This is a genomic window from Mesorhizobium huakuii (assembly GCF_014189455.1).
Lineage (GTDB): Bacteria > Pseudomonadota > Alphaproteobacteria > Rhizobiales > Rhizobiaceae > Mesorhizobium > Mesorhizobium huakuii_A.
Window position 1 is genome coordinate 1813701 of record NZ_CP050296.1, and the last position, 113637, is coordinate 1927337.

General features: G+C 63.4%; 104 protein-coding genes and 5 pseudogenes (1 of these 109 cut by a window edge). 52 read left to right on the plus strand and 57 right to left on the minus strand.

Going from position 1 to position 113637, the window contains the following annotated elements; all coding sequences use genetic code 11:
* The 6 genes from ptsN to lptC form a co-directional block, all read right to left on the minus strand.
* A protein-coding gene (gene ptsN / locus HB778_RS08880; RefSeq protein ID WP_095199512.1) for a PTS IIA-like nitrogen regulatory protein PtsN crosses the window boundary here: on the minus strand, nucleotides 1-19 show its start. Its footprint begins 446 nt before the window's first position; the window shows 19 of its 465 coding nt (coding positions 1-19); the start codon lies at nucleotides 17-19; its stop codon lies beyond the left edge, outside the window.
* A 59-nt stretch (nucleotides 20-78) separates the two neighbouring features.
* The gene (gene hpf, locus HB778_RS08885; protein WP_095199513.1) at nucleotides 79-663 is read right to left on the minus strand and encodes a ribosome hibernation-promoting factor, HPF/YfiA family; all 585 of its coding nucleotides are present in this window, start codon (nucleotides 661-663) and stop codon (nucleotides 79-81) included.
* A 320-nt stretch (nucleotides 664-983) separates the two neighbouring features.
* Nucleotides 984-2519, minus strand: coding sequence for an RNA polymerase factor sigma-54 (gene rpoN, locus HB778_RS08890; RefSeq protein ID WP_183463131.1), 1536 nt, complete (start codon nucleotides 2517-2519; stop codon nucleotides 984-986).
* A 252-nt stretch (nucleotides 2520-2771) separates the two neighbouring features.
* Nucleotides 2772-3590: an LPS export ABC transporter ATP-binding protein gene (gene lptB, locus HB778_RS08895; RefSeq protein WP_019861197.1), complete on the minus strand. Its 819-nt coding sequence runs from the start codon at nucleotides 3588-3590 to the stop codon at nucleotides 2772-2774.
* Nucleotides 3590-4180, minus strand: coding sequence for an LptA/OstA family protein (locus HB778_RS08900; RefSeq protein ID WP_095199515.1), 591 nt, complete (start codon nucleotides 4178-4180; stop codon nucleotides 3590-3592). Before HB778_RS08900 ends, lptB begins: the two co-directional genes overlap by 1 nt.
* A complete protein-coding gene (lptC, locus tag HB778_RS08905; RefSeq protein WP_183463133.1) occupies nucleotides 4167-4880 on the minus strand; it encodes an LPS export ABC transporter periplasmic protein LptC in 714 nt (237 codons plus the stop codon). The genes HB778_RS08900 and lptC overlap by 14 nt, the downstream gene beginning before the upstream one ends.
* A 361-nt stretch (nucleotides 4881-5241) precedes the next feature.
* On the opposite strand from lptC, the gene sppA reads away from it, so the two are divergent.
* The 4 genes from sppA to HB778_RS08925 all read left to right on the plus strand — a co-directional run bounded on the left by sppA (nucleotide 5242) and on the right by HB778_RS08925 (nucleotide 7959).
* Nucleotides 5242-6198: a signal peptide peptidase SppA gene (gene sppA / locus HB778_RS08910; protein ID WP_183463135.1), complete on the plus strand. Its 957-nt coding sequence runs from the start codon at nucleotides 5242-5244 to the stop codon at nucleotides 6196-6198.
* Between the two features lie 80 nt (nucleotides 6199-6278).
* A complete protein-coding gene (locus HB778_RS08915; RefSeq protein WP_006200394.1) occupies nucleotides 6279-6563 on the plus strand; it encodes an integration host factor subunit beta in 285 nt (94 codons plus the stop codon).
* 36 nt (nucleotides 6564-6599) lie between these two features.
* Complete coding sequence (locus HB778_RS08920; RefSeq protein ID WP_183463137.1) at nucleotides 6600-6956, plus strand: DUF1049 domain-containing protein; 357 nt, start codon at nucleotides 6600-6602, stop codon at nucleotides 6954-6956.
* 37 nt (nucleotides 6957-6993) lie between these two features.
* Nucleotides 6994-7959, plus strand: coding sequence for an ornithine cyclodeaminase family protein (locus HB778_RS08925; protein ID WP_183463139.1), 966 nt, complete (start codon nucleotides 6994-6996; stop codon nucleotides 7957-7959).
* Here HB778_RS08925 and HB778_RS08930 read toward each other — a convergent pair.
* The 5 genes and pseudogenes from HB778_RS08930 to HB778_RS08950 all read right to left on the minus strand — a co-directional run bounded on the left by HB778_RS08930 (nucleotide 7949) and on the right by HB778_RS08950 (nucleotide 11443).
* On the minus strand, nucleotides 7949-8392 hold the full coding sequence (locus tag HB778_RS08930; RefSeq protein ID WP_183463141.1) for an EVE domain-containing protein: 444 nt from the start codon (nucleotides 8390-8392) through the stop codon (nucleotides 7949-7951). The genes HB778_RS08925 and HB778_RS08930 overlap by 11 nt on opposite strands.
* Nucleotides 8389-8784 carry a VOC family protein gene (locus HB778_RS08935; protein WP_183463143.1) on the minus strand — a complete coding sequence of 132 codons (396 nt, stop codon included), beginning with the start codon at nucleotides 8782-8784 and terminating at the stop codon, nucleotides 8389-8391. Before HB778_RS08935 ends, HB778_RS08930 begins: the two co-directional genes overlap by 4 nt.
* 77 nt (nucleotides 8785-8861) lie before the next feature.
* A pseudogene (locus tag HB778_RS08940) lies at nucleotides 8862-9547 on the minus strand (helix-turn-helix transcriptional regulator).
* A 194-nt stretch (nucleotides 9548-9741) separates the two neighbouring features.
* Nucleotides 9742-9888 (minus strand): annotated as a pseudogene (locus HB778_RS43430) (peptide chain release factor family protein); the annotation flags it as partial.
* A 337-nt stretch (nucleotides 9889-10225) separates the two neighbouring features.
* Nucleotides 10226-11443: an RNA ligase RtcB family protein gene (locus tag HB778_RS08950; protein WP_183463144.1), complete on the minus strand. Its 1218-nt coding sequence runs from the start codon at nucleotides 11441-11443 to the stop codon at nucleotides 10226-10228.
* Nucleotides 11444-11767: 324 nt separating this feature from the next.
* Here HB778_RS08950 and HB778_RS08955 point away from each other — a divergent pair.
* The 6 genes and pseudogenes from HB778_RS08955 to HB778_RS08980 all read left to right on the plus strand — a co-directional run bounded on the left by HB778_RS08955 (nucleotide 11768) and on the right by HB778_RS08980 (nucleotide 18904).
* Nucleotides 11768-12852, plus strand: a pseudogene (locus HB778_RS08955) (RsmD family RNA methyltransferase).
* Between the two features lie 17 nt (nucleotides 12853-12869).
* Entirely contained in the window at nucleotides 12870-13727 is an 858-nt protein-coding gene (locus HB778_RS08960) for a TrmH family RNA methyltransferase (protein WP_183463146.1), read from the plus strand.
* 13 nt (nucleotides 13728-13740) lie between these two features.
* Entirely contained in the window at nucleotides 13741-14268 is a 528-nt protein-coding gene (lspA, locus tag HB778_RS08965; RefSeq protein ID WP_183463148.1) for a signal peptidase II, read from the plus strand.
* A 57-nt stretch (nucleotides 14269-14325) separates the two neighbouring features.
* Nucleotides 14326-15315, plus strand: a complete 990-nt coding sequence (locus HB778_RS08970) for an MDR family oxidoreductase (RefSeq protein ID WP_183463150.1) — start codon at nucleotides 14326-14328, stop codon at nucleotides 15313-15315.
* 144 nt (nucleotides 15316-15459) lie between these two features.
* Nucleotides 15460-17741 (plus strand): annotated as a pseudogene (locus HB778_RS08975) (ATP-binding protein).
* 287 nt (nucleotides 17742-18028) lie between these two features.
* A complete protein-coding gene (locus HB778_RS08980) occupies nucleotides 18029-18904 on the plus strand; it encodes a GNAT family N-acetyltransferase (RefSeq protein ID WP_056577807.1) in 876 nt (291 codons plus the stop codon).
* Nucleotides 18905-19037: 133 nt separating this feature from the next.
* Here the strand turns inward: HB778_RS08980 and HB778_RS08985 are convergent, their stop codons facing one another.
* Together HB778_RS08985 and grpE are read right to left on the minus strand one after the other, a co-directional pair.
* Nucleotides 19038-19670 (minus strand): trimeric intracellular cation channel family protein, encoded by a 633-nt coding sequence (locus tag HB778_RS08985; RefSeq protein WP_095199529.1) that lies wholly within the window; start codon nucleotides 19668-19670, stop codon nucleotides 19038-19040.
* 99 nt (nucleotides 19671-19769) lie between these two features.
* The gene (gene grpE / locus HB778_RS08990; protein ID WP_183463152.1) at nucleotides 19770-20402 is read right to left on the minus strand and encodes a nucleotide exchange factor GrpE; all 633 of its coding nucleotides are present in this window, start codon (nucleotides 20400-20402) and stop codon (nucleotides 19770-19772) included.
* A gap of 238 nt (nucleotides 20403-20640) precedes the next feature.
* Here grpE and HB778_RS08995 point away from each other — a divergent pair, with 238 nt between their 5' ends.
* Nucleotides 20641-20841 carry a hypothetical protein gene (locus HB778_RS08995; protein ID WP_183463154.1) on the plus strand — a complete coding sequence of 67 codons (201 nt, stop codon included), beginning with the start codon at nucleotides 20641-20643 and terminating at the stop codon, nucleotides 20839-20841.
* A 137-nt stretch (nucleotides 20842-20978) separates the two neighbouring features.
* The gene (locus HB778_RS09000) at nucleotides 20979-22001 is read left to right on the plus strand and encodes a fatty acid desaturase (protein WP_183463156.1); all 1023 of its coding nucleotides are present in this window, start codon (nucleotides 20979-20981) and stop codon (nucleotides 21999-22001) included.
* Nucleotides 22002-22046: 45 nt separating this feature from the next.
* Here HB778_RS09000 and HB778_RS09005 read toward each other — a convergent pair whose 3' ends face one another.
* The 7 genes from HB778_RS09005 to cysG all read right to left on the minus strand — a co-directional run bounded on the left by HB778_RS09005 (nucleotide 22047) and on the right by cysG (nucleotide 29467).
* Entirely contained in the window at nucleotides 22047-22667 is a 621-nt protein-coding gene (locus HB778_RS09005; protein ID WP_095199533.1) for a DJ-1/PfpI family protein, read from the minus strand.
* Nucleotides 22668-22860: 193 nt separating this feature from the next.
* Nucleotides 22861-24468: a GMC family oxidoreductase gene (locus HB778_RS09010; RefSeq protein ID WP_183463157.1), complete on the minus strand. Its 1608-nt coding sequence runs from the start codon at nucleotides 24466-24468 to the stop codon at nucleotides 22861-22863.
* Between the two features lie 96 nt (nucleotides 24469-24564).
* Nucleotides 24565-25098: a DUF934 domain-containing protein gene (locus HB778_RS09015; RefSeq protein ID WP_183463159.1), complete on the minus strand. Its 534-nt coding sequence runs from the start codon at nucleotides 25096-25098 to the stop codon at nucleotides 24565-24567.
* 172 nt (nucleotides 25099-25270) lie between these two features.
* Nucleotides 25271-26035, minus strand: coding sequence for a phosphoadenylyl-sulfate reductase (locus HB778_RS09020; RefSeq protein ID WP_183463161.1), 765 nt, complete (start codon nucleotides 26033-26035; stop codon nucleotides 25271-25273).
* Nucleotides 26010-27680 carry a nitrite/sulfite reductase gene (locus HB778_RS09025; RefSeq protein WP_183463163.1) on the minus strand — a complete coding sequence of 557 codons (1671 nt, stop codon included), beginning with the start codon at nucleotides 27678-27680 and terminating at the stop codon, nucleotides 26010-26012. Before HB778_RS09025 ends, HB778_RS09020 begins: the two co-directional genes overlap by 26 nt.
* Before the next feature lie 45 nt (nucleotides 27681-27725).
* Nucleotides 27726-28019, minus strand: coding sequence for a DUF2849 domain-containing protein (locus HB778_RS09030; protein WP_183463165.1), 294 nt, complete (start codon nucleotides 28017-28019; stop codon nucleotides 27726-27728).
* Nucleotides 28016-29467 (minus strand): siroheme synthase CysG, encoded by a 1452-nt coding sequence (gene cysG, locus HB778_RS09035; protein ID WP_183463167.1) that lies wholly within the window; start codon nucleotides 29465-29467, stop codon nucleotides 28016-28018. Before cysG ends, HB778_RS09030 begins: the two co-directional genes overlap by 4 nt.
* On the opposite strand from cysG, the gene HB778_RS09040 reads away from it, so the two are divergent.
* Together HB778_RS09040 and HB778_RS09045 are read left to right on the plus strand one after the other, a co-directional pair.
* Nucleotides 29459-29698 (plus strand): hypothetical protein, encoded by a 240-nt coding sequence (locus HB778_RS09040; RefSeq protein ID WP_183463169.1) that lies wholly within the window; start codon nucleotides 29459-29461, stop codon nucleotides 29696-29698. The two genes, cysG and HB778_RS09040, sit on opposite strands and share 9 nt — an antisense overlap.
* A gap of 260 nt (nucleotides 29699-29958) precedes the next feature.
* On the plus strand, nucleotides 29959-31746 hold the full coding sequence (locus HB778_RS09045; protein ID WP_183463171.1) for a cation:proton antiporter: 1788 nt from the start codon (nucleotides 29959-29961) through the stop codon (nucleotides 31744-31746).
* Here HB778_RS09045 and HB778_RS09050 read toward each other — a convergent pair whose 3' ends face one another.
* Entirely contained in the window at nucleotides 31747-32553 is an 807-nt protein-coding gene (locus HB778_RS09050) for an AraC family transcriptional regulator (RefSeq protein WP_183463173.1), read from the minus strand.
* Between the two features lie 102 nt (nucleotides 32554-32655).
* Between HB778_RS09050 and HB778_RS09055 the strand changes: the two genes are divergently transcribed.
* Nucleotides 32656-33576 carry a zinc-binding dehydrogenase gene (locus HB778_RS09055; RefSeq protein ID WP_183463175.1) on the plus strand — a complete coding sequence of 307 codons (921 nt, stop codon included), beginning with the start codon at nucleotides 32656-32658 and terminating at the stop codon, nucleotides 33574-33576.
* Nucleotides 33577-33603: 27 nt separating this feature from the next.
* On the opposite strand, the gene HB778_RS09060 is transcribed toward HB778_RS09055, so the two are convergent.
* From HB778_RS09060 to HB778_RS09115, 12 genes are all read right to left on the minus strand, one after another.
* The gene (locus HB778_RS09060) at nucleotides 33604-34356 is read right to left on the minus strand and encodes an SDR family NAD(P)-dependent oxidoreductase (protein ID WP_095199543.1); all 753 of its coding nucleotides are present in this window, start codon (nucleotides 34354-34356) and stop codon (nucleotides 33604-33606) included.
* Nucleotides 34357-34446: 90 nt separating this feature from the next.
* Nucleotides 34447-34785, minus strand: coding sequence for a hypothetical protein (locus tag HB778_RS09065; RefSeq protein ID WP_183463177.1), 339 nt, complete (start codon nucleotides 34783-34785; stop codon nucleotides 34447-34449).
* Nucleotides 34785-37067 (minus strand): transglycosylase domain-containing protein, encoded by a 2283-nt coding sequence (locus HB778_RS09070; RefSeq protein ID WP_183463179.1) that lies wholly within the window; start codon nucleotides 37065-37067, stop codon nucleotides 34785-34787. Before HB778_RS09070 ends, HB778_RS09065 begins: the two co-directional genes overlap by 1 nt.
* Nucleotides 37068-37413: 346 nt before the next feature.
* The gene (locus tag HB778_RS09075; protein ID WP_095199545.1) at nucleotides 37414-37794 is read right to left on the minus strand and encodes a hypothetical protein; all 381 of its coding nucleotides are present in this window, start codon (nucleotides 37792-37794) and stop codon (nucleotides 37414-37416) included.
* A 112-nt stretch (nucleotides 37795-37906) separates the two neighbouring features.
* Nucleotides 37907-38917, minus strand: a complete 1011-nt coding sequence (locus tag HB778_RS09080) for a YncE family protein (protein ID WP_183463181.1) — start codon at nucleotides 38915-38917, stop codon at nucleotides 37907-37909.
* A 159-nt stretch (nucleotides 38918-39076) separates the two neighbouring features.
* Nucleotides 39077-41044, minus strand: a complete 1968-nt coding sequence (locus tag HB778_RS09085; RefSeq protein WP_183463183.1) for an acyltransferase family protein — start codon at nucleotides 41042-41044, stop codon at nucleotides 39077-39079.
* Between the two features lie 45 nt (nucleotides 41045-41089).
* Nucleotides 41090-42004, minus strand: coding sequence for a hypothetical protein (locus HB778_RS09090; RefSeq protein WP_183463185.1), 915 nt, complete (start codon nucleotides 42002-42004; stop codon nucleotides 41090-41092).
* Nucleotides 42005-42038: 34 nt separating this feature from the next.
* Nucleotides 42039-42185, minus strand: a complete 147-nt coding sequence (locus tag HB778_RS09095; protein ID WP_082525739.1) for a hypothetical protein — start codon at nucleotides 42183-42185, stop codon at nucleotides 42039-42041.
* Nucleotides 42186-42210: 25 nt separating this feature from the next.
* The gene (locus HB778_RS09100; protein ID WP_095199549.1) at nucleotides 42211-42465 is read right to left on the minus strand and encodes a GlsB/YeaQ/YmgE family stress response membrane protein; all 255 of its coding nucleotides are present in this window, start codon (nucleotides 42463-42465) and stop codon (nucleotides 42211-42213) included.
* A 215-nt stretch (nucleotides 42466-42680) separates the two neighbouring features.
* Nucleotides 42681-42881 (minus strand): hypothetical protein, encoded by a 201-nt coding sequence (locus HB778_RS09105; protein ID WP_183463187.1) that lies wholly within the window; start codon nucleotides 42879-42881, stop codon nucleotides 42681-42683.
* Between the two features lie 93 nt (nucleotides 42882-42974).
* Nucleotides 42975-43595, minus strand: coding sequence for a ribonuclease D (locus tag HB778_RS09110; protein ID WP_183463189.1), 621 nt, complete (start codon nucleotides 43593-43595; stop codon nucleotides 42975-42977).
* A gap of 78 nt (nucleotides 43596-43673) precedes the next feature.
* Complete coding sequence (locus HB778_RS09115) at nucleotides 43674-45059, minus strand: M20/M25/M40 family metallo-hydrolase (protein WP_183463191.1); 1386 nt, start codon at nucleotides 45057-45059, stop codon at nucleotides 43674-43676.
* 524 nt (nucleotides 45060-45583) lie between these two features.
* Between HB778_RS09115 and polA the strand changes: the two genes are divergently transcribed.
* Nucleotides 45584-48547, plus strand: a complete 2964-nt coding sequence (polA, locus tag HB778_RS09120; RefSeq protein WP_183463193.1) for a DNA polymerase I — start codon at nucleotides 45584-45586, stop codon at nucleotides 48545-48547.
* 36 nt (nucleotides 48548-48583) lie between these two features.
* On the opposite strand, the gene HB778_RS09125 is transcribed toward polA, so the two are convergent.
* Nucleotides 48584-48988, minus strand: coding sequence for a Fur family transcriptional regulator (locus tag HB778_RS09125; RefSeq protein ID WP_095199553.1), 405 nt, complete (start codon nucleotides 48986-48988; stop codon nucleotides 48584-48586).
* Nucleotides 48989-49234: 246 nt separating this feature from the next.
* On the opposite strand from HB778_RS09125, the gene HB778_RS09130 reads away from it, so the two are divergent.
* From HB778_RS09130 to amrB, 5 genes are all read left to right on the plus strand, one after another.
* Nucleotides 49235-51436, plus strand: a complete 2202-nt coding sequence (locus HB778_RS09130) for a caspase family protein (RefSeq protein WP_183463195.1) — start codon at nucleotides 49235-49237, stop codon at nucleotides 51434-51436.
* 122 nt (nucleotides 51437-51558) lie between these two features.
* A complete protein-coding gene (locus HB778_RS09135; protein WP_183463197.1) occupies nucleotides 51559-51939 on the plus strand; it encodes a hypothetical protein in 381 nt (126 codons plus the stop codon).
* Nucleotides 51936-52643 (plus strand): DUF4760 domain-containing protein, encoded by a 708-nt coding sequence (locus HB778_RS09140; protein WP_183463199.1) that lies wholly within the window; start codon nucleotides 51936-51938, stop codon nucleotides 52641-52643. Before HB778_RS09135 ends, HB778_RS09140 begins: the two co-directional genes overlap by 4 nt.
* 56 nt (nucleotides 52644-52699) lie before the next feature.
* Nucleotides 52700-55678: a caspase family protein gene (locus HB778_RS09145; RefSeq protein ID WP_244661876.1), complete on the plus strand. Its 2979-nt coding sequence runs from the start codon at nucleotides 52700-52702 to the stop codon at nucleotides 55676-55678.
* Nucleotides 55675-57360, plus strand: a complete 1686-nt coding sequence (gene amrB, locus HB778_RS09150; protein WP_183463203.1) for an AmmeMemoRadiSam system protein B — start codon at nucleotides 55675-55677, stop codon at nucleotides 57358-57360. Before HB778_RS09145 ends, amrB begins: the two co-directional genes overlap by 4 nt.
* A 189-nt stretch (nucleotides 57361-57549) precedes the next feature.
* On the opposite strand, the gene HB778_RS09155 is transcribed toward amrB, so the two are convergent.
* Both HB778_RS09155 and HB778_RS09160 read right to left on the minus strand, forming a co-directional pair.
* Nucleotides 57550-59376 (minus strand): MORN repeat-containing protein, encoded by a 1827-nt coding sequence (locus HB778_RS09155; protein ID WP_183463205.1) that lies wholly within the window; start codon nucleotides 59374-59376, stop codon nucleotides 57550-57552.
* Between the two features lie 149 nt (nucleotides 59377-59525).
* Entirely contained in the window at nucleotides 59526-60620 is a 1095-nt protein-coding gene (locus HB778_RS09160) for a trypsin-like serine peptidase (protein ID WP_183463207.1), read from the minus strand.
* Between the two features lie 400 nt (nucleotides 60621-61020).
* Here HB778_RS09160 and HB778_RS09165 point away from each other — a divergent pair, with 400 nt between their 5' ends.
* Together HB778_RS09165 and HB778_RS09170 are read left to right on the plus strand one after the other, a co-directional pair.
* The gene (locus HB778_RS09165) at nucleotides 61021-62118 is read left to right on the plus strand and encodes a S1 family serine peptidase (protein ID WP_183463209.1); all 1098 of its coding nucleotides are present in this window, start codon (nucleotides 61021-61023) and stop codon (nucleotides 62116-62118) included.
* 26 nt (nucleotides 62119-62144) lie between these two features.
* Nucleotides 62145-62651 (plus strand): GNAT family N-acetyltransferase, encoded by a 507-nt coding sequence (locus tag HB778_RS09170; RefSeq protein WP_244661877.1) that lies wholly within the window; start codon nucleotides 62145-62147, stop codon nucleotides 62649-62651.
* A 114-nt stretch (nucleotides 62652-62765) separates the two neighbouring features.
* Here HB778_RS09170 and mgrA read toward each other — a convergent pair whose 3' ends face one another.
* The 7 genes from mgrA to HB778_RS09205 form a co-directional block, all read right to left on the minus strand.
* Nucleotides 62766-63812, minus strand: a complete 1047-nt coding sequence (gene mgrA, locus HB778_RS09175; RefSeq protein ID WP_183463211.1) for an L-glyceraldehyde 3-phosphate reductase — start codon at nucleotides 63810-63812, stop codon at nucleotides 62766-62768.
* 132 nt (nucleotides 63813-63944) lie between these two features.
* Nucleotides 63945-65087 (minus strand): Gfo/Idh/MocA family protein, encoded by a 1143-nt coding sequence (locus tag HB778_RS09180; RefSeq protein WP_183463213.1) that lies wholly within the window; start codon nucleotides 65085-65087, stop codon nucleotides 63945-63947.
* An 11-nt stretch (nucleotides 65088-65098) separates the two neighbouring features.
* Nucleotides 65099-65845, minus strand: a complete 747-nt coding sequence (locus HB778_RS09185; protein WP_183463215.1) for a sugar phosphate isomerase/epimerase family protein — start codon at nucleotides 65843-65845, stop codon at nucleotides 65099-65101.
* A 74-nt stretch (nucleotides 65846-65919) separates the two neighbouring features.
* Nucleotides 65920-67020: an ABC transporter ATP-binding protein gene (locus HB778_RS09190; protein WP_183463217.1), complete on the minus strand. Its 1101-nt coding sequence runs from the start codon at nucleotides 67018-67020 to the stop codon at nucleotides 65920-65922.
* Complete coding sequence (locus HB778_RS09195) at nucleotides 67020-67955, minus strand: carbohydrate ABC transporter permease (protein ID WP_210308071.1); 936 nt, start codon at nucleotides 67953-67955, stop codon at nucleotides 67020-67022. Before HB778_RS09195 ends, HB778_RS09190 begins: the two co-directional genes overlap by 1 nt.
* On the minus strand, nucleotides 67952-68848 hold the full coding sequence (locus HB778_RS09200; RefSeq protein ID WP_096450314.1) for a carbohydrate ABC transporter permease: 897 nt from the start codon (nucleotides 68846-68848) through the stop codon (nucleotides 67952-67954). The genes HB778_RS09195 and HB778_RS09200 overlap by 4 nt, the downstream gene beginning before the upstream one ends.
* A gap of 181 nt (nucleotides 68849-69029) precedes the next feature.
* Nucleotides 69030-70286, minus strand: a complete 1257-nt coding sequence (locus HB778_RS09205; protein ID WP_183463219.1) for an ABC transporter substrate-binding protein — start codon at nucleotides 70284-70286, stop codon at nucleotides 69030-69032.
* A 405-nt stretch (nucleotides 70287-70691) separates the two neighbouring features.
* Between HB778_RS09205 and HB778_RS09210 the strand changes: the two genes are divergently transcribed.
* Nucleotides 70692-71744, plus strand: a complete 1053-nt coding sequence (locus tag HB778_RS09210) for a LacI family transcriptional regulator (RefSeq protein WP_183463222.1) — start codon at nucleotides 70692-70694, stop codon at nucleotides 71742-71744.
* Between the two features lie 98 nt (nucleotides 71745-71842).
* Here HB778_RS09210 and gndA read toward each other — a convergent pair whose 3' ends face one another.
* The 6 genes from gndA to HB778_RS09240 form a co-directional block, all read right to left on the minus strand.
* Nucleotides 71843-73270: an NADP-dependent phosphogluconate dehydrogenase gene (gene gndA, locus HB778_RS09215; protein WP_183463224.1), complete on the minus strand. Its 1428-nt coding sequence runs from the start codon at nucleotides 73268-73270 to the stop codon at nucleotides 71843-71845.
* A gap of 146 nt (nucleotides 73271-73416) precedes the next feature.
* Nucleotides 73417-75045: a copper resistance CopC/CopD family protein gene (locus HB778_RS09220; protein WP_432421243.1), complete on the minus strand. Its 1629-nt coding sequence runs from the start codon at nucleotides 75043-75045 to the stop codon at nucleotides 73417-73419.
* 60 nt (nucleotides 75046-75105) lie between these two features.
* Nucleotides 75106-75624, minus strand: a complete 519-nt coding sequence (locus HB778_RS09225; RefSeq protein ID WP_183463226.1) for a YcnI family copper-binding membrane protein — start codon at nucleotides 75622-75624, stop codon at nucleotides 75106-75108.
* A gap of 39 nt (nucleotides 75625-75663) precedes the next feature.
* The gene (locus HB778_RS09230; RefSeq protein ID WP_183463228.1) at nucleotides 75664-76203 is read right to left on the minus strand and encodes a copper chaperone PCu(A)C; all 540 of its coding nucleotides are present in this window, start codon (nucleotides 76201-76203) and stop codon (nucleotides 75664-75666) included.
* Nucleotides 76204-76300: 97 nt separating this feature from the next.
* The gene (locus HB778_RS09235) at nucleotides 76301-76657 is read right to left on the minus strand and encodes a DUF2946 family protein (RefSeq protein ID WP_183463230.1); all 357 of its coding nucleotides are present in this window, start codon (nucleotides 76655-76657) and stop codon (nucleotides 76301-76303) included.
* Between the two features lie 118 nt (nucleotides 76658-76775).
* The gene (locus HB778_RS09240) at nucleotides 76776-77678 is read right to left on the minus strand and encodes a GntR family transcriptional regulator (protein WP_183463232.1); all 903 of its coding nucleotides are present in this window, start codon (nucleotides 77676-77678) and stop codon (nucleotides 76776-76778) included.
* A 253-nt stretch (nucleotides 77679-77931) separates the two neighbouring features.
* Between HB778_RS09240 and HB778_RS09245 the strand changes: the two genes are divergently transcribed.
* From HB778_RS09245 to HB778_RS09270, 6 genes are all read left to right on the plus strand, one after another.
* A complete protein-coding gene (locus tag HB778_RS09245; protein ID WP_183463234.1) occupies nucleotides 77932-79437 on the plus strand; it encodes a UxaA family hydrolase in 1506 nt (501 codons plus the stop codon).
* 62 nt (nucleotides 79438-79499) lie between these two features.
* Nucleotides 79500-80498 (plus strand): aldo/keto reductase, encoded by a 999-nt coding sequence (locus HB778_RS09250; protein ID WP_183463236.1) that lies wholly within the window; start codon nucleotides 79500-79502, stop codon nucleotides 80496-80498.
* Nucleotides 80499-80833: 335 nt separating this feature from the next.
* Nucleotides 80834-81829, plus strand: a complete 996-nt coding sequence (locus HB778_RS09255) for an ABC transporter substrate-binding protein (RefSeq protein WP_183463238.1) — start codon at nucleotides 80834-80836, stop codon at nucleotides 81827-81829.
* A gap of 166 nt (nucleotides 81830-81995) precedes the next feature.
* Nucleotides 81996-83549, plus strand: a complete 1554-nt coding sequence (locus tag HB778_RS09260; protein WP_183463240.1) for a sugar ABC transporter ATP-binding protein — start codon at nucleotides 81996-81998, stop codon at nucleotides 83547-83549.
* Nucleotides 83546-84514, plus strand: a complete 969-nt coding sequence (locus HB778_RS09265) for an ABC transporter permease (RefSeq protein ID WP_019861267.1) — start codon at nucleotides 83546-83548, stop codon at nucleotides 84512-84514. Before HB778_RS09260 ends, HB778_RS09265 begins: the two co-directional genes overlap by 4 nt.
* Before the next feature lie 71 nt (nucleotides 84515-84585).
* On the plus strand, nucleotides 84586-85605 hold the full coding sequence (locus HB778_RS09270; protein ID WP_183463241.1) for a zinc-binding alcohol dehydrogenase family protein: 1020 nt from the start codon (nucleotides 84586-84588) through the stop codon (nucleotides 85603-85605).
* A 341-nt stretch (nucleotides 85606-85946) separates the two neighbouring features.
* On the opposite strand, the gene phnF is transcribed toward HB778_RS09270, so the two are convergent.
* Entirely contained in the window at nucleotides 85947-86696 is a 750-nt protein-coding gene (gene phnF / locus HB778_RS09275) for a phosphonate metabolism transcriptional regulator PhnF (RefSeq protein WP_183463243.1), read from the minus strand.
* 121 nt (nucleotides 86697-86817) lie between these two features.
* Between phnF and phnG the strand changes: the two genes are divergently transcribed.
* The 15 genes from phnG to HB778_RS09350 all read left to right on the plus strand — a co-directional run bounded on the left by phnG (nucleotide 86818) and on the right by HB778_RS09350 (nucleotide 99639).
* Nucleotides 86818-87279, plus strand: a complete 462-nt coding sequence (gene phnG, locus HB778_RS09280; protein ID WP_027031133.1) for a phosphonate C-P lyase system protein PhnG — start codon at nucleotides 86818-86820, stop codon at nucleotides 87277-87279.
* On the plus strand, nucleotides 87279-87890 hold the full coding sequence (gene phnH / locus HB778_RS09285; RefSeq protein WP_183463246.1) for a phosphonate C-P lyase system protein PhnH: 612 nt from the start codon (nucleotides 87279-87281) through the stop codon (nucleotides 87888-87890). Before phnG ends, phnH begins: the two co-directional genes overlap by 1 nt.
* A gap of 1 nt (nucleotide 87891) precedes the next feature.
* Nucleotides 87892-89004, plus strand: a complete 1113-nt coding sequence (locus HB778_RS09290; protein WP_183463248.1) for a carbon-phosphorus lyase complex subunit PhnI — start codon at nucleotides 87892-87894, stop codon at nucleotides 89002-89004.
* Nucleotides 89001-89420 carry a FosX/FosE/FosI family fosfomycin resistance hydrolase gene (gene fosX / locus HB778_RS09295; RefSeq protein ID WP_183463249.1) on the plus strand — a complete coding sequence of 140 codons (420 nt, stop codon included), beginning with the start codon at nucleotides 89001-89003 and terminating at the stop codon, nucleotides 89418-89420. Before HB778_RS09290 ends, fosX begins: the two co-directional genes overlap by 4 nt.
* The gene (locus HB778_RS09300) at nucleotides 89417-89689 is read left to right on the plus strand and encodes a hypothetical protein (protein ID WP_183463251.1); all 273 of its coding nucleotides are present in this window, start codon (nucleotides 89417-89419) and stop codon (nucleotides 89687-89689) included. Before fosX ends, HB778_RS09300 begins: the two co-directional genes overlap by 4 nt.
* Nucleotides 89690-89694: 5 nt before the next feature.
* Nucleotides 89695-90594, plus strand: coding sequence for an alpha-D-ribose 1-methylphosphonate 5-phosphate C-P-lyase PhnJ (locus HB778_RS09305; protein WP_183463252.1), 900 nt, complete (start codon nucleotides 89695-89697; stop codon nucleotides 90592-90594).
* Nucleotides 90591-91367, plus strand: a complete 777-nt coding sequence (gene phnK, locus HB778_RS09310; RefSeq protein WP_013892928.1) for a phosphonate C-P lyase system protein PhnK — start codon at nucleotides 90591-90593, stop codon at nucleotides 91365-91367. The genes HB778_RS09305 and phnK overlap by 4 nt, the downstream gene beginning before the upstream one ends.
* Nucleotides 91368-91369: 2 nt before the next feature.
* The gene (gene phnL, locus HB778_RS09315) at nucleotides 91370-92077 is read left to right on the plus strand and encodes a phosphonate C-P lyase system protein PhnL (RefSeq protein ID WP_183463254.1); all 708 of its coding nucleotides are present in this window, start codon (nucleotides 91370-91372) and stop codon (nucleotides 92075-92077) included.
* A complete protein-coding gene (locus HB778_RS09320) occupies nucleotides 92074-92688 on the plus strand; it encodes a DapH/DapD/GlmU-related protein (protein ID WP_183463256.1) in 615 nt (204 codons plus the stop codon). Before phnL ends, HB778_RS09320 begins: the two co-directional genes overlap by 4 nt.
* A 482-nt stretch (nucleotides 92689-93170) precedes the next feature.
* On the plus strand, nucleotides 93171-93881 hold the full coding sequence (locus HB778_RS09325; protein WP_183463258.1) for a DUF1868 domain-containing protein: 711 nt from the start codon (nucleotides 93171-93173) through the stop codon (nucleotides 93879-93881).
* Nucleotides 93882-94013: 132 nt separating this feature from the next.
* Nucleotides 94014-94871, plus strand: a complete 858-nt coding sequence (phnC, locus tag HB778_RS09330; protein ID WP_183463260.1) for a phosphonate ABC transporter ATP-binding protein — start codon at nucleotides 94014-94016, stop codon at nucleotides 94869-94871.
* Nucleotides 94872-94973: 102 nt separating this feature from the next.
* Entirely contained in the window at nucleotides 94974-95882 is a 909-nt protein-coding gene (gene phnD, locus HB778_RS09335; protein ID WP_183463262.1) for a phosphonate ABC transporter substrate-binding protein, read from the plus strand.
* A gap of 113 nt (nucleotides 95883-95995) precedes the next feature.
* Entirely contained in the window at nucleotides 95996-96910 is a 915-nt protein-coding gene (phnE, locus tag HB778_RS09340; protein WP_432421262.1) for a phosphonate ABC transporter, permease protein PhnE, read from the plus strand.
* A 3-nt stretch (nucleotides 96911-96913) separates the two neighbouring features.
* Complete coding sequence (phnE, locus tag HB778_RS09345; RefSeq protein WP_183463266.1) at nucleotides 96914-98281, plus strand: phosphonate ABC transporter, permease protein PhnE; 1368 nt, start codon at nucleotides 96914-96916, stop codon at nucleotides 98279-98281.
* Nucleotides 98282-98568: 287 nt separating this feature from the next.
* Nucleotides 98569-99639, plus strand: a complete 1071-nt coding sequence (locus HB778_RS09350; RefSeq protein ID WP_244661879.1) for an ISAs1 family transposase — start codon at nucleotides 98569-98571, stop codon at nucleotides 99637-99639.
* A gap of 152 nt (nucleotides 99640-99791) precedes the next feature.
* Here the strand turns inward: HB778_RS09350 and HB778_RS09355 are convergent, their stop codons facing one another.
* The 3 genes from HB778_RS09355 to HB778_RS09365 are packed head-to-tail and all read right to left on the minus strand — an operon-like array spanning nucleotide 99792 to nucleotide 102983.
* Entirely contained in the window at nucleotides 99792-100643 is an 852-nt protein-coding gene (locus HB778_RS09355; protein WP_183463268.1) for a sugar phosphate isomerase/epimerase family protein, read from the minus strand.
* A gap of 42 nt (nucleotides 100644-100685) precedes the next feature.
* Nucleotides 100686-101873: a Gfo/Idh/MocA family protein gene (locus HB778_RS09360; RefSeq protein WP_183463270.1), complete on the minus strand. Its 1188-nt coding sequence runs from the start codon at nucleotides 101871-101873 to the stop codon at nucleotides 100686-100688.
* A 54-nt stretch (nucleotides 101874-101927) separates the two neighbouring features.
* Nucleotides 101928-102983 (minus strand): sugar phosphate isomerase/epimerase family protein, encoded by a 1056-nt coding sequence (locus HB778_RS09365; RefSeq protein WP_095199747.1) that lies wholly within the window; start codon nucleotides 102981-102983, stop codon nucleotides 101928-101930.
* A 402-nt stretch (nucleotides 102984-103385) separates the two neighbouring features.
* Here HB778_RS09365 and HB778_RS09370 point away from each other — a divergent pair, with 402 nt between their 5' ends.
* From HB778_RS09370 to HB778_RS09390, 5 genes and pseudogenes are all read left to right on the plus strand, one after another.
* The gene (locus HB778_RS09370; RefSeq protein WP_183463272.1) at nucleotides 103386-104273 is read left to right on the plus strand and encodes a sugar phosphate isomerase/epimerase family protein; all 888 of its coding nucleotides are present in this window, start codon (nucleotides 103386-103388) and stop codon (nucleotides 104271-104273) included.
* A 60-nt stretch (nucleotides 104274-104333) separates the two neighbouring features.
* A complete protein-coding gene (locus HB778_RS09375) occupies nucleotides 104334-105503 on the plus strand; it encodes a mandelate racemase/muconate lactonizing enzyme family protein (protein WP_183463274.1) in 1170 nt (389 codons plus the stop codon).
* 2 nt (nucleotides 105504-105505) lie between these two features.
* Nucleotides 105506-106224, plus strand: a pseudogene (locus HB778_RS09380) (FadR/GntR family transcriptional regulator).
* 2 nt (nucleotides 106225-106226) lie between these two features.
* Complete coding sequence (locus tag HB778_RS09385; RefSeq protein ID WP_432421244.1) at nucleotides 106227-107219, plus strand: hydroxyacid dehydrogenase; 993 nt, start codon at nucleotides 106227-106229, stop codon at nucleotides 107217-107219.
* A 40-nt stretch (nucleotides 107220-107259) separates the two neighbouring features.
* Nucleotides 107260-107649, plus strand: coding sequence for a hypothetical protein (locus HB778_RS09390; RefSeq protein ID WP_183463277.1), 390 nt, complete (start codon nucleotides 107260-107262; stop codon nucleotides 107647-107649).
* Nucleotides 107650-107667: 18 nt separating this feature from the next.
* On the opposite strand, the gene HB778_RS09395 is transcribed toward HB778_RS09390, so the two are convergent.
* Nucleotides 107668-108966, minus strand: coding sequence for an amidase (locus HB778_RS09395; RefSeq protein WP_183463278.1), 1299 nt, complete (start codon nucleotides 108964-108966; stop codon nucleotides 107668-107670).
* Nucleotides 108967-109082: 116 nt separating this feature from the next.
* Here HB778_RS09395 and HB778_RS09400 point away from each other — a divergent pair, with 116 nt between their 5' ends.
* Nucleotides 109083-109430, plus strand: coding sequence for a GFA family protein (locus tag HB778_RS09400; protein ID WP_183463280.1), 348 nt, complete (start codon nucleotides 109083-109085; stop codon nucleotides 109428-109430).
* 114 nt (nucleotides 109431-109544) lie between these two features.
* Here the strand turns inward: HB778_RS09400 and HB778_RS09405 are convergent, their stop codons facing one another.
* On the minus strand, nucleotides 109545-110759 hold the full coding sequence (locus tag HB778_RS09405; RefSeq protein WP_183463282.1) for an MFS transporter: 1215 nt from the start codon (nucleotides 110757-110759) through the stop codon (nucleotides 109545-109547).
* Between the two features lie 186 nt (nucleotides 110760-110945).
* Between HB778_RS09405 and HB778_RS09410 the strand changes: the two genes are divergently transcribed.
* A complete protein-coding gene (locus HB778_RS09410) occupies nucleotides 110946-111929 on the plus strand; it encodes an AraC family transcriptional regulator (RefSeq protein WP_183463283.1) in 984 nt (327 codons plus the stop codon).
* A 43-nt stretch (nucleotides 111930-111972) separates the two neighbouring features.
* On the opposite strand, the gene HB778_RS09415 is transcribed toward HB778_RS09410, so the two are convergent.
* Both HB778_RS09415 and HB778_RS09420 read right to left on the minus strand, forming a co-directional pair.
* Nucleotides 111973-112392 (minus strand): nuclear transport factor 2 family protein, encoded by a 420-nt coding sequence (locus HB778_RS09415; protein WP_210308072.1) that lies wholly within the window; start codon nucleotides 112390-112392, stop codon nucleotides 111973-111975.
* 101 nt (nucleotides 112393-112493) lie between these two features.
* On the minus strand, nucleotides 112494-113579 hold the full coding sequence (locus tag HB778_RS09420) for an ABC transporter ATP-binding protein (protein WP_183463285.1): 1086 nt from the start codon (nucleotides 113577-113579) through the stop codon (nucleotides 112494-112496).
* Nucleotides 113580-113637 lie beyond the last annotated feature (58 nt).

Genomic DNA, 113637 nt, shown 5'->3' on the forward strand with positions numbered 1-113637 from the left:
TAAGATCGCTCAGATCCATGCTTGAAAATCCCTTGTTCGCCTGCCGTCACCAGTCCTCACCCCTCGTGCGGCTGGCTTTTATCCCTGTGCGACCTTGGTCGTGGACGGGTCGATCCAGCCGATGTTTCCGTCGGGCCGGCGATAGACGATATTGAGATGATCGGTTCCGGCGTTGCGGAAAACGAACACCGGACTGTCCTTGGTATCGAGCTCGATGACCGCCGAGGCGACCGACATGGTCTTCAGCGTCATGGTCGATTCGGCGACGATGGCCGGCGCGAAATCCTCCGGGATCTCCTCGTCGTCATCGGCCAGCGGCGCCATCACCGTATAGGCGATGTCGGTCAACCCGTCATTGCCATTGCCCGAATTGTGCGATTTGAGACGGCGCTTGTAGCGCCGAAGCCGGGTCTCCAGCCGATCAGCCGCGGCCTCGAAGGCGAGCGTCGGATCCTGGGCATCGCCCGTGGCCTGCAGCGAAGCGCCGGAATCCAGCCGGATCATGCAATCCGCCGAATAGCGTGAACCCGATTTGATGACGGTGACGTGTCCCGCAAAACCGCGATCGAAATATTTGCCGATCGCTTCGCCGACACGATCGTTGATGCGTGTGCGGAACGCATCGCCGATATCCATGTGTTTTCCCGATATGCGCAGATTCATCTGAAAACTGACCTTCCTTGCTCAGGCTTCAAACTGGCCCGAGTTTATACTCGTGATCCGTGCGCACAAGCTTTGCGGCGTCACTCGCGCCGATTTAAATCCGAACTTTCCGGTTGATCACAAGCCGCCCTTTTGACCGTCCCGAGGCCATTGTCGTGACGGACCATCCGCTAGCGGGCATCGGGCCCGTCTCATGCGGGCGGGCTTCTAGCCACTTCCCGCGGCTTGTCAATGAAGCTCGAAAGCTGTGGAAAATCGGGAATTCTTTGTTTGACGCAATTCCTGTGGGAAAACCGCTTCACACTTTTCCTGGAATTGCTTTAACGCCCTGCGCTGGCGAGCGCCCGCTTCTCGCGCCGGCGCTGCACCGAAGACGGAATATTCATGCCTTCCCGATACTTGGCGACCGTGCGCCGGGCGATATCGACGCCGCTCTCCTTGAGCATGTCGACGATCGCGTCGTCCGAAAGTACATCGACGGGTTTCTCCTCGTCGATCAGCTGCTTGATACGATCCCGCACCGCCTCTGAGGAATGCGCGTCGCCGCCGCCCGACGCGGCGATCGAGGCGGTGAAGAAATAGCGCAGTTCGAACACGCCGCGCGGGGTCAGCATGTATTTGTTGGCGGTGACGCGGCTGACGGTCGATTCGTGCATGCCGATGGCGTCGGCCACCGTGCGCAAATTGAGCGGCTTCAGCTGGCGCACGCCATGGACCAGGAACGCATCCTGTTGGCGCACGATTTCCGAGGCCACTTTGAGGATCGTCTTTGCCCGCTGGTCGAGGCTGCGCGTCAGCCAGTTGGCGTTTTGCAGGCACTCGGCCAGGAAATCCTTTTCCGCCTGGTTCTTCGCGTGCGGCGACACCTGGGCGAAATAGATATGGTCGACCAGCACGCGCGGCAGTGTTTCAGCGTTGAGTTCGACGGTCCAGCTGCCGTCATTGGCCGCGCGCACCTCGACATCGGCGACGATGGCGACGATGGCGTCGCTGGCGCCGCCCGAAAACGCCATGCCCGGGCGCGGGTCGAGTGCCCGGATCTCGGCCAGCATGTCGAGCAAATCCTCTTCGTCAACGCCGCAGATCCGCTTCAACGTCTGGAAATCGCGTCGCGCCAGGAGCTCGAGATTGGCAACCAGGGCCTTCATCGCCGGGTCGAGGCGGTCGCGCACCGCAAGCTGCAGCGATAGGCATTCGGCAAGGTCGCGGGCGAACAGGCCGGCCGGATCGAAAGTCTGGCACACCGCCAGCACCTTGGCCACGGCCGCTGCGTCAGTGCCCAGGCGCGCGGCGACTTCGGGCAGGTCGGCGCGTAGATAACCGGTCTCGTCGAGCCCGTCGGCGAGGTCGGCCGCGATCAGGCGCGCCGCGGGATCGGCGAAGGCGAGTGCGACTTGCTCGCCGACATGGTCGCGCAAGGTGATGGCGCCCGCCGCCATGTCGCCGGCGTCGAGCCCCTCGGACGAGGAGCCGCCGCCATTGCCGGAAGCCGATTTCCATTGCGCCGTCAGGTCGGGTCCGAGCCGCTCGCTGGTGCCGGGATCGTCGGGAAACAGGTTCTCCAGCGACGTATCGAGCTTCTCCGAGATCGCCTCGGCGCTCCATCCCGCCTCGTTCTCGAACCAGTCGCCCTCGACGGCCGCTTGCGGCTCCGCATCGATCTTCTGCGCCTGGTCGCTCGCCGCGTCATCCTGCGGCTCGGCGCGCTCCAGAAGCGGGTTGCGCTCGATTTCCTCGTCGATGAAGTGCTCGAGTTCGACATGGGTGAACTGCAGCAGCCGAATCGACTGCATCAGCTGCGGCGTCATCACCAGCGACTGCGACTGTCGGAGCTGTAGTTTCGCCGCCAACGCCATGGTTCGGTTTCAAACGCCTCCTCTACGCGTCCTGACTTGCCGCAAATTTCGCGGCCGACCATAGAAACTGGCCCGGCTTTTGCTTGTCAAGGCAAAGCCTAGCAAAAGCCGCTTACCGGAGCGTTATCTCGGAGCAAAATCGCCGAAAATCAGGCCGTCACACGCAAAAAATCGTGTCAGGAAACAAATTTCACGCCCAAGGCAATTCCAGGCCAAGTGTGTTGCAGTCCGCAATTGCGCGGGAAAAGAGAGTCAGAGCGTAAAACCCTCGCCGAGGTAAAGCCGCCGCACATCCGGGTTTGCCACCACCTCGTCGGCGCGGCCATGGGTCAGCACCTGACCGGCATGGATGATGTAGGCGCGGTCGATCAGGCCGAGCGTCTCGCGCACATTGTGGTCGGTGATGAGGACACCGATGCCGCGTGCGGTCAGGTGACGCACCAACTGCTGGATATCGGCAACAGCGATCGGATCGATGCCGGCAAAGGGCTCGTCGAGCAGCATGTAGGCCGGGCGCGTCGCCAGCGCGCGCGCGATTTCCAGGCGCCGCCGCTCGCCGCCAGAGAGCGACATGGATGGCGCCTTGCGCAGATGGCTGATGTGGAATTCCTCGAGCAGTTCGTCGAGATTGCGCTCGCGCACCTTGCGGTCCTTTTCGACCACTTCGAGCACGGCGCGGATATTCTGCTCGACATTGAGGCCGCGGAAGATCGACGCCTCCTGCGGCAGATAACCGATGCCGAGACGCGCGCGACGATACATCGGCATCGAGGTGACGTCGAAGCCGTCGATCTCGATCGTGCCTTCATCCACCGGCACCAGGCCGGTGACCATGTAGAAACAGGTCGTCTTGCCGGCGCCGTTGGGGCCGAGCAGACCGACGGCCTCGCCGGCACGCACGCCGAGCGTAACGCCGCTGACGACTTTGCGGCCCTTGTAGCTCTTGGTCAGGCCCTTGGCGATCAAGGTTCCCTTGAACTTCGCCTTGTCGACGGTGATCGTGGCCGGAGCCGAAACCTTAGCCGCGGCTCGTCCCGGAAGACGCGCCGTCAGCGATGACAGGCTGGCCATCAGGGGTTCGTCGCTCCCGATTTCGGCGGCGGCGTGATCGACATCTGGACACGCTGCCCAGAGCATGGATCAACCTGGGCCAGCCCGCTTTTCATCTGGACGGTCAGCTTGCAGCCGACCAGGACGTTGTCGTTCTGCGACAGAACGACCTTCTTGCCCGAAAGCACCAGCACCTGACTCTTCATATCGAAGCTGCCCTGATCGCCGGTCGCGACCTGCTGATCCGACTTGATGTAGATCTTGTCGGAGATCTCCAGATGGTCGATGTTGGCCGAGCCCGTCATCGCCGCGCCCGCGGCTTCCGTGCCCTTGGCCGCGGCATTGGGATCCTTGATATAATAGACCATCATCTTGCCGGCCTTCATCAGCGTCGGCCCTTGGACGACGGTGACATTGCCCGTGAAGATGGCGACATTTTCGGCCTGCCGGACTTCAAGCTTGTCGCTTTCGATCTGGATCGGCTTGTCGCCAGACAGTTTGAGGCCTGATACCTGACTGGTGGCGCTGGACTGCGCCAGCGACGGCACAAGGCTCAGCAGGAGCAACGCCGAAGTTGCGGCCGCAAGCCGTGTCGAACTATTGAGCCACATTCGCTTCTTCGCCCTTTGCCTCAGCCGCCTTCGCACTGGCGGGATCGATGTTGACGCGCACCCTGTTCTCGAACACCAGGACCTTGCCATTGTCCTGGACCGACAGGGAATTCGCTGTGATCTGCGACCCGCCACTGCTGACGTCGACGGGATCATCCGTCTTCATAGTGCCTTTGCCCATGTCGAGGAAGACCGATTTGAACTTGGCTCGCATGCCGTCGGTCGTGGTGATCGTGACGTCGCTGGTCATTTTCATCGTATTGCCGTCGCGATCGTAGGTACCGCGCGAAGCTTTGATCGCGGCGACATTGTCCGGACCGACCGGCACCTTGGCGTCTATGCCTTCGAGTTCGATGATGCCTTGCGTGTTGACATCCTGTATCGCCCGCAGGGCGGTCATCGAATAGGGCTGCTTCTGCTTGGTGAAGCCGTTGAGCTTGGGATTGGCCATCACCAGCTTGCCGTTGGAAAAGGCGGCGCCTTCGGCCTGCACCGCGACGGAGACCGGTGCGGCCAGATAGGAATAGACCGGAAAGGCGACGGCGATTAGCGCCGCGGCCAGGGGCACGGCGAATTTGAGCACGCGCACACGGCGCGAATGACGCTGGGCGCGGTCGAACGCATCGCCCCGCTCCCAGCCATCCGCCGGGGGAGCCAACTCCATCTCGGGGCTGGTCGGTTCATTCGATCGCGCTAACATGACTGCTTTCTTCTAAACCCCTGCCCGCCAGCGAGCACCGCCTATAGGTGGGGGGGCCGGCGCCCTCAAGCAAGCACAAGCCCACGAAAACCGCAAAAATGTGACAACTGTTGTTGTACAAACGAAAACGAGGTCGGCACAACAGCCGCCACTTCATAGCAGAAATGAACGTCCTTGCGCCGTTTTTTCATCGCCGCCGTTGCTCCCCTTTACCTTGCGTCCCTTGCGCAGGCCAGTCACAAAACAGACAGCGTTGGGATCGCGGCGGGCGGATTGCCGCGCCATGGGCAAGACGGAACTGCTTCCCGATGAGGACTTCATGGTCTAAAAGCGTCTCTTCCCGCCGACTGTGAGGCTGACCATGGCATTGAGAGCCGACGACCTGATCGACCGCCGCCGTTTGCGGCGCAAGCTGACATTCTGGCGTGTTGCGGCCATCGGCATCGTGGCAATCGGGGTGATTGCGCTGTCGGCCTGGTTCTATCGCGACGATCTTGGCGGCTCGTCTGTCGACCATATCGCCAAGGTCAGGATCGAAGGCACGATCACCGAGGACGAGGAGCTCATCAAGCGGCTGGAGAGCATCCGCAAATCGTCGAAGGTGAAGGGCGTGATCCTGGCGATCGATTCACCCGGCGGCACCACCGTTGGTGGTGAATCCATCTACGAGGAAGTGCGCAAGGTGGCCGCCGACAAACCTGTCGTGGCCGAGGTCGGCACGCTCGCCGCATCGGCGGGCTATATGATCGCAAGTGCCGCCGACCACATTGTCGCCCGCAAGACCTCGATCGTCGGCTCGATCGGCGTGCTGATCCAGTATCCTGACGTCAGCGGCCTGATGGACAAGCTCGGCGTCAAGCTGGAGGAGGTGAAATCCTCGCCGCTCAAGGCCTCGCCGTCTCCCTTCAAGCCGACCAATGACGACGAGCGCGCCATGGTCCGCAAGCTTATCCTCGACAGCTACGACTGGTTCGTCGGCATCGTCGCCGAACGCCGCAAGATGACCCACGAACAGGCGCTGGCGCTCGCCGACGGGTCGATCTTCACCGGCCGCCAGGGTGTCGCCAACGGGCTGATCGACGCCGTCGGCGGCGAGACCGAGGCGGTCGACTGGCTGGCGACCAAGGGTGTCGACGCCAAGCTCAAGGTGGTCGAATGGAAGGATACGGACCGGCGCGGCAGCTTCCTGTGGTCAAAAGCCATGGTGAAAATGGTCGGCAGCGCGGTCGGCCTACCGGACTCCAGCGGCGATATCATCCACGAACTTGGCGCCGACCGCTTGTTTCTTGACGGCCTCGTTTCCGTCTGGCACCCTTGAGCGCGGTTTGGGATAGCTGAAAAAGCCAATAAAATCATCCTCATAATTTCGACCGAACTGCTTTCACGGGGACCCGTCTGATGATCAAGTCCGAACTTGTGCAGATTATTGCCACGCGCAATCCGCATCTTTTCCTGCGCGACGTCGAAAACATTGTCGGCGCGATCTTCGACGAGATCACCGACGCCCTTGCCGAAGGCAACCGGGTCGAGCTGCGCGGCTTCGGTGCTTTTTCGGTGAAAAACCGCCCCGCCCGCACCGGCCGCAACCCGCGCACCGGCGAATCCGTCGAGGTCGAGGAGAAATGGGTGCCGTTCTTCAAGACCGGCAAGGAACTGCGCGAAAGGCTGAACGGCGGCAAGTAGGCGCGCCTTCAGCGCCAGCTTCCGACGGAAAACACAATGCTCAATCGTTTCATGCTCATCGTGGTCTTCGTGCCCCTGGCGATCATTCTGATCGCGCTTGCCGTCGCCAACCGCGAACTCGTCGCCTTCACGCTGGACCCGTTCAATCCCGGCAATCCGAAGCTGACGCTCACCTTGCCGCTGTTCATTTTCCTGTTCCTGGCGCTTGCCATCGGCATGATCGTCGGCAGCCTGGCGACCTGGGTCAAGCAGGGCCGCTACCGCAAGCTGGCGCGCCAGCGCGGCGTCGAGGCGGAAAACCTGCGCCAGGCGGTCAGCCGCGCGCCCTCGGCACCGCAAGGGCCGGTCCCAGGGTCAGCCCAAGGACAGGCATTGCCGAAGCCGACCAATTGATGAGCCGGCCGGCGCCTTTCTTTCCACGGAGCCTTTCATGCTGACCATTTCGGCCGCCGAGGTCGATCATGCGCTGACTTTTCCCGGGCTGGTCGAGACGTTGCGCACAGCGTTCCGCGACGGTGCGGTGCAGCCCGTCAGGCACCATCACCCGGTCGAACGGCCGGATGGTGCGGCCTCGACCTTGCTCTTGATGCCGGCATGGACCGATTTCAACGCCGCCGGCACGTCTTCCGGCGGCCATATCGGCGTCAAGATCGTCACTGTCTCGCCCGACAACAACGCCATCGGCAAGCCGTCGGTGATGGGGCTCTATCTCCTGCTCGATGGTGCCACCGGCGAACCGGAAGCCTTGATCGACGGCCAGCGGCTGACCCAGTGGCGCACGGCCTGCGCCTCGGCGCTGGCGGCTTCCTATCTGGCACGCGAGGACGCCTCCAGGCTGCTGGTGATCGGCGCCGGTGCACTGTCACCCTTTCTCGCCAAAGCGCATTCGGCCGTGCGGCCGATCAAGACCATCCGCATCTGGAACCGGACGTTGGCCAATGCCGAGAAGGTCGCGACCGATCTGCGCGCCGATGGCTTCGCGGCAAGTGCTGCAAGTGATCTCGATGCCGAACTTGGCGAGGCCGACATCATCTCCTCGGCGACGATCACCACCAAGCCGCTGATCAAGGGCGCGCTGCTGAAGCCGGGGGCTCATGTCGACATGGTCGGTGGTTTCACGCCGACCATGCGCGAAAGCGACGACGATGCGATCCGGCGCGCCCGCGTCTATGTCGACACCCGCGCCGGCGCCACCAAGGAGGCCGGCGACATCGTCATCCCGCTTGCGTCGGGCGTGCTGAAGCCGGAAGCCATCCTTGCCGACCTGCACGAACTGGCGCGCGGCGAGAAACAGGGACGCCAAAGTTCCACCGAGATCACGCTGTTCAAGTCGGTTGGCGCAGCACTCGAGGACCTTGCCGCCGGCATTGCCGTCTACAACGCACTCAAGCCGTAGCCTCGGCAAGCTTCTTCGCGGCACCCATCGCCTCGGCGATCAGATGAAAATCGTGATCGTTGATTTCGAACAGGCCGAAGCGAAGCTGATACCCCCAGTTCGACTTGCCTGCGGTGAAGTCCAGCCGGTCGAGCAGCGGCTTGATCGGCGCTTCTTCTGCCGCCATCCACTCGACATCGCGGCGGAACGGCGTGAAGCCGCCGCCCATTTCGCCTTGATAGGGCTCGCCTTCCCGCACCGTGCCGATTGCCGTGAAAGCCTGCAGGCCGTCCTTTTCGCCCAAAACGGTGGTCGGCGAATAATAGACGATGCCATCGCCAGGCTTGACGCGGCGTAGCGGTGCCGCCTTGCCGTGGTTGACCTGCATGAAGCCGTCCTCGCGGCCGCACCGGACATGCTGCGCCGACGCCACCGCGATCCAATACGCGCTCATTTCTGTTCCCCATTAGCCTGTTCCCCGTCGGACAGCCAATAGACGCGCAGGCGGTGATTGTCGGGATCGAGCGCGACGAAAGTGCGGCCGAAATCCATGTCGGTCGGTGTCTGCAGGATCTTCAGCCCGCGCCCCGACCAGTCGGCATGTGCGGCGTCGACCGCTTCGGGCGTCTCCAGCGCAAACACGATCTCGGAACCGCCACCTGCGGCCGCCGCTGCCGGCTCGACCGTATGGCGCGACCAGAGGCCGAGCTTGAAGCCGTCGTCGAGCACGAACAGCACGAAGGTCGGCGCGCTTTCAACCGGCTCGCGCCCCAGCAGAGCGCTGTAGAAGGCGCCGCTCCGCAGCGGCTGGTCGACATAGAGGATGACGAAATTCGGGGTGGTCATGCGTATTCTCCAAAGTTCAGCGCTTCGACGTACTGAACTTAGAATAGGCTACTGTCAGATTCTGGCAGTAGCCCTCATCACCCACGCGGCTTGTCGAGCGTCGCCCGCCATTCCTTGAGCAGCACCTGGCGGCGACGCGGATAGCGCGCATCGATGGCGTTGAGGCCGGATATACGATCGGTACGAAAATGCCGGAAATCCTGCCGCGTCTCGCACCACGCCACCATCACCCGTACCTTGTCGAAGAAGCCGAGCGCGAACGGCCAGACGACGCGTTGCGAAGCAGCACCCCCGGCATCGCGATAGATAAAACCGAGTTTTCGTTCGTTGCGGATGGCCTGCCGTACCGTGCCGAGATCGATGCCCTCCACGGCTTGCGCCGGCGGCCCGACCAACAGGGTCGAGGCATCGAGATCCTCGCGTAAATCATCCGGCAGCACGGCCGCAATCTTGGCCAGCGCGTTGGCGGCCGCGCCGACAGGCGCCGATCCGGCTGCTTGGCGACCCAGCGCGATCCGAGCACGATGGCCTCGATCTCCTCGTCGCTGAACATCAGCGGCGGCAGCATGAAGCCGGGCTTCAGCACATAGCCCAGCCCCGCCTCGCCCTCGATCGGCGCGCCTTGCCCCTGCAACGTGGCGATGTCGCGGTAGAGCGTGCGGATCGAAACGCTCATCTCGTCGGCAAGCGTGCGCCCGCTCACCGGCCGGCGATGCCGGCGCAGGATCTGGATCAGGTCAAGCAGGCGTTCGGAGCGGGACATGATTCTCGTGGTTTGCAGTCTTCACGATAATATATCTCGCTCCGAGGCGCGCCGCCGTCTGAGCTTGACGCCGCCGCGACGTCAGAGGTGGAACACCTTGACCTCGTTGCCGCGTTCCAGGGCCTTGTTGGCCACGAACATCTGCGTCTTCGACATTTCAGCCTCACGCTCGGCAAGGACACGCAGCATCGCTTCCAGCCGGCGCAGCGCGATGACCTTGTTGCGGTGCTGCGAGCGTTCGTTGCGGGCGGTGACGACAATGCCGGTTGGCAGGTGAACGGCCCGCACGGCGCTGTCGGTGGTGTTCTGGTGCTGTCCGCCAGGACCCCGGCGCGCAAGGTTTCGAAACGGACATCGGACGGTGCGATCGAAACGGTAGCGGCATCCGCCAGATCCACCACCTGCACACCGACGAACCAGTTCTGCCGCTTGTGGCCTGGGCGCACCGGGCTCTTGAAGACGAACTTGACGGTGCCGCAATAGTCCTGCGCGAGCGCTTCGGCGTTGCGGCCCTCGAGGCTCAGCACGGCGGATTTGGCGCCATGCCGGTCCGGTCTGTGACCAAACGTGACCTCGACCGCGCAACCAAGCCGATCGGCCTCCTTCTCGATGATCTCGACCAGCGCCATCAAGGCGATGCGGCATTCGACCGGTCCGTTGCCCGAGGTGACGAGCATGTCAATCGCGGCCATGGTTCGCCCTCCTTGCCACGCGTTCGCGCGATGGCTTCTTGCGCGTTCGGTCGGGCGGACCTTCCATCGCCTTCTTGTAGGTCACCAGCGGTTTCATCGCCGCAAGCGTCACGACCAGGCCGGCATCGGCAAGATCCTGCACCACCTGCCCGGCATCCTTGTAGGCGGAAGCCGCTTCCTCGATGACCAGGTTGCGGTCGTCGCAGATCAACTGCCCGCCCCACGCATTTCTCAGCAAAGCGTCGCGCTCCGACCTGTTGCGCCCGGCACGGCCATGCATGGTGGCACGGTCGTACTTGCGGCCGGCGCCATGCGAAATGCCGCCCAGCGACGGACCCGTCGCGTCGAGTGCCCGCACGACATAGCTCAGGCTGGCACGCGAACCGGCGATCGGTGCGACATCTCCAGCCCGTACCGCGGCCGAGCCCTTGTGGTGGACGAAACCATCGGCCCGGTCGCGGACAAGGTTATGCGGCACATCGGCCACCAGCCGGATTTCGCTGCGCAAGGCGCTGGCCGCGCGCTCGGCGATCAGCCGGCGGTTGAGCGACGCCCAGGTGACGCAAAGGTCATGCTGGCGACGCCAGTCCCTGCCCGCGGCGGACTCAGGATCGAGCCCGACCGTCACTGCCGACTGGAAATCCAGCATCTGTCCGAAGACAAAGGCACCAAGTCCGCGCGAGCCGGAATGCACCAGCAGATAAAGCTTCTGGCGATCGAACAGGCCTTCCCCAGCCACATCGGCCTGGTCGACCGCCTGCAGCTCGCAGAAATGGTTGCCGCCGCCGATCGTGCCCAGCGCTTCCGGATAGAGATCCGTCGGCAAATCCGAGGCGGCGAGCGCCGCATGCGGATCGATGTCTTCGGCTTCGATCCGGCGCAGGCATTCGACGGCCTTGTCGATCCTGAGCTTACGCAATGGCAGATCGAGCTCGAACAGTGACATGCCGCAGCCAATGTCATTGCCGATCAGTTGCGGATGCAGACGCTGCGACAACACGGCAATGCCGGTCGGACCGTATTTGCCGGGATGCAGGTCCGGAAAGGCCGCAACCGAAGTGACGCCGGGCAAGGCCGCGACGGTTTTCAGCTGCTGAAGTGCCGCGCCTTCGATCCATGTCTGCGGCGAAAAACAATGCTGGATATGCGCGGCAGGCGCGGCGCACGACGAAGGGAGGCCTGGGCCCCCGATAAAATTGCCCATGATAAGAACACTCTGGATATAGGTCACAAACCGGACGCCGTCAGGCATCCGTTCGACCGGCTTCAGTCAGCAAAATGCTGGCTTACGCCGGAACCCTCGAGGGGTGCGCGGTGAAGATGCTCGTCATCTTTCGCTCCCATTCCAGAAACAACAATGGCGCCCTCATAAACCAAGCGCGCGAAAAAACAAGCGCGATGCCGCAACACCGCCGCCCACTTCGAAGACGAAGGCTTCCAGCTGCACCAATCGACCTGCGGGCCATCGCTTGTTGCACCGCCGCTGTCCTCATGCCAAAAGCGGCACGCCGCTCGGAGATGCTCCTGCTTGAAGTCTTTTCGCGACAAACGCCGCGACAACCGCCCGCCCGCGAAAGGCGGAGCCGGAGAGGCGCGTCCTCACGAGACGCGTGGGGCCCCACGGCCGGACGCCAGGCCGCGTGGGCGGGCTGAGATCAGAAACGACGATCGCACCGAACCGAAATCCGCACCGCGCATCCTCGCCCGCCGCGAAGGGGCGCTGCCCGCTGAACAACTTCCGGTAATCCTCGAAGTGGCGCCCAACGCTGATTACGCACTGCTCGACAGTGGTGCCGGCCAAAAACTCGAACAATACGGCCCTTATCGCATCGTCCGGCCCGAGGGCCAGGCGATCTGGCAGAAAGCCTTGCCGGCAAAAGATTGGGAGCGTGCCGACGCCATCTTCACCGGCGACACCGACGAGGAAGGCATCGGCCGCTGGCGTTTCCCGAAGACGCCGCTCGGTGAGACCTGGCCGATGAAGCATGACGGCATCGATTATCTCGGCCGTTTCACCTCGTTCCGCCATGTCGGCGTCTTTCCCGAGCAGGCCTCGCACTGGGACCATATGGCCGGGCTGATCGCGGCGGCGAAGCGGCCGGTCAAGGTGCTCAACCTGTTCGGCTATACCGGCCTCGCCTCGCTGGTGGCGGCCCGTGCCGGCGCCGAAGTCACCCATGTCGATGCCTCGAAGAAGGCGATCGGCTGGGCGCGTGAAAACCAGGAGATGGCAGGGCTTGGCGGCAAGCCGATCCGCTGGATCGTCGACGACGCGGTGAAATTCGCCGAGCGCGAAGAGCGCCGCGGCAGCCGCTACGACATCATCCTGTTCGACCCGCCGGCCTATGGCCGCGCCCCAAGGGCGAGGTCTGGCAATTGTTCGAGGACCTGCCGGATCTGACCGACCTCTGCCGCGCGATCCTGACCCCAAAGCCGCTTGCCGTGGTGCTGACCGCCTATTCGATCCGCGCCTCCTTCTTCGCCATCCATGCCTTAATGCGCGATACCTTTGCCGGCATGGGCGGCAGGGTCGAGTCGGGTGAGCTGATCATCCGCGAAAAGTCCGCCGGCAGGGCGCTTTCGACCTCACTGTTTTCGCGCTGGGTGGCCTGAATGCCCGGGAGTCCTGAATGAACGAGCGGCACGTCGGCGCACCCGGCCAGGTGAAGGAAGTCACCAGCCTCGCCAATCCGCTGATCAAGGACATCAAGGCACTCGCCTTGAAGAAGTTCCGCGACCAGCAGAACGCCTTCATGGCCGAGGGGCTGAAGCTGGTCATCGATGCGCTCGACCTGGGCTGGCAGATCAGGACGCTGGTGTTCGCCAAGGCCGGACGCGGCAATGCCGCCGTGGAAAAGGTCGCGGCGCGCACGGTAGCCGCCGGCGGCACGGTGCTCGAAGTGTCGGAAAAGGTGCTTGTCGCCATCACCCGCCGCGATAATCCGCAAATGGTGGTCGGCGTCTTCACGCAGAAATTCCTGGCCCTCAGGGAAATCCGTGCCGACAATGGCGATGTCTGGGTGGCGCTCGATCGGGTGCGTGACCCCGGCAATCTCGGCACTGTCATCCGCACCGTCGATGCCGTCGGCGCCAAGGGCGTCATCCTGGTCGGCGACACCACCGATCCGTTTTCCGTCGAGACGGTGCGCGCCACGATGGGGTCGATTTTCGCCGTGCCGGTGGCGAAGGCAACGACCGAGGCTTTCCTTGCCTGGCGCGGCGGCTTTTCGGGCCTCGTCGCCGGCACCCATCTAATGGGTGCGGTCGACTACCGCTCTGTCGATTTTTCTCGCGGACCGGTGCTGCTGATGATGGGCAATGAGCAGCAGGGCCTGCCGGAAAGCCTGGCGGCGAGTTGCGACAGGCTGCTCAGGATTCCGCAGGCGGGCCGCGCCGATTCGCTCAATCTCGCCGTCGCCACCGGCATCATGCTGTTCGAGATCCGGCGCGGCGCGCTGAAGCTCGAACCAATCGCCGACCAGCAATGAAGGTTGCCCGCCCGTGAGATCATGGTCCCCCTACGCGCTGCTCGTTGTCGCGGCAATCGCGCTCGATCAGTGGATAAAACATCTGGTCGAGACCGGCCTGCCCTTCCAGGAGAAGCTCGATCTGGTGCCGTTCCTGGCGCTGTTTCGCACCTACAACACCGGCATCGCCTTCTCGATGTTCTCCTCCTTTGGTGACACCGGCCTGGTGGTCATCGCCGTGCTGGTCGTCGCCTTCGTGCTCTACCTTGCCACCCGCACACCATCGGCCCATGTCATTGCCCGCACCGGCTTTGCCCTGATCATCGGCGGCGCGCTGGGCAATCTGATCGACCGCGCCGTCTACGGCCACGTCATCGACTACATCCTGTTCCACACGCCGGTCTGGTCCTTTGCCGTCTTCAACCTCGCCGATGCCTTCATTTCCGTGGGCGCGGCCCTGGTCGTCTTCGACGAACTCATCGGCTGGCGGCGCGAGCCCAAGACTTCGAATGCCAAGTCTTCGAACGCCAAGTCTTCGAACGCCAAGCCTTCCAAAGATTGACCCCACGCGGCCATCGCCGCACAGTCCAGGACGCCAAGCCAGCTCGCGGAGAAAAAGATGTCCGAAACCTTCAAAGCCATCCTCGTCTCGCGCGACGCCGACAAGAAGCAGTCGGTCGCCGTGACCGACCTCACCGACGCCGACCTGATGGAGGGCGACGTCACCGTCGCGGTCGAGGCGACGACGGTGAACTACAAGGATGGACTGGCCATCACGGGCAAGGCGCCGGTGGTCCGCCGCTGGCCGCTGGTGCCGGGCATCGACTTCGCCGGCACGGTCATCTCGTCCTCCAATCCCGACTGGCGCAAGGGAGACAAGGTCATCCTGAATGGCTGGGGTGTCGGCGAGACGCATTTCGGCGCCTATGCCGGGCGTGCCCGCGTCAAGGGCGACTGGCTGGTGCCGCTGCCGCAAGGCATCAGTGCGCATGACGCGATGGCGGTCGGCACCGCCGGCTATACCGCCATGCTCTGCGTCATGGCGCTGGAGCGGCACGGCATCCTGCCCGACCGCGGCCCGGTGGTGGTGACGGGTGCCGCCGGCGGCGTCGGTTCGGTCGCGGTCTCCATCCTGTCCAGCCTCGGCTACCATGTCATTGCGTCGACGGGGCGCAATGCCGAAAGCCCCTATCTGATCAACCTCGGCGCCGCCGAGGTGATCTCGCGCGACGAACTCAGCCAGCCCGCCAAGCCACTGGCCAAGGAACGCTGGGCCGGCGGCATCGATTCGGTCGGCAGCCACACGCTGGCCAATGTGCTGTCGATGACCTCCTATGGCGGCGCGGTTGCGGCTTGCGGCCTGGCCGGCGGCATGGATCTGCCGTCGAGCGTCGCCCCCTTCATCCTGCGCGGCGTCTCGCTGCTCGGCATCGATTCGGTGATGGCGCCGAAGGCTGTGCGCCTGGAGGCCTGGCGGCGCATCGGCGCCGATCTCGACCTGGAGAAGCTCGCCAGCCTGTCCACGACCATCGGCTTCGGCGGCATCATCGATGCCGCGCGCGATATCGTCGACGGCAAGATCCGCGGACGCGTCGTCGTCGACATGTAGACCCGCCTGGCCGGTCGCACGCAGCGGACGGAATTGCCAGATCCGGTGGCAAATCCGCCGCTACCGGGGTAAAAACGCCCTATCCGCTAAAATTCGAACGATCCGCCGCAATTTTCCATAATCTCTGTCTGGCAAGGGTTTCGCATGATCGCGGAATCCGACAGCCAGCAGGCAAACAAAGGCGACGATGTCGATGCGGTTCCGGCGCCGGCGCGGCGGTTTATCGCCGCGCCGCCGCTGGTGCCCGAGCAGCCATTGGCCAGTCGGGAAAGCCTGCCGCTGCTCACCTTCGTTGCCATCATGGTTCTGGCGGGCCTCGCGCATCTGACCGGGGCGCCGATCTTCATCAGCCTCGCCTTGCTGGCCACCGGCCTCGCCGGCCTTGGCCTGCATCTGCATGCCAGGCGCAGCGTCCACCGGACCGTGGTGCTGCTGGACGAGACCACCGCCCGCAGCCGCGCCGAGATCGAGACGCTGGCCGACCGCATGTGGGAAATGCAGGAAAGCGAGGAGCGCTTTCGCGGTCTCATCGACGCGCTTGGCGATCTCGTCATCCATCGCGACCGCGACGGTTACATCGTCTATGCCAACAAGGTGTTCGCCGATCTGGTCGAAACCGATCAGCGCGACCTTGCCGGCAAGACCTTGGCCGAACTCGGGGTCGAAGTCGGCATCGTGCCCGACGCCGCCTTTTCCGACCATGAGTGCCTGAGTTCCACCGACGTTGCCATCCGCACGCCAAGCGGCCCGCGCTGGTTCTCGTGGATCGAACTGTCGGTACGCGACAAGGAGAGCGGAGCGGTTTCGCATCGCGCCATCGCCCGCGACATCACCGCCCGCAAGCGCGCCGAATCCTCGCTAATCACCGCGCGTGAGCGGGCCGAATACGCAAGCCAGGCCAAATCGCGCTTTCTCGCCACCGTCAGCCATGAAATCCGCACGCCGATGAACGGCATCATGGGCATGGCGAGGCTCCTGGCCGACACCAGCCTGTCGCCGGAACAGCAGACCTATGTCGGCGCCATCTCGACCTCGGCCAGCGCCTTGCTCGCCCTGATCGAGGACCTGCTCGACTATTCCAAGATCGAGGCCGGTCGTTTCGATCCGGAACCGCAGCCAATGTCGGTGCGCGAGATCGCCGACAACATCGTCGAATTGCTCGCCGCGCGCGCCTTCGCCAAGGGTATCGGCCTCGGCTGCCATGTCGAACCGGATGTACCGCAATTGATCACCGCCGATCCGGGCCGCGTCAGGCAGGTGTTGCTCAACCTGATCGGCAACGCCATCAAGTTCACCGACAGCGGCGGCGTGCTGGTCAGCGTCGCGCGCGCCCGCACCGAGACCAGCGACCGCATCTGTTTCACCATCACCGACACCGGCCCCGGCCTGCGCGAGGAGGACATGGAGCGCATCTTCGAGGAGTTCGAGCAGGCCGACGGCACCTCGAGCGCGCGCATGGCGGGGCGGGGCTGGGACTTGCCATCTCCAAGCGCCTGGTGGCTGCCATGGGCGGCACGATTTCGGTCTCCAGCCGGCTTGGCCAAGGATCGGAATTCGTCTTCGAAATCCCGGCCACGGAGGCCACCGGGGCGCCGCAGGGCCGGCAGAACGTGCTCGCCGGCAGGCGCGCGGTGATCCTGTCCAGGAACGCCGTCGAGGCCGACGCCATCGCCCGCACCATCCGCGCCAATGGCGGCACGGCCGGTATCGCCACCACCGTGGCGCAGGCCGCGCCCTTGGCCGAGGGCTGCGACGTGCTTCTGGTCGACGCGGCCATGGAGGAGAGCGACGGGAGAGTGCTCAAGCGGTTGCGCCAAAGCGGCTTTTCCGATTGCGAAGCCATCACGCTGATCGCGCCGACCGACCGCGGCATGCTTGGCGAGTTCCGCGCCAGCGGCTACGCGACCTTCCTGGCCCGACCGGTGCGCGGTGGAACACTTTTGCGTGTCCTTTTGACCAGCCATGCACCGGCCCTTGCCCAGCCACAGCCGGAAAAGCGCCGCACCCCGGCGCTTCGCGCCTCAAGCGACCGCCAGCAAGGCCTGTCCGTGCTGATCGCCGAAGACAACGACATCAATGCCATGCTGGCCCGCGCCACGCTGTTGAAGGCGGGGCACCGCGTCAAGGTGGTCGGCAATGGCAAAGCCGCCGTCGAAGCCGTCACTGGCGCCGGGCACAAGCACCGCTTCGACGTTGTGCTGATGGACCTGCATATGCCGATCATGGACGGGCTGGACGCCATTGCCGCGATCCGCCGCCATGAGGAGGAAATATCAGCGCCGCCCGTACCGATCATGGTGCTGTCGGCCGACAGCCAGGAAAAGACCCGCCATGCGGTGCTCGCCCATGGCGCCAGCGGCTTCGTCACCAAGCCGCTCGACCCCGACGCGCTGGTCAATGCCGTCGAGGGCCAGGTCGCCGCTTGATCTGCTTTTTCCATCCGTGCGGTTGATGCATGTCACTCAACAGTGACCGCCGATTTGCGAGGACGATGTGCATGAAAACAAGGACCTTGAGCGCTACGCATGGGGTTCGCGCGGACGAGACATGCCTCGGCTCTCCTCACCGAACGTAGCCGGTTGACCGTTTTCGCCAGCCGACGAAGTATTGCCCGCGACGCCGTATCACGGTACTGTCACAATCCTGTTGCACCTACACCGTATCCCCGTGCCAAGAGGGATGGCTCGAAGGAGAATCACTCGTGCATACAGTTATGCCGGAATGTGACACTCGGCCAAACGCCAGCAGCGCCTTGCTTGCCGGACGTAATGTCGATTCCGTCATAAAAGGCGCAGCACTCGGCCGTATCGGCAATCTCGAAGTGCGGCTCGCCCGCAACGAGGCCGAGATCGCGGCCGCGCAGGAAGTGCGCTACCGGGTATTTTACGACGAGCTTGGCGCCCGGAAGGACCTCTTCCAGGCGCAGGACCGTCGCGACGCCGACCGCTTCGATCCGCTCTGCGATCATCTTCTGGTCCTGGATACGACGCTTTCCGGTCCCGAACATCGCCGTATCGTCGGTACCTATCGCCTGCTGCGGCAAGAAATCGCGGCCACCGCCGGCGGCTTCTATTCCGAAGGCGAGTTCGAGCTGACCAAGCTCATCGCCCGTCATCCCGGCCAGCGTTTTCTCGAACTCGGCCGCTCCTGCGTTTTGCCGCAATACCGTTCGAAGCGCACCATCGAGGCGCTGTGGCAAGGCATCTGGGCCTACATCAACCACTACGAAATCGGCGTGATGACCGGCTGCGCTTCCTTCCATGGCACCGTGCCGGCCGCTCACGCGGAGGCGCTCACCTATCTTGCCCATCACTGCCGCACCAACTCCGCCTGGGACGTGCGCGCGGTTTCCGATCGGTACTGCTCCATGGATCTGATGCCGATCGAGGCGGTCAATGCCAAAGCAGCGATCGCGGCAATGCCGCCTCTGGTCAAGGGCTATCTGAGGGTCGGCGCCCGCATCGGCGATGGCTGCGTCATCGACCGCGAATTCTCGACCGTCGACGTCTTCGTGGTGATGCCGGTCAAGGAGATCGGCGCCCGCTACGTCAACTATTATGGCGGCGAAGCGCAGCGCTTCGCGGCGTAGCGAATAGCGAATAGCGAATAGCGAATAGCGAATAGCGAATAGCGAATAGCGAATAGCGAATAGCGAGAGCTACGCCGCAATCCCGAGGACTGCTATCCCTATTCGCTACTCCCTATTCGCTACTCACTTCTTTTCACGGAATATCTTCCGGCCGTCGGCCGGGCCGGCTCTTGTAGGACGGAAACGACCAGCCGAAACGCAGCGCGCCGCCGCGTACGGCGAGTGCCACGACGAAGCCGGCCAGCCCCGAGACGATCTGCGGCAATCCGGTGACATCGCCCAGTGTGAAGATGGCGGCGCCCGCCAGGGCGGCCGTGACGTAGATTTCCGGCCTCAGCAGCACCGATGGCTCGCCGGCCAGGAGATCGCGCAATATGCCACCGAAGGTCGCGGTGAGCATGCCGGTGATGATCGAAACCACCGGCGAACCGGTGATTGCCAGGCCTTTTGCCGCGCCCATCACCGAAAAGGCGGCCAGCCCGATGGCGTCGAGCCACAGCAACAGCTTGTAGCGGGATTCGACGCGGTGCGCGGTGAAGAAGACCAGAACCGCCACGACAGCGCAGATCAGCACATAGTCGCGGTTTCCCACCCAGAAGACCGGCACATTGAGGATGAGATCACGAAAGGTCCCTCCGCCAATGCCGGTGACGCTGGCCAGGAACAGGAACCCGATAATGTCGAGCTGCTTACGCGAAGCCGCCAACGCCCCGGTCGCCGCAAAAACGGCGACGCCGGCATAGTCGAGAAGGGCGATGGGATGCATGAGTGAGCGAATAGCAAGTAGTGAGTAGCGAATAGGGAATAGCACGAAGCCAGTTGGCCGCTATCAACTATTTCCCTACTCGCTATTCGCTACTCGCTATCACGCATCCTTCTCCGCCTCGTCATTCACCGGCCCCGGCTCGACCGGCGCCTCGGCGGCGACTTTCGGGCCGCCCTTGGCGACGCCGACCATGGCCGGACGCAGCACGCGCTCACCAATCGAATAGCCCGGCTGCACGACCTGGACCACGGTGTTGGCCGGGACATCGGGATTGGGTACTTCGAACATGGCCTGGTGGAAATTGGGATCGAACTTCTCGCCTTCCGGAGCGAGTTTCTTGACCCCGTGCCGTTCCAGCGCCGACAGCATGGCGCGCTCGGTCAGGTCGACGCCTTCGATCAGCGCCTTGAAGCCGGCGTCACCCGACGCCTTGGCCTCCGCCGGAATGGCGTCCAGCGCGCGGCGCAGATTGTCCGACACCGACAGCATGTCGCGGGCGAAATTCGCAACCGCATAGGTGCGCGCGTCGTGCACGTCGCGCGCGGTGCGGCGGCGCAGGTTCTCCATCTCGGCCGCGACGCGCAGCGCGCGGTCCTTCAGCTCTTCATTTTCCTTCAGCAGCCGCACAAGCGCTTCATAATCGCCGTCAATGCTGCCTTCCGTGCGCTCGGCATTGGCCTCGGCCGCCTCGGCTTCACTGGGCGCGCGTTCGTCTTTTGTCTGGTCGCTCATCGCCGTTTCCCGTCATCTCGAATGGTATGGATTTTGTGCCCGATATCGAGGTTTGGAAGCCAAAAATCAAGGGGTAAGCGACCGTTAGGCCTTTGGCCGGAAATGAGCGGCGATCAATGGCGATCCTTCGATTTTAATTCAAATTTTACCAAAACTGCCGGCTTGGCTTGCCACAGAAGCGTGATGAGGGAACCATTCCCTTGCTGGAGGAGTTTCCGAGCCGACACAGGATATTGTAGTGATGACCCGCGACAAGGCCGAAAAAGGAGAAAAGCTCGCCACCGAAGTCAGGCGCCAGTTCGGTGCCGAGGCGATGACGCGCTTTCTGCGCACCTTGCCGGCTTTCCGTGCCGAAGCCGACATTCCCAATCACTTCAGGGAGTTGCTTGACCATCTCGATCGGATGGAGAGCAAAAGCCTCGGTGGTGGCCGCCAATAGGGGGCACCCCGGCCGGGCATCCCGGCCTCTCAGGGCTCTGGAGGACCTACCCAGGAGCGCCTGTCGCGACAATTACGCACAGTAATTTTGCGTGAAGGTTGCCTTGCGGCGGCCACACGCCCCGCTTATGCTTCCTGATGAACATGATTTCCCCCGATGCGGCCGCCAACAGCAAGCGCGCCTGGCTGAAGATTCTGGCGCGCTACAAGAAGCCGGATCGGCGACGCAGCGCCATCGAACTCGCCATCACCCTCATTCCGTTCGCCACGCTTTGGGCGCTGTCCTCGGCGGCCTATGCCTATGGCCATTGGTGGGGGCTGATCCTGATCCTGCCGGCGGCCGGGTTCCTGGTGCGCATCTTCATGATCCAGCACGATTGCGGCCATGGCTCTTTCTTCGCCAATCGATACGCCGACGACTGGATCGGCCGCGCGCTCGGCGTCCTGACGCTGACGCCCTATGATTGCTGGCGGCGCGCCCACGCGACACATCATGCCAGCGCCGGCAATCTCGATGAGCGCGGCATGGGCGACATCCGGACGCTGACCGTTGCCGAATACCGGCAATTGTCCTGGCGAGGCCGCCTCGCCTACCGCCTTTATCGCCACCCGCTGGTGATGTTCGGGCTGGGACCGATCTGGCTGTTCATCTTCTCGCAAAGGCTGCCCATCGGCATGATGCGCGGCGGCCTGACGCCCTGGGTGTCGTCGATGACCACCAACCTCGCCATCGCGCTTGCGGCAGCCCTTCTCATCTGGGCCGTCGGCCCCGGTGCGTTCCTGGTTGTCCATCTGCCGATCGTCATTCTCGCCGGCTCGGCCGGCATCTGGCTGTTCTACGTCCAGCACCAGTTCGAGGAGACGGAATGGGCAAAGGATGATGACTGGGAGTTCCAGCATGCCGCCCTGCATGGCTCGTCCTATTACGACCTACCGCCGGTGCTGAACTGGTTCACCGGCAACATCGGCGTCCACCACGTCCACCACCTCTCGGCCAAGGTGCCGGGCTACCGGCTACAGGAAGTGCTGCGCGATTATCCGGAGTTGCGCGGCATCGGTCGCGTCACGCTGCTCGACAGCCTGCGTTGCGTCAAACTGGCATTGTGGGACGAAAACCGCCGCAAGCTGGTGTCGTTCCGCGAAGCACGAGCGACGCTGTAGACCGACCGCCGCGCCGTGGCGCGGCGGCGGAAGCAAACGCCCTGTTCAGGCCGCCTGGCGCTCGTCGCGCATCAGGATCTCGCCATGGCGGATCTCGGTGCCAAGCACCTTCAGGCATTCACGGATGAAGTTGGACAGGCCGGGCCAGCCCTTGGCTGACACGAGATTGCCGTCGACATGGGCGCCGGTCGGCGCCACGTCGATATAGATGCCGCCGGCCAGCGTCACTTCCGGCTCGCAATAGTGTAGTGCCGCCACTTCCCTGCCCCGCACCACGCCGTCGACGGCGATCAGGATTTGCACCCCATGGCAGATGGTGAAGATCGGCTTGCCGGCTTCGTGGAAATGCCGCACCAGAGCCTGCACCCGCTTGTCGATACGAATGTATTCGGGACCGCGCCCACCCGCCGCGTAGACGGCATCGTATTGGGCCGGATCCACCTCGGAAAACGTCTTGTTGAGGATGTAGTCGTGGCCAAGCTTTTCCGTATAGGTCTGATGGCCTTCGAAGTCGTGCAGCGAGGTTTTCAGGACATCGCCCGCCTTCTTGTCCGGGCAGACGACATGCACCGTGTGGCCGACGGCATGCATGGCCTGTTCAAAGACGAAAATCTCATACTCCTCGCTGAACTCGCCAACGAGCATCAATATTTTCTTGCCAGCCATTCCCGGTTCCTCCCTTGTGGCCATATTTATTTCGGGTCGTGAAATAATAGACCTATCCTAAGGGCAGGACAGCGAAAGGGAAAGTGTAAATCGCACAATTGGTACGACCAGTTTTCTTCATTCTCTGCCAAAGACGCTCCAGGCAGTCTTGCTTCTAACGAAAACAGCACCGCTGGTTCGACCAAAGCGGCAGTCAGGCCGCTGCCTTGATCATATCTGCGGCCTTTTCGGCGATCATGATGGTCGGCGCGTTGGTGTTGCCGCCGATCAGTGTCGGCATCACCGAGGCATCGACGACGCGCAAGGCCTCAAGCCTGTGGACCCGCAATTGCGGATCGACCACCGCCATCTCGTCGACGCCCATCTTGCAGGTGCCAACCGGGTGATAGATCGTGTCGGCGCGGGCACGGATGTGGGACATCAACTCCGCGTCGCTCGAAACACCGGCGGTGTAGATCTCCTTGTGGCGATATCTGGCCAGCGCCGGCGCCTCCAGGATACCGCGCATCATCCTGACCCCCTTGAGCAAAAGCTCGGCGTCCCGTTCGTCCGAAAGAAAGCGCGGATCAATGCGCGGTGGTGCCATGGGATCATGAGTCGACAGCCCGACCTCTCCGCGCGAATGCGGCCGCAGCACGCAGACATGGCAGGAAAAGCCATATCCCATATGCAGCTTGCGGCCATGATCATCCACGATGGCGATGCAGAAATGCAGTTGAAGGTCGGGCCGTTCTATCGCCGGATCGGATTTGAGGAAGGCACCGCCTTCGGCATAGGGCGTGGCGATCATACCGCCGCCATCTTTCCGCCAGCGCAGCAAGTGCCGCAGCAGGCCAGGTAGGCCGCGCAGGCCGATACCCATCATGTCGGCATCCTTTGACGTCCAGCCCATGATGAAATCGAGGTGGTCTTGCAGGTTCTTGCCAACGCCGGGCAGTTCATGAATGACCGGAATACCATGCATGGCAAGCTCGGCAGCCGGGCCAATGCCCGACAGCAACAGGAGCTGAGGCGAACCGAAGGCGCCACCGCAGACGATCACCTCGCGCCTGGATTTCGCAACGGCTTCGCCCTTCCCCGCGCGATACCGCACGCCGGTGGCGCGCTTGCCATCGAGGATGACCGCCGTGGCATGCGCTCCAGTGATGACGGTAAGGTTCGACCTGTTCATGACCGGTTGCAGATAGGCAGCGGCCGCCGAGCAGCGCTCGCCATTACGGCGTTCACCCCAGAATTGCGTCACCTGATAAAGTCCGGCACCTTCCTGTTCGACGCCGTTGAAATCATCGTTGCGGCGGATCTGGTTTTCGCCGCAGGCCTCGACAAAGGCCCGGGAGAGCGGACGTGGCTCTTGCTGCTCGGCAACCCGCAGCGGCCCGTCACCGCCATGCAGAGCATCAGCGCCGCGTTGATTGCCTTCCGCCCGTCGGAAATAGGGCAGCACCTCGTCCCATGACCAGCCGTCGCAGCCGAGGTCGGCCCATTCGTCATAGTCGCCGCGGTGCCCGCGCGTATAGAGCATGGCATTGATGGCGCTGGATCCGCCCAGCGCCTTGCCGCGCGGCTGGTAGCCCTTGCGGCCGCCAAGACCCTGCTGCGGCACCGTCTCGAACGCCCAGTTGTTGATCTTCGGCCGGCCCGGCAACAGTGCGATGATGCCTGCCGGCGCGCGGATAAGCAGGTTGCTGCCCGCGCCGCCGGCTTCGATCAGGCAGACCGTTTTCGATGAATCTTCGGACAGCCGCGCGGCAAGCGTGCAGCCGGCGGACCCACCACCGGCGATGACATAGTCGAAATCCATGACTCCCTCCCTCGCACCCGGCGGATGTTTCCGTCCGGATGACCAAGAGAAAGCTCGATTACGGCCTATGTAAAGACGCGCGCGATTACCGCTGCGTCAGCTGTTACGAACGCGCCGCCAGGAATATTTCGGCCCCTTTGGCTCCGGCACAGCGGTTGGCTGATAGTAGAGTCCCAGCCCGCCGGTGCGGCCCTCTTCCAGGCGTTTCAGCAGCACCGGGTTGGAAATCTCGAACTCGTCGAAGCCCAGCCGCAGCATATGCGGCAACGGGTCGATCAGAACCTGGCCGGTGGCGCGAACGGCACCTTCGAAATGGTAGCGGCTACGCAGCAGTTCAGCCTTGGAGAAGGAACGCCCATCGCTGAAGGCCGGGAAGACCAGCGCCACCAGCGACAGCTGGTCGAGCAGGTCCGCTATCTTCTCGAGCTGATCGCCGGGCTGCAGCACCACGCCGAGCCGCTCCTTGGCCGACCGACGCACCTCCGGATCAAGGTCGAGGAACGCCTGCAGCGGCAGGATGAAACGGCCATTGCCGGAAAGCGCGTCCGCACTTTCGGCATGAGCCCACTCATCCTCGCGAAAACCCTCAGGGGTCCAGAGCCGGGTCTCCGGTATCGTCGTTTCGGTCATAAAAAAGGTCCTAAATATTCAAACGAGCCAAGGATGTGTTGAGATTCAGGTCAGGCTGCGCCGAAAATGGCGGCTTCCGAGAACCGGAGCGGAGCGTACTTGAAGTACGTGAGCACCGGAAGCGCAGGAAGCTGCCGTTTGCAGGCCAGCCTCACCTGAATATCAGCATACCCTACAGTGATGCGTCGGTCAGCGACACTTCCAGTCCCGACAGGTGAATGCCGCACTCGGTCTTGGCATGACCGGCCCAGCGGCCGCTGCGTGCGTCTTCGCCCGGCTGCACCGGCTGCGTGCACGGGAAGCAGCCGATCGACAGATAGCCATAGGCGACCAGCGGATTTTCACGCAGCGCATGCGCGCGCATGTAGTCCGCCTGATCCGATGTCGTCCAATGCGCCAGCGGATTGATGCGGATGCGCGGGCCGACAGCCTCGAACACCGGCAGTCCTGCCCGCGTCGAGGCCTGGAAGCGCTTACGGCCGGTGAACCAGGCGCGAAACGGCGCCACACCGCGCGCCAGCGGCTCGACCTTGCGCACGTCGCAGCAGGCATCGGTGTTGCTCTGGTGCAGATTGCCCGTCGGGTCGATCCGCTCGAGCGCGGCCTCCTCGGGCTTGATCACCCGAATGTTGGTCAGCCCGAAATCGGCGACGAGCGCGTCACGGTAGCCGAGCGTCTCCTCGAAATGCTTGCCGGTGTCGAGGAAGATGACCGGCAGCGTACGGTCGATCTCGGCGATCATGTGCAGCAGCACCGCTGAATCCGCCCCGAAGGACGACACCGCGGCGATCTCGTCGTGAAACAGTTCGCGGGCCGAGCGTTCGATGATCTCGAGCGGCTTCAGATGGCCATAGAGCGCATCAAGCCCCGCCGCTTTCGCGGCGGCGCCGTCATCGACATCGGCTATCCGGTCAAGCGGCCTTGGCTTCGCCAGCATAGAGCGCCTCCTTGAACGGCGCGGGACCGACACGGCGGTAGGCGTCGATGAATTTTTCCTGCGGGTTGAGCCGAAGGCCGAGATAGGTCTCGACGATCTGCTCGATGGCGTCGGTGATCTCTTCCGACGAGAAACCACGGCCGATGATTTCGCCGACCGACGTGTTCTCGTCGGCCGAGCCGCCCAGCGTCACCTGATAGAGCTCGGAGCCCTTCTTCTCGACGCCGAGTATGCCGATATGGCCGACATGGTGGTGGCCGCAGGCATTGATGCAGCCTGAGATCTTCAGCTTCAACTCGCCGATCTCGCGCTGCCGTTCCAGCGAGGCGAAGCGTTGCGAGATTTCCTGCGCGATCGGGATCGAGCGCGCGGTGGCCAGCGCGCAATAGTCGAGCCCTGGGCACGAGATGATGTCCGATATCAAATTGGAATTGGCCGTCGCCAACCCGATGTCGACCAGCGCGTCATAAACGGCTTTGAGGTCGGCACGCGCCACATGCGGCAGGATCAGGTTCTGCTCATGGCTGACACGCAGCTCGTCGAAGGCGTATTTCTCGGCGATGTCGGCGACCGCTTCCATCTGGCTGTCCGAAGCGTCGCCCGGCACCTCGCCGATACCCTTGAGCGAGATCGTCACCGCCGCATAGTCGGGATGGCGGTGCGTCACCACGTTCTGGTCGAGCCATTCCGAGAAGCCTTTGGAATCGAGGCGCGCCAGCTTGACCGCCTGGTCGCCTTCCGGCCGATCGGCGAGCGCCGGCGGCGCGAAATAGGCCTCGATGGCGCGGATGTCGGCATCCGGTAGCTTCAGCTCGGCGTCCTTCAACTCCTGCCACTCGGCCTCGACCTGGCGGGTGATTTCCTCGACGCCGGTCTCGTGGACGAGGATCTTGATGCGCGCCTTGTATTTGTTGTCGCGGCGGCCATAGAGATTGTAAACGCGCAGGATCGCCGTGCAGTAGGACAGCAGATCGGCCTCCGGCAGGAAGTCGCGGATTTTCCTCGCCACCATCGGCGTGCGGCCCTGGCCGCCGCCGATATAGACGGCAAAGCCGAGTTCGCCGGCGGCGTTCTTCTTCAAATGCAGGCCGATATCGTGCGTCTGGATGGCAGCACGGTCGCGCTCGGCACCCGTCACCGCGATCTTGAATTTCCTGGGCAGGAACGAGAATTCCGGATGCACCGACGACCATTGCCGCAGGATTTCCGCATAGGGGCGCGGGTCGGCGACCTCGTCGGCGGCGGCACCGGCAAAGTGGTCGGCAGTGACGTTGCGGATGCAGTTGCCGCTGGTCTGGATCGCGTGCATCTCGACGCTGGCGAGATCGGCCAGGATCGCCGGAATGTCCGACAGCGCCGGCCAGTTGAACTGGATGTTCTGGCGCGTGGTGAAATGGCCGTAGCCCTTGTCGTATTTGCGGGCGATATGGCCGAGCATGCGCAGCTGCTTGCCGTTCAGCGTGCCATAGGGCACCGCGATGCGCAGCATATAGGCGTGCAGTTGCAGGTAGACGCCGTTCATCAGCCTGAGCGGCCGAAACTGGTCCTCGGTGATCTCGCCGGACAGCCGGCGCTCAACCTGGTCGCTGAACTCGGCGACGCGGGCCTGGACAAAATCGTGGTCGAACTCATCGTAACGGTACATGCTTCGTCTTTCAGGGCGCGTCCGCCCGTTTCACTTAAATCCTGGCTACGCCGCCCGCTCTGCCTGCTTGCCGAGATCGCCGCGGATGGTCGGGCCCGCGGCGCGGATTTTCTCGCGCAGCCGCACCGGCTCGACGACACCGTCGACGACCTCCGCGTCGATCAGATTGACGTCGACCACCTCATTGTCGGCATAGGCCTTGGCACCGATCGCCTCCAGGCGGTCCTCGGCCGTCTTGTCATGGGCTAGGTCGGCGTGGTCCACCGTCTCGGCCCAGCCGCCATCGGCATACCAGACGGCGATGCCATCGGTCAGGCGGTTGGCGGTCAGTATCTTCATGGCTGAACTCTCTCAGTGGCGGCTTTGGCCGCGCCTTCATACCTGTGTGCCGCGAGCGGCTCGGACCGTTCAAAATTGGCACCCGCGACCGCATCGCCAATGATGGTCATGACCGGGCCGGAAAGATCGCCACGCGCTTCCAGTGACGGCAGATCGGCCAGTGTGCCGTGGAAACGGCGGCGGTTGGCCAGGCTGGCATTTTCGACCACGGCGACCGCCGTGTCCGGCGACAGGCCGGCTTCGATCAGCCGACCGGCGACTTCGGCCGCGACCGAACGGCCCATATAGACGGCAACGGTGGCACCGGAAATCGCAAGCTTGGCCCAATCGGGCAATGAATTGCCCTTGAGATCGTGGCCGGTGGTGAACACCATCGACGACGACACGCCGCGCAAGGTCAGCGGCAGTTCGAAATCGGCGGCGGCGGCGAAGGCCGCGGTGACACCGGGAACCACCTCATAGGCGATGCCGGCTTCGCGCAGTGCCGCCATCTCCTCGCCGGCGCGGCCGAACACCAGCGGATCGCCCGACTTCAGCCGCACGACGCGCTTGCCCTGGCGGCCGAGCTCGACCAGCAGCGCGTTGATCTCGGCCTGGCTCTTGGTGTGGCAGCCCTTGCGTTTGCCGACGGGAAGGCGCTCGGCATCGCGGCGGCCCATGGCAACGACCGCCTCCGGCACCAGCGCGTCATGGACGATGACATCGGCTTCCATCAACAGGCGGTGGGCACGCAGGGTCAGAAGATCCTCGGCGCCGGGACCGGCGCCGACCAGGGCGATGTGGCCCGAAGCCGGTGCGTTCGACAGCAGAAGATCCACGGCGGCGTCATGCGCCTGCGACAGCTGGCCGGCTTCGACGGCTCGGGCCGGAGCACCCTGGAAAAAACTGCTCCAGAAGCGTCGGCGGGCATTGCCTTTCGGCAGCACTTTCTCGGCCGCGCCACGCAGCGAAGCGGCGAGCGTTGCCAGCGATCCAAGCGACGGCGACAGCATCTGATCGATGCGGCTGCGCAGCATCTGGGCAAGCACCGGGCCTGCGCCTTCAGTTCCGATGGCAATGGCGACCGGCGCGCGGTTGACCAGCGCCGGGGTGAAGAAATCGCAGAGCTCCGGCCGGTCGACGGCATTGACGGGGATGCCCAGTTTGCGCGCGTCCGCGGCGACACGGCGGTCGAGCATCTCGTCGCCGCTGGCGGCAAACACCATGACCGCACCTTCGAGTTGCGAGGCATCGTAGGCTGCCGCAACATGGCTGGCGCCGGACTGAGCGATGAAGGCAAGCAGTTCCGGTTCGGCATCTTGGGCGATGATGCGCAGCACCGCGCTCGATTGTCCGATCAGCCGCGCCTTGGCCAAGGCTTCCTCGTCGCCGCCGACAATGGCCACGGCTTCGCCCTCGACCCGCACGAAGACGGGAAAGGCGTTGAGCTTGGCATTGGCATGCGGCATGAGAAAAGCAATCCGGGAACAGTGTCGCAGTTTTACGCCCGGGCGCGAAAAACCAGAAGCAAAGCACTCGCGCATCCTGTGATGACAGGCAATCGCTTTTTCGCAACCGCGAAAGGCAGGAGAAAAATATTCCACATCCAGGGTGCGGACGGATTCAAGCCGCTGAAACGGGCCTTGATTTCAGGTCTTTTTAGCCGCCTGCCCGCGGTCGCGCAAAATAGTTTTTTCTAATTTCTACCAATTTAGTAGATTAAAGTCGTCTGCTGGCGGCTCCCGTCTTTGATGCCGCATGCCGAGGCGCAATACGCTTGTGAATTCAGCCCGACAGCGGGACTGCTGGCGCGGCCGGCCAAGCATTTGTCGCCCCACCGTGGATTTCACACCCCTTGCGGGTTGCATCACCGTCACCCCTTCCACCATATTGCAAAACAGGCGCCGGCTTCGGGCGGCGCACATCCGACATCCCCAGCTTGAAAGGCGCTCCATAGACAATGCCGCATGACACGCCCCTTATCGCCACTATCGTCGCCGGTCTGGGGCTGGCTTTCGTCTTCGGGGCTCTCGCCAATCGTTTCCGCATTCCGCCGCTGGTCGGCTATCTCGTAGCCGGCGTGCTGGTCGGGCCGAACACGCCCGGTTTCGTCGCCGATGCCGGCCTTGCCAATGAATTGGCCGAAATCGGCGTCATCCTGTTGATGTTCGGCGTCGGCCTGCATTTCTCGCTGAAGGATCTGCTGTCGGTCCGCGCCATCGCCGTGCCTGGCGCCATTGTCCAGATCGGCTTTGCCACGGCGCTTGGCGCCGGGCTGTCCTGGATGCTCGGCTGGTCGATGGGCGCGGGTCTGGTGTTCGGCCTGGCGCTGTCGGTCGCCTCGACCGTCGTGCTGCTGCGCGCGCTGCAGGAGCGCCGGCTGATCGAGACCGAACGTGGCCGCATCGCGGTCGGCTGGCTGATCGTCGAAGATCTCGCCATGGTGCTGGCGCTGGTGCTGCTGCCGGCCCTTGCCGGCGTGCTCGGCGGCCAGGAACAGGCGGATGTGCATTCAAGCGGCCTGCTGTCGCTGCCGGCCAGCTACGGCATCTGGGGCGTCGTCGGCATTACGCTCGCCAAGGTCGCCGCCTTCGTCGTCGTCATGCTGGTGGTCGGCCGCCGGGTCATTCCCTGGATCCTGCACTACGTCGCCCATACCGGGTCGCGTGAACTGTTCCGGCTGGCTGTGCTGGCGATCGCGCTCGGCGTCGCTTTCGGCGCGGCGAAACTGTTTGGCGTGTCGCTGGCGCTCGGCGCCTTCTTCGCCGGCATGATCATGAGCGAGTCCGAGCTCAGCCACCGCGCGGCCGAAGAATCGCTACCGCTGCGCGATGCCTTTTCGGTGCTGTTCTTCGTGTCGGTCGGCATGCTGTTCGACCCATTCAGCCTGTTCAGCAACGGCCTGCCGATCCTGGCCACGCTCGCCATCATCGTCATCGGCAAGTCGCTGGCCGCGTTCGTCATCGTCGTCGCCTTTGGCTATCCCCTGGCGACAGCCTTGATGATTTCGGCGAGCCTTGCCCAGATCGGCGAATTCTCCTTCATCCTGGCCGAACTCGGCGTCGGGCTGAAACTACTGCCCGAACAGGGCCGCGACCTGATCCTGGCCGGCGCCATCCTGTCGATCGTGCTCAACCCGTTGATGTTCCTGGTCATCGACTGGATGAAGCCATGGCTTGAGGCCCGCGCCGCCAGGACGGGGCCGCCGGCAGACGCCAAGCCGGTCGGCCCGGCGACGGAACCGGGCCAGGTGGCCTCTGTCGCCGCCGCAACCTCCAAAGAGGAAGACGGACCGCCGCCGAAGACGGCGCTTACCGGCCATGCCATCCTGATCGGCTATGGCCGTGTCGGCGGCCTCGTCGGCGCGGCGCTGAAAGAAGCAGCCCTGCCCTTCCTCGTCATCGAGGACGCCGACAAGACGCTGGCCAAGCTGAAGGCCGACGGCGTCGAAACCGTCGCCGGCAATGCGGCCAATGCCGAAGTGTTCGCTGCCGCCAATCCCGAAGGCGCCAGCCGGCTGATCCTCGCCATCCCCAATGCGTTCGAGGCCGGCCAGATCGTGCTCAGGGCGCGCTCCGCCAATCCCAAGATCAACGTCGTCGCCCGCGCCCATTCCGATGCTGAGGTCGAGCATCTCAAAGGGCTCGGCGCCGACACGGTGATCATGGGCGAACGCGAAATCGCGCGCGGCATCGTCGAAGAGGTGCTCGGGCACAAGCCATCCGCGACTGAGCCGTCCGCCGCCTGATCACGCCACGAACGCAGAACCGCCATTGCGTGCGATGCTGCTGAGATATTGTGCGGGAGGCTTGCCGAGCGCCTTTTTGAACATGGTGATGAAGGCTGTGACGGACTCATAGCCGAGATCGCCCGAAACCCGCTGAACGCTTGCCCCCGAAGCCAGCTCCCTGATCGCAACGATCAAGTGTAATTGCTGGCGCCAGCGGCCGAAGCTCAAGCCGGTCTCCTTGACGATAAGACGCGCAAGACTGCTCTCGCTGAGCGCGACGCGATTGGCCCATTCGGCCAGCGTGCCGCGGTCGGCAGGATCGTTCGCCAACGCTTCCGCGATCCGCCGCAAGCGCGGCTCGGAAGAGATCGGCAGATGCAATTGCTGGACAGGCATATCAGGCAGTTCGGCCAGCAGGACCCTTCCCAGGAGAGCGCACCTCGCATCGTCCGGCGCGCAGTCCGACAGTTCGATGATGAGCTCGCGCAGCAGCGGCGAAATCGAAAGCGTGCAGCACCGGTCCGGCAGTTCGGCCACGCCTGGTTCGATATAGACGAAGAAAATCCGGGCATTGGCCGTGGCAATGTTGCTGTGCTGCATGCGGCTTGGCACCCACACGCCGCAATGCGGCGGCACCATCCACAGGCCACTCGGAACGCGGCAGGTCACGCCGCCGCTAAGCGCGAAGACGAGTTGCCCCTTGCGATGCCAATGATCCGACACCTCGGCCTTGGTCTCGGTGACATCGACGCGCACGGCGATCGCCGGAGCAAGGACGTCATCGACGTCGAAATCGAGCCATGGGTAGCGGAGCGGCTGTCTCATGAATGACAGTTTTTAGCGATCAATTGCATTTATATCTAGATTATTCGTCAGCGTAAATCGGTAGGCTCGGGTCGTTCTCGCCAATTGGCAAAGGTGTACCCCATGCTCGCCCTCACCGTCTTTTCCGGCAACGCAGCCAGATTGAAACTCGCCGAGGTGGACGAGCCACAACCTTGCGCGAACGAAGCGCTGATCGCCGTCCGCGCGACCTCGTTGAACCGCGGCGAACTGCGCCTGCTCGCCATACGTCCGGACGGCTGGATACCCGGCCAGGACGTCGTTGGGATTGTCGAACAGGCCGCAGCCGATGGCTCCGGGCCGGCCGCGGGCACAAGGGTCGTGGCTTTGGTCGACGAGGCCGGCTGGGCCGAACGTGTCGCCGTTCCGACCGAGCGTCTCGCCGTCCTGCCGGATGAGGTCGGCTTCGTCTCGGCGGCCACGCTCCCCGTGGCGGGCACGACGGCGCTGAGGACCTTGCGCTATGGCGGCGACCTTGCTGGTCAGCAGGTCCTGATCACCGGCGCGAGCGGCGCGGTCGGCCGTTTCCAGATCCAGATCGCCCGCGAGCAAGGCGCTTCGGTGACCGCGATCGCCGCCGCCCGGCATGCCGAGGATCTCAGCGCTCTCGGAGCCGGTCAGGTGGTCGAGGCGATCGAGAAGGCCGAGGGGCCGTTTTCGCTGATCACCGAGTCGGTCGGCGGCGAAAGCCTCGCCCACGCAATCGAACGTGTCGCGCCTGGCGGGACCATCGTCATGTTCGGTTCGAGCAGCGGCGAACTCACGCCGGTTGGCTTCCGCCAGTTCGTTCCAGGCCACGAGGGCGCGAGGCTTCAGACGTTCGCCTACTACACATCCGGCTCGGGCATTGGCGCCGATATCGCTGCGCAGCTCGCCCTGGTCGCGGGTGGCCGGCTGGAAACCCGCGTCGCCTTGACCGTGCCGTGGACGGATATCGCCCAGGCCCTGGACGCCCTGCGGCAGCGCAGTTTCAGCGGCAAGGCCGTTCTCACCATCGCCGGATAAGCTGTCCTTGGCCTGAAGTTGACCGACTCACACGTGCTGGCCGCCATTGATGTGGATTTCCGAGCCGGTCACATAGGACGCCTGCTGCGAGCACAGGAAGAAGATGATGTCGGCGACCTCGGCCGTGGTGCCGAGGCGCCTGAGCGGAATGGTCTCGACGATCTTGTCTGTGCCCGGCGACAGGATCGCGGTGTCGATCTCGCCCGGCGCAATGGCGTTGACGCGGATGCCGTGCGGACCAAAGTCATGCGCCATCTCACGCGTCAACGAGCCGAGTGCGGCCTTCGATGTCGCATAGGCGGTGCCGGCGAAGGGATGCACGCGGGTGCCGGCGATCGAGGTGACGTTGACGATCGAACCCTTGGCCGCGGCTAACTCTTTGAACAACCCCCGCGCGAGCATGATCGGCGCGAAGAAATTGACCTGGAACACGTCGCGCCAGACATGCATCGGCGTGTCGATCGAATCCATGCGGCTGTTGCCGTCCTTGAGCTTGGGCGAAATGCCGGCATTGTTGACCAGCGCGTGCAACTGGCCGCCATGCGCTTCCAGCCGATGGCGGATTTCGGAAACGGCGATGCCGACATCTTCCTGGTCGGCGAGGTCGACTTTGATGTGATCTTCCGGGCCTGCCGGCCACGGGCAATCCTCGGCAAAGGCCTGGCGCGAGCAGGTGATGACGCGCCAGCCCTCGCGTGAGAAGCGCTTGACCGTGGCATGGCCGATGCCGCGGCTGGCGCCGGTCAGCACGATGGTTTTTCTTGTGTCGAGTTCAGCCATGTCGCGGTCTCCGGCGCGTGATCTAACCGAATATGGTTACAATGGCGAGAGGTCGCCATGAGACCAGTGAGCCGGCCGTGCCGTAGCTTTTCAATAGCAGGTCGGACAATCGACAAGCAGGCCGAGATTCAGAAGAAAGGCCAAACCGGCCAGCGACCAAAGAACCCATAAAAACGTGGTACGCGAGCGCCCGGCCAAGCGCGCAACGACCCACGCCAGACCATAAGGCAGAAAAATCCCCATGATGAAGGAACCGTATATCGCACCGACTCTTTCCTGATCGAGGTACGCCGGATTGGGAAAGTAGAGGTATGGCAGGTGCCGAGTGACAACAACAAGGACTGTCATCCCAAGCAGCGACAACGATTGCCACACGCTTAATCGCTTGTAGTCTTTCACACCATTGGGCTGAAAAGGCTCGCTGGTCATCAGCCGCCGCCCAGAATATCCAGGATCGAGGTCTGTTTCTTCTTCTTCAGCGGACCGCCAACATTGCCCGGCGGCACCGGATGCCCGACCGAAGCGGTGGTGCCGTCATCCGCCGGCATGTTGAAGCCATCGGCGTCGACGGTCTGGGCAGGCCGCGCCACGCGGGCCGGCGCTGGCGCCTGGGTCGCCGGCGCGGCCGCCTGTGAGGATGGCGCCTGCTGGCCAACCGACGCTGAGGGAACCGGCGCCGGCTGGTTGTTGTCGGCGGACGGTATGTCGTCGGGCACGATCGTATCGGCCGGCGTCGATTTCCAGGTGCCGGGCAGCGGCCGCACCGGCACGCCTTCGTGCGCGGCGACCATGAATTCGTGCCAAGCCTGCGCCGGCAGCGCGCCGCCGGTGACCTTCTTCATCGCCGTGCCGTCATCATTGCCGAACCACACGCCGGTGGTGAGATTGGCGGTGTAGCCGACGAACCAGGCATCGCGCGAATTCTGGCTGGTGCCGGTCTTGCCGGCCGACGGCCAGGCAAAAGCCGCCTTCTTGGCGGTGCCGATCTCGACGGTGCCGGTCATCATCGAGTTCATCATGCCGACGATCTCGGGTTTCACCACACGCGGCGCGCTGCCGCCGCCGCTGTCGTAGAGCACCTTGCCCTCGGCGGTCGTGATACGGCGAATGAAATGGATGTCCGGCTTGTAGCCGCCATTGGCGAACGGCACATAGGCCGAAGTCAGCTCCAAGGGCGTCACTTCCGAAGTGCCGAGCGCGATCGAGGTGTTGGCCTGCAGCTCAGACTGGATGCCCATGCGATGCGCGGCCTCCACCACCGCGTTCGGCCCGACCTCCATGGTCAGCTGCGCGGCGACCGAGTTCAGCGACTTGGCCAACGCCGTCGCCAGCGTGACCTTGCCAAAATACTTGCCGCCGTAATTGTCCGGCGTCCAGTTGCCGATCTTGATCGGCGCGTCATTGCGGATGCTGTCTGGCGTGCGGCCCCCTTCAAGCGCCGCCATATAGACAAACGGCTTGAACGCCGAGCCCGGCTGCCGGCGCGCTTCCGAAGCGCGGTCGAACTGGCTGGTCGAATAGTCGTAGCCGCCGACCATGGCGCGCACCGCGCCGGAATCGTCGATCGACACCAGCGCGCCCTGGGTGACGTTGAGCTTCTTGCCGCTTTCATCGATCAGCCGGCGGATCGACTGTTCGGCGAGCTTCTGCAGGTTCAGGTCGACGGTTGAGTCGATGACGATGTCGCCGCGCACGTCGCCGATCAGGTCGGGCAGTTCTTCCATGATGGTGTCGGCGACATAGTTTTCCGAGCCGGTCCAGTAGGACGGCGAACGCGTTGCCGGCGCGCTCAGCGCCGTCTTCAACTCCTTGTCGCTGATCTTGCCCTCTTCGCGCATCGCTGCGAGCACGAGCTGCGAGCGCTCCTCGGCGGCCTTGGGATCGCGCGCCGGCGACAGCCGCGACGGCGCCTTTAAGAGCCCGGCAAGCAGGGCGGCCTCCGACAAAGTGACATCGCGCGCGCTCTTGCCGAAATAACGCCGCGACGCCGCCTCGACACCGTAGGCGCCGGAACCGAAATAGACCCGGTTGAGGTACATTTCGAGGATCTGGTCTTTGGTGTGCTTGTGCTCCAGCCACAGCGCCAGCAACACCTCCTGCACCTTGCGCTCCAGCGTGCGGTCAGGCTTCAGGAACAGGTTCTTGGCCAATTGCTGCGTCAGCGTCGAACCGCCTTGCGAGAAATGCCCGCCAAGCAGATTGGTCACCATGGCACGCGACAGGCCGATCGGGTCGACGCCGAAATGCGAATAGAACCGGCGGTCCTCGATGGCGATGACGGCTTCCGGAATGTAAGGCGACATTTCGTGCAGGCCGACCGCCTCTCCGCCGCTCATGCCCCTGTTGGCGAGCAGTTGGCCATCGGCCGAGACGATCTTGATGTTGGGAGCACGGTCGGGGATCGACCAGGTGGTGGCCGCCGGCATCTTGGCGCCGTAGTAAATGACGACGCCCGCCACAGCGATGCCGCCCCAGATGGCGAGCACGAAGCACCAGTAGAACAGCCGGCCAAGCACGCCGAACAGGCCGCGGCGGCTCCTGCCGCGCCCGCCGCGCGACGATTTCGCCTTCGACGATCTGCGTTTGGCGGAGGCTTTGCGGTTGCTCGGCACGACGCGGTCCTCCTCGCTCACCGAAAGGCCCGTCTGGGATCGCGTCTGAGGCGGTCCCTCAAAACTGGGCTCAATGCGGCTGTCTCTGCGGTTCGCCATGCCTTGCGCTTAATATCCCCGGTGCTAACGGCGTCCGGGTTGAAGAGTAGATGCGGCGATTTAAGGGCGGGTTAAGTCGGAAAAATTCAAAGCGATTGATAATCAAATGCCTGGGGTCCGGCAGTTGGTGCGCAGTTGGCGCTCTGTTCAAGGCCCCTGATTTTGACGCTGGCAAGCGGCCCGCCGCGATGGAACAGTCCGGGGCGCAGCCCCAAACCACTCTCAACCGCGACCCATGCAGTCGCGGACATGTTCCGCATTAGGGCGCGATCGCAAATGGTCACAGCTTCGCGTTCGACCGCGCCCCAAATCACCCATCACCAGGTGATCACCTGGTGGACATGCGTCAGCCGATCGCCGCACGGACCGAGAGCGCTGCCCTGGACGATTGCATAACCTCGCCGACATGGCAGTAGCAGACGATCTCGTGCAGTTGGTGGTCGGTCAGCTCGAAGAAGCGCTTGGCTTCGCCATAACTGTCGTCTTTCAGACCCTCGTCGTGCAAAATGGGGTCCGTGAAGGCAACCGCTATCGGCGAGCCATCGCCTCGCATGACATCGCGCTCCGGCAGCGCACGGTATTCGGTCCCGGCAAGCGCGGTCAGCAGCCGGCTGGGCTCACGTTCAAGAAGCTCGGCCCAACGTGCGAGACGTTGGGTTCGGCTCATTACCGGCTGTGTGTTGACCTCGGCCACTGCATGCAGTTGGTCCAGTGTTTGGTGTTTCATGGCAACCTCCTAGTAATAGTTGGTTGACCCCAAACGCCCTGTATCGACATCATAGCGCCGAAGCGTCGATCCGTCATTCTAATTCCATGTGGGCGCAAGCGCGCTTCCGGCACTACGCCGATGCAATGGCCCCGTCTTGCCGGCAATTTTCAACCCCACCGAGTATCGACGACAGCGCGAAAAAGGCCAGCGTCTGCTCCTCGCAGGTCACCGCCACGACGCTGTTCGACCGGTCGATGTCGAGGCCTTTCGGGCCGCCTTCCTCGGGGCTGGCCCTGCCGCGCAGGAAGGTGTCCTCGTCGAGCACGGTGACCGAGCGCGCGGGCGCTCGCGGTCCCGTCCAGTCACCGTCTCCCGCATAGACATGCACCATCCGGCTGCCCGCGTCGGCGACGAGGATATGCCGGTCGTCGCCGGTGAAGCGCACGCCGTGCGGATAGCCGGCATTCTGCAGGACGCCGGCAGGTTCGGTGTCTGGTCCAAGCGACGCGGACATGCGGTAGAGTTTCACATCCTGGGTGCCGTGGCTGCTGACCGCGATCCAGCGGCCGTCATGGCTGAGGGCAATGCCGTCCGGTATATCGAGACCACGTTCCAGCAGCCGCTGGTTGCTCGTCGTGCGATAGCCGAGCCACCGGTTGACCACGTGTCGGGTGACCAGATGCGTGTAGTTGTTGCAGACCAGCAGGCTGACGCGGCCGTGCGACTCCAGCCTGACGGCAATCGAACCCGGCGAATTCAGTTTGCATAGCCGCCTGCCCTTCACCCGGCGCATGGCTGATATCGCGCGGCTTTGGCCGGCCGGTTCCTCGCGCGGCAGGCTGAAGATCGCAACCAACCCGTCGCGGTTGGCGATCGCCAGGGTGCGGTCATCGATGAAATCCAGGCCATGGATTTCGCCCATATCGTCTGATGTCAGCTCCATGAAATCGTGGATCGTGACTTCAGGGCCATCGGATCCGGCCCTGATGTCGACGCGCAGGACCAGCAGGCGCTTGCGCGCATAGCCGGCAATTGCCAGCAATCGATTGTCCGGTGAAAAGCGCAGATCCTCCGTGCGTCCGATCGCCGAAAGCGCCGCCCGCACCGCCGCGCTGACCTTGAAGGCGATCCCGGGGATCATTCGCGACCCGCCCAGGATATCGAACGATGGAAAGGACCGAGAAGTGTCTAATTGTTCCCGGTCCATCGACGACTGTTTGCCCCGCTTTGATGGTGCCGACTAAGCCCGATCGCGCCCTCGACGGTCAAGCGCAATACAGGGATTCCCAGGCCATACCGGTTAGAGTCCCGCCGCCTTCGCCAGATAGGGCGCGAGCGCCAGCGCGTAGGTCGCCGTCATATGGTGATAATCGCGCCAGACGACGATGTTGCCGACAACAGCGGCGCATGTTTCCTTGCCGCACAAGGCATCGTTCATGTCGACGACACGGACATCAGGCAATGGCGCGGCGGCGAGCGCAAAGACGTTGCTTGCCTCCACCTCGTTGCGCGCGGTGATGCATTTGTCGGGGTCGGCGGCCAGGCAGTCGCCGGGATCGAACTTGACGAAGGGCGTGTTGCGGATGGCGATGATCTTGACACCCGTTTTGTTCAACTCGCTCCAGATGCTGCGCAGGCCTTCGATCATCGCCGGCTCCGGCGTGTCGGAGTAGCGCGACTGGCTGGTGAACATCAGATCGGGCCGTAGCTTGCCGATCTCGGCCAGCACATTGTCGCGCCATTGCACACAGGCTTCATAGGGTTTGCCGTTTTCCGTCACCACAGCGCGGGTGAAAGGGCAAGCCGCCTTGGTGAAGGTGACCAGTTTCCATTTGTGGTCCCTGGCGATCTTGTCGATGGCGGGAACCCATTGCGCGGCATGCGAATCGCCGGTGACCACAATGGTCCGGCTTCCCTCCGGATCGCCCAGCTGGCAGCCCACCGGCTCCGTGCTGTCCTGCTCCTGGTGGCATTTCAGGCGGTAGACGACCGGCACGTCGCGCTTCAGCTTGCCAAGCGGCGGCAGCAACTCCACGCCATCCGGAACCGCGGCATTGGCCAGCAGCGCGGCAGGCCCGGGATATCCAGGGGTTCCGATCAGGTTGATGTCGACGCCTTGACGGTCGAGCGCGTAGCCAAGACCGCCGGATGCTATCACGCAGACGGCAATTGCAGCCGAACCGTAGGCCAGCGGGCGCCATTCTGTTCGCGATTGCGGCCGGCGGTACCGCTGTTCGATATAGCGGTATGACAGCTCGGAGATGCCGAGCGTCAGCGCCATCAGCCCAAGCCCCGCAAGCACTCCGACAGCGGGGCGATCTGCCGTGTAGAAGACAATCAGCGGCCAGTGCCAGAGGTAGATCGAATAAGAGCGATCGCCGACATAGCGCAGGATCGTAACGTCGAGCCCGCGGAACCGGCCAAGCCTGATATCGCCAGCCGCTATGACCAGCACGGCGCCCAGGGTCGGCAGCAAGGCGTGGAAGCCGGGAAACGGTGTCGAGGCGGAAAACAGCAACGCCGAGATCACGATGGCGCCGATACCTGCCGCCACCATGGCAAGGCGCGATGGCGCCGCTGGCGAGAACCCTTCGCCGGCCAGCGCCAACAGCCCGCCCAGCGCCAGTTCCCAGAGACGGGTATGGGTAACGAAATAGGCCCAGGCCGGATCGGCTTGGGTCACGACCACCGAGGCCGCCAGGGATCCGGCGAAAACAAGGGTCAGTGCGACCAGCAATGCAGCCTTCGGGGATCGCCCGAGACGCCGGGCAAGCCAGATGACCGCCGCCACCAGCAACGGCCAGACGATATAGAACTGCTCCTCGATCGACAGCGACCAGTAATGCTGCACCGGGCTTGGCGCTTCCGCCGCCCCGAGATAGTCGACCGCCTGCAAGGCGAGCCGCCAGTTCTGCACGTAGAGCGCGCTGGCCGCGACCTGGACGGCCGTCTCTTCCCATCGCGCCTTGGACAGAAACAACAGCGTCCCGGCGAGCGTGACGAGAAGGGCCAGGACCGCCGCCGGCAACAGCCGCCGCACCCGCCGCGAATAGAATGTGACCAGCCAGGCGCGGCCGCCGGCTGTCGCCATGCGGGCAAGCAGACCGGTGATGAGAAAGCCCGAGATGACGAAAAACACGTCCACCCCGACATAGCCCCCGGGAAGAACCATGGGCCAGAGATGGAAAACCACCACCAGGGCGACGGCAACGCCGCGCAACCCCTGGATTTCGGGGCGACAGCCATGCTCCTCGCTTCTATCGATCAAGGCTGCCCGCCATCTGGAAATCGAGCGATGTGATGCCCCCATTTTTCAGATCGGCTCGAACGTCACATCCGGCTGGTCAGGACCACCGGCTTGCCGTAGCAGGGCAACGAGGTGTTCGCGCCTATCGACCGGCTGTTTTCGCCAGTTCGAGGCATTCGTTACATGCAGCCAGCCATCAACCAACATGAAAAAGTCCTCATGCTGATCATCTCCCTCGCCGAAGCGAAGCAAGCTGTTCTGCGTGAACCTGACCGACGCCGGATCTATCGACCGGTAAAGCAGCGGCCAGTTGCCGCCGCCGGAATCCATATGAAACCTGTAGCTCGGGGCGAAATCCAGCGGTCGCCGCAGCAGGCTTCCGTCGAAGAAGCAGAAGCCAGGCCATAGGAACCAGCCGCCCGGCGTCGGCGTGTCGTGCCGCATACTGCCATAGAGGCTCTTGCCTTCAAGCCGGTCACGGATCGAAAACGGTCCCGTTGGAAAGATATCATGGTCGATGAAGCCGAAGAGCTTCGGCCCGAAGCCGGTCATGAAATTCCGCACGATCCAGTTGAGTGCCTGGCCATGCGATCTGCTGACGACAAGCCTGTTCCTCGGCAAGGCGACATAGGGCACGTGCTGGCGACGGCAGAGGTCGCGTATGGCGCCCCTTGCCTCCTCCTTCTTGCTGTTGTCGAAGACGATGTAGCTCTCGTGCTCGGCCAGGTATCGGCGCACGAGATGGATTTGCCATGCGATCACATCGGGCCGGTTGAAGGCGACGCTGGCTACGATCGCGTTGCGAAACGCTTGCTGTCGCCCCTGCAATTCACTGACCGGCGCAGATGTCCTCAGGAAGCGAAAAGTCCGCCAGCGATAGCGCAGCAGCGCCTCGCGTCGTGGCGGCCTGTTCAGCCGCTCCCATTCCGCAATGGAAATCCTGGGCGGATTTTCACCTTCCGGCGCCTCGGAAGCCCCCATAGCGCGCTCCTGCATCCGCCAATTATCGGCAGGCTCAGTTCTGCTGGATCGAAATGCCCTTGTCGTCGATCTTGAGTTCGACGCCTTTCGGCTTCGTCTGCTCGCGGTAGACATAGATGCCGAGAGCAATGACCACGACGACGAGCGCGCCAATGAGGAGATAGAGTGTGTTCTGCTTCATGGCGCGCTCTTTCTGATGTCGAGCTTCACGCTCGCTTCAAGACCTTGACCAGCACCAAAAGGATGATGGCGCCGATCGTGGCGTGGATGATGGAAGCGAGAATGCCGCCGCCGATGGAAAAGCCGATCCGCGGCAACAGCCAGCCGGCGATAAACGCGCCGACGATGCCGACGATAATGTTGCCGATCAGGCCGAAGCCGAAACCGGAAACGATGAGACCGGCGAGCCAGCCGGCGATGGCACCGATGATGATGAAGACGAGAAGGCTTTCGACACCCATAACGATTTCCTCCGAGCAAAAGCGCGATGGCGGAGCGGAAGGCTCCGAATCGGCCCCGATATCAACGGCTTCAAGCTATTCGAAAGCAGCTGGCCTCGCCAGCTTCGCGCTCACTAGAGCAATTCCAGGAAAAGTGCGAAGCGGTTTTCCGTCCGGAATTGCATCAAAACAAGGAGTTGGGGTAGTTCGCCATTTCTGTGAAATGGCGAACTGCCCTAATCGTCATCGTCACCGGCAGTGGGCCGCCAGCTGGTCGGTTCGACCTTCTTTTGCGTGTGGCTGTCGGTATAGACCCACCAGCCGCCATCGCGATATTGCGCGATGGATTCGTTCACGACGCCGTCGCTGTCTTTCCACATGACAGAAACCTTGGAGCCGTCTGTCGGCGCAGTCGATATCGGCTTTCGGTCGGCCATCCAATCCCCCATTGAGCCGTTAACCTGCGCCGACAAAACGCGGCGGCCGGCATCTGGTTCCAGCCGGCCACCGGCCAGGAGGCTTTCAAGCGATCAGCTGTGAGCGAAGATATCCTCTTCGTCCCAGCCCATCAGGTCAAGCTTGGCCCGCGTCGGCAGGAAGCGGAAGCAGGCATCGGCCTCCTTGGTCCGCCCCTCGCGCGCCAGCCGCCCGGCCAGCACATCGCGCAACCGGTGCAGATAGAGCACATCGGAGGCGGCATATTCGAGCTGCTCGGGCGACAGCATCTCGGCCGCCCAGTCCGACGATTGCTGCGCCTTGGACAGGCCGACGCCGAGAAGCTCGAAGCAGATGTCCTTCAGCCCATGCCGGTCGGTATAGGTGCGGGTCAGCCGTGAGGCGATCTTGGTGCAGAACACTGGTTCGGCCATCACCCCGAACGCATTGTAGAGCACGGCAAGGTCAAACCGGCCGAAATGGAAGAGCTTCGTCACGTTGCGATTCTTGAGCAGGCTGACGAGGTTCGGTGCCTTCTTCTGGCCGGGTGCGATCTGGATGACATCGGCGCTGCCGTCGCCAGGCGAGATTTGTACCACGCACAACCGGTCGCGATGCGGGTTCAGCCCCAGCGTCTCGGTGTCGATGGCCACCGCCCCGACATTGTAATGCGAAAGGTCGGGCAAATCATGCTTGTGGAAACGGATGTCGGCCATTGTCTTCTCCGGTCGCGGCGTTCCCCGTCCTCGCCGCGATCCGGTGAAAAATCAACAAGAAAACGACTTTTCCGCCGCTCAGCGTGTCAGCGCATCGAGAATACGCGCCCAGGAGCGCTGCCCCTTGTGGAAGGAGGAGAGCTCATATTTCTCGTTGGGCGAATGGATGCGGTCGTCGTCGAGGCCGAACCCGACCAGCAGCGATTCCATGCCAAGATAGGTCTGGAAGTCGCCGACCACGGGGATCGAGCCGCCGCTGCCGGTCGTCACCGCCGGCTTCGGCCATTCGTCGGACAGCGCAGTCTTGGCCTTGGCCAGGAACGGCGAGTCGTAGGAAAGCTGGATTGCCGGCGAGCCGCCATGCGGATGGAATTCGACCGAACAGTCGGCCGGAATGCGCTCCTTCACGAATAGCTGGAAGGCGGCGCGGATTTTCGCCGGGTCCTGCTTGTGGACGAGGCGGAAGGACACTTTCGCCGAGGCTTCCGCCGCGATCACCGTCTTGAATCCCTTGCCGGTATAGCCGCCGATAATGCCGTTGAACTCGGCCGTCGGCCGCGCCCAGGTCAATTCCAGCACCGAGCGGCCCTTTTCGCCCGACGGGATCGACAGGCCGACAGGCCCGAGGAAGGTCTCGGCCGTCTCGCCAAGCGTCTCCCATGATTTCAGCACCTGCGTCGGCGTTTCTTCGACACCGTCATAGAAACCCGGAATGGTGATGTGGCCATCCTTGTCGTGGATGTCGGCCAGCACCTTGGCCAGGATGCGGATCGGATTGGCGGCGGCCCCGCCATAGAGGCCGGAATGCAGGTCGCGGTCGGCGGCCTTGACCGTGATCTCCTCGCCGACCAGCCCGCGCAGTGCCACGCAGATCGACGGCGTGTCGCGGTCCCACATGCCGGTATCGCAGACCAGCGCGAAGTCGGCCTTGAGCTCCTCGGCATTGGCCTCGAGGAACGGTTTCAGCGACGGCGAACCGGACTCCTCCTCGCCTTCGAACAGGATGGTGACACGGCACGGCAGATTGCCATGCACCTGTTTCCAGGCGCGGCAAGCCTCGACGAAAGTCATCAACTGGCCCTTGTCGTCGGCCGAGCCGCGCCCTGATATCACCTTGTGGTCGGGCCCAACCTCCTTCACCGCCGGCGCGAACGGATCGTTCTCCCACAATTCGATCGGGTCGACCGGCTGCACGTCGTAATGGCCATAGAACAGCACATGCGGCGCGCCTGCCGGCCCCTCATGATGCGCAACCACCATCGGGTGGCCTGGCGTGTCGCGCACGCTGGCATCGAAGCCGATCAGCTTGAGCTCCGCCACCAGCCATTCCGCCGCCTTGCGGCAGTCGGCGGCATAGGCCGGATCGGTGGAGATCGACTTGATCCTGAGCAGGCCGAACAGGCGTTCCAGGCTCTGGTCGAGATTCTTGTCGAGACGGTCGAGAACGGGGGAAACTGCGGACATTTGGCAAGCCTTTCGATTCAGTGCCGGAACCGTAAAGGCAGAGCGGCGAAACGAAAAGCCCGGGACCATTGGACCACGGCGCCAGTCGGCTGCCGCTAATGCATGTCGCCCAAAAGTGGCCCCGGTTTTGGGAGAACGACATGCATAAAAACAATGACCTAAAGCGCATCGCCTGAATCCGATCAAACGCGATGCGCTTTAGGCAAAAAAGACCGCCGTGGTGGAGGGGGAACCACGGCGGCCTCATACTCGAAACGATGCGGCAGCCCGGAGAGGGGGGATAGGCTGCCGCAATTGTCCGGGATAGGCGGGGGACGGGCCTTGCTCCGGACTTCGGCGAAAACTGCCGATAACGTGTATTTGGGTCTCCGAACGTGGCGATTCAAGGGCATCAACGTTACACTTTTGTAACGTGCTCGTGAGCGGGCTTATAGAACCCCAATCTGTCAGGGTGTTGCCGGAACCGATACCTGGCGGTGTCTTTGGCATGGACCAAGCCATCGCGCCGCGCTATCCCTGCCGGCATGAAAAAAGGCGATCATCTCTTCCTCATCGACGGTTCCGGGTACATCTTCCGGGCCTATCACGCACTGCCGCCGCTGACCCGCAAATCCGATGGCCTTCCGGTCGGTGCCGTTTCCGGTTTCTGCAACATGCTGTGGAAGCTGATGCAGGATGCCCGCAACACCGATGTAGGCATTGTGCCGACGCATTTCGCGGTCATTTTCGATTATTCCTCGAAAACCTTCCGCAACGAGCTCTACCCCGAATACAAGGCCAACCGTTCGGCGCCGCCGGAGGACCTGATCCCGCAATTCGGCCTGATCCGCCAGGCGACCAAGGCCTTCAACCTGCCCTGCATCGAGATGGAAGGCTTCGAGGCCGACGATCTCATCGCCACCTATTGCCGGCTGGCCCGCGAAGCCGGCGGCGACACCACCATCATCTCCTCCGACAAGGACTTGATGCAGCTGGTCGGCGACACGGTCGGCATGTACGACCCGATGAAGGACCGTCAGATCGGCATCCCCGAGGTCATCGAGAAATGGGGCGTGCCGCCGGAAAAGATGGTCGACCTGCAGGCGCTGACCGGCGATTCCGTCGACAATGTGCCCGGCGTGCCCGGCATCGGCCCGAAGACGGCGGCGCAGTTGCTGGAGCAGTTCGGCGACCTCGACGGGCTGCTGGCCCGCGCCGGCGAGATCAAACAGGACAAGAGGCGCGAATCGATCATCGCCAACACTGACAAGGCGCTGATCTCGCGCCAGTTGGTGACGCTGAAGAACGACGTGCCGGTGACCGACGGGCTGGACGATTTCGTCCTGCATGCGCCGGACGGGCCGAAGCTGATCGGCTTCCTCAAGACCATGGAATTCACCTCGCTGACCCGCCGCGTGGCGGAAGCGACCAGCACCGAGGCCGGCGACGTCCAGGCCGTCGCCGTGACCGTCGAGCGAGCCGACAACGCGCACGGCCCTGATGTCGGGGCCGGAGCGCCTGCTGTGGCCCGGAGTGGTGCCGAGCCGGCCCAGGCCAATGGAGTGGCAGCCACCACACCGACGACGGATATTGCCAAGCAAGGCGATACCCCTTCCCTGCTCTCAGCCTTGCGGCTGGAGCGTGCGGCCACCGGCAAGATCGACACGGCAGCCTATCCCTGCATTCGCGATATCGCGACGCTGAAAGCCTGGGTCGCCGAGGCGCGTGAGGCTGGCATCACCGCCTTCGACGTCAGGGCGACGTCGGGTGATCCGATGCAGGCCGAACTGATCGGCATGGCAATAGCCACAGCGCCCGGCCGCGCTGCCTACATTCCCTTCGCCCACAAGAGCGGCAATGGTGACCTGCTCGGCGGCGGCACGCTCGAAAACCAGATCCCGCTTCGCGAGGCGCTGGCCGTGCTGAAACAGCTGCTCGAGGACAGATCGGTCCTCAAGATCGCGCAGAACCTGAAATACGATCTGGTCATCATGAGCCGCTACGGCATCGATGTCGCGCCGTTCGACGACACCATGCTGATCTCCTACGTGCTCGATGCCGGTACCCCGCACGGTCATGGCATGGACGCACTGGCCGAGAAATGGCTTGGCCACACCCCGCTCCAGCTCAAGGACGTGACCGGCTCCGGCAAGAGCTCGGTCGGTTTCGACCAGGTCGACGTCGATAGGGCGACGGCGCACGCCGCCGAGGACGCCGATGTGACGCTGCGGCTCTGGCTGGTGCTGAAGCCACGGCTTGCCGCCAAGGGGCTGGTCTCGGTCTATGAGCGGCTGGAACGGCCGCTGGTGCCAGTGCTGGCGCGCATGGAACAGCGCGGCATTTCGGTCGACCGGCAGATCCTGTCCAGGCTGTCGGGCGAACTGGCGCAGGGCGCTGCCCGCCTGGAAGAGGAAATCTACCAGCTCATCGGCGAGCGCATCAACATCGGCTCCCCCAAGCAGCTCGGCGACATCTTGTTCGGTCGCATGGGCCTGCCCGGCGGTTCCAAGACCAAGACCGGCCAATGGTCGACCTCGGCGCAGCTGCTGGAAGACCTCGCCGCCGAGGGCCACGAACTGCCGCGCAAGATCGTCGACTGGCGCCAGCTGACCAAGCTGAAGTCGACCTATACCGATGCGCTGCCCGGCTTCATCCATCCGGATACCAAACGCGTCCACACCTCCTATGCGCTCGCCGCGACGACGACGGGCCGTCTGTCATCCTCCGATCCCAACCTGCAGAACATTCCGGTGCGCACCGCCGAAGGCCGCAAGATCAGAACCGCCTTCATCGCCGACAAGGGCAACCGGCTGGTTTCGGCCGACTACAGCCAGATCGAACTGCGCGTGCTTGCCCATGTCGCCGAAATCCCGCAATTGCGGCAGGCTTTCGCCGACGGCGCCGACATCCACGCCATCACCGCGTCGGAAATGTTCAACGTGCCCGTCGAAGGCATGCCTTCCGAGATCCGCCGCCGCGCCAAGGCGATCAATTTCGGCATCATCTACGGCATCTCGGCCTTCGGTCTCGCCAACCAGCTGTCGATCCCGCGCGAGGAAGCCAGCAACTACATCAAGAAATACTTCGAGCGCTTCCCCGGCATCCGCGACTATATCGAGGAAACCAAGGCCTATGCCCGCGAGCACGGCTTCGTCGAAACCATCTTCGGCCGCCGCATCCACTATCCTGATATCAGGTCGTCCAACCCGTCGCTGCGCGCGTTCAACGAGCGCGCCTCGATCAATGCCCGCCTGCAAGGCACCGCCGCCGACATCATCCGCCGCGCCATGGTGCGCATGGAGGAAGCGCTGGACAAGGCGAAACTATCGGCCCGCATGCTGCTGCAGGTGCATGACGAACTGATCTTCGAAACGATCGAGGCGGAAGTCGAGGCGACGATCCCCGTCGTGCGCCATGTCATGGAGAACGCGGCGATGCCGGCGGTATCGATGTCGGTGCCGCTGCACGTCGATGCGCGAGCTGCGAACAACTGGGACGAGGCGCATTAGCGCCAACGCTTCGTCATCCTCGGATGAAGCGAAGGTTTAGGCCGCTTCGGCCCGGCACTTTGCGCAAACACCGCGAAACTCGATCACCGCCTTCTTGGCGGCGAAGCCGGTCGAACTGACCCATTCGTTCAGCCGGTGGTCGACGTCGTGATCGGACATCTCGGTCACCTGCCCACACGTGTCGCAGATGGCGAAGGCGGTCATCGAATGGCTGTGGTCGTGCGGCTCGGCGCAGGCGACGAAGGAATTGATGCTTTCCAGCCGGTGGACGAAGCCGGACTTCACCAGCGTGTCGAGCGCCCGATAGACCTGCAGCGGCGCGCGAAAACCGCGTTCGCGCAGTTGGTCAAGCAAGGTGTAGGCGCTGAGGGGCCCGCTGGCGGCCTCGAGTTTCTCGAGCACGCACACCTGGTTTTTCGTCAGCACATCCCTTGCCGCCATGGTTCTGTTCCAACTTGTCCTGCGCCATCCCCAGGGCTGTTTGCCCGTGCAAACCGCCTGGTCCCAATCAGATAGCGACGAACCGTCGTCTTTGCTACTCTTCTGTTGTTGTTCCGGGCCGATCGATGACGTGCCGGCACATTTGGTGATGGCAAGATTGATGGCGCGGCGACATTCAAAATACTGACAAAATCCTCGACGAGGGTGGTTTCGCTTGGGAAATTCGATCGGGCTTGGGGAAGCGATATGATCAAATTGACACGCCGGACGCTGCTTGTCGGCACGTCCGCGCTGATGGCGGCTGGTACGGTATCGTTCCGGGCACTGGCGGCATCGCGCACCTATCATGCGCTGCTGGTCGCCTGCACTGAATATCCTGCCCTGCCGCAGAGGAACTGGTTGATCGGGCCGAAGAACGATGCCGGCCTGGTGCACGAGTATCTGCTGAAGAACGTGCCCGACCCGGTGCGGTTTGCACCCGAAAACGTCACGCTGCTTGCCAAGGACGTGCCCGGAGCCAATGGCTTGCCGACCCATGCGGCGATAAAGGCGGCGCTCGCTGACCTGGCGGCCAAGGTTCAGCGTGACGATTTCGTCTATCTGCATCTGTCCGGCCATGGCGCCCAGCAGCCTGAAAGGGTCAAGGGCGACGAGACCGACGGGCTCGACGAGATTTTCCTGCCGGTCGACATCGAGAAATGGATAAACCGCGACGCCGGCGTGCCGAACGCGCTGGTCGACAATGAGATCGGCGATGCGCTCGACGCCATCCGCAACAAGGGCGCTTTCGTCTGGGCCGTCTTCGACTGCTGCCATTCCGGCACCGCCACCCGCGCCGTCGAGGTCGATGATGAGCTGGAACGCAAGGTCGAATTCGCCGACCTGGTCGGCGGCGACGAGGCCGCCAGGGCGGCGGCCATCAAGACCTATGAGGACACGGTCGCAAGCGCTTCGCGCGGCCTCGACGAGAATGGCGCGCGCAAGCCCGCCTTCAACCTGACACCGACCGGCGGCGAGCCGATCACCAAGGGCAAGCTGGTCGCCTTCTATGCCGCGCAGACGGTGGAGACGACGCCGGAAATGCCGCTGCCCAAGGGCACGACGGATGCGCCGCGCTTCGGCCTGTTCACCTTCACCATCCTGTCGAAACTGGCGGAGAATCCCAACGTCACCTATCGCCAGCTTGGCCAGGCCGTGCTGCAGCAATATTCGGCCGACAGCCGCACCCGGCCGACACCGCTGTTCGAGGGCGAACTCGACGCGCGCGTCTTCGGCACCGACAAGACCGACGCCGTCATGCAGTGGCCCATCGTCGTCAAGGACGGCGAGGCGACGATCGGCGCCGGCCTGCTGCATCGCCTCACGCCGGGCAGCAAGCTCGCCATCCTGCCCTCGGCGCTGTCGTCGCTGTCCGACGCGGTCGGCTATCTCGAGGTGCAATCGGCCAAAAACCTGGAAAGCCACGTCAAACCGGTCGAGTTCGAAAAGAAGCCGGCACTCAAGCTCACCGACATTCCCGCCAACGCCTATGCGCGGGTGGCGGAGATCGCCGTCGACTACAAGCTCACCGTCGCACGGCCGGCGGCGACCAAGGGACTGGAGAAGGAAGCCGAGCTGGTCAATTCGGTTCTCGACGAGCTGGCCGCGGCCAAGGAGACCGGCTTCAACATCGAGCTGGTCGATCCCGGCAAGAGCGCCGAGCTGCGCTTCGCGGTAATGCGTGAGAATGCCATCGAAGGCGCGGCCAAGGATGCGTCCGACAAACCGGCGCTGTGGTTCCTGCCGGCATCGGGCGACGTGACCTTGAAGGACGGCAGCAAGCCGCCGCTGATCATCATCCATCCGGACGACCGCCAGAAGCTGGTCGACGCCACAACCAGGAATTTGCGCACCATCTTCCGGGCCACCGGGCTGTCGCGGCTGGCGGCGGCCTCCGACTACAAGCCGGAGGATGTCGACGTCCAGTTCCAGGTCAAGCGCCGCGACAAGGATGGGCTCGAGCCCTTGCAGGCTTCCGCTGTGCCGCGCGTCTCGCCGGGCGACGAGGTGCATGTGCTGGCCAAGAACAGCTCGGACCAGCTGGTCGACATCAACGTTCTCTATGTCGGCAGCGACTATTCGATCACCCACATCGTTGCCGAGCGTCTCGCCCCGCAAGCCACGCTGGAGGAAGGGCTGCTCGCCTTCACCGACACCAGCTTCGGCATGGAGCGGATGATCGCGGTGCTGACCGAGGCGCCGCCGGAGAGCGAGAAGGAGGATCTGAGCTTCCTGGCACAGGACGGCGTCGCGTCGATGACGCGCGGGCTCGGTCCCGCCAGCTTCTCCGACATGCTCGCCGATATCGGCGCGGCGCCGCCGACCCGTTCGGTGATGCGGCTTGCCGACAAGAGCGGCCCGAAGGGCGCGGTGATGATCTTCCCGATGGAGACGGTGCCGCGCGCCTGAGTTCCGGTGCCAGGGCAGCGCGGCCCGGTATAACCGGCTCTTGCGCCATTGGCGCGATATGAGAACATTCCCGGCAGCAGCCATGGCGCATGATGGCCGGACAAAAGCAGATAGGATCGATTGTGAAGAATTCTGTGTTTTCCTGGCGCGGGGCGGTGGCCGGCTTGGCCGGCAGCCTGTTGCTGATCGCCAACGCTTCGGCAGAGGACGCTTGCGGCCTGTGCGTCAAGCAGATCGTCACCAACTCGGAACTGGCGACCTGTTTTCTCGATCAGTACGACCAGATCGCCAAAAGCAACAGCAACGCTGTCGTGGTCGATCTCTCGAGCTGTGCCTCGCGCGGCATCGTCGAGGCACTGCCGTCACCGACAAAGGCGTCTGGGGAACCGGACGTGCAGTTCATGGTTTCGCGCCCGCAACTGCAGTGCCTGAAGAAGCAGCTGGAGACGCCGGGCATCGTGCTTGATCCCTCCGCCACCATCCAACTGGACAACTGCAAATGAAGAAGCCGGGGGGCACGACAAAGCAGGCAGAGGTGGCAGCGCCCGCCAAGGCGCCGGCGGCGAAGCAGACACTGCCGGAAACCACGGAAGGTTTCCCCTGGCCAAGCAGCCATGAGATCAAGAAGGAGAGCAATCCCTTCACCGATCGCGACTGGCGCATGCTGGTCTACGCCTGGTCGGGCTTGCTGGTGCGCTTCGCCATCATCTTCACCCTGGCGTTCTCGGTCTACCAGTTCCTGGCCAACCAGGAGCAGAAGCGCGTCGAGCAGACGATGTCGCTGGTCGAACTCTGGGAAACCAAGGACTACCAGCAGGCGCAGCGGGCGCTGAAGGATCGTCTTGCCGCTCTTAACGCCAAATACGACAACCTGCTCAGCGCCAACCCCTCGCCGACCGAGGAACAGGTGTTCCGCCAGCGCATCGGCATCGAGGCGATGACCGCCGCCGGCGGCGACATGCCGCTCGCCGATTTCAACGAGAATTTCGACCGCATCGTCTATTTCCTCAACCGTCTGTCCTTCTGCGTCGACGGTAACCTGTGTTCGCGCAAGGTGACCGATGCCTATTTCCGCGACTACGCCGTCTCGTTCTGGAGTTATTTTGCCGGCTATGTCGACAAGCAGCGCAAGGCCGGTTCGCCGACTTTTGCCACGGCGATTGAAGCCTATGTGCGCAACGGGCAACCGGCGGCCGACGCCAAATAGCGATGGAAAACGCCCGGGTCAGCGTCCGCCTCATGCGTGCCTGCAGGTGGCTGGCGATGGCTGGAGCTTTGGTCACGGCCTCGGCCGTCCGTGCCGAGGACGCCCCGGATTTCCATCTCGACCTCGACACTGGCGGCCATACCGCACGGATCGCCGACCTCGCCTTCACACCTGATGGCGAGGATCTGGTCTCGGCATCCGACGACAAGACCATCCGCATCTGGGACTGGCAGAGCGGCGTGACGCTGCGCACCATCCGCGGCTATCTCGGCAATGGCAATGACGGCAAGATCTTCGCGGTCGCGGTCTCGCCGGACGGCAAGACGATCGCCGCCGGGGGCTATTTCGGCGCTGGCCTCGGCGACAAGCCGCCCTATGGCGACATCAGGCTGTTCGACTTCGCCACCGGCACGATGAAAGCCGTGCTCAAGGCCGCCGACTACGCGACCTATGACCTCGCCTTCTCTCCTGATGGCAAGACGCTTGCCGCCGGCGGTGCTGACGGCGTCATCTATCTCTGGAAACAGGACGACAAGGCCACATCCGGCTGGACGCTGGACAAGAAGCTCGATGCCGATTCCTGGCACATCGACAAGCTGGCCTTCGCCGCGGGAGGAACCCGGTTGGCGGCAACGACGACCGACAACGGCATCCGGCTGTGGGACGTCACCAAGGGCGAGGAGATCGCCTTGCCGGCTGATGCTGAGCCATTGCGGGACATCAGCGTCATGGCGCTGGCCATCTCGCAGGACGGCAGCTTGTTCGCCACCGGCAGCAAGGACGGCCAGGTCCAGCTCTGGCGCGCGGCCGACGGCACACTGGTGCATGCCATGCCGAAGCAGGATTTCCTCATCGGCTCGCTGACCTTTGCCAAGGGATCGCTTCTGGTCGCCTCCTGCGGCTATCGCTGCGCCGACAAGAACCGCTCCATCGTCTGGAACACCGACAGCGGCGAGAAACTGCTCGACTATGCCGGCCATGATGGCACGGTCTATGCCAGCGCCGCCAATGCCGACGGCTCGCTGGTGGCGACCGCCGGCGGCACGCGCAACGCCATCCAGGTCTGGGACCCGGCGACAGGGGACCGCAAGGCCTTGCTGCTAGGGGTGGGGGAACCGGTGACTGCCATCGGCATCGACGCGGCGAAAGGCATCATCGCCTGGAGCAATGCCAACCCCTGTCCCGAGCGCGTGGCTTGCCCGGAACAGATGGGTGTGCTGGACAAGCGGCTGGAATTGCCTACCACCGAGCGGTTCTTCGAGGATCCGCAGCCGCTGACGGAGCCAGGCTCGTTTGCCCGCGCCGCGCTGAGCGACGGTGAGTGGTCGCTGCACGCCACTCAAGGCGGCAAGGACGCACTGGAAAACGCGGTGCTGGAGATCACCAATGGCGGCAAGGTGGTGCGCTCGATCGAGAACGATGCCACCAACGGTTTTGTCCATTCCGCCTTCACGCTCATCGATAACGGGCTTGGCCTGATCACCGGCGGCAATGACGGCACGCTGCTGGAATACAAGGCCGCGACCGCCAGGGTTTCCGGCGAATTCACCGGCCATACCGGCGAGATCAACGCCATGGTCGCCTCGCAGAAAGCCGGTCTTCTGGTCACCGGCAGCGCCGACCAGACGGTGAGGCTGTGGAACCTGAAGACGCACGAGCTGATCGTGTCGATGTTCTTTGCCGGCTCGCAATGGATCGCCTGGATGCCGCAGGGCTACTACTATTCCTCCGACGAGGGCGACAAGCTGATCGGCTGGCAGGTCAACCAGGGTCGCGACCATGAAGGCCGCTTCATCCGCGCCGGCCAGTTGAAGAAATATCTCTGGAGCCCGGAAATGGTGCGCCGCGCCATCATCTTGCGTAGCGCGAAACAGGCGGTGAAGGAGATGCGGCCGGGCGTCGACGACGAGTTGCAGAAGCTCTTGCAGCGCAAGCCGCCGGAATTCGGCATCCGCCTCGCCGACGACCAGAGCAAGGTCCGCGACGGCTATGTCGCCGTCGAGATCACAGGCGCCAAGGAAGCCGGCACCGATGTCGCCGGCTTCTCGATCCTGTCGAACAGCCGCAATGTCGGCGACATTGCCACGCATTCGGCCGACGGCAACAGCACCATCGTCGAGGTGCCGATCGAGGACGGCCAAAACACCATCCGCATCACCGGCACCAATGAATATGGCTACCTGACCGAGCGCAGCGTGACGGCGCTGGCGAGGAAGGTCGAGAAGGCCGAGGCCAAGGGCAAGCTCTATGTCGCCGTCATCGGCGTCGACAAATATCCGTTCCTGACCGACGCCTGCTCCGGCCACGCCTGCGACCTGCGCTACCCCGTCGATGATGCCACGGAATTCCTCAAAGTGATCGCGCAGAAATCGGCGCCTTTGTTCTCCTCGATGGAGACGCTGGTGCTGGTCAACCGCGAGGCGCTCGACGAGAGCCCCGACAAGGCGCAGCAGACCTACACGGTCGCCAGCGCCGACAACATCATGGAACCGGACTCGCACACGATCGACGACCAGCTCGCCGATTTCCTCGACAGACCCGGCGAGCATGACACCACCATCATCTTCGTCGCCGGCCATGGCATCAACATCGACGAGGACTACTATTTCATCCCGACCGATGGCCGCAAACAGGATGCCGACCGCTGGAAGCGTTCGTCGCTTGTCGATTGGGGTGATATCCAGAAATCGGTCGAACGGGCCAAGGGCATGCGCTTCATGCTGCTCGACACCTGCCACGCCGCCAATGCCTTCAACCCGCGCCTGGAAAAGGATGCGCGGGACGCGCGCATCGTCGTGTTCTCCGCCACCGCGGCCAACAACACCGCCGCCGAATTGCCGGAGCTCGGCCACGGCGTCTTCACCTATTCGATCCTCGAAGGCCTGCGCGGCAAGGCGCGGACATCCGACGGCGGCGTGACGCTGTTCGGGCTCGCCGATTTCATCTCGCGCGAAGTGGTGCGGCTGACCGCGTCGAAGCAGAAGCCGTTCTATTATGTCGGCGGCGTGGAGAACATCGTGTTGGCCGAGCCGTGATAACCCGCCTGCTGACGGTCATCATCTTCTCTCTGGTTCTCGGCGGCACGGCACAGGCCGCCCCGATCGTCTGCCCACCCGGTAGCGAAAACTTCCCACCCTTCTACGACGACGCCACGCTGTTCAAGGACGCCATCGCCAGCGTCGCCACTATCCAGCCCTCCAACCAGCGGCTGACCGGCATCACCGTGCCGCATCATCTTTTAGCCGCCGAACTGGTGGCGCTCGGCTTCCGGGCAGCCTCCGGCTTCCGCTACAAGCGCATCGTCATCCTGTCGCCGGACCATTTCCACAAGACGCACAAGCTCTACGCCACCACTGTGCGCGGCTTCGACACCGTGCTTGGCCCGGTCGCGGCCGACACCGAAGCCGTGCGCCTTCTGGAAGCGCATGGCGACATGGTCGAAGAATCCTGCCTGTTCGACAAGGAGCATGGCGTGCGCGCCATGCTGCCGTTCCTGCACCACTATTTCCCGGAGGCGAAGATCGTGCCGGTGGCAATGTCGGTGAAGGCGAAGCGCGGCGACTGGGACAGGCTGGCCGAGGCGCTGAAACCCCTCGTCGACCAGGACACGTTGATCGTCGAATCCACTGACTTCTCGCACTATCTGCCGCAGCATGACGCCAGGCGTTTCGACCAGCAGACGCTGAACATGCTGGCCGCCGGATCGCTCGACGGCATAGCGGCACTTCGCCAGCCAGATCATGCCGATTCCGTCGGCGCGCTCTACATCCAGACCAGGCTGCAGCGCGAACTGTTCGGCGCCCAGCCGCTGGTGATCGCCAACGAGAACTCGCAGGAACACACGTCCGACTATGTCGAGCGCACCACCAGCTACGTGGTGGCGTTGTTCGGCGCCTTTGGCCCCGGCTTCAACAACCCCGCGCGGCCAAAGGACAGGATCTACTATCTCGCTGGCGACGTGAATTTCGGCCGCGCCATGAAGAAGATCCTGGTCCGTGACGGCGTTGCCGACAAGATCGTCGACAGCGTCCTGGCGCTGACCGGATCGCGGCCGCTCATCGTCAATCTCGAAGGCGTCATCCTGCCCAACGTGCCGGAAGCGATCGACGACATGACGCTGGCCATGCCGGAAGACCTCGCTGCCAGCATGCTGAAGCGGCTGCATGTCGCCGGCGTCAGCCTCGCCAACAATCACGCCTATGATCTCGGCCCGTCCGGCTATGCCGAGACGCTGCGCGCCCTGGACGAGGCCGGCATCCCGCATTTCGGCCAGGGCGAGACGCTGGCGCTTGCCGATCTCGACCTTGTCGGCCTGACCGACATCGACACCAACGGTTCGAAGAACACCGACCTGTTGACCCCTGCCTTGCTTGACAGGCTGCTGCACGAAAATGCCGAACGGCCGGTCGTCGCCTTCGTCCACTGGGGCCGCGAATACAAGACCGAACCGTCGGCGCGCGAAGACATGCTTGCCGATCAGATGCGGTTGCGTGGCGCTTCAGTCATTGTCGGCGGCCATCCGCATGTATCGAGCGAGGCGATCGTCCCGCTTGCCGGCGGCGATGTGGCGGAAGTCTATTCGCTCGGCAATTTCCTGTTCGACCAGAGCGCAGAGCGCTCGTCCGGATCGATGCTGGAACTGCGCGTCTTCGCCCAGGGCACGATCTTCACCCGCCTCATTCCGCTGCCCAACTATTTCGAGATGGGACGCAAATAGGCGACTGCCGTTTTTCGACGTGAAGGTATGTTGAGATTCAGGTCAGGCCGGGTCGAAAACGGCTGATGCCGAGAACCGGAGCGGAGCGTACTTTTCGTACGTGAGCTCAGTTCTACTGCGACGCAGTAGAACGGGGAAGCGCAGGTATCGGCCGTTTGCAGACCGGCCTCACCTGAATATCGACATACCTTAGCCGCAGCCGGCCATCTGGCGAGGCAGATAGCACGCCGCTGGCTCGGTCTTGGTCTCGAACAGCGACTGCTTCGGCCGGAAATAGAAGAAGGTCACCGGCTTGCTCTCGCGCACGCTGCCGTCGGCAAAATGCGCGGCGATGCTGAAACTGTGGATCGACGACATCGCCGACCACATTTTCAGCCGCGCCGTGTAGGCGCTGACATTCTTGTTGCCGCGCACCGGCATGGCGATCGTGTAGTCGTGCTTGCCGATCGGGAATTCGATGTTCTGGTAGCGCATCGCTTCCGGGCTGCCACCGCCGCCATCGCCGCATTCGGCCATCGATTCAGGGGTCTCGAAGACCGCCATCGTCATCTGGGCGCGGAAGGGCTCGCTCTGCTGGTAGACATTGCCCTGATCGTCGGCCCAGGAATAGTCCAACTTGCCGATCGCATTCAGCGTCATCGCCTGATTGAAATTGCCGAGATAGTCGCCAACCTCGCCGAACTTGATCTTGTTGGTGAGCTGGCTGCGGCAGACATTGAGACTGTCGACCGAGGGACAGGGAAACCGCCCCGTTTCCAGGCTCGCCGTATCGACGCCGGCCTCGTCGAGCACGCTCTTGATCGACACGTCGACGCCGTCGCCGAAACCGCCTATATCCTTGGTGAACATGCGGCTTGGCTGGCCGGTCGGATTGCCCTCCTCGTTGACCGTGGTGAACTGGATAGACATCTTCATGTCCTTGGCGTCGCCCCAGCCATTGTTGACGATCGAGAAGTCCGGCCGGAAGCCGATGCAGCCGAAATGTTCCGAGATCGACAGCATCGGCTTGCGGTAGGCATCGCTTGCCGCGACCTTCATTTCCAGACTGTCGAGCTTGACCCTGGACTCGTCCGTCGTCTTCAGGTCGACCTCGGCAAAGGCCGGCGTATCCTCCCAATCCGGACCGTCATAGACATTGGTGGTGTTGACCGTTCCGGTGCCGTTCCAGGCGTCATTGTAAAGATTATCCGCGGGATAGATCGCGATGTCCTCGTCGCGCACCAGATGCTGGTATTGTGTCTGGGCCTGCTGCGTCATGCGCTGGTCGACGATGATGCCGATCTCGACCTTGTCGGCATCGCCACCGCCGGCCTGAGCTTTGAGCAGGCCACCGACCTTGGCATCGGCCAGAACGTCCGGGCGCGAACCGCCGACTTCCTTGCCCATCACCCATTGCGATTCATAGACCGTACCGCCGGCAAGCCGGGTCTGGCCTTTGCCGTTCTTCAGCCCGTCGACAAAAGAGCCGGCAAAGATCTCGCCTGTCTTCGACAACAAACGGCCCTCGCCATTTGGGATGCTGTCAACGAATTGGCCTTCATAGCGGTTGCCGTCAGCATCGATATGAATGCCTTTTCCGTCGAGTTCTCCCGAAAGCCAATGGCCGTCGAAAACCTCGCCCGAGCGCAGTTCGAGCCGGCCTTGCCCATCGGGCCGGCCGTTCCTGACATCGCCGAAATAGCTGGAATAGACGGTCTTCGGGTCATAGCTCGCTGAGCCACGCACCCGCCACACCAGCCTGCCCTTGCCGTTGATGGTACCATCCTCGGCGATCGTCTTATCGGGCGACTGGCCCGCCGCCGGCTCCCAGACGAAGTCGAGGTTCTTCTCGGGATGGAAATCCCAGACGCGGACGGTCCTGCGCAGCACGGAGCGTGTGTCGGCCTGGTAGAGGATCTGCACGCGCTCCGCCCAGGCGCCGCCGACAGGGGCGGGATCGGCGAAAGCCGCCGAAAGCATCAGCGTGGCCAGCATCGATACGGCCGCGACCCCGAACACTGCCCTTGCCCGCGCCATCCCTTGAGCCCCTTGGATGCCTCGCCCCCTTGGCTAGCCAAGCGTAGTCGGGGTGCCTGCCTGGTGCAAGAGAAGCCGTGCGGAAGGATCGGCACGAAAAAAGGCGGCGGGATTGCTCCGCCGCCTTTTTGTAACCGCGCGTACGCGTTTTATTTGTACAGGCTGTTGATCCACTGGACGTTGGCGGCGTTCAGGCGCACGGCGGTGTTCGCTTCGGGGCTTTCCGCCACGTTGACGCCGGTGATGATGCGCTGCTTGGACTTGGTGTCATAGGCATAGACCGAGCTGCCGCTCGACCCCGGGAACGTATCGCAGTCGTACTGGAAATATTCCGGAGCGATGTTCTCGGCATGCACTTCGCAGCTTGCCTTCCACATCGTGCCCATCGGCTTGTCGCCGGGATAGCCGACGAGGTTGGCGGTGAAGTCGCCGAGATCGTCATAGTTGGCGTAGCCCAGCCAGCCGAGATTGGTGCCGACATCCTGCTTCAGTGTGATGATGCCGAGGTCCCACGGGATCACCGAACCGTAATAGCCCTGGTAGTTGTCGATGAAGCCCTGCAGCACATAGGCGCTCTCATAGGTGAAGGCGCCGAACGGTGCGTCGTCGGCGGTGCTGCCGTTGAGGCCCGGCACGAACAGGTATTCGGAGAGCCAGTCCTTGTCCTCGTGACTGTAGAGGCAGTGCGCCGCGGTAAGCACGGTGCGCGGGCCGATCAGCGTCGCCGAACAGCTGCCATAGCTGCCCGTCTTTGCCGATTTGGCTTCGAGATAGCCGATTGCCGAGAACGGATAGGTCTTGGTGTTCTTGACCTGCTCGCGATCGTCGGGGCCGAAAACCTGGCGGCCGGCTTCGCCTTCGCCAAGCCCGGGGTCTTCGGTCTTGCGCGGGCCACCTTCAGCTCCATTGGCCGGCGCGTTCAGTTCCTTGATGATGAGCTCGCGCAGAGCTTCGCTCGGCTCGATCTTGATCTCCTTGCCATCGGCGGACCGTCCGACGATGCCATAGGATTTGACAGCCGTCTTCTCGTCGGTAAGCGGCGCGGCGCGGCTGTCTTCATCGGTAAGTTTCGGTGTCGTGATCGGTTTTGCCCGACCGGCCTTGAAGTCGCCTGAAGTAACGTCCCGCATGCTTTCGCCATTACCGGCACTGGCGGAACCAGGGTCGGCGGCGAAGACCGGGACCGTCCACATTGCGGTGGAAAGCAATGCAGACGCAATGAGTGCGTTTGTCAGTTTTGTCATGGTGAGACTCTCCCAAAAGTCAGCAAGGACTGGATCAAAATACAGAAATATTGTCGAGATCGTGGTGGTACCGAAAAAAATGGTTAAGGCAATCGGCGCACGTACCGGATCGTTGTTTGCCACGGTCAATCTAAGCCCCCGCCAAAAGACCCTATCGCGACATACTGCCTAAAATAATCCTAGATTGGCAATGACAAATCGCTTCCACGTAGCCCGTGGGGGGCTATAGGATTTTGTGCGGGTTCTGCTCGCGGGCACGGTTAGCAAAAGTGGGATTCGGTTTTGTGACCGATCGCGCGCCGTTTCGATACGGCACGCGTGCGGATCGCCGAACTGGCAGCACCTCGTTGCACAATGCCCGGCGTCGATCCGCGCGGGAGAATTGTCTCAGGAGGTTCAGGTGCACATCACAAATCGGTTCGGGCCAATCGTTGCCGCATCGCTGCTTGGCATTGCCGCTGCCGTTACTTCAATCAACACCGGCCGGGCGGATGAAAACACCGCAAGGCCCGAAGCGGCGGTCTCGCCGATGCAGCGGGTGACCGAGGCCAGGGCCAAGGCAGCGGCGGAGAACCCCGACGGCGCCGACCGGGTCTATGGCGGCAACCAGGCCGAAAAGGGCGCCTATCCTTTCCAGGTCGCGCTGCTCACCACCGCCAGGCTGGACGAGAACCCGGCCTCGCAGGCCAATGCGCAATTCTGCGGCGGCAGCCTGATCGCGCCGCAATGGGTGCTGACGGCGGCGCACTGCCTCAACGACAAGGGCAAGCCGATCTCGCCTGATGCGGTCACCGTGCTGACCGGCGCCACCGACCTCAGCGAAGGCAAGCGCCACAAGGTGCTGCAGGTCATCGTCAACGAGGGCTACAGCGAACAGACGCTCGACAACGACCTTGGCCTGCTCCGGCTTGCCGAGCCGGCCGATGCGCCGACCATCAAGCTCACCCATGACGCGACCCCCGACACCGGCAAGACCACCGTCACCGGCTGGGGCAAGATGCAGGACGGGACATTCCCGACGACGCTGATGGTCGCCGACCTCGATCTGCAGCCGAACAGCGCCTGCAACAGCGGCATCAAGGCCATCTATGCGCATGATCTGAAGGCAGCGCTTGGCGATCTGTCTCACCGCATGCGCTATTCGGAAAAGGGCATCGATGCCGCCGCCAACGCGATTGCCGCCGACATGACCGACCCGCTGACCGGCAACATGATCTGCGCCGGCACCACCAGCGGCGTGCGTGATGCCTGCAATGGCGACAGCGGCGGTCCGCTGTTCATCACAGGCGCCGGCGGCCCGGTCCAGGTCGGCGTCGTCAGCTGGGGCGAAGGCCCGGCCGACGGCAGTGCGGCCTGCGGCCACAAGGACGCCTATGGCATCTACACGCGGCTGGCCAATTACGGCGGCTGGATCGAGGCGAAGATGAAGACCCCTGCTCCGGCGCCGGAAAAGCCGAAAGCCGGGCTTGGCACCGCCCAGAAGCCCAAAACGCCCTGACGCCGGCGCGCTCCCGGGAAAAGCGCGTGTCTGCCACCTTCACCGTCAGGCGCGCCACACCGCAGGACGAAGCCGGGGTAAGCGAGTTGCTGCTCGCTTCCTACCCCGGCTTGATGCGCACGGCGTACGATCAGGCCATCCTCGAAGGCGCGCTGCCTCTGATGACACGCGCAAACCCGGCACTGCTTTCTTCCGGCACCTTCTATCTCGCGGTAAATGGCCATGACCTTGCCGTCGGCTGTGGCGGTTGGTCCCGGGAACTGCCTGGAAGCTCCGAGGTGACGCCCGGCCTCGCGCATATCAGGCATTTCGCCACACATCCCGAGTGGCTGCGTCGGGGGATCGGACGCGAATTGTACCGACGTTGCGCGGAAGATGGCCGGTCGTCCAGCGTGCGTCGTTTCGAATGCCAGGCCAGCCTCAACGCGGAGGGGTTCTATGCCGCTTTGGGTTTTAGAACGGTGAGGCGGATCGAACTGCGCATTGGCCCTGGGCCGATGTTGCCCTCCATCCTCATGGAACGGGCCATCTGAGGAAATCAACGGCTGGCCACGACCCGCCAGTGGGTACGCTCCACTCCCCAGCGCCATTTGGCAACAAACGGCGAGAGAGACCCCCGCCGTTTGTTGCCGGCTTGTCGGACAACCCTATTTCCTCGGCGGGCCTTTGCGCTCGGCGGAGGCCGCCCACAGATTGATGTCGGATTCGCGCGCGTAGCTGTCGATCTCGGCCAATTCGGCATCGCTGAAGTCGAGCACCCTCAGTGCACCGACGCAGTCCTCGACCTGCTCGGGCCGGCTGGCGCCGATCAGCGCCGACGTCACCTTGCCCTTGCGCAGCACCCAGGCCAGCGCCATCTGCGCCAGCGTCTGGCCACGCTTGCCGGCAATGGCGTTGAGCGCCTTGATGTTGGCGATGGTGCGGTCGTTGATGAAGGCCGACTTCAGAGACTTGCCCTGCGAGGCGCGGCTGCCTTCAGGGATGCCGCCGAGATATTTGTCGGTCAGCATGCCTTGCGCCAGAGGCGAAAACACGATCGAGCCGACGCCGAGCCCTTCCAGCGTGTCAAGCAGGCCGTCTTCCTCGACCCAGCGGTTCAGCATCGAATAGCTCGGCTGGTGGATGACGCAGGGCGTGCCGAGCTGCTTCAATATATCGGCGGCTTCGCGGGTGCGCTGCGAATTGTAGGACGAGATGCCGGCATAGAGCGCCTTGCCCGAGCGCACCGCATGGTCGAGCGCGCCCATGGTTTCTTCCAGCGGCGTGTCGGGATCGAAGCGGTGCGAGTAGAAGATGTCGACATAGTCGAGCCCCATCCGCTTCAGGCTTTGGTCGAGGCTTGCCAGCATGTATTTGCGCCCGCCCCATTCGCCATAGGGTCCCGCCCACATCTCGTAGCCAGCCTTGGTCGATATGATCAGCTCATCGCGATAGGCAGAAAAATCGGTGCGCAGGATTTCGCCGAAAGCGGTCTCGGCCGAGCCGGGCGGCGGTCCGTAATTGTTGGCGAGGTCGAAATGGGTGATGCCGAGATCGAACGCCTTGCGGGTGATCGCCTGCTTGGTCTTGTGCGGCGTGTCATTGCCGAAATTGTGCCACAGCCCGAGCGAGATCGCCGGCAGCTTGAGGCCGGAGCGCCCGCAGCGATTGTAGATCATTTTCTCGTAGCGGTTTTCGGCGGCGATGTAGGGCATGGGAAATCCTTAGGGATGAGGCGGCGCGGGGATCGCCGGAAGGAACAATTGAATCGATGCTCGCCCTCTCCTTACCCCCACCCCGCCGAAACGGGGAGAGGGAGATTTGAAAATTATCGATAATCGCCAGGTCTACTTTTTCTTGGCCAGCAACTCCTTGGCTGCCTTGACGCCGAGTGCGGCCGGCCGCTCGCAAGTGGTCTGCATGGCGACGAATTTTCCCGTCTCGCCGGAACGCAGGATGCCGGTCATGACATCGACGGCATGCAGCGCCAGTTCCATCGAACAGCGGTGCGGCCGCCCCTCGACGATCGCCAGCGCCATGTCGGCGAGGCCTGATGTGCGGTAATTGGCCATCATGCCTTGGCCGTGCATCTCATTGGGCACGCCAAGCGGATGCTTCCATTTCGGCAGTTTCTTGACCGGCTTGCCCTCTTCGGTGAAGCGCACGTCGCCGCCGAAGAAATTCGGATCCGGCACGAACACCGTGCCCGCCTCGCCATAGAGTTCCATCGGCGCGTGGCCGTGAGCCCAGACATCCCAGCTGGTGTTGAGCGTCACCACGGCGCCGTTCTCGAACTCGAGCAACCCATGGATAGTGGTCGGCGTGTTGACCGGGATTTTTTCGCCCGCGCGCGGTTTCGATGAAATCGTCCGCTCCTTGGCAGGGGTTGTCGCGAAAGCCGCCACCTGCTTCACCGGCCCGATCAGCTGGATGAGATTGGTGATGTAGTACGGCCCGATATCGAGCACCGGTCCGGCGCCCGGCTGGAAGAAGAAATCCGGATTGGGGTGCCAGTGCTCCATGCCGTGGCCCATGACATGGCAGGTGCCGCTGGTGATCTTGCCAAGCTTGCCCTCGTCGATCAGCTCACGCACCAGCTGGTGCGCGCCACCGAGGAAGGTGTCGGGCGCCGAGCCGATGCGCAGCCCCTGCTTCTCGGCCCGCGCCTTGAGGTCCTGGCCCTCCTTGAGCGACAGCACGAACGGCTTTTCCGAATAGACGTGCTTGCCGGCGTCGAGCACCCGTTTCGACACCTCGTAATGCACCGCCGGTATCGTCAGGTTGACGATAATGTCGATGTCATCAGCCTTGAGCAGGTCGTCGACAGTCTCGGCGCGCAGCTTGAACTCCTTCGCCCGCGCCCTGGCCGCGTCCATGTTGATGTCGGCGCAGGCGCGCATCTCGATGCCGCGAAACAGCGGCGCCAGTGAGAAATACGCCTTCGAGATGTTGCCGCAGCCGATGACGCCAATACCCAGTTTCTTTGCCATGATGATTGTTCCTAGTAAGCCTTGACGGATGCGAGCGAGCGGCGAGCGAAGCGCTCGATGTCGTTGGGGTTGTCCTGTTCCATGACAAAGTACTTTGCCGCGCTCTTGGCCCGCAACAGTTTGATCAGGCCCGCCCAGTCGATCGTGCCATGGCCGACATCCGACCAGCCATCCTCGTCCAGTCCTTCGCCCGGCCTGGCAATGTCCTTCACATGCACGGCGACGATGCGCTTGCCATGCTTTTCGATCCAGGGCAGCGGATCGGCGCCGCCACGCACCACCCAGGCAAGGTCCATCTCCCAGCCGATAGCGGGGGCGGCAGACAGGATGTGATCCTGCGGCACCGAACCGTCGGCGAGTGCCTTGAACTCGAAATCGTGGTTGTGCCAGGCAAAGCCGTAGCCGGCCTTCGAGGCCACCTCGCCGACCTTGGCCAGACGCTCACCGAACCCACGCCAGCCGGCGGCATCGGACGGCCTGTCCTCGGCCATCAGATAGGGACAGATCAAAAGCTTGATGCCGAGCGCTTCGGCTGTCCTGCGCACGCCGTCGAAATCCTTCTCCAGCGCATCGATGGAGAAATGCCCGGTCGGCATCGAAAGGCCGTTCTTGTCGAGTTCGGCGCGGAAGGCTTTGGGATTTTCATAGACACCGCCGAAGCCTTCGACTTGCGTGTAGCCGAGCTTGCCGAGTGTGGCGAGCACGCCTTCCCAGGGCTGGAAGTTGCGGGCGCTGTAAAGTTGGAATGACCAGTTCATCGTCTTTGTCCGTTCTGCTTGTGGGTGGGTCTCTTGGGGGATGGATCTCTTGGGGGATGGATCCTGGGGGAAAATTAAAGGCGGTTGCCGGTTTCGGCATCGAAAAGCGAGGCCCGCATCGGGTCGAAGCCGATGCTCACCGCATCCGCATTGCTTGGCGTGCGCTCCGATGTCACCCGGACGGTGAAGTTCTGTTTGCCGAGCTTCAGCCAGACCAGAGTGTCGGAGCCCATCGGTTCAACGACTTCGACATTTGCGTCAGCCGTAAACGGCCAGCCGGTGCCGCTGTTGAAGGCGACATGCTCGGGCCGCATGCCGAATACGGCCGGCCCCGGCACCGGTTCCTTCTCGAAGGCGTAGGTCGCAAGCGGAATGCGCACATCCTCGACGACGAAATACCAGTCGCCACTGTCCTTCTCCAGCCTGCCGTCGATGAAATTCATCGCCGGCGAACCAAGGAAGCCGGCGACGAAACGGTTGACCGGGCGGTTGTAGATGGTCTGCGGCGCGTCGAGCTGCTGGATCACACCGCCCTTCATCACCGCGATGCGGTCGGCGAGCGTCATCGCCTCGATCTGGTCGTGGGTGACATAGATCATGGTGTTCTGCAGTTTGCGGTGCAGCAGCTTGATCTCGACGCGCAGCTCCGAGCGCAATTTGGCATCGAGGTTGGACAGCGGTTCGTCGAACAGGAAGACGTCGACATCGCGCACCAGGGCCCGCCCGATCGCCACACGCTGGCGCTGGCCGCCGGAAAGCGCCGAGGGCTTGCGTTGCAGCAGCGGTTCGATTTGCAGGATCTCCGCGGCGCGCGCGATGCGTTTGGCGATTTCTTCCTTGGGCAGGCCCGCGACCCGCAGGCCGAAGGACAGGTTCTTCTCCACCGTCATTTGCGGATAGAGCGCATAGGACTGGAACACCATGCCGATGCCGCGATCCTTGGGCTCTTCCCAGGTGACGTTCTTGCCCTTGATGAAGATGCGGCCCTCGGAAACGTCGAGCAGGCCGGCAATGCAGTTGAGCAAGGTCGACTTGCCGCAGCCGGAGGGGCCCAAAAGCACGACGAATTCGCCTTCGGCGACATCGAGATTGAGCGTCTTCAGCACCGACACCGCGCCGAAATTCAGCGATAGGTCCTGGATCGATACGCTGGTACCGTTTTGCGCCATATCCATCAGCCTTTCACCGCGCCGGCGGCGATGCCGCGCACGAACCATCTTCCGGAGACGAAGTAGATGATCAAAGGTACCGCCGCCGTCAGAATGGTGGCCGCCATGTTGACATTGTATTCCCTCACGCCGGTCGTGGTGTTGACGATGTTGTTGAGCTGCACCGTCATCGGCCAGTTGGACCGGCCGGCGAACACGATGCCGAACAGGAAGTCGTTCCAGATGCCGGTGACTTGCAGGATGACGGCGACGACGGTGATCGGCACCGACATTGGCAGCATGATGGAGAAGAAGATGCGCCAGAACCCAGCACCGTCGACCCGCGCCGCCTTGAACAGCTCGACCGGCAGGGCTGCGTAGAAATTGCGGAACAGCAGCGTCAGGATGGGCATCCCGAAGATCGTGTGGACGATGATGATGCCGGGAAGGGTCGCAAACAGCCCGACCGAGCTCAGCCCGATGATCAGCGGATAGATGACGACCTGATAAGGCACGAAGGCGCCGAAGACGAGCAAGCCGAAGAGCAGATTGGCGCCCTTGTATGGCCAGAAGGTCAGCGCGTAACCGTTGATCGAAGCGCAGATGATCGAGATGATCACGCTCGGCACGGTGATCTTCAGCGAATTGTAGAAGCCGGGGCTCAGGCCGTTGCAGTCGCGGCCGGTGCAGGCATGGAGCCAGGCGTCGACCCAGGGCTGAAAGGTCGGCTCGGCTGGAAGGCTGAAAAGATGTCCCAGCCTGATCTCCGGCATCCCCTTCAGCGACGTGACGATCATGATGTAGACCGGGATGAGGAAGAAGAGAGCGGCAATGACCAGGAATACGTAGATCCCGATACGGCCAGGCGATACGCGCCGCGGTTTCGGCCCGAAGGGCGCCACGCCGGCCTGATCCGGCGCGTCCTGGACGGGTTGAATTGCGGTGATCTGGCCGGCGGTCATACGCGCGCCTCCTGCCGGCGATTTCGCCGCCACAGGACAAGTCCGCTGAAACCCAGCACGACCAGCACCGGCAGCAGCATCATCGTTGCCGCGGCCATGCCCTGGCCGACATTCTGACGGACGGTGATGAGCTGGATGACGTAGACCGCCGGCATCGATGTGGCGATGCCGGGGCCGCCGCCGGTCATGGCAATGACCAGATCATAGACGCGCACCACGCCGACACATTGCAGAACGAAGGCGGTGGCGAAGGCACCCTTCATCATCGGCGCGACGATCGACAGATGCGTGCGCCATGTCGGGATGCCGTCGACCCTCGCCGCTTTCCAGATTTCCTCGTCGACGCCGCGCAAGCCGGCGAGCAGGATCGCCATCGTCACGCCCGAACCCTGCCAGATGCCCGCCACGACCAGCGCGTAGATCGCAGTGTTGGCATCAACCAGGGGGGCGAAGCTGAAGCTCGACCAGCCCAGATTGCGCATCGCCGCCTGCAGGCCGAGATTGGGGTCGAGCACCCATTGCCACACGAGGCCGGTGACGATCAGCGACATGGCGAAGGGATAGAGGAAGATCGAGCGGAACAGGTCTTCCTGGCGGATACGCTGGTCCATGAAAACGGCGAGCAGATAGCCGAACACCATGTTGCAGCTGATGGACATCAGGCCGAAGAACCAGATGTTGTTGACCGAGACCAGCCAGCGACTATCGGCCCAAAGGCGCCTGTACTGCGCCAGGCCGACGAAATCGTAGGTTGGGAAGAGCTTCGAACTGGTGAAAGACCAGAGCACCGAGAAGCCGATACCGATCACGAACACGCCGACGGCAACGAGAATCATCGGTATCGTGCCGATGACGGCGGGCAGGTGAAATCTCTGCCTCCAACTCCTCTGCATCGTCCGTTTTTCTCCGCTTCTACCGACACGCTGGCCATCTGCCGGCGCGCAAGCCAGCCTTCCGAACCGCCACAGCTTCCGATCCGGCGATTGTCAGCCCGCCGACAAAGCCTTCTTGCTTGGCGAGCGAGTTAGGCCGAGGCGCCGCCGCAAGTGCGGCGCCTCGGATGCTGATCGGCTCCTAATCGGAATTGCCGATGATGGTGGAGAACTTCGCGGTGGCGTCGTCAGCCGTCATGGAGTCGTCGGCGAAGAATTGCGCGACGAGTTCATTGAGCTGCTGGTTGGTGTTCTCGGTGATGAACCGGTTCGTCGCGGTGACGATATTGGCCGGGTCTTCCACCGCTTTCAGCGACTTCTGCATGCACGGATCGGCGGTCGACATATCGACATCGCCACGCACCGGCATCGACCCCTTGGCGTTGTTGAAGGCGACCTGAACCTCCGGGCTGATGAGCAGCGCGGCAAGACGCTTCTGCGCCGCCTCGACATCCGGATTGTTCTGCTTGAAGAAGACGATGATGTCGCCGTCGGTGCTGACCACCGGCTTGGCCTCGTTCAGGCCGATCATGCAGCCGAAATCCTTGACGCCGGTCATGCCGGCGGCCGCGAATTCGCCGCGCGCCCAGTCGCCCATCACCTGAAGTCCGGCCTTGCCGGTGATCACCAGATTGGTGGTGTCGTTCCAGTTGCGGTTGGCGTAGCCATTGTCGGTGTACTGCTTCAGCGCCCTCAACTGCGTGAAGACGCCTTTCATCTCGGGGCCGCCGGCAATTTCGGCGCTTTTCTTGGTATACATCTCGTCGCGCTTGGCGACACCGAGAGCCTCGGTGACCATGTCCTGGAAGAGCAACTGGATCTGCCAGCCATTTCCGTCACCACCGATGGCAAAGGGAATGAGGCCTGCCTCCTTGATCTTCGGCGCGGCCGCGATGAAATCGGCCAGGCTCTTCGGCTCCGGCACGCCGGCTTTCTCGAACACCGGCTTGGAGTACCAGGCCCAATAGTTCGAGTGAATGTTGACCGGAACGCACCACCAGTGGCCGTCAACCAGGCAGGCGCTGCCGATCGCCTTCGGGCGAATGACATCGCCCCACTTGCCGGCGGTGGCGACGTCGGTGAGGTCGAGCAGCTTGCCGCCCGAAATCAGTTCCTCGTATTGCCGACCGGGATTGAACTGGGCCGCACCGGGCGGATCGCCACCAAGCACGCGCTGCATGACGGTCGAGCGGGCGGTTTCGCCGAGCGCAATCGCGCTGTCCACCCACTTGTCGCCATGGCCGTCATTGTCGAAGGCCTTTGCGAACTGCGAGACCGCAGCCGACTCGCCTTTCGACGTCCACCAGTGGATGACTTCCAGGTCCGCGGCCCTGGCCGGACCGGCAAACTGCAGCGCGGCCGATGCTGCCAGCGCAGCGGTCAAAATCCTGTATCGCATTTCGGTTCCTCCCAGAATCTGAAACGTTACAGATTTTGGATAAGGCAATTGCAGGGATGACGCAACCCTGGGCAAGCGGCTCGTTCGATATTTTTTCGAGCCGCGAATAAAATACATTGCCGATCATCTCGTTGTGCGCCGCAATATGAGCGATCGCAGCGCAAAACAAACTGTTCTACCACGGAAGTCGGCAAAAGGAGCGCTGGAGGGACGTTTCGCATTGTATTCTCAAGAGAAATCACGACCCCGTGTCCGCCTGCCATTCGCCGACCGGCAATCGAGATTGGCAATCTGTAACGTTTCAGTATATTGCCACCTTCGCCGGGCTTAAAATTGTGCGACGCCGCAAATCGCGGCGATTGCCGACCCGCCCTGCGACTGCTATGCGCCTGACGGGCGGGACGAATGGACAAACGGCGTACGGAAAAGAGCGACGAGACGTCGGCCAAGGAGCGGCCAACGCTGAAGACGCTTGCCTTCATGACCGGGCTTGGCGTGACCACCGTATCGCGCGCCCTGAAGGACGCCCCGGAGATCGGCGCCGAGACCAGGCGCCGCGTCCAGCTGGTCGCCAAGCAGATCGGCTATCGGCCGAACCGTGCCGGCGTGCGCCTGCGCACCGGCAGGACCAATGTCATCAGCCTTGTGCTCAACACCGAGCGCGAGATCATGAGCTTCGTCTCGGACATTATCTACGGCGTTTCGGAAGTGCTCGCCGATACGCCCTATCACCTGATCGTCACGCCCTATTCGCGTTCACAGGATCCGCTCGACCCCATACGCTATCTGGTCGAGACCGGTTCCGCCGATGGCGTCATCATTTCACGCACGCAGCCGAATGATGCCAGGGCCCGCTATATGCTGGAGCACGGCATTCCGTTTGCCACGCATGGCCGCACCGACATGGGGCTGGTTCATCCCTATCATGATTTCGACAATCATGCCTTCGCGGTCGAAGCCGTACGACGCCTTGCGGGCATGGGGCGCCGCAAGCTCGCTCTGCTGACGCCACCCGTCGGACTGACCTATCACGGCCATACGGTCAACGGCTTTGCCGATGCGCTGAGCGAGGTCGGCGCCAGCGAGATCCCGTTCAGCACCGTATCGATCGACCATTCGATCGAGCAGATCAGGACGAGGACCGCGCAGCTGATGCGTCGCGATGTCAGGCCGGACGGTTTTGTCAGCAGCGCCGCCGCCGCCACGCTCGCGCTCGTCGCCGGCATCGAGGATGCCGGCCTCAAGCTTGGCCGTGACGTCGATATCGTCTCCAAGCAATCATCGGACCTTTTGCATCTGTTCCGGCCCGAACTGCTGATCGTCAACGAGAACTTCCGGCTGGCGGGCTCGGAGCTTGCCCGCTCGGTTCTCGGCTGGATCGGCGGCGCCGCACCCGGCTCGCTGCAAAGTCTCAGCGTGCCAGGCGAAGTTCTGGCTTACAAGCGTTCCACGGACTAGAGCAATTCCAGGAAAGTGTGAAGCGGTTTTCCGTCCGGAATTGCGTCAAAAACAAAGAGTTAGAGCGGTTCGCCGTTTCCGCGAAACGGCGAAATGCTCTAGCCCGCAGCGCCGCTGCCCCACGGGCCGTGGAATGCGCCCTGCTCGCCGATGCGTTCGAAGCCATGCGCACCGAAAAAGTCGCGCTGCGCCTGGATCAGGTTCGAGGTGCCGCGGCCCTGGCGATAGCTGTCGAAATAGGCAAGTGCCGAAGACAGCGCCGGCACCGGCGCACCGGCTTCGGAAGCCTTGGCCACGATACGCCGCAGCGACGGATGCGCCTCCTGCATCAATGAGATGAAAGCGGGCGCCATCAAAAGATTGGTGGAAGCGCCGCCGCTGCTGAACGCCTCGGCCATCGTGTCGAGCATCTGCGAGCGGATGATGCAGCCGGCGCGCCAGATCCTGGCGATGGTCGGCATCGGCAGGTTCCAGTTGAACTCCTTCGAGGCGCCGCTCATCACCGCAAAGCCTTGCGCGTAGGCGGCGATCTTGCCGGCGAACAGCGCCAGTTCGAGGTCGTGCAGCAGAGCGTCCTTGTCGCCGGAAATTTTCGTCACACCGATGTTGCCATAGGCCTTTTCTGCCGCCTGCCGCTCGTCCTTGATCGACGACAGCACGCGCGCCGCCACCGCCGCCTCGATCGCGGTCGCCGGAATGCCAAGCTGCTGCGCCTCGATGACCGACCATTTGCCGGTACCCTTCTGGCCGGCGCGGTCGAGGATGATGTCGACCACCGGCTTGCCGGTCTTGGGATCGTCGGCGGCCAGCACCTTGGCGGTGATCTCGATCAGGTAGGAATTGAGCCGGCCCTTGTTCCAGTTGGAGAACACCGTGCCGATCTCTTTCGGCCCCATGCCCAGACCATCACGCAGGATGCCGTAAATCTCGGCGATCATCTGCATGTCGGCATATTCGATGCCGTTGTGGATGGTCTTGACGAAATGCCCGGCGCCATCGGTGCCGAGCCAGGCGGCACAGGGCTCGTCCTTGAACTTAGCGGAGATGGCGGTCAGCACCTTTTCGACCCGCTTCCACGAATCCTCCGTGCCGCCGACCATGATCGACGGACCGTGCCGCGCACCCTCCTCACCACCGGACACGCCCATACCGATGAAGGTCAGGCCCGAGCCGGACAGTTCGGAGAAGCGCCGCATCGTATCGCGGAAATTGGCGTTACCGGCATCGATGACGATGTCGTTGTTTGACAGCACGCCGCGCAAGGCTTCGATCTGTTCGTCGACTGGCTTGCCGGCCAGCACCATGATGATGATCGGGCGCGGCGGCCGGATCGCGGCGGCAAGTTCTTCCAGGCTGTAGCAAGGGACAACCATGTCCTTCAGCGCGCCGGCATTCTCGACAAAGGCGTCGGTGCGTGCCCTTGTGCGGTTGAAGACGGCGATGCGGTGCCCGTGTTCGGCGATGTTCAGCGCCAGGTTGGAGCCCATCGTGCCAAGGCCGATCAGGCCGATTTCGGCTTTTTCCATCGTTTCTTCCCTGCTTTCGGATCTTGTTGGTTGGAGCCCGCGATTTGGCGGGATGATTGACGGGCCTTCGACGCCGCGTCAACCGCCTCGCCGAATTGTGTTGCAAGCAAGACACCCGGCCGCTTGGCAAGCGGCCATATAGACCATCACGGCCTGATGTCCACAGGCGCCTCGATCTTCACCATCTCGAAATCCGAGACCAAAATGTCGATGCGCACCATCCAGCGGCCGGGAACCGGAATGACGAGGTTGTCGACACGCCAGCTGCCGTCGCCGGGCTTGGTCGCCGCGCGCTTGAGCGGCTCGATGCCGGAATCGGGTTTCGACAGCACCAGCGTCACTTCCTTGGCGTCGAGCGGCCCGAAATCGCCGGTCATGATGATCATCGAGGCGGCGACCGGGCCGGCATGGCCTGGCGTGATGCTGAGATCGGCCATCGCCTGCAGCGCGTGGATGTGGACCGAAACAGGCTGCGCCGCCGCGATCGCCAGCGCCCGCGGCGGCGGCGTGAAGCGCCAGCCCGCGGCAACGCCGAAGATCGCCAGCACGATCAGCATTTCGACGCCGATCGAGCGGGTGAGCCTGCGCTGCACTTCCGTTGCTCCCGCCTCGGCCGAGGCGGTGAGTTTCCAGCGATTGACGGCGGCGAGCGTGAACAGGAAGACCAGCAGCGCAAGCTTGACCAGCAGCAACCGGCCATAAGCGGTGCCGATCAAGGCCGAGGGCGTCTGCACCTGGATGACGGCGAGCACGATGCCAGCCACGGCAAGCATCGCCACGACAGGCAGGATCGCTGAGGAGAATCGGCGCAGGAAACCGACGGCATCAGTCGTTTGCCGCTTCAGCGCGAGACCGAGCGGCACCAGGGCGCCGGCCCAGAAGGCGATGCCGACGCCATGCACGAACACCATCGGCCGCGTCAGCCATTGCGGCTCGGCCGCACTGGCGTGGCCGCTGGCTGCAAGCGCGACGCCGACGCCGGCAAGGCCGGCAAGGGCAAATGGCTTGGCGAACACACGCGGCCCGGCCAGCGACAGCAGACCGAGCCCAAGCGCAATCAGGGCGACCAGCACCGTCCAGCCGAAGCTGGTGCCAAGCCCGGTCCGCCAGATCACCGGCTGTGCCAGACGGGAAAGCGGCGCCCCGAGCGCGTCGAGTCCCTGAAAGCCGAGCGACAAGGGTGCCGCCAGCAGCCCAGACAGGATCGCGGCCGCGACAAAGCGTTGACCGGCTCGTCCGTCGCCGGCCAGCCAGGCAAGGGCAAAGGCGCCGCCGACGCCGAAGAAAAGACCGACGTAGAGCAAGACCTTGCCGATCCAGATCGCCGACCGCAGCGGCCAATCGACCGCTTCGGACACGACGGGCGGTTCACTTGGCGCGCCGATGGAAAACAGCAGCGAACCGCCGACCGGATGGCCGTCGGCGGAAATGACGCGCCAGCTCAGCACATGCGTGCCGGCTTTGAGCGCTTGCGGATTGTCGATCTCGACCGTCTGATCGGTGAGGCGGAAGGATGTTAGCGGGACAGGCGTGCCGTCCGGCTTCACCAGGGTCAGCACCAGCGGCGAAACCGGCTCGCTAAAGGTCAGCGAGAACCGCGCCGGAGCCTGCACCAGCACGGCACCGTCGGCCGGGTCGGTCTTAATCAACGCCGCATGGGCAAAGGCCTGATCTGTCGATGCCATGACGATAAGCGCCATGAGCAGGGCCAGCAGCCCACCGGCAATGCGGCCGAGGGACTTGCCGGTCGAGGCGGCCATATACGGGGAAGACATTGCGCTCATGTCATGCCTTGGCACGCGGCGCGCTCTTGCGAGAGCGCGCCAGGGAGAAAGCTATTTCTTCGGCGTGAGCTTGATGCCGGGCGCCGGGTTTTCGAGCGCGTTTTCATCCTGCCCGGTCGCCGGGATTTCGATCCAGCGGTCAGCGGCATCGCCGCACTCCTGCACCACCGGGAAGTAGAGTATTTGGCCGACGGGCAGGTCCGCCGTCAGCGTCGCGCGGAAGACGAACTCGTCATAGAATTCATCCGGCAGATTGCCGCCGCTCCAGTCGACTTCCTTGACGCCGTCGGTCACCGCCTGGCCATAGAGTTGGTAGGATTTTTCATATTTGCCCTTCTTGGTCTGCAGCGTCCAGCCGGGTTTCGGCATCGGCTTGACCGCGATCACCCCTTCCGGGATCTGCACGCGCACGGCGGTCGTCGCCTTGCCGTCGCAGCCATGGGGCACGCGCAGCACCGTCTTATAGGTCGAGCCAACCGCCGCTTCCTGGGTTTCGAGCGTGATGTGCGCAAAGGCGGCATTCGTCCCCAGCACCAGAAGCGCTGCGGCCGACAAAAGATACTTGTTCATGATGGTCCCTCTAGAATCTTGATCGGTACGATGGCCGGTTCAGTCGTTGTCTTCTTGAGGCGCCGCGCTGCCCATGGCCTGCACGGCGAATTTGATCGTCACCGTCCCGGCCTTTTCGAAGGTCAGCGTGGCGGCGAACATCTCGCCTTGCTTGGGTGGCTGCTTCAAATCCATGAACATCACATGATAGCTGCCGGGACCCAAAACGACCTTGCCGCCGGCTGGAATCTCCAGGCCGCCGACAACGGGCCGCATGGTCATGACGCCGTCCTTGACACCCATCTCATGCAGCTCGGCCTTGTCCGAAATGTCGGAGGAAATCGACAGCAGCCGGTCCGGCGCGCTGCCGTTGTTGGTGATGGTAAAATAGCCGCCGGCCACCTTGGCGCCGGCCGGCGTGGCGCGTGACCAGGGATGGCCGATCTCGATATCGCCGACCTTGAACTCATGCGCCAGGACAGACTGGGCGCCGACGAGCATGATCGCAAAAGCCAGCGCGACAGCGCCGAGATGCTCCTGGACGTGGGACAGAACGCGGCTGAACAGCGTGCCTGCCGCTACGGGGGAAGAATGGGACATGGTTGCTCCATGAAGTGGGGGTCGCGCCGTTGCCGGTCGCGAGTCGTTTGACCTTTGGATGGGTGCGCCCGCGAAAGGTTCCGACGGGCAAAAAGGCTCAGGCCGCCAGCGGCGGAGCGCGCGGGTTCGACGGCGAGCGTTCGCGCGCAAAGTCGAGATGAATGCTCGCCGGAAAGATGAAGGCGACCGCTTCAACGGAAAGGCTGCCCAGAGCGAGACCGGCATCGGGTGGCGGCGCGAAGGCCGATGAAAACATGCTGCAGCCAAGCGTGCAGCAGGCGGGCAGATGGGACGGGTGCTGGTCACCGCCGGGAAGCTGGGTGGCGCCATCGCGGCTACAGATGACGTTGCCGAAAGCGTCGAGCTGCGCGGCCTTCGGGCCGGTGCCGAAGGCGAACGCGCCGAGCGTCGACTGGAGCAGCAGCAGATAGGCCGCGACAAGCGCGGCCGGCATGCTCCAGCGTCTCCCCTGGCGGTTCAAGCCATCTGCCTCTTCAAGCAATTCCTGGAAGGATACGTATCATGGCAGCGGCAGGTCGAAAATCGCCAATTCGATGCTGCGGCAACGCGGCTCAGGATTTTTGCGGCGGACGGCTTTCCGGTATCGATGTCAGCAATGTCTGCCTTGCCGACTTCAGGTGTTTACGGCAGGCGGCGTCGACCTTGCCGAGATCGCGTGATTTGAGCGCCTCGATATAGGCAAGATGCTCACCGATCGCGACTTCGTTGCGCTCGCGCTCCTGCGCCTTGTTCCACTGGTAGTGGTAATGGAAGATCATGGCGATGACGTCATAGAAATCGACGATGAAGCGGTTGCGCGAGGCACGGTGAATGAGCCGGTGGAAGCGCTCGTCCAGCTCGGAAAACGCGTTGAAGCGCGTGGCGATCTCTCGTGCCAGCTGCTGGTGTTCGTCCTCCAGCCGTTCGAGATCGGCCCACACCGGGCTGTCCGTCGGCAGAGCGGCGAAGGCAGCCGCCGAGCGCAATTCGAACATCTCGCGGATCTCGGTCAGTTCGAGCGCGAAGGCCCGCGTAAAACCCTTCAGCACCCAATGGCTGTTGCGGCGCTTCTCGATCAGGCCGAAGCGCGAGAAGCGGATCAGGAACTCGCGCACGCTGGTGGTGCCGACGCCGATCTCGCGCGCCAGTTCAAGCTCGTTGATCTGCATGCCGGCCTCGGCGCCGCCGGCGAGCAGGCGCCGCATGAATGAGCGCTCGATGATCTCGGCCAGCGTGTCGGTCTCTTCCTCGGGGAAGAAGTCGTCGGGACGCGGGTCGCGCAGCACCGTCTTGGCGCGCTTGTTCCAGGCGATCAGCCCGGTTTCCTCCATGCGCGCCAGGATGCTGCGCACGGTGGTGCGGCTGACGCCGAGCAGTGTGCCCAGTTCCGGTTCCGACGGCAGGCTGCGCGTTTCGTCGAGCAGCCTGAGGCACCTGTTGTAGGCGTCCTTGTAGACGTTGTTGCTCTTCGACATCCCCTGACCCAACCATGCCGGCGCTTGCGGCGGCCGGCTTGAAGCGCAATATGACGTTCCCGTGACCCTGAGAAGCAGGAATCGCTTTCGCCGGGGTCCGGTTCATTGTTTGCAGCGCCACCACACATCCGGGGCACGCGGAACGCCCGCGAAAAAACAATTGACGCAAAACTGTTTTTTCACGATAAAAGACATTAACTCTTAACAGGCGCGTGTCAATCAGCGCATCCCAGGATCACCCAGGAAACCGCCCGTGAACGTCTCGAACACCATTCTTCTGTCCCCCGCCGACAATGTCGCCGTTGCCAATGGCCGCATCGAAATCGGCACCGCTTTGCCGGGTGGCGCGCTTACCACCGCAATCATCGAGCCCGGCCACAAGGTGGCGATCAAGCCGATTGCCGCCGGTGAAGCCGTGGTCAAATACGCCCAGGCGATCGGCCGCGCCACGCAGGACATCGCACCGGGCGAACACGTTCATTCGCACAATCTGGTGTTCGAGGCCGGGCGCCTGCCCGTGGTGCCGCCGAGCGAGGCCGAGCACGCGACCGAGGCCGACCGCGCCCGCACCTTCATGGGTTATCGCCGCGCCGACGGCCGCGCCGGTACGCGCAACTTCATCGGCATCATCGCCAGCGTCAATTGCTCGGCCACGGTCTGCCATTCCATCGCCGACACCGCCAACCGGACCTTGCTGCCGAAATATCCAGGCATCGACGGCTTCGTGCCGATCGTCCACGGTCAGGGCTGCGGCATGAGCGGCACTGGCGACGGCATGATGGTGCTGCACCGCACGCTTGCCGGCTATGCCCGCCACCCGAATTTCGGCGGCGTGCTGATGGTCGGCCTCGGATGCGAGGTCAACCAGCTCACCCTCTACGGCCAGAAGGGCGCGGCCGCGGGAAAACGCCATTTCAACATCCAGGACGCCGGCGGATCGCGCAAATCGGTGGAAAAGGCGATGGGCGTGCTGGCCGAGATCGCCGAGGAAGTCGGCCAGTTGAAGCGCGAGCCGATCCCGGTCTCAGAGATCGTCGTCGGCCTGCAGTGCGGCGGCTCCGACGGCATGTCGGGCATCACCGCCAATCCGGCGCTGGGCGCGGCTGTCGACATACTGGCCGGCGTCGGCGGCATCGGCATCCTCTCCGAGACCACGGAAATCTACGGCGCCGAGCATCTGCTCGCCTACCGCGCGGCGACGCCCGAGATCGCCAAGAAGCTCGACGGCTATGTGAAGTGGTGGGAAGATCACGTCGCCAAGCATGGCGCCTCGATCGACAACAACCCCTCGCCCGGCAACAAGCGCGGCGGCCTCACCACCATCCTGGAAAAGTCGCTGGGCGCGGTCGCCAAGGGCGGCCAGACACCGCTCAATGGCGTCTTCGGCTATGCCGAGAAGGTCACCGGCAACGGACTGGTGTTCATGGACACGCCCGGTTACGACCCGGTCTCGGCCACCGGCCAGGTCGCGGGCGGCGCCAATGTCATCGTCTTCACCACAGGTCGCGGTTCCTGCTTCGGCTGCCGGCCGACGCCGTCGATCAAGGTCGCCACCAACTCGACCATGTATCACCAGATGGAAGAGGACATGGACGTCAATTGCGGCGTCATCGCCTCGGGCGAAAAGACCATCGCCGGCATGGGCCGCGAGATCTTCGAACTGATCGTCGAGACGGCTTCCGGTCGCAAGACCAAGAGCGAGGATTTCGGCTACGGCGACAACGAGTTCGTGCCCTGGCACCTCGGCGCGACGCTCTGAATTCAACGCATATGTGGTAGAACTGCCGGGCTGGACTGCGCCCGGCAACGGGGAGGGTTTGCATGGAAAAACGCCGCATCGGCAACACCGCGCTCGAGGTCACCGAGGTCAGCTTCGGTGGTGCTGCGATCGGCGGCATCTACCGCGCCTGTTCGCGCGAAGCGGCGATGGAGACGCTGCAAGGCGCCTGGGAGGCGGGCTTGCGGTATTTCGACACCGCGCCCTTCTATGGTTTCGGCCTGTCCGAACGCCGCTTCGGCGACTTCCTGCGCTATAAGCCGCGCGATTCCTACGTGCTGTCGACCAAGGTCGGACGTCTGTTTCGCCCGGTGCCGGAAGGCCAGGTGCCCGATCATTCCTATGTCGATCCGCTGCCATTCGCGCTCGACTACGACTATTCCTATGACGGCATCATGCGGTCGGTCGAGTTCAGCTATGCGCGGCTTGGTCTGAACAAGATCGATATCCTCTATGTGCACGACATCGGCGTCTACACGCATGGCGTCGAGAAGACCGAGCTGCACTTTCGCCAGTTGATGGATGGCGGGCTCAAGGCGCTCGAGGAGCTGAAGCGGGCCGGTACGATTTCCGCCTATGGGCTTGGCGTCAACGAAGTCCAGATCTGCCTCGACGTCATGCGCCGGGCGCCGCTCGACTGCATCCTGCTCGCCAGCCGCTATTCCTTGCTCGACCGCAGCGCCGAAGCCGAACTGCTGCCGCTGTGCCGCGAGCAGCAGACGTCACTGGTGATCGGCGGCGTCTTCAACTCCGGCATATTGGCGACCGGGCCGGTGCAAGGCGCGCATTTCGACTATCTGCCGGCCAGCCGCGATATGCTCGACCGGGTCGATGCCATGGAGAAGATCGCCGGCGAAGGCGGTTACCCTCTGGCGGCGGCAGCGTTCCAGTTTCCCCTGCACGAACCGACGGTCGCCACCGTGCTGACCGGCACCGCCAAACTGGCGAACCTGACACGCAACCTCGACCTGCTCGACATCGACGTGCCGGAGACGGAATACCAGAAATATCGTCCCTACACGGTGGTGCAGGAGCTGGCGTGAAGGCGGCACTATGGGCTTTGGTGGGAGAGGCACGACTTCACAAACCCGCGACCCGGCAGAAAGAATGAATGTTCCATATTGACTAACACATGGAATTAATATTCCATGTGTTAGCGGAACGGAACGGGAGCGTTTGGCTGCGTCCGGGGAGGAGCGGCGTGTGAATGTGTCTGTGCCCGCCATGGGAGGTCGGGTGCGAAACACCGCTTGCATCGTCCAGGTCGATGCACTATCAAAACAGCGTAAATGTTTTTTATTGATAAAGTTCTGTTTGGGCCACGCCTATCCGAACGGAGCTTCCGTAACGTTCACCAGGCGACTTAGGGAGGAATCCTATGAAATTCGTGACCAGCATTCTCAACCGCCGCGCCGTGATGGCTCTGGCAGCAGCCTCGATGCTCGCCGGCGTCATGCATTCGGCGCCGGTTTCGGCGGCGGACGTGACCATTCCGATCATCGTCAAGGACACCACGTCCTTCTACTGGCAGATCGTGCTCGCCGGTGCCCGCAAGGCCGGCAAGGATCTCGGCGTCAACGTGCCGGAGCTCGGCGCCCAGGCTGAAACCGACGTCAACGGCCAGATCTCCATCCTTGAGAATGCCGTCGCCGGCAACCCGGCCGCCGTCGTCATCGCGCCGACCGAAGCCAAGGCGCTCGGCAAGCCGATCGACGAGGCAGCAAGCAAGGTCAAGGTGATCGGCATCGACTCCAGCGCCGACTCCAAGGCCTTTACCTCGTTCCTGACCACCGACAACGTCCAGGGCGGTCGCGTCGCCGCGGACGGTCTTGCAGCGGCCATCGGTGCGGCCAATGGCGGCAAGGTCGAAGGCAAGGTTGCCCTGATCACCGCGCTGCCCGGCGCCGGCTCGCTCGAGCAGCGCGCCCAGGGCTTCAAGGAACAGCTCAAGGCCAAATATCCCGGCCTCGAACTGGTCGCCGACAAATATGCCGACGGCCAGGCCACCACTGGCCTCAACATCGCGACCGACCTGATCACCGCCAATCCGGACCTGAAGGGCATCTTCGCCTCCAACCTGATCATGGCACAGGGCGTCGGTCAGGCGATCGCCGAGAACAAGCTTGCCGGTAAGGTCGGGCTGATCGGCTTCGACAGCGACGAGAAGCTGATCAAGTTCCTCAATGACGGCGTCATTTCCGGCCTCGTCGTCCAGGATCCCTATCGGATGGGCTATGACGGCATCAAGACCGCGCTCGCCGCTTCGAAGGGCGAGAAGGTCGAGGCCAATGTCGACACCGGTGCCAACCTCGTCACCAAGGCCAATATGAAGGAACCCAAGATCGACGCGCTGCTCAACCCGAAGCTCAACTGAGCCTTCGCGTAGCCGCACCCGTTTCCGGGGCCTCGTGCCCCGGAAACGACAGCCATATCGTTTGGAAATCCGCCAGCCTGGGCTAGGTTGCTCTTGCGGGTATTTCAAAGCCTCGCCGCGTGCCAGATCGTGAGACCAATCTGGAGGCCAATCTGGGAGGATTGTCATGACATCGACGGCGCAAGACCTGCACCCTGCCCCCGTGCTGGAGCCGGGCAGAACGATCCTCGAACTGCGCGGCCTCGAGAAGAAATATCCCGGCACCCATGCGCTGAAGCCGGTCACGCTGGCTTTCAAGTCCGGCGAAATCCACGCCATTGTCGGTGAGAACGGTGCCGGCAAATCCACCCTGATCAAGCTTCTGACCGGCGTCATGCCGCGCACCTCCGGCGAGGTCATCTGGGAAGGCAAGCCGGCGGCGCTGGCGACCCCGCACGAGGCGATGGCGCTCGGCATCAATGCCGTGCACCAGGAAGTCGTGCTCTGCCGTCATTTGACCGTTGCCGCCAACATGTTCCTCGGCGAGGAGAATTCGCGCTTCGGCATCCTGCAGCAGCGCGCCATGGTCAAGGAAGCGCAGAAGATCATCGACGATCTCGGCTTCGACCTGCCGGCGCATGTCGTGCTCGGCGACCTCACCATCGGCCAGCAGCAGCTGATCGCCGCCGCCCGCGCCACCGTGCGCGGCACCAAATTCCTGATCTTCGATGAGCCGACCGCCTACCTCACCCGCAAGGAGGCCGACCAGCTCTTCACCCTGATCCGCCGGCTGAAGTCCGAAGGCGTGACCATCATCTACATCAGCCATCGCATGGAGGAAGTCTTCGAGCTGGCCGATCGCGTCTCCGTGCTGCGTGACGGCACGCTGGTCGGCACCCGCAACATCGCCGAGACCAACGACGCCGAACTGGTCAAGCTGATGATCAACCGCTCGATTGAGCAGGTCTATCACAAGGAGCACTTCACGCCTGGCGCCGCGATCGTCGAAGCCAGGAACCTGTCGGGCAAGGGCTTCGAAAATGTCTCGATGACAGTCCGCGCCGGCGAGATCGTCGGGCTTTACGGGCTGATCGGCGCCGGACGCAGCGAGTTCGTCACCACACTCTATGGGCGTCACAAGAAATCGGCCGGCCAGATCCTGTGGGAGGGCAAGCCGGTTCAGATCAATTCCGAGCATGACGCGATCAAGCTCGGCATGGCGCTGGCGCCGGAAAGCCGCCGCGACCAGGGCCTCTGCCTCAATTTGCCGGTCGGCCTCAATCTCAACCTGCCGATCTACAAGCGCATCTCGAACAATCTGTTGATCTCCGGCGCACAGGAAAAGACCCAGGCCGACCGCCAGATCGCCGATCTCCGCATCAAGACGCCGACACGCCATGCGCTGGCCTCCAGCCTGTCGGGCGGCAACCAGCAGAAGATCGTCATCGGCAAATGGCTGGCGCATGGCGCCAAGCTGTTCATCTTCGACGAGCCTACGGTCGGCGTCGATGTTGGCACCAAGGCCGAGATCTACCGCCTGTTCGGCGCGCTGTTGTCGAAGGGCGCCGGCATCATCCTGATCTCGTCCTATCTGCCGGAAGTCTATGAACTGGCCGACACGCTGCATGTGTTCCGCCGTGGCAAGCTGGTGGCGACACACGGATTCCGCACCGCCGATCACGAGGAAATTCTCACACAGGCGCTCGCCGAGAAACAAGAAAAGCTGGGAGGAAAGATATGAGCACCGAGGCGATTCCTGCCGAAAAGCCCAAGCGCAATTACAACGCCCTGTTCGGGCTGACGCTCCTGGCGCTGCTGGTGCTGCTCTGGGTCATCCTGTCGCTGTCGACATCGAGCTTCGCCTCGGCCAACAACATCTCGAACCTTTTGCGTCAGGGTTCGATGATCGCCATCCTGGCGGTCGGCCAGACCTTCGTCATCATCACCGGCGGCATCGATCTGTCGGTCGGCGCCGTGGTCGGCTTTGCCACCGTCATTGCGGCGATGCTGATCAATGCCGGCATACCCGTCTTCCTCGCCATCCTGATCACGCTGCTGGTCGGCGTTGCCATCGGCCTGTTCCATGGCTTCGGCATCGTCAAGATGGGGCTGCCGCCCTTCATCATCACGCTGGCGACGCTGACATCGCTGCGCGGCATCGGCCTTCTGATGACCAACGGCAACTCGATCTCGATCAACAACGATGCCTTCCAGGAGTTCTCGCGCAACTCTTTCCTCGGCGTCCCCAATTTGTTCTGGATGGTCATCCTGGTCGGCATTCCGGCCTATATCTTCCTGCATCACAGCCGCTGGGGCCGCTATCTCTTCTCGGTCGGCTCCAATGCCGAGGCCTCGCGCCTGTCGGGCGTCAATGTCCAGCGCACCATCTACATGGCCTACACGCTGTCGGGCCTGTGCGCGGCTTTTGTCGGCGTGTTGCTCGCCTCGCGCATCGGCATCGGCAACCCGACCCAGGCCGAGGGCTGGGAACTGCAGGCGATCGCGTCTTCGGTCATTGGCGGCACCTCGCTGTTCGGCGCGGTTGGCTCGGTGCACGGACCGCTGCTCGGCGCCTTCATCCTCGCCACCATCAACAACGGCGCCAACCTGCTCAACGTCAACGCCTTCTGGCAGCGCATCATCACCGGCGTGCTGATCATCGTCATCGTCTATTTCGACGGGTTGCGCCGCCGCGGCGGCAAGTGATCACCACCGAGATCGATCGCCGGCCTGTCATGACGGGCCGGCGCTTTTATGAACCTTGACTGGATTGAAGCATGAAAGCCGTCGTCTGCCGCTCGCCCGGCGAGCTTGTCCTGGAAGACCGCCCCGCACCCGGTTCGCCGCCAGCCGGCTGGGCGCTGGTCGCGGTCAGCCATGTCGGCATCTGCGGCACCGACTACCACATTTTCGAGGGCAAGCACCCGTTCCTCGTCTACCCCCGCATCATGGGCCATGAAGTCTCGGGAACGATCGTCGAGACTGGCGAGGGCGTCGATCTTGCCGTCAGCGAACCGGTCGTCATCAACCCCTATCTCTCCTGCGGCAAATGCATCGCCTGTCGGCACGGCAAGCCGAATTGCTGCGTCAGGATCGAAGTGCTCGGCGTGCATCGCGACGGCGCCATGTGCGAACATATCCTTGTGCCGGCACAGAATCTGTATCCGGCCAATGGCCTGTCGCTGGCCGACGCCGCCGCCGTCGAATTCCTGGCCATCGGCGCGCACGCAGTACGTCGTGCCCGCGCCGAGCCCGGTGCCCGCGCGCTGGTCATCGGCGCCGGCCCGATCGGGCTTGGCAACGCTATCTTCGCCCGCATTGCCGGCCTCGACGTAACGCTGCTCGACATGAGCAGTGAACGTCTCGCTTTCGCCGAAAGCGAACTTGGTTTCAGTATCCTCGACGGCTCGCGCGGAGCGGTGCCCGATCTGGTCAAGGAGGCGACATCAGGCGAAGGCTTCGACGTGGTCTTCGACGCCACCGGCAACACCCAGTCGGTGCAATCGGCCTTCGCCCATGTCGCGCATGGCGGCACGCTGGTGCTGGTCAGCGTCGTCAAGGACGACATCGTCTTTTCCGACCCGGAATTCCACAAGCGCGAGATGACGCTGGTCGGCAGCCGCAATGCGCTGAAGGCCGATTTCGACCACGTCGCCGCCTCGATCCGCAACGGCAGCGTGCCGCTGGCAAAACTCGTCACCCACCGCACCACGCTGGCCGGCACGCCGAGCGATCTCGCCCGCTGGGCGCATGAGAAATCTGGCCTGATCAAGGCCGTGATCGAGGTGGGGTCATAACATGGCAGGTGGTGAACCCGGCCCGAATTGACGACGCCCCGCGCAGGTCGACCCCCCACTCCGTCTCGGCTTCGCCGAGCCACCTCTCCCCCGATCGACGGGTTAGAGGAAGGCGCGAGCCTTTTGCCGCCAACGCTCCTCGACCAGACTCCCTCCTTCTCCCGCCGCCAGCGGGCTCCCTTCCTCTCCCTCCGGAGGGGGAGAGGTGGCGCTGCGAAGCAGCGACGGAGTGGGGGAAGCCGGTCCTCATATGAGAAGCCGCTGACAGGCGGGCGCGACCGAGCTGTTCTAACACCAGCGTGGGTCGGATAAATCACGGTCTCGTGTAAAGCTGGCACTCCCTACAGCGCCGACAGCTTCAGCTCGACCCGCTCGGCCGAGAAACGCGTCTCGGAAAACTGGATCGGCTGGCCGTCCGGCGTGACGTTGACGGCCACCGTGACCAGCACGATGGCGCCCGGCTGCAGGTCGAGGTCGGCAAGGTCGGCCGCATCGGCGTGGCGCGCCGACAGCACGGTCGATTGCCGGAGATAGTCGTCTATGCCGAAGCGGGCCAGCGACGCGGTGATTGAGCCCGTCTCAGCCATCGCCTTGTCGATGCCGGCAAAGCGTCTGGCCTCGAACCAGCCGGCAGCGCGCGACACAGCCCGTCCATCGGCCTCGCCGCGTGTCTCCAACCTGATCACCTCGGCGCCCCTGGCCAGGCCAAGCCCCTCGGCGACACGCTGGCTCGCCGGCTCGACCGCAGAGGCGAGCAGCACGATGTGCCGTTCCGAGGTCTGCCCCTGCAGGCCCGTTGAAAAGCGCGTGCGCGCGCCGATCGGATAGGACAGCCGCTTGCGCGACAACACGAAGGTGCCGCGCCCCTGCTCGGCCCGCAGCACGCCTTCCTGCACAAGCGCCGATATGGCGCTGCGCACCGTGTGGCGGTTGACGCCATAGCGCTCGGCCAGTGCCACCTCCGGCGGCAGCGCCGCATTCTCGGCGAAATCGCCGGTGGCGATCGCCTGCAGGATCCTGTCGGCGATCTGCCGCCACAGGGAGACGCCGCTACGTCGTTCGATGCTGTCGGCTTCCTGTCTTCCGATCATGAATCGCCCCCAAGCTTCTACTGTTTGTCATCCACCCGTCATGGACTCGCGTTAGGTAATATGTATAATTTGTATAGTTGTCTATATCAATAGACAAATTTAGCAAAGAGGAATGCTGCCGATGCGAGGACAGGAAGCCCGCGACCAGGCCGAACGCAAGGCCGCCATGGCGACGCTCGCGCAATCGAGCGGTGACGACATCGTCCGGCTCTGGAACGAGGCCGGCCTGCCTTCGCAAGCCGAACTGCTGCGCGGTCCCGAGACCGGGCTGGTGACGCTGCGCGGCCGCATCGGCGGCGGCGGCGCGCCGTTCAATGTCGGCGAGGCGACCGTCACCCGGGCCACCGTCCGGCTGCCGTCCGGACAGGTCGGCCATTGCTACGCGCTTGGCCGCGACAAGCAGAAGGCAAAGCTGGCGGCAATAGCCGACGCGCTGTGGCAGGACCCTGCCCGCCGCGCCGAGGTCGAGGCCAGGCTGATCGCGCCTTTGCGGTCGGCGCTCACGACTGCACATGAAAAACGCCGCGCCGAGACGGCGGCGACAAAGGTGGATTTCTTCACCATGGTTCGCGGAGAAGACTGATGGATATCGCAGCGCAATCGATCGAGGGCGGTTTCGCCGATCCGGTCTTCAACGCCCAGACCGTGTTTCGCGCGGTCATGGATGCGATGGCGCGGCCGGGCAGCGTGCAGCCTCTGCCGGCCCTGGCCCGCCCGCCGGCGCCGCTCTCGGCAACATCAGGCGCCATCGCGCTGGCGCTCTGCGACAACGACACGCCGCTTTGGCTCGACCCGGCCTTGCACGCGTCTGCCGCGGTCATCTCCTGGCTTGGCTTCCACTCTGGCGCGCCGCTGGCCAATACGCCGGCCGATGCGCATTTCGCCTTTGTCGCCACGCCGGCCGAGATGATGGCGCTCGACGGCTTTTCGCAGGGAACGCAGGACTATCCCGACAGGTCGACCACGCTGATCCTCCAGGTCGGCGACCTCACCTCGGGCGTTCCGCTGTTGCTTGAGGGCCCCGGCATCGAAACCAGCGCCACGATCGCGCCGGCGCAGATGCCGCGCCATTTCACTGAGCAGTGGAAGCAGAACAACAAGCGCTTTCCGCGTGGCGTCGACATCATCCTCGCCACGTCGGAAGGCATAGCCTGCCTGCCGCGCACGACGCGCATCAAGACGATGGAGGCGTAAGATGTATGTCGCGGTAAAAGGCGGCGAAGCCGCAATCGCCAACGCCCACAGTCTGCTGGCCGATCGCCGGCGCGGCGACCGTTCGGTACCGGCGCTGCGCCTCGACCAGATCGTCGAGCAGCTGGCGCTCGGCGTCGACCGGGTGATGAGCGAAGGCTCGCTCTACGACCGTGAACTCGCCGCGCTCGCGATCGTCCAGGCCCGCGGAGACATGATCGAGGCGATCTTCCTGGTGCGCGCCTATCGCACCACGCTGCCGCGCTTCGGCTACAGCAAGGCCATCGACACCAGCGCGATGCGGGTCGAACGGCGCGTCTCGGCGACCTACAAGGACCTGCCCGGTGGTCAGCTGCTGGGTCCGACCTTCGACTACACGCATCGCCTGCTCGATCCCGAACTTGCCGCCGGCGCCGATGTCGCCGAACCCTTGCAGCGCGAGACGGAAGCGCAGGCCATGCCGCGCGTCTCGGCGATCCTTGCCCGCGAAGGCCTTATCGAGCCGGATGGCGAGATGCCGCAGGACCATGTCCCCGGCGACATCACCCGCGAGCCGCTGGAATTCCCGATGGCGCGCGACATCCGCCTGCAGGCGCTGTCACGCGGCGATGAGGGTTTCTTGCTGGCGCTCGGCTATTCCACCCAGCGCGGCTATGCCCGCAACCATCCCTTTGTCGGCGAAATCCGCATCGGCGAGGTCGAGCTGGAACTCGATGTCCCCGAACTGCCCTTCGCCGCCCCCCTCGGCACGGTGCGGGTCACCGAATGCCAGATGGTCAACCAGTTCAAGGGCTCGGCCAAGGCGCCGCCGCAATTCACCCGCGGCTACGGCCTCGTCTTCGGTCAGAGTGAGCGCAAGGCGATGGCCATGGCGCTGTGCGACCGCGCGCTGCGCGCCTCCGAGCTCGGCGAGGACATTGTCGCCGCCGCCCAGGACGAGGAATTCGTGATCTCGCATTCTGACAATGTCCAGGCGACCGGTTTTGTCGAGCATCTGAAGCTGCCGCACTATGTCGACTTCCAGGCCGAACTCGATCTGGTGCGCCGTATGCGCGCCGAGTACGAAGCCCGCGAAAACCCCGCGAAGGTCGAAGAAAAGCGGGAGGCGGCGGAATGATCGAAGGCCTGTCCCACATGACCTTCATCGTGCGCGATCTAGACCGGATGACTGCCATCCTCGAGGGCGTCTTCGACGCGCGCGAGGTCTATGCCAGCGACGCCGCGCAGTTCTCGCTGGAGCGCGAAAAATTCTTCCTGATCGGCGACATCTGGATCGCCATCATGCAGGGCGAGAAGCTGCCGGAGCGCAGCTACAACCACATCGCCTTCAAGATCGATGGCGCCGATTTCGACCGCTACGCCGAACGCGTCGGCAGACTAGGCCTCGACATGCGCCCGCCACGCCCACGTGTCGAGGGTGAAGGTCGCTCGATCTATTTCTACGACGACGACAACCACATGTTCGAACTGCACACCGGCACGCTCACCGAGCGGCTGGCGCGCTATGCCAAGGGATTGGAGGCTGCGCAATGAACTTAGTGCCCGCCCCCATGGCCGCCACCGTCGTGGGAATGACCGCCATAGCTATCATACCCGGAGTAGTCACCATTGCCGATGCCTATGGACTCACCGTGAGAGCCCCCTTTTGGCGCGGGAAGAATCATGCGCCGAAGGAAAAAGAGAACGACGCCGGCGAACACCAGCAGCACAATTCCGAGATGCATCCATCCGGTCGAGTTCATCTGAATTCGCCCCTGTTTCCGCGTCCTGGACGCCAATTCAATAGCACAAAGCGGATGTGATCGCCATGACCGACATCGCCACCTACAACTTCGCCTATCTCGACGAGCAGACCAAAAGGATGATCCGCCGCGCGATCCTCAAGGGCATCGCCATCCCCGGCTATCAGGTGCCCTTCGCCTCGCGCGAAATGCCGATGCCCTATGGCTGGGGCACCGGCGGCGTCCAGGTCACCGCCTCGATCATCGGCCCAGACGATGTGCTGAAGGTCATCGACCAGGGCGCCGACGACACCACAAACGCGGTCTCCATCCGTGCCTTCTTCAAGAAGGTCGCCAATGTCGCTGTCACCACCGACACCGCCAGCGCCACCATCATCCAAACCCGCCACCGCATCCCCGAACACCCGCTCACCGCGGGCCAGGTGCTGGTCTACCAGGTGCCGATCCCCGAGCCGCTGCGCTTCCTCGAGCCGCGCGAGACCGAAACGCGCAAGATGCATGCGCTGGAGGAATACGGCCTCATGCATGTGAAGCTCTACGAGGACATCGCCAAGCACGGCCGCATCGCCACCACCTATGCCTATCCGGTGAAGGTCGAGGGCCGCTATGTGATGGATCCCTCGCCGACACCGAAATTCGACAATCCCAAGATGCACCGGTCACCGGCCTTGCAGCTGTTCGGCGCCGGCCGCGAGAAGCGCATCTACGCGGTGCCGCCCTTCACCGAAGTCGTCAGCCTCGACTTCGAGGATCATCCGTTCGAGGTGCAGACCTTCGATCAACCCTGCGCGCTGTGCGCGGCCGAGAACGTCTATCTCGACGAGGTCATCCTCGACGACCATGGCGGCCACATGTTCGTCTGCTCCGACACCGACCATTGCGAAAAGCGGCGGGCCGACGGCCATCGCGGTCATCTTGCCCCGGAAACCCATTCTGTCTCGGAAAAAATGGAGCCGGCACAATGACCGACGAACCGCTGCTGCGCGTCTCGGCGCTCTCCAAATTCTACGGCTCGCGCGTCGGCTGCGACAACGTCTCCTTCGACCTGTGGCCGGGCGAAGTCCTGGCCGTCGTCGGCGAATCCGGCTCTGGCAAGACGACGCTGCTGAACTGCCTGTCGACGCGACTGCTGCCTTCGTCGGGCACCGCCAGCTACCGCATGCGCGACGGCCAGTTCCGCGAGCTCTACCGCATGAGCGAGGCCGAGCGCCGCTTCCTGATGCGCACCGACTGGGGCTTTGTCCATCAGAACCCAGCCGACGGCCTGCGCATGACCGTGTCGGCCGGCGCCAATGTCGGCGAACGGCTGATGGCGGTAGGCGACCGCCACTACGGCAAGATCCGCGCCACGGCGGTCGACTGGCTGTCGCGCGTCGAGATCGAGCAAGACCGCATCGACGACGAGCCGCGCGCCTTTTCCGGCGGCATGCGCCAGCGCCTGCAGATCGCCCGCAACCTCGTCACCGGCCCACGGCTGGTGTTCATGGATGAGCCGACCGGCGGCCTCGACGTCTCGGTGCAGGCGCGCCTGCTCGACCTTTTGCGCGGACTGGTCACCGACCTCGGTCTGGCGGCAATCGTCGTCACCCACGACCTCGCCGTCGCACGGCTTCTGTCGCAGCGCATGATGGTGATGAAAGACGGCCGAGTCGTCGAAAGCGGCCTCACCGACCGCGTGCTCGACGACCCGCGCGCGCCCTACACGCAGCTTCTCGTTTCCTCGATCCTCCAGGTGTAACCATGCCGACGCCACTCGTTGTTTCCGACGTCGCCAAGAGCTTCACCATGCATCTGCGCGATGGCATCAAACTGCCTGTCGTCGCCGGTGTCTCGTTCTCGATCAAGGCAGGCGAATGCACTGTGCTCGGCGGCCCGTCCGGCGCCGGCAAGAGCTCGATCCTGAAAATGCTCTACGGCAACTATGCCGTCGACGAGGGCCAGATCATCGTCAGGCACGAGGATGGGCTGATCGATCTCGCCCATGCCAGTCCGCGCACAGTGCTTGCCGTACGCCGGCAAACGATCGGCTATGTCAGCCAGTTCCTGCGCACCGTGCCGCGCGTCTCGGCGCTGGATGTCGTCGCCGAGCCGCTGGTCGAGCGCGGCGAGGAGCGCGAGACAGCCAGAGGCAAGGCGCGCGCCCTGCTGGCGCAGCTCCATTTGCCGGAAAAGCTCTGGGCACTGCCGCCGGCGACCTTCTCCGGCGGCGAACAGCAGCGCGTCAACATCGCACGCGGCTTCATCACCGAGCACCCGATCCTGCTGCTCGACGAACCGACCGCCTCGCTCGATGCCACCAACCGCGACGTTGTGATCGCACTCATCGCCGCCAAGAAGGCGGCAGGCGTCGCTCTGCTTGGCATCTTCCACGACCATGATGTGCGCGAGGCGGTGGCCGACCGCATCATCGACGTCACCGCTTTTGCTCCGGGAAAACTCGCCGCATGACCATGAAATTGTCGGAGACGCCGCTGGTTCACCCAACGGCGGAGGTGCACAATTCGACGCTCGGCCGCTGGACCGAAATCGCCGAGCGCAGCCGGGTCTCGGAAAGCGAACTCGGCGACTATTCCTACATGATGCAGGACTGCGCCGTCTGGTGCGCGACGATCGGCAAGTTTGCCAACATTGCCGCCGCGGTGCGCCTCAATGCCACCAACCACCCGACCTGGCGGCCGACGCTGCACCACTTCACCTACCGCGCCTCGGACTATTGGGACGACGCCGAACACGAGAGCGAGTTCTTCGCCCAGCGCCGCGCCAAGCGCGTCACCATCGGCCACGACACCTGGCTCGGCCACGGCTCGACCGTCCTGCCCGGCGTCACTGTCGGCGATGGTGCCGCGGTCGGTGCCGGCGCGGTGGTCTCGAAGGATGTCGCGCCCTACACCATCGTCGCCGGCGTACCGGCCAAACTGATCCGCGAACGCTTCGACCGCCGCACCGCCGAACGCTACCAGGCGCTTGCCTGGTGGGACTGGGACCATGCCAGGCTGCGTGCTTGCCTAGAGGACTTCCGTGAGCTGTCCGCCGAGGCGTTTCTGGAGAAGCATGGTTGACGCGAATGGTGTTTTCATCGGACTAATAGTCACCCAACCCAGTGCCATGGAGCATATGTGACCTTTATTGTCGTAATACCTCTTTTCATTGGACTTGGGTTGGTCGCGTTGGGAATTCTGGTGATTAAGCTTGCAGCTAAGCGTTGGAGGCAATCCGATGTTGGCTCTTCAGTAACGCTGATGATACTAGGTTGTATTTTGTTGACGGCGGCAATAGCCCCGCTCTATATGCTGTGGGTCCTTGCGCAACTTACAGGTAAGCCAGGCTGACAAGCTAAGGCTAGGAAAGCACGACAATTTGGAGGAGCGAGGTAGACCAGCGTCTTCGCATTGCAATAGATGGGCACGATACCTTTTACTGACGAGTGTCGCTTGTGTTGGCATGTCTTGCTCGCGGCTCGATATATGGTTTTGAACATTCGACAATTTCACATCCTTGACACATGACTCGGACAGGACGCCATCTCCCCAAGGAGATCGCCATGCTCGACACTGTCACACCCTCACTCGCCGGGTTCTTTGCCGGCTCCAATCCGATGCCGCCGACGCATCTCGGCACGCGCTACGACACCTCAGGCAATTTTCTGACCGAGCCCGGCAACACCGTCGTCAGCCATCTCGTCAGCGGTTCGCCGTCCGAGGCTGTGGTGCTTGCGGCGCGCGACAAGATGCTGGCGATGCCCGACGCCGACCGGCTCGCCTTCACGCCCGTTTCCAGCCTGCACATGACGCTGTTCCAGGGCATCATCGAATATCGCCGCCGCTTGCCCTACTGGCCGCAGGACGTGCCGCTCGACACCAGCATCGATGCGATGACCCGGCTCTATCTGGAACGGCTGAAAGGTTTCGAGGGCCTTGGCCCGTTCAACATCAAGGTGGTCGAAATCGTGCCGACCGGCCTTGCCGTGGCCGGCGCGACCGACGAGGACGTGCGCATCATGCGTCAATGGCGCGATGCGCTGGCGGTGCCGTTCGGCTACCGGCACCCCGATCACGACGCTTATGTCTTCCACATCACCTTCGCCTATCAGATCCAGCGTCTGGCAGACGACAGGGCAGCGGCATGGCAGGCGCTGTTCGACGATAGCCTCGCCCTTTTCGCAAGGCAGGCGCCGGTGATCGAGATCAAGGCGCCCGCCTTCTGCGCCTTCCGCGACATGAAGCATTTCGAGGAATTGCTGGTGCTCGGCTGAATGCCTGCAAAGCGTGCCGGCTGTCGCGCCTGTGGAGCGTAACAAAACTGACATGGTGGCGACACGGCAGGTTCATGTGGCTGCGCTAGGCGAATGCCTGACGATCAATAAGGTCCGGACTGGAACCTGCTCATGTCAGCAAGCTCTGCCACGCTCGAAATCCGCGGTGTCAGCCGACGATTTGGCAAGAACACCGCCGTCAGCGACGTCAACATCTCGATCCCGCAGGGTCAGATGGTCGGCGTCATCGGCCGTTCGGGCGCCGGCAAATCGACCCTTCTTCGCATGATCAACCGTCTTGTCGACCCCAGCCAGGGGTCGATTTTTTTTGACGGCGCCGAGGTCTCCCAGCTGCGTGGCTCACCGCTGCGGCGATGGCAGCGCGACTGCGCCATGATCTTCCAGCAGTTCAACCTGGTGCCGCGCCTCGACGTGCTGACCAATGTGCTGCTTGGCAAACTGAACCACCGTTCGACCCTGTCCAACCTGCTCGGCATGTTCTCGCGCGCCGAATGCGCCGAGGCCGTCGCCGCGCTCGAGCGGCTCGACATCGCCCGCACCGCACTTCAGCCCGCCGGCACCTTGTCCGGCGGACAGCAGCAACGCGTCGCCATCGCCCGTGCCCTGATGCAGCAGCCCAAGGTGATCCTCGCCGACGAGCCGATCGCCTCGCTCGACCCGCTCAACGCCAAGGTGGTGATGGATTCGCTGCAGGACATCAATCTGCGCGAAGGCATCACCGTCGTCACCAATCTGCATACGCTGGATACCGCCCGCGCCTATTGCAACCGCATTATCGGCATGGCCGCCGGCAAGGTCGTCTTCGATGGCCCGCCCGAAGAACTCAATCGCGAGGCCGTTCGCCTCGTCTACGGCGCCGACAGCAATGGCGCAGAGATATCGGAGACCATCACCTCCACAAGCGTTGCCTTCAAGCAAAAGATCGCTGCATCCGCCGGACCGCTCGAACCTGCATTCCCAGGTTACTGAGTTCAAGAAAGAGCGGCTCGGATCGTCCGCCCACGTCAAGGGCACTTGTCAAGATCAAGAACGCTGCCGGCGCGGGGCCGGAACTTACAGGAGAGACATCAAATGTTCAGGAAGATGGTTTTCAGTGCCGTTTCGGTGCTCGCCATGGCGACCAGCATGGCCCACGCCGCCGATCTGAAGGAATTCCGCGTCGGCATCCTCGGCGGTGAAAACGAAACCGACCGGCTGCGCAACTACCAGTGCCTGGCCGACCATCTGAAGGCCGAATTCGGCTTCGAAAAGGTCTCGCTGTTCCCCGCCGCCGATTATGACGGCGTCATCCAGGGCCTGCTCGGCGGCACGCTCGACTTCGCCGAACTCGGCGCTTCGGGCTATGCCAGCGTCTATCTTAAGGATCCGAAGGCTGTCACCCCGATCCTCACCACCAAGCAGACCGATGGTTCCACCGGTTACTATTCGATCGGCCTGGCTCTGAAGACCTCGGGCATCACCGACATCAAGTCGGCCAAGGGCAAAAAGCTCGGCTATGCCGATCCGGATTCGACCTCCGGCTACCTGATCCCGCTGACGCAGATTCCGAAGACCACCGGCGCCTCGAACGAAGCCTTCTTCGCTTCGACGCAGTTCAATGGCGGCCACGAGAACAACATCCTGGCCGTGCGCGACGGCAAGGTCGATGTCGCGGTGGATGATTCCTCCGGCATCGGCGACTTCAAGAACGGTTACACCTCCGGCACCTTCCACAAGGAAGTCGCCAAGGGCGCCGTCGACCCCAATGACTTCGTCGAAGTCTGGCGTTCGGGCCTGATCCCGAACGGCCCGCTGGTCGTGCGCACCGCGCTCGGCGACGACATGACCGCCAAGCTTGCCAACTTCTTCACGCAGCTGCCGCAGAAGGACAAGGCTTGCTTCGAAGGCGTCGAAGGCGGTGATTTCACCGGCTACGTCCCAGTGAAGCCCGACTTCTACAGCGTCATCGTCGAAGCCCGTAAGGCAGCCATCGGCGGCTAACGGCGAAATCGGAAAGGGCGGTGTCTGAAAACACCGCCCTTTTTGCATCTCCGATCATGACCCTTTCCGTGACAGCCGCTCCTTTGACAGCCCCTTCTGGCGCCACCCACCAGATGGCCGATGCCTGGCGACGCCAGACGTCGCTGCGCCGGTTCTACACAGTGCTTGGCGTCGGCCTGCTGCTCGCCGCGATGTTCGCCAGCATGTGGTTCGCCGACGAGGCCAATGCCGGCCATTTCTTCGACCGGCTGCCGCATATTCTGGATTTCTTGAGCTGGCTCATCCCCAAGGACTGGAACGATGTCTGGCGGGCACTGTTCGACGTTGCCTCGCCGCATGACACCGGCACGCAGGAATTCAACTTCCCGCTCGGCCGTATCTATGTCTGGGGCGGCTTCTACATCCCCGAATATTTCGAGCTGATGATCACCACGGTCAATGTCGCCTTGGTCTCGACCTTCATCGGCTTCATCTTCGCGGTGCCGTTCTCGTTCATCGCGGCGCGCAATCTGACGCCCCATCCGCTGCTGCGGCTGATCGTCAAGCGCTTCATGGAATTGCTGCGCGCCTTTCCGGAGATCGTCATTGCCGGCCTGTTCGCGGCCATCGTCTCGATCGGCCCGATCGCCGCCATCATCGCCATCGGCCTGCATTCGATCGGCGCGCTCGGCAAGCTGTTCTACGAGATCAACGAAAACATCGACATGCGTGCCGAGGAAGGTCTGCGCGCGGTCGGCGCCAACTGGTTCGAGCGGGTGCGCTTTGCCGGCCTGCCGCAGGTGCTGCCCAACTTCATGTCCTACACGTTGCTGCGCGTCGAGATCAATGTCCGCATCTCGACCATCATCGGCGCCGTCGGCGGCGGCGGCATTGGCGAGGAATTGAAGCTCTCCATCTCGCGCGGCTTCGGCGCCAAGACGCTGGCACTGGTGCTGCTCCTGTTCACGACCATCTTCATCATCGACCAGTTTTCCGCCTGGCTGCGCCGCAAGCTGGTCGGCGAGCAAGCCTTTATGATGGGGGCTTAAACCATGGCGACGATGACCGCCGAGGAGATGCTGTCGATCGAGGAGCGCTATCCCCAGGTGTTCCGGCGGCCGCTGTACAAACGCTTTGCGCCGCTCTTCCTGTTCGTCGGCATCCTGACTTACCTCATCTATGTCCTGTGGTTCTTCAGCCTGCCGCAAGTTCTGCGGGAATCACACTGGGAGCGTCTGCCGCTGTTCCTGACACAGTGGATCAGCTACGATTTGCAGCCCGAGTTCCGCCTCGACCAGCCTGAGATCACGCCAAAATACCCGCGCTTTTCCGCGCTTGGCGAAAACCCGAACCCCGACTGGGTGATCAAGAATCCGGACGGCACCTTCACCGTGCTGATCGATGGTCCAGCGAAATCCGTCACCTTCGACAAGGCGCAGGCGACGATCGTGGCCAATGGCGAGACGGTGCCGGTTGCGCTGACCAGCGGCAAGCCGGTGGCCACAGGGCCGGTACCGGACTGGATCACCGCGCATGATGACGAGGTGGTCGCCAAGATGGGCTTCGTCGGCGAGGTGCGCGTCACCGTCGACCGCGTCAAGGTGCGCAAGCGCTTCCTCGGCTGGGCGAATTTCGTCTTCGACACACGCTCGCCCTTCTTCGGCAAATCAGCGGGAGAAGTGGTCTCGCTGATCGTGTCCGGTCCCGAGCTGAAGCCGGGCACCTCGAACCTCGCACTGGCCGGCGAAAACATCTGGAACAACGCCCAGTGGCAGCACGGCGACGTCTGGACGAAGCTTTTGCAGACCATCGTCATGGCGTTTCTGGGCACGCTGCTCGGCGGCATCGTCGCCTTCCCGCTTGCCTTCTTCGCCGCCCGCAACATCACGCCGAGCGGCGTGCTCAGCCAGGTGCTGAAGCGCTTCTTCGACTTCATGCGCTCGGTGGATATGCTGATCTGGGCGCTGTTCTTCACCCGCGCCTTCGGCCCCGGTCCGCTGGCCGGCAGTGCCGCGATCTTCTTCACCGAGATCGGCACGCTCGGCAAAACCTATTCCGAGGCGCTGGAAAACATCGACGACAAGCCGCGCGAAGGTGTGCTGTCGACCGGCGCCAACGGCCTCCTGGTGCAGCGCTACGGCGTGATGCCGGAAGTCATCCCGGTCTTCATCAGCCAGACGCTCTACCAGTGGGAATCCAACACCCGCGGCGCCACCATCATCGGCGCTGTCGGCGCCGGCGGCATCGGCCTGAAACTGTGGGAAGCGATGCGCACCAACTCCAACTGGGCCAACGTCTTCTACATGGTGCTGCTGATCCTGCTGGTCGTCTTCATCTTCGACAACATCTCCAATTTCCTGCGCCGCCGGCTGAGCCGGACGATCCACGACTACAACAGGATCCAGGCCGAGCAGGGTTAACCTTGTGACGCGTAAGCGCGGGCATGGTTTAGACTAGTGCCGCGCCAAGGGTCGACCCCCACTCCGTCGAGCTGCGCTCGACACCTCTCCCCGATCGACGGGGGTAGAGGAAAAGCGCCAGGCTGTCCGAGCCGACGCCTGTCCCCCTAGGCCGAGGCTTTCTTCCTCTCCTCAGCCACCAGGCTCCCCTTTCCTCTCCCCCGTCGATCCAGGGGAATCGCATATGGCGATTTTGGGCTTGAAGTTGGTTTGAGAAGGGATTCTTTGGGAAGGCAGTCCAGCGAGGAGTGACTGCCATTACCAGCCTTGAGAGCTATTTCGGTACGGTGCCTGATCCGCGCGCGGCCAACGCCACACATCGGCTTGGCGACCTGATCGTGATGATGATCGCTGCGAGCCTGTGTGGCGCGACCAGCGCAACGGAGTTTTCGTTGTTCGCGCAAGAGCGCAAACAGGCGCTGTCGCGCTTGATCGACTATGAGGAGGCGCCTAGCCACGACACCTTCTCGCGGCTGTTGCGCCTGCTCGATCCGGAGGCCTTGGGACGGGCGTTCGCCGCCTTTGCCGCAGGCTTTGCCCAGGCACGTCAGGGTGTGGTCGCACTTGATGGCAAGGCGCTGCGGCGGGCCTATGAGAAAGGCCTTGCGGCCAGCCCGCCCCTGACGGTGTCGGCCTTTGCCAGCCAGACGCGGCTGTGTTTGGCGGCGGTCTCGCCCGGCGACGAAGACAATGAGGTCGAGGCTGCCCTCAAGGTCGTCGAACTCATTGATCTTACTGGCCGATTGGTCACGGCCGATGCCCTCCACTGCCACACGCGCATGGCCAAGGCCATCATTCAGCGCGGCGGCGACTATCTGCTCGCACTCAAGGGAAACCGCCGGCATTGGTTGGCTCGGGCCAATCAACAACTGGCCCAGACCACTCCCGCCGTCACTGAGCGGACCGAGACCAGCCATGGCCGCAACGAATGGCGGCAGGCAGAGGTCGTGGTGGCGGCTGAACCAATGATGCCGGGGCACAAGGCCTTCATCCGCATCACCAGCCGGCGCGATCAGGCCGAGCCGCTGACGCGCCTGTTCATGGCCTCAACGCTGCTGTCGCCACAGCAGGCGATCGACCTCACCAGAGCCCATTGGCAGATCGAGAACGCACTGCACTGGATGCTCGACGTTCATCTGCACGAGGACCTCAGTCGTGCCCGCAAGGACAACGCTCCCGCCAACACCGCCCTCATCAACCGCATCGCCAGAAATATCCTTCAGGCCGCCGACATCGACAAAGTCCCCATTAGCCACCGCATCAAGAAATGCGCTTGGAATGACGACTATCTCATCCAGGCAATCGCTCATATGCGATAGCCCTGCTCCGGAGGGGGAGAGGTGGCTCGGCGAAGCCGAGACGGAGTGGGGGAACCACTTGGCAATAGCCACAAACGCAAATGCAAAATGGACCAAGCGCAATCATCGTCTCGCCTCGCGCCAAGGGTCACCGACGCACCCGATCAGGGCGCCTAAGCGGCCTTCTTCCACCCATTCCTGATATGCTTGTACCCCTCGCGATAAACCGCTTCCGGGCTCTCGGAAAAATCGCGCCACACCTTCGTCGCCGCCGCCAAATCCTTCAGCGAACGTCCAAACGACTCGATCGTCAACCAATCGTCATAGCCGCTCTTGCGGATCGCCGCGAACGTCTCTTTCCACGGAATGTTGCCGCGTCCCGGTACGCCGCGATCGTTCTCCGATATGTGGATGTGCACGACATTCCTGCGGTGCTTCGTGTAGGCCGCGATCGGGTCGGCCTCCTCGATATTGGCGTGAAAGGTGTCGTACATCGCCTTGATGTGCGGCCTGCCGATAGCGTCGATGTGCTCCGACAGGTCCGCCATCGTGTTGAAGAGATAACATTCGAAGCGGTTCAGCGCCTCCAGCCCGATGGTCACGTTCCGCGTACCGGCATGGTCGCCGATAGCGCGCTGCGAGGCGACGGACCGGTTCTTCTCGGCGGGTGTCGGACCGCTGCCGGAGAAGGCGCCGAGCGTCGAATGCAGCGGCCCACTGAGTGTCCTGGCGCCAAGTGCATCGGCGCAATCAATCGCCCATTTCATGTAGGCGATACCGGCCTTGCGCGTTGCCGCATCCGGCGAGATCAGGTTCATCGAGCGATCACCCATCGCCGAGACCGCGGTCCGCTCCAGCCCGATGCGATCGAGCAGGTCGCCGAGCTTTTTATAATCGTCCGGCGTGCCGGCGAAGACCGGAATCTCGACGCCATCGAAGCCCGTCGCCTTGATGTCGCGCAGCAGCGGCTCGTGCTTCTTCGACACCGCTGTCGTCCACAAAAACATGCACATGCCGATTTTCATCGACGCCCCTCCCCCCGTTTGATCCCCCGGATCATTTTTGTTTTAGAGTTTCGTCCACGTTCCATTCTTCTTCGAAGACTTCACACAGGCCTCGATGAAGGCCATGCCCTCGACGCCATCCTCGATGGTCGGGAAGACCACATCCTTTGCCGGCTTGCCACCCTTCTTGCGTGCCGCACGAATGGCGCGTGCCGCTTCCTGATAGATGTTGGCGAAACCTTCGAGATAGCCCTCCGGGTGGCCTGACGGCACACGGCTGACACGGCCCGCCACCGGCAGCGCGCCGGCGCCGTTGCGGGTGATCAGCTGCTTCGGCTGACCAAATGGCGTGTACCAGAGGTAGTTCGGATCGGCCTGCACCCATTCCAGCCCGCCCTTCGAGCCATAGATGCGCAGCTTCAGCCCGTTCTCATGGCCGGGCGCCACCTGGCTGGCCCAGATCATGCCCTTGGCCGGATGCGTCTTGCCGGTGGGCTTGAAGCGCAGCATGACGTTGACATTGTCGTCGAGCAGCCGCCCCGGCACGAAGGCGTCGAGATCGGCCGACAGCGAATCCAGTTCCAGCCCGGAGACGAAACGGGCAAGGTTGTAGGCATGCGTGCCGATGTCGCCCAGCGCGCCGCCAGCACCCGCCTGCTTGGGATCGCCACGCCACGAGGCCTGCTTCTGGCCGGTGGCGGCGAGGTCCTCGGTCAGCCAGTCCTGCGGATATTCCGACTGCACGATGCGGATGTCGCCGAGCACGCCCTTGGCCACCATCTCGCGCGCCTGCCGTACCATCGGATAGGCCGTGTAGTTGTGGGTGAGCACGAACACCTTGCCGGTCTTCTCGACGATGGCCGCGAGCTTTTTCGCCTCGGCCAGCGTCGTCGCCAGCGGCTTGTCGCAGATCACGTGGATGCCGGCTTCGAGGAAAGCCTTGGCTGCCGGCACATGCACATTGTTCGGCGTGACGATCGCCACCGCCTCGATACCGTCAGGGCGCTTGGCCTCGGCCTTGGCCATCTCGGCATAGGAGGCGTAGCTGCGGTCCGGATCGAGCCCGAGTTCGGCGGCCGACGCCTTGGCGCGCTCGGGATTCGCCGACAGCGCACCGGCCACCAGCACGAACTCATTGTCCAAGCGTGCCGCGATCCGGTGCACCGCCCCGATGAAGGCGCCTTGCCCGCCGCCGACCATGCCATAGCGGATCGGGCCGCCTCCCGTTTCCGACTTCGATGCGCCGACCATGTTTTCTCCCTCGTGTCTTGGATGCTCCTCCCCATCAGGGAAGGATAAGTCGTCTCAGATACCCATCATCGCGCGCAGCAGCTTCTTGTCCGTGGTGCCGCTGGCAAAATCGTCGAATGCCCTTTCCGTCACGCGGATGATGTGATGCTGGATGAAAGGCGCCCCTTCGGCCGCGCCGTCTTCGGGATGCTTCAGGCAGCACTCCCATTCCAGCACTGCCCAGGAATCATAGTTGTACTGCGTCAGCTTGGAGAAGATGCCGCCGAAATCCACTTGCCCGTCGCCGAGCGAACGGAAGCGGCCGGCGCGGTTGGTCCAGCTCTGATAGCCGGAATAGACGCCTTGCCGGCCGGTCGGGTTGAACTCGGCATCCTTGACGTGGAACGCCTTGATGCGTTCGTGATAGATGTCGATGAATTCGAGATAGTCGAGCTGCTGCAAGAGGAAGTGCGACGGGTCGTAGTTGATGTTGCAGCGCTTATGGCCGCCGACCGCGTCGAGGAACATCTCGAAGGTTGCGCCGTCGAACACGTCCTCAGACGGGTGAATTTCGTAGCCGACATCGACGCCATTGTCCTCATAGACATCGAGGATCGGCTTCCAGCGTTTGCCGAGTTCGCCAAAGGCCTCCTCGATCAGTCCGGCCGGCCGCTGCGGGAAGGGATAGAGGTAAGGGAAAGCCAGCGAGCCCGTGAACGACACCGAAGCATTCAGCCCGAGATTGCGCGATGCCTTGGCGCCGAACTTCATCTGCTCGACCGCCCATTTCTGCCGCGCCTTCGGATTGTTGTGGACCGAGGCCGGCGCGAAGCCATCCATCTGGGCGTCATAGGCAGGGTGCACCGCCACCAACTGCCCCTGCAGATGCGTCGACAATTCCGTGATCTCGACGCCGGCATCGGCACAGATGCCCTTCACCTCGTCGCAATAGGCCTTGGAAGAGGCTGCTTTCTTGAGATCGAACAGGCGCGCGTCCCAGGTCGGGATCTGCACGCCTTTATAACCGAGACCGGCGGCCCATTTGGTGATCGAGGCCAGCGAATTGAATGGCGCTGCATCACCCGCGAACTGCGCCAGAAACAGTCCAGGGCCCTTCATTGTCGTCGGCATCGGCATCCTCCCTCATTGTGTCGCGACCAAGCATAGCGCCGATTGGAAGCAGGGCCAGCCATTTTGGTCTTTTCGCACCGGGCGCTTTGCAGGCACTGCCATTCTGGTATTACCAAATAGCGGAATTTGGTCAAGCCTCGCAATGCATCTTCAAAGCCCTCGGCATAACAGAAATATCGACATATATCGCAATACAATCAATGGAATAATTCGCACAAAAAGTTGCGCTGCCGCACTTCTTGCCGTTCCCTGGAATTTGCTGTAGACCTCACTTCAGGCCCAATTGGTCGAACCAGTTTGCGAGAAAAAGGCTGGGGATGCCTTGGGGAGGAACCCTTGCGTCGTCTTTCGGCGATGCATGTCGCAGGCAAACCATACGGACGAATTTGGGAAGGACAGACCATGCATCTTTCGACGCACAACTGGATGCGCGCGGAGCCGTTGGAGGTGACGCTGAAGCGCATCAAGAAATTCGGCTATGAGTCGATCGAGATTTCCGGTGAGCCCGAGCAGTACAAGACCAAGGAGACGCGGGCACTTCTGAAGGAGCATGGCATCCGTTGCTGGGGCGCGGTGACCTTGATGCTGGGCGAACGCAACCTTGCCGCCAAGAACCAGGGACAGCGCGAGCGCTCGGTGCAGTATGTCAAGGACGTGCTGACCATGGTCAGCGAACTCGATGGTGAGATTATCACCCTGGTTCCGGCGACCGTCGGCAAGGTGGTGCCGGATGGTACCGAGGAAGAGGAATGGAAGTGGGTGGTCGACGCGACCCGCGAATGCTTCACCCACGCCAAGAAGGTTGGCGTCAAGATCGCCGTGGAACCGCTCAATCGCTTCGAGACCTATCTGTTCAACCGCGGTGCCCAGGCGCTGGCGCTGGCCGACGCGGTCAGCCCCGAATGCGGCGTGTGCCTCGACGCCTACCACATTCATATGGAAGAATTTAACGTCCATGACGCCATCCGTCAGGTCGGCAAGCGCCTGTTCGACTTCCATGTCGCCGACAACAACCGCTTCGCCGCCGGCCTCGGCCAGATCGACTGGCCCAGGATCGTCGCCACCTTGAAGGAAGTCGGCTACGACGGCGCGCTGACCAACGAGTTCGTCGCCCCGGTAGACCGCACGCCGGCAGCGCCCTATCCCGAAATGGTCGAGCGCCACCCGGTCGATATCTCGCCCGAGCAGCTGAAGTTCATCCAGGACCACGGCTCCAGCGTGCTCACCGAAAAATTCTACACCGACCAGATGCGCATCACGGCCGAAACGCTGCTGCCGCTGATCAAGTAGTCGACCGCTTCCTGGGAATTTGCCCTTTCGCCCTGACAGGCGGCAGGGCTGGGGAAAGACATGCGCATCAAGACCGTCCAAGCCTGGTGGGTCCGCATCCCAATCGAAGCCGCGAAGCAGCATCGCAGCGACTTCGGCCAGGTGACGACCTTCGACGCCGCCATCCTGCGCATCGAAACCGATGACGGGCTGGTCGGCTGGGGCGAAGGCAAGAACGCCGCCGGCAGCGCCGGCAGCTACGGCGCCCTTGTCTACATGCTGAACCACGAGGTCGGTCCGCAATTGATCGGCCGCGATCCGGCCGATATCGGCATCATCTGGGAGATGCTCTACAATGGCGTGCGCCACGACAGCGCCGCGCGCGCCGGCCACGCCATGCCGCAACTGGCGCGGCGTGGCATGAGCATCGCCGCCATCAGCGCCGTCGACATCGCGCTCTGGGACATCCTCGGCAAGTCGCTCGGCCAGCCGGTTTGGCGGCTGCTCGGTGGCCGCAAGGTCGATCGCATGCAGGCCTATGCCTCCGGCGGCTGGGCAGCCGCCGATGCCATCGGCGAACAGCTGAAATCCTACATCGCCCGGGGCGGCTTCAAGGCGCTGAAAATGCGGGTCGGCGCCATGGATGGCGCAGCACACATTTCCGCCGCCCGTGTCCGCGCCGCGCGCCAGGCCCTCGGACCCGATGTCGAGCTGATGGTCGACGCCCACGGCACCTATACGGTTGCCGAAGCCAAACGCTTCATCCATCTCGTCAGCGACCTCGATCTCGCCTGGTTCGAAGAGCCAGTGATCGCCGACGACAAGCCCGGCATGGCGGAAGTGCGCGCCTCCGGCGCCGTGCCGATCGCCACCGGCGAAAGTGAGGCGACCCGCTATGCTTTCCGCGACCTCGCCGTGCTCAAGGCGGCCGACATCTTCCAGCCTGATCCCGCCTTCTGCGGCGGCATCAGCGAGGCGATGAAGATAGGCACCATCGCCAGCGCCTTCAATCTGCGCTTTGCGCCGCATTTGTGGGCCGGCGCGCCCTGCTTCTTCGCTGGCTTGCATGTCTGCGCCGCTTCGCCGTCGAGTTTCACCGTCGAATATTCGCTCGGCGCCAACCCGATGATCCACGATCTAATCGAAGAGACTGTCGAAGCAACGGACGGTATGATAGCGATCCCGGAAAAGCCCGGATTGGGGTTCACCGTTTCGGAGCGATTCCTGGAGGCGCACGCGCAACGCAATTGACGATGAAAGAAAAGAACCTTCTCGCGGAACTCGCCGCCTATCTCTTCTCCCACTCGGACAGCGAGACCGGCCGCACGCCATCGGAACGTGAGCTGGCGGAGCATTTCGGCGTCAGCCGCGCCAGATCCGCGAGGCGCTGGCCATCCTCGAAGCCATGCGCATCGTCGAGCGTCGCGCCAAGTCCGGCATCTACATCGACACCAAGCAGGCGAGCGTCGAAGCGCTGGCGCTGTTTGCGCGTGCCGGCCTGCCGCTCGATCCCTTGCAGATCTATGAAACGGTCGAGTTGCGCAAGATCCACGAGATCAAGGCCGCCGAGCTTGCTTGTTCGCGCGCCACCGAGGAGAATTTCGAGCGGCTGCGCGAGATCCTCAAGGCTTCCGAGGAACGCATCGCCGCCGGCGAAGGCCTCGCCAAGGAAGACCGCGAGTTCCATCTGGAGATCGTGCGCGCCACCAAGAACAGCGTCTTCCACAACATCTGCAGCGTCTACTATCTGATGGGCGAACAGCGCCTGCCGATCTATTTCAACGATCCCGAACGCAGCGTGCGTTCGCATGCCGAGCATGTGCAGATCTACGAGGCGCTGCTGCGCCGTGATGGCAATCTCGCCCAGGCGTTGATGAGCGCCCATCTGCAAGGCGCGGAGAGCTACTGGAAGGGCCTGATCGAGGGCGGCAAGGCGGTTGCGCCCGCGAGCGCCGTACTCGAAAAGGCCTGATCGTGGCCCAGACCGTGCCAAAGATCCTGTCGACCCATCCGCTGCACCCACGTGCTTCGGCCAGGCTCGCCGGCGCTGGCCAGCTTGTGATCGCATCGGCGCTTGATCCTGCCACCTTGGCCAGGGAGGCCAAGGACGCCGACATCGTCATCGTGCGCGCGCCACTGCCGCCAACGCTGTTCGAGGGCGCCTGGAAGCTGAGGGCCGCGATCCGCCATGGCGCTGGGCTCGACATGATCCCGATGGAGGCGGCGGCGGCCGCCGGCGTGCTGGTGGCCAACGTGCCGGCGGTCAATGCGCGCTCGGTCGCGGAACATGTCATGTTCACCGCACTTGCGCTGCTGCGGCAATTCCGCAGGGTTGACCGCGATTTGCGCGCCAAAGGCTGGCTCGCCGGACGCGAGCACGCCAATTCCAACATCGAGCTCGCCGGCAAGACCATCGGCATTGTCGGCCTCGGCGCCGTCGGCCAAGCCGTCGGCCATATCGCCGCGCACGGCTTCGACCTGAAAGTGGTGGCAACGACGCGCAGCATGCAGCCGGCGCCCGAAAAAGTCGGCTTCCTGTCGATCGACGCGCTGGTCGAGCAGAGCGACATCATCGTGCTGTGCTGCCCGCTGACGCCGGAGACGCGTGGCCTGATCAGCCGTGAGCGCATCGCCCGCATGAAATCCAACGCGCTGCTGATCAACGTTTCGCGCGGACCGGTCGTCGATGACGACGCACTGATCGAGGCCTTGCGGGAACGCCGCATCGGCGGTGCAGCACTCGACGTGTTTTCGACGCAGCCGCTGCCGTCCAATCATCCCTATTTCGGCTTCGACAACGTCATCATCACCCCGCACATGGCCGGCATTACCGAGGAATCGATGATGCGCATGGGCGTCGGCGCGGCGGGCGAAGCTCTGCTGGTGCTGGCAGGCAAGCTGCCGGTCAATCTGCGCAATCCGGAAGTGGTCGATCATTACCGGCAGCGGTTTCCGCTCGACATATAGCAATCGCGGTTTCGCCCCAATTCTCCGCGACGGTGCTGCCATGTCCGGTCTTCGCCTCGCATTGCTGGTTGCCGCAACCTCATCCATCTGCACCATGCCGGCATTCGCCGCAGCCGAGAGCAGCTATGTCTACTGCGACAATGGGCTGCGCTGCTTCAAGGCGCCCTGCCCGTCGAACAGCGCGCTCGACCTTGCCACCGGCGCGATCATCAAAGGCGTGTCGATCGACACCAGCGGCTTGCCGCAGACCGACAAGGCGATAGTGGATCAGTCCGACGTGCTTTACAGCGGCAAGATCGTCGTCAGAGGCTCGATCGAGCAACGCGCCCAGACCATCACCGGCAAGGATTACAGCCTGCCATGGCTGGTCGCGACCCGTATCGTGCGCACCGCCAACGACAGCGAACGCAAGCACTGTTCGGCGCACTGACTATCCGACAATTGCCGATCATCCGCCAAGCAGCCTCTCCACTTCAGCAGCGATCCGCAGCAGATGCCGGTCATGGCCGTTGCGTGCCACCAGCATCAGTCCGGCCGGCAGCGTCATGCCGGGCATGGGCAGCGAGATCGCACAGAGGTCGAACTGGTTGGCGACCTGCGTGTTGCGCAACAGCAGGCCTTCGACGCGGTCGCGCAGTTCGGCATCCTCGGCCAGGGAAACGATGGTCGGCGCCGTCACCGGCGTGGTTGGCAGCGCCAGCGCATCGACCGATGTCAGCCGCTCATCCATGGCGGTGACAAGCGCGCTGCGGCGGCGCAGGGCCCTGATATAGACTGGCGTCGGCAGCATGGCCGCGCGCGACAAGGGTCCGCTGACATGCGGATCGACCGGCACAGATGCGCCCGTCGCCAACCAGTCGGCATGGATCTCGGCTCCTTCCATGGCAGCGATCGAGCCACGTTTGGTGACGGTCCGCATATCGGCAATGAAGTCGTCGATCGATATTTCCACCAACCGCGCCCCTGTCCGCTCGATCTTGGCAAGGCTGCGATCGAAGGCCGCGCTGATCTCGCTTTCAGTGTCTTCGAAAAGACGGCCGCGCGGAATCCCGACACGAAGCCCGGCAAGCGGGAGCGGCAGATGCAGCGGCGGCGGTTCCTCTCCGGCCATCGCAGCGTCTGCAACCGCACATGCAGCAACGCTGAGAGCCAGCGGCCCGATCGAATCCAGTGTCGCGGACAATGGAAAGGCGCCGGTCAACGGCACACGCCGCGCCGTCGGCTTGAAGCCGACGACACCATTGAGCGCCGCCGGAATGCGGATCGACCCGCCAGTGTCGGAACCGATCGAGATGTCGCTCGTCCCCTCGCCGACGGAAACGCCGGCGCCTGAGGACGAGCCGCCGGGAATGCGGCTGGCATCGGCGGCATTGCCGGGCGTGCCGTAATGCATGTTGTCGCCGATCGCGGTGAAGGCGAATTCGGTCATGTTGGTCTTGCCGATGATGACCGCGCCGGCCTGCCGCAGCCGGCTGACGATGGCCGCATCGCGCAGCGCGGGTGCGGCGGTCCGAAGCATCAGCGAGCCGGCCGTGGTCGCCTCGCCCGCGACATCGAAGAGATCCTTGATCGAGACGATGGTGCCGTCGAGCGGTCCAAGCGTCACGCCGGCTCGGCTGCGGGCGTCGCTGGCGTCAGCCGCGGCCCGCGCGGCCTCGGCATAGAGCTTGGTGAAGACCTTCTCGTCGGCCGCACGATTGGCAAGGCGTGACAGGATGATTTCGAGATAATCGCGGACTGATTGCATATCGATGTCGGACTCCGCCAAGGTAGAGCGTCTTTAAGGCAAGCAGCCGGTTTGGCTTGCGGAAGGGATAACCCGGCCAGCGTGCCTTTGCACCTGCCAGCCATAGGAAGATGCTGATGCTGTACAAAGGCAGCTGCCACTGCGGCAAGGTCGCCTTCCAATTCAAGGCGGAGCTGACCGGTGCCATCAGGTGCAATTGTTCGATCTGTTCGCGCAAAGGCGCGCTTCTATGCGCCATCCCGCATGAGAGCCTGACTCTCCTGGCCTGGGGCGATGATTTGGGCACCTATACATTCGGCAATCACGCCATGGCGCACCGCTTCTGCCGCACCTGCGGCATCCATCCTTTCGCCGAGGATGTCCGTGAAGGCAGTGAACGCAGTGCCTATGTCAACCTCAACTGCGTCACCGATCTCGACCCGTCCACTCTGTCGATCTTCGATTTCGACGGGCGCGCAGTCTGAAGCTACCGGCAAGCCGCCGCATTGGCTGACATGCGTTTGTTGCCGCCATCACGGCGGCAGCGGCCCGAAAACCATGATGGTTCTCCGGCCGCTGGATAGGTCAGAGGTAAGAAACTATTCGGCCTGCTTCGGGCCGCGCAGGAACACCACGATCGCCGCCAGCAGCGTTGCGGTGCCGCAATAGGCGAAGGCGCTGGCCACGCCGGCATGGTCGACCAGCAGGCCGCCGAAGACGGCGCCCAGCGCAATCGCCACCTGGAAGGTCGCCACCATCAGTCCGCCGGCGCTTTCGGCCTGGTCGGGCGCCGCCCGCACCAGCCAGCTCTGCAGCCCGACCGGCACCGCACCGAAGGCAAAGCCCCAGGCGGCAACGGCAGCCGCGGCGATCGTCGGCGACGCGCCGAAGATCAGCATCGAGGCGGCCGCCAGGGCGATCAGCAAGGGCGCCAGCGCCACGGCTATCTTGAGGTTGCGCTCCGCCAGAAAGCCGCCGGCGATGTTGCCGAAGAACCCGCCTATGCCATAGGCCAGCAGCACCAGCGAGATCGTCTCTATGTGGAGCACCGGCACCTTTTCGAGGAAGGGGCGCACATAGGTGAAGCCGGCAAAGTGCCCGGACGCCACCAGCAGCACAACCAGCAGGGCCACCCGGATCGACGGCCGCTCCAGCACGTCGAGCAAGGTGCGGAAGCTCGCCACACCCACCGGCGGCAGCTTCGGAATGGTGGCCAATTGCACCAGCAGCGCCAGGGCGCCGACGATGGTGGCAATCATGAACGCCGTGCGCCAGCCCCAGATGTCGCCGACATAGGCGCCGACCGGGGCGGCGGTGACGGTGGCGAGCGAAACGCCGGTCAGGATGATCGACATGGCGCGCGGCATCAGCCGCATCGGCACCAGCCGCAGCGCCATGGCCGCCGACATCGCCCAGAAACCGCCAAGCGCCACGCCCAGCACGACGCGGGCCAAGAGAAGCATGGGCAGCGACGAGGCAAAGGTGGCGAGAAGGTTGGACAGGATGAGGAATGAGGTCAGCATCCACATCACCAGCCTGCGGTCCATGCGCCCTGTGATGATGGCCATGGTGGGCGCGGCAATGGCGCCGACGATGGCGGTTGCCGTCACCGCTTGCCCGGCCACGCCTTCGGTGACGCCGAGATCATGCGCCATTGGCGTCAGCAGGCTGGCGGGCAGGAATTCGGCGGTGACGAGGCCGAAAACGCCAAGCGCCAGCGAAACCACGGCGCCCCATGCCGGCTCGGTTCGTTCATCATTGTCTACGGGGTTCAGAAGTGTGGCGTCGATGACGCCTGTCGCGGGTTCGGCCATGGTCAGTCTCCGATCTGTTTGCGGCGCCACATGGGGGGAATGACCGGCCGGGGTTCCACCCGTTTCCATGCCTTGCCGTGATGGCTTGGCTATGGGGATGATCTCCGGCTTGTTTGCGCCGCAACATTTGGCTGTACGGCAACATAGGGAGTGACGGTCTGGAGTTTCCATGCTAGAAACCCCATTATGTTTGACCGTTCGTCCAAAATTCCGATCACCGGCGACCCGCTGACGGACATATTGCGCGGCCTGCGCCTCGACGGCGTCGAATATGGCCGCTTCGAGCTGAAGGAGCCCTGGGGCATCCAATTCCCGGCCCAGCCGGCGGCACGGTTTCATTTCATTGGCCGCAAAGGCTGCTGGCTAAAGCAGCCGTCCGGCGAATGGGTGGAAATCAATGCCGGCGATGCGATCCTGCTGCCGCGCGGTGCGACCCATGTGCTTGCCAGCGAACCCGGCGCGCAGGCCTGGCCGATCCACGGCTATGAAGTCGAGGAGGTCTGCAAGGACGTCTATTGCATGTCGAACGAAGGCATGTCGGAATGCTGCCGTCCGGGAACCCTGTTGTTCTGCGGCAGCATGTACTTCAATCTTGACGGCTTGCATCCCCTGCTCGGCATGATGCCGGATGTGATGCGCACACATGAGCTGGAGGCCTATGAGCCGGGCATTCCGCATCTGCTGGAATCGATGGCGCGCGAAGTGACGATGGAGCGCGTCGGCTCCGGCGGCATCCTGGCGCGGTTGGCCGACGTGCTGGCCGCCACAGTCATCCGCTCATGGGTCGAACGCGGCTGCGGCGACTCCTCCGGGTGGATCGCCGCCGTCCGGGACCGCGACATCGGCCGCGTGCTGGCCGCCATCCATCTCGAACCGGACCATGACTGGACGGTCGAGTCGCTGGCCCGGATGATGGGCGCCTCGCGCTCGGGCTTTGCCGAACGTTTCGCCACCATCGTCGGCGAAACGCCGGCAAGATATGTCACCCAGGTCAGGATGCATCAGGCACGGCAATGGCTGGTCCGCGACCGGATGAAAATTTCCGTCGTTGCCGCCCGCCTCGGCTATGAATCGGACGCCGCCTTCAGCCGTGCCTTCAAGCGCGTCATCGGTTCGGCGCCCAGCCACCTGCGCGCCGAGGAACAGGCCGATATCCGCCAGGCAAGCTGAGCCGCTTACGCTTGCGAGTTGCGTGTCTCCGTCCAGTCGACCATCAACTTGCGTTCGGCAAAGAGCCAGGGCCGTCCAGCTTCACGAATTGGTCGAGATAGCGGATCGAGGCCAGCATCAGGGTTCGGTTCTCCCCTTTTACCGTCAGGTGATGCGCGATGCAGTAACTCTCACCGCTTGCCCGGTCGCCGTCGAGGTGAACCGTGCTCTGGCCATTGAAATGCGTGGTGGCCTGATACTGATTCAGGTCGGCAAAAACAGGCGCAAGAGCGTCGTGGCCGTGGAGGACATAGGTCGGTTCGGCGGACCTGCTGTCCATGAACACGTGAAATGCCGTGTCTTGCGTGAACAACGCCATTTGTCCTTTGGCGTCCTGTCGATCGGCGCAATGAGCATAGGCGTCAATCAGGTTGCGGATCGCAAGGCGGTCGGCCGCCTCCTGGGGCGTGACTGCATTGACCATGCGCTATCCCTTGTCGGACTGGCGGACATTGAAGCAGGCAAAAGCATGGCGTATCGGCGACGGCTTGTCGAGCACCGGACCGCAACAGCATCCCGCTGCATTCAACTCGCGTGGCGCAGGCTTATCCCACTACCCTTGTCGAACAGCACCACCTTGTCGGGGTTCCAGGCAAATCGCACCGGCTGCTCGATGGCGACATCGGTCCTGGCCGGCACCGTGGCGCGCAGTGTTGTATCGCCGACCCGAAGCGTCAGGATCTTTTCCACACCATGGTTCTCGACATCGTGGACGCGCGCTTCGACGGGAGCGCCGCTCTCGAGATAGACATCCTCCGGACGGATGCCGAAGACGAGCGGGCGACCATCGGTCGCCGCACTCGCCTTGGCTCCCCCTGAAAAGGGCAGTTCGAAATTCAACGGCGCCATCACAGCGCGGCCGTTCACCAGTTTGCCGTCGATGAGGTTCATCGGCGGCGAGCCGACGAAGCTCGCCACATAGGTGTCGCGCGGATTGTTGTAGATCTCATGCGGCGTGCCGGTCTGGATGATGCGGCCATGGTTCAAGACCCCGACCTTGTCGCCCATCGACATCGCCTCGATCTGGTCGTGGGTGACGAACAGGAAGGTGGCGCCGAGCTGCATCTGCAGGTTCTTCAGTTCCGTCCGCAGCGCCTCGCGCAGCTTGGCGTCGAGCGCCGACAGCGGCTCGTCCATCAGGAACACGCGCGGCTTGCGCACGATGGCGCGGCCGATCGAGACGCGCTGCATCTCGCCGCCCGACAGCCGGTCGGTCTTGCGGTCGAGCAGATGCTCGATGCGCAGTGTGCGGGCGGCGCGATCGACGCGATCCTTGATCTCGGCGTCGGGCAGCCGGCGGATCTTCGGCTTCAGCGGGAATTCGAGATTTTCGCGCACCGTGTAGCGCGGATAGAGCGAATATTGCTGCAGCACCAGCGCCACGTCGCGCTCGGCCGCGCCCCAATCGGCGACGTCGACGCCGTCGATAAGGACCTGGCCTTCCGTCGGCTTCTCCAGTCCGGCGATCAACCGCAGCGTCGTCGTCTTGCCGGCGCCCGTCTCGCCAAGCAGCACGAAGAACTCGCCATCGGCGATTTCGAGGTTGAGGCTTGTCAGCGCGGTGTGGCCACCGAACTTCTTGGTGATGTTCTTCAGTTCGATATGGGCCATGTTACCGTCTCAATTTCTGTTCGAGGGCGTCTGCCCTCCGCTATGGCTCCGGGCGTTC

What these genes read in the sequence shown, in the direction of transcription:
- hpf (WP_095199513.1), bottom strand. Translation starts at nt 663, where the DNA reads ATGAATCTGCGCATATCGGGAAAACACATGGATATCGGCGATGCGTTC.
- rpoN (WP_183463131.1), bottom strand. Translation starts at nt 2,519, where the DNA reads ATGGCGTTGGCGGCGAAACTACAGCTCCGACAGTCGCAGTCGCTGGTG.
- lptB (WP_019861197.1), bottom strand. Translation starts at nt 3,590, where the DNA reads ATGGCCAGCCTGTCATCGCTGACGGCGCGTCTTCCGGGACGAGCCGCG.
- HB778_RS08900 (WP_095199515.1), bottom strand. Translation starts at nt 4,180, where the DNA reads ATGTGGCTCAATAGTTCGACACGGCTTGCGGCCGCAACTTCGGCGTTG.
- lptC (WP_183463133.1), bottom strand. Translation starts at nt 4,880, where the DNA reads ATGTTAGCGCGATCGAATGAACCGACCAGCCCCGAGATGGAGTTGGCT.
- sppA (WP_183463135.1), top strand. Translation starts at nt 5,242, where the DNA reads ATGGCATTGAGAGCCGACGACCTGATCGACCGCCGCCGTTTGCGGCGC.
- HB778_RS08915 (WP_006200394.1), top strand. Translation starts at nt 6,279, where the DNA reads ATGATCAAGTCCGAACTTGTGCAGATTATTGCCACGCGCAATCCGCAT.
- HB778_RS08920 (WP_183463137.1), top strand. Translation starts at nt 6,600, where the DNA reads ATGCTCAATCGTTTCATGCTCATCGTGGTCTTCGTGCCCCTGGCGATC.
- HB778_RS08925 (WP_183463139.1), top strand. Translation starts at nt 6,994, where the DNA reads ATGCTGACCATTTCGGCCGCCGAGGTCGATCATGCGCTGACTTTTCCC.
- HB778_RS08930 (WP_183463141.1), bottom strand. Translation starts at nt 8,392, where the DNA reads ATGAGCGCGTATTGGATCGCGGTGGCGTCGGCGCAGCATGTCCGGTGC.
- HB778_RS08935 (WP_183463143.1), bottom strand. Translation starts at nt 8,784, where the DNA reads ATGACCACCCCGAATTTCGTCATCCTCTATGTCGACCAGCCGCTGCGG.
- HB778_RS08950 (WP_183463144.1), bottom strand. Translation starts at nt 11,443, where the DNA reads ATGGGCAATTTTATCGGGGGCCCAGGCCTCCCTTCGTCGTGCGCCGCG.
- HB778_RS08960 (WP_183463146.1), top strand. Translation starts at nt 12,870, where the DNA reads ATGAACGAGCGGCACGTCGGCGCACCCGGCCAGGTGAAGGAAGTCACC.
- HB778_RS08970 (WP_183463150.1), top strand. Translation starts at nt 14,326, where the DNA reads ATGTCCGAAACCTTCAAAGCCATCCTCGTCTCGCGCGACGCCGACAAG.
- HB778_RS08980 (WP_056577807.1), top strand. Translation starts at nt 18,029, where the DNA reads ATGCCGGAATGTGACACTCGGCCAAACGCCAGCAGCGCCTTGCTTGCC.
- HB778_RS08985 (WP_095199529.1), bottom strand. Translation starts at nt 19,670, where the DNA reads ATGCATCCCATCGCCCTTCTCGACTATGCCGGCGTCGCCGTTTTTGCG.
- grpE (WP_183463152.1), bottom strand. Translation starts at nt 20,402, where the DNA reads ATGAGCGACCAGACAAAAGACGAACGCGCGCCCAGTGAAGCCGAGGCG.
- HB778_RS09000 (WP_183463156.1), top strand. Translation starts at nt 20,979, where the DNA reads ATGAACATGATTTCCCCCGATGCGGCCGCCAACAGCAAGCGCGCCTGG.
- HB778_RS09005 (WP_095199533.1), bottom strand. Translation starts at nt 22,667, where the DNA reads ATGGCTGGCAAGAAAATATTGATGCTCGTTGGCGAGTTCAGCGAGGAG.
- HB778_RS09010 (WP_183463157.1), bottom strand. Translation starts at nt 24,468, where the DNA reads ATGGATTTCGACTATGTCATCGCCGGTGGTGGGTCCGCCGGCTGCACG.
- HB778_RS09015 (WP_183463159.1), bottom strand. Translation starts at nt 25,098, where the DNA reads ATGACCGAAACGACGATACCGGAGACCCGGCTCTGGACCCCTGAGGGT.
- HB778_RS09020 (WP_183463161.1), bottom strand. Translation starts at nt 26,035, where the DNA reads ATGCTGGCGAAGCCAAGGCCGCTTGACCGGATAGCCGATGTCGATGAC.
- HB778_RS09025 (WP_183463163.1), bottom strand. Translation starts at nt 27,680, where the DNA reads ATGTACCGTTACGATGAGTTCGACCACGATTTTGTCCAGGCCCGCGTC.
- HB778_RS09030 (WP_183463165.1), bottom strand. Translation starts at nt 28,019, where the DNA reads ATGAAGATACTGACCGCCAACCGCCTGACCGATGGCATCGCCGTCTGG.
- HB778_RS09040 (WP_183463169.1), top strand. Translation starts at nt 29,459, where the DNA reads ATGCGGCATGAGAAAAGCAATCCGGGAACAGTGTCGCAGTTTTACGCC.
- cysG (WP_183463167.1), bottom strand. Translation starts at nt 29,467, where the DNA reads ATGCCGCATGCCAATGCCAAGCTCAACGCCTTTCCCGTCTTCGTGCGG.
- HB778_RS09045 (WP_183463171.1), top strand. Translation starts at nt 29,959, where the DNA reads ATGCCGCATGACACGCCCCTTATCGCCACTATCGTCGCCGGTCTGGGG.
- HB778_RS09050 (WP_183463173.1), bottom strand. Translation starts at nt 32,553, where the DNA reads ATGAGACAGCCGCTCCGCTACCCATGGCTCGATTTCGACGTCGATGAC.
- HB778_RS09055 (WP_183463175.1), top strand. Translation starts at nt 32,656, where the DNA reads ATGCTCGCCCTCACCGTCTTTTCCGGCAACGCAGCCAGATTGAAACTC.
- HB778_RS09060 (WP_095199543.1), bottom strand. Translation starts at nt 34,356, where the DNA reads ATGGCTGAACTCGACACAAGAAAAACCATCGTGCTGACCGGCGCCAGC.
- HB778_RS09065 (WP_183463177.1), bottom strand. Translation starts at nt 34,785, where the DNA reads ATGACCAGCGAGCCTTTTCAGCCCAATGGTGTGAAAGACTACAAGCGA.
- HB778_RS09070 (WP_183463179.1), bottom strand. Translation starts at nt 37,067, where the DNA reads ATGGCGAACCGCAGAGACAGCCGCATTGAGCCCAGTTTTGAGGGACCG.
- HB778_RS09075 (WP_095199545.1), bottom strand. Translation starts at nt 37,794, where the DNA reads ATGAAACACCAAACACTGGACCAACTGCATGCAGTGGCCGAGGTCAAC.
- HB778_RS09080 (WP_183463181.1), bottom strand. Translation starts at nt 38,917, where the DNA reads ATGATCCCCGGGATCGCCTTCAAGGTCAGCGCGGCGGTGCGGGCGGCG.
- HB778_RS09090 (WP_183463185.1), bottom strand. Translation starts at nt 42,004, where the DNA reads ATGGGGGCTTCCGAGGCGCCGGAAGGTGAAAATCCGCCCAGGATTTCC.
- HB778_RS09095 (WP_082525739.1), bottom strand. Translation starts at nt 42,185, where the DNA reads ATGAAGCAGAACACACTCTATCTCCTCATTGGCGCGCTCGTCGTCGTG.
- HB778_RS09100 (WP_095199549.1), bottom strand. Translation starts at nt 42,465, where the DNA reads ATGGGTGTCGAAAGCCTTCTCGTCTTCATCATCATCGGTGCCATCGCC.
- HB778_RS09105 (WP_183463187.1), bottom strand. Translation starts at nt 42,881, where the DNA reads ATGGCCGACCGAAAGCCGATATCGACTGCGCCGACAGACGGCTCCAAG.
- HB778_RS09110 (WP_183463189.1), bottom strand. Translation starts at nt 43,595, where the DNA reads ATGGCCGACATCCGTTTCCACAAGCATGATTTGCCCGACCTTTCGCAT.
- HB778_RS09115 (WP_183463191.1), bottom strand. Translation starts at nt 45,059, where the DNA reads ATGTCCGCAGTTTCCCCCGTTCTCGACCGTCTCGACAAGAATCTCGAC.
- polA (WP_183463193.1), top strand. Translation starts at nt 45,584, where the DNA reads ATGAAAAAAGGCGATCATCTCTTCCTCATCGACGGTTCCGGGTACATC.
- HB778_RS09125 (WP_095199553.1), bottom strand. Translation starts at nt 48,988, where the DNA reads ATGGCGGCAAGGGATGTGCTGACGAAAAACCAGGTGTGCGTGCTCGAG.
- HB778_RS09130 (WP_183463195.1), top strand. Translation starts at nt 49,235, where the DNA reads ATGATCAAATTGACACGCCGGACGCTGCTTGTCGGCACGTCCGCGCTG.
- HB778_RS09140 (WP_183463199.1), top strand. Translation starts at nt 51,936, where the DNA reads ATGAAGAAGCCGGGGGGCACGACAAAGCAGGCAGAGGTGGCAGCGCCC.
- HB778_RS09145 (WP_244661876.1), top strand. Translation starts at nt 52,700, where the DNA reads ATGGCTGGAGCTTTGGTCACGGCCTCGGCCGTCCGTGCCGAGGACGCC.
- HB778_RS09155 (WP_183463205.1), bottom strand. Translation starts at nt 59,376, where the DNA reads ATGGCGCGGGCAAGGGCAGTGTTCGGGGTCGCGGCCGTATCGATGCTG.
- HB778_RS09160 (WP_183463207.1), bottom strand. Translation starts at nt 60,620, where the DNA reads ATGACAAAACTGACAAACGCACTCATTGCGTCTGCATTGCTTTCCACC.
- mgrA (WP_183463211.1), bottom strand. Translation starts at nt 63,812, where the DNA reads ATGCCCTACATCGCCGCCGAAAACCGCTACGAGAAAATGATCTACAAT.
- HB778_RS09180 (WP_183463213.1), bottom strand. Translation starts at nt 65,087, where the DNA reads ATGGCAAAGAAACTGGGTATTGGCGTCATCGGCTGCGGCAACATCTCG.
- HB778_RS09185 (WP_183463215.1), bottom strand. Translation starts at nt 65,845, where the DNA reads ATGAACTGGTCATTCCAACTTTACAGCGCCCGCAACTTCCAGCCCTGG.
- HB778_RS09190 (WP_183463217.1), bottom strand. Translation starts at nt 67,020, where the DNA reads ATGGATATGGCGCAAAACGGTACCAGCGTATCGATCCAGGACCTATCG.
- HB778_RS09195 (WP_210308071.1), bottom strand. Translation starts at nt 67,955, where the DNA reads ATGACCGCCGGCCAGATCACCGCAATTCAACCCGTCCAGGACGCGCCG.
- HB778_RS09200 (WP_096450314.1), bottom strand. Translation starts at nt 68,848, where the DNA reads ATGCAGAGGAGTTGGAGGCAGAGATTTCACCTGCCCGCCGTCATCGGC.
- HB778_RS09205 (WP_183463219.1), bottom strand. Translation starts at nt 70,286, where the DNA reads ATGCGATACAGGATTTTGACCGCTGCGCTGGCAGCATCGGCCGCGCTG.
- HB778_RS09210 (WP_183463222.1), top strand. Translation starts at nt 70,692, where the DNA reads ATGGACAAACGGCGTACGGAAAAGAGCGACGAGACGTCGGCCAAGGAG.
- gndA (WP_183463224.1), bottom strand. Translation starts at nt 73,270, where the DNA reads ATGGAAAAAGCCGAAATCGGCCTGATCGGCCTTGGCACGATGGGCTCC.
- HB778_RS09220 (WP_432421243.1), bottom strand. Translation starts at nt 75,045, where the DNA reads ATGTCTTCCCCGTATATGGCCGCCTCGACCGGCAAGTCCCTCGGCCGC.
- HB778_RS09225 (WP_183463226.1), bottom strand. Translation starts at nt 75,624, where the DNA reads ATGAACAAGTATCTTTTGTCGGCCGCAGCGCTTCTGGTGCTGGGGACG.
- HB778_RS09230 (WP_183463228.1), bottom strand. Translation starts at nt 76,203, where the DNA reads ATGTCCCATTCTTCCCCCGTAGCGGCAGGCACGCTGTTCAGCCGCGTT.
- HB778_RS09235 (WP_183463230.1), bottom strand. Translation starts at nt 76,657, where the DNA reads ATGCCGGCCGCGCTTGTCGCGGCCTATCTGCTGCTGCTCCAGTCGACG.
- HB778_RS09240 (WP_183463232.1), bottom strand. Translation starts at nt 77,678, where the DNA reads ATGTCGAAGAGCAACAACGTCTACAAGGACGCCTACAACAGGTGCCTC.
- HB778_RS09250 (WP_183463236.1), top strand. Translation starts at nt 79,500, where the DNA reads ATGGAAAAACGCCGCATCGGCAACACCGCGCTCGAGGTCACCGAGGTC.
- HB778_RS09255 (WP_183463238.1), top strand. Translation starts at nt 80,834, where the DNA reads ATGAAATTCGTGACCAGCATTCTCAACCGCCGCGCCGTGATGGCTCTG.
- HB778_RS09260 (WP_183463240.1), top strand. Translation starts at nt 81,996, where the DNA reads ATGACATCGACGGCGCAAGACCTGCACCCTGCCCCCGTGCTGGAGCCG.
- HB778_RS09265 (WP_019861267.1), top strand. Translation starts at nt 83,546, where the DNA reads ATGAGCACCGAGGCGATTCCTGCCGAAAAGCCCAAGCGCAATTACAAC.
- HB778_RS09270 (WP_183463241.1), top strand. Translation starts at nt 84,586, where the DNA reads ATGAAAGCCGTCGTCTGCCGCTCGCCCGGCGAGCTTGTCCTGGAAGAC.
- phnF (WP_183463243.1), bottom strand. Translation starts at nt 86,696, where the DNA reads ATGATCGGAAGACAGGAAGCCGACAGCATCGAACGACGTAGCGGCGTC.
- phnG (WP_027031133.1), top strand. Translation starts at nt 86,818, where the DNA reads ATGCGAGGACAGGAAGCCCGCGACCAGGCCGAACGCAAGGCCGCCATG.
- phnH (WP_183463246.1), top strand. Translation starts at nt 87,279, where the DNA reads ATGGATATCGCAGCGCAATCGATCGAGGGCGGTTTCGCCGATCCGGTC.
- HB778_RS09290 (WP_183463248.1), top strand. Translation starts at nt 87,892, where the DNA reads ATGTATGTCGCGGTAAAAGGCGGCGAAGCCGCAATCGCCAACGCCCAC.
- fosX (WP_183463249.1), top strand. Translation starts at nt 89,001, where the DNA reads ATGATCGAAGGCCTGTCCCACATGACCTTCATCGTGCGCGATCTAGAC.
- HB778_RS09300 (WP_183463251.1), top strand. Translation starts at nt 89,417, where the DNA reads ATGAACTTAGTGCCCGCCCCCATGGCCGCCACCGTCGTGGGAATGACC.
- HB778_RS09305 (WP_183463252.1), top strand. Translation starts at nt 89,695, where the DNA reads ATGACCGACATCGCCACCTACAACTTCGCCTATCTCGACGAGCAGACC.
- phnK (WP_013892928.1), top strand. Translation starts at nt 90,591, where the DNA reads ATGACCGACGAACCGCTGCTGCGCGTCTCGGCGCTCTCCAAATTCTAC.
- phnL (WP_183463254.1), top strand. Translation starts at nt 91,370, where the DNA reads ATGCCGACGCCACTCGTTGTTTCCGACGTCGCCAAGAGCTTCACCATG.
- HB778_RS09320 (WP_183463256.1), top strand. Translation starts at nt 92,074, where the DNA reads ATGACCATGAAATTGTCGGAGACGCCGCTGGTTCACCCAACGGCGGAG.
- HB778_RS09325 (WP_183463258.1), top strand. Translation starts at nt 93,171, where the DNA reads ATGCTCGACACTGTCACACCCTCACTCGCCGGGTTCTTTGCCGGCTCC.
- phnC (WP_183463260.1), top strand. Translation starts at nt 94,014, where the DNA reads ATGTCAGCAAGCTCTGCCACGCTCGAAATCCGCGGTGTCAGCCGACGA.
- phnD (WP_183463262.1), top strand. Translation starts at nt 94,974, where the DNA reads ATGTTCAGGAAGATGGTTTTCAGTGCCGTTTCGGTGCTCGCCATGGCG.
- phnE (WP_432421262.1), top strand. Translation starts at nt 95,996, where the DNA reads ATGGCCGATGCCTGGCGACGCCAGACGTCGCTGCGCCGGTTCTACACA.
- phnE (WP_183463266.1), top strand. Translation starts at nt 96,914, where the DNA reads ATGGCGACGATGACCGCCGAGGAGATGCTGTCGATCGAGGAGCGCTAT.
- HB778_RS09355 (WP_183463268.1), bottom strand. Translation starts at nt 100,643, where the DNA reads ATGAAAATCGGCATGTGCATGTTTTTGTGGACGACAGCGGTGTCGAAG.
- HB778_RS09360 (WP_183463270.1), bottom strand. Translation starts at nt 101,873, where the DNA reads ATGGTCGGCGCATCGAAGTCGGAAACGGGAGGCGGCCCGATCCGCTAT.
- HB778_RS09365 (WP_095199747.1), bottom strand. Translation starts at nt 102,983, where the DNA reads ATGCCGACGACAATGAAGGGCCCTGGACTGTTTCTGGCGCAGTTCGCG.
- HB778_RS09370 (WP_183463272.1), top strand. Translation starts at nt 103,386, where the DNA reads ATGCATCTTTCGACGCACAACTGGATGCGCGCGGAGCCGTTGGAGGTG.
- HB778_RS09375 (WP_183463274.1), top strand. Translation starts at nt 104,334, where the DNA reads ATGCGCATCAAGACCGTCCAAGCCTGGTGGGTCCGCATCCCAATCGAA.
- HB778_RS09390 (WP_183463277.1), top strand. Translation starts at nt 107,260, where the DNA reads ATGTCCGGTCTTCGCCTCGCATTGCTGGTTGCCGCAACCTCATCCATC.
- HB778_RS09395 (WP_183463278.1), bottom strand. Translation starts at nt 108,966, where the DNA reads ATGCAATCAGTCCGCGATTATCTCGAAATCATCCTGTCACGCCTTGCC.
- HB778_RS09400 (WP_183463280.1), top strand. Translation starts at nt 109,083, where the DNA reads ATGCTGTACAAAGGCAGCTGCCACTGCGGCAAGGTCGCCTTCCAATTC.
- HB778_RS09405 (WP_183463282.1), bottom strand. Translation starts at nt 110,759, where the DNA reads ATGGCCGAACCCGCGACAGGCGTCATCGACGCCACACTTCTGAACCCC.
- HB778_RS09410 (WP_183463283.1), top strand. Translation starts at nt 110,946, where the DNA reads ATGTTTGACCGTTCGTCCAAAATTCCGATCACCGGCGACCCGCTGACG.
- HB778_RS09415 (WP_210308072.1), bottom strand. Translation starts at nt 112,392, where the DNA reads ATGGTCAATGCAGTCACGCCCCAGGAGGCGGCCGACCGCCTTGCGATC.
- HB778_RS09420 (WP_183463285.1), bottom strand. Translation starts at nt 113,579, where the DNA reads ATGGCCCATATCGAACTGAAGAACATCACCAAGAAGTTCGGTGGCCAC.